The sequence below is a fragment of the Fibrobacter sp. UWR4 genome, from assembly GCF_003149045.1.
Taxonomy (GTDB): Bacteria; Fibrobacterota; Fibrobacteria; order Fibrobacterales; family Fibrobacteraceae; genus Fibrobacter.
In genome coordinates this window covers 1-115,343 of record NZ_QGDU01000004.1, presented here as the reverse complement: position 1 = coordinate 115,343, position 115,343 = coordinate 1, and the positions used below count along the sequence as shown (strand labels likewise).

Below are 115,343 nucleotides of genomic sequence, written 5' to 3'. Positions count from 1 at the left end.
AATCCTGTCTACTTCCTACTGTCTACAGTCTACTAATTACTATCTTTGCCCGCACTATGAGTACTACAAAGAATGATTTATGGGTCGGTGTCGACGTCGGTTCTACAACCGTCAAGATTGCCGTCGTTGATCCGGAAACCTCCAAGCTTTTGCACTACACATACCAGCGCCATAACGCCATGCAGGCCCAGAAGGTCCATGAGGTGCTGCGTGAAGCCCACGGTCTTTTTCCGGGCAAGAACTTCAGAGTAGCCTTCTGCGGCAGTGGCGGTCAGCCCTTCGCAGACGCAACTCACGCCTTCTTCGTACAGGAAGTGGTTGCAAACGCTCTCGCCGTACGTGCTACCTATCCCGAAACTAAGGTTGCCATTGAACTGGGTGGTCAGGACGCCAAGGTGGTGTTCTTCGAAAAGGATCCCACCACAGGCAAGCTTATCGCCAGCGACATGCGTATGAACGGTGTCTGCGCAGGTGGTACCGGTGCTTTTATTGACCAGGTTGCAGAACTCCTCCGCATCAAGACCGAGGCCTTCGAAGGTTTCGCAAAGCGTGGCCAGAAGGTTTATGAAATCTCCGGCCGTTGCGGCGTGTTCGCGAAAACTGACATTCAGCCCATGCTGAACAACGGTATCGCCAAGGAAGATATCGCCCTTTCCAGCTTCCACGCCATTGCAAAGCAGACCATCGGTGGTCTTGCCCAGGGTATGGAAATCAAGCCGCCCGTCATTTTCGAAGGTGGCCCGCTGACCTTTAACCCGACCCTCGTGCGCGCCTTTAAGGAACGTCTGGGCATTACGGACGAACAGGCGATTGTGCCTGAACATTCCGAAGTTCTCGTAGCTATGGGCGCCGCCCTTTCCGTTGGTTCCATGTTCGCCGGTCAGGAATGCTACTACCGCGAAGAAGGTTCACTGGAATCCCTGGTTCACTTTAACGAAACTCGTCAGGCCGAACACAAGGCAAAGGCTGCCGCAGACTTGTTCTTCAAGGATGAAGCTGAATACAAGCAGTTCCTGGAAGATCACAAGATGGCAGGCAACAACTACCCGCAGCCCGCTTCTGGTTCTGAACTGAATGTCTACCTGGGTATCGACGCCGGTTCTACCACTACCAAGTTCGTCCTGATGGATGAACAGGACAACATCGTAGACGGTTTCTACGCAAGTAACGACGGTGAACCTCTGGCGGTGCTCAAGCGCGCCATGAACGAACTCATTGACCGCTACGAAGAATACGGCTGCAAGCTGAACATTCTGGGTGTGGGTACCACCGGTTACGGCGAACAGCTCTTCGCTAAGGCCGTCCATGCGGACTACCACACTGTGGAAACGGTAGCTCACGCAAACGCCGCACAGCGTCTCTGCCCCGATGTATCCTTCATCCTGGATATCGGCGGTCAGGACATGAAGGCCATCTCCGTCACTGACGGTGTGGTGACAGGCATTATCCTGAACGAAGCCTGCTCCTCCGGTTGCGGTTCCTTCATCGAAACATACGCACGTTCCCTGGGTATCCCCATGGAAAAGATTGCCCAGATGGCTTTCGACGCCAAGAGCCCGTCTCAGCTGGGTTCCCGCTGCACCGTGTTCATGAACAGTTCCATCATTACCGAACAGCGTGATGGTAAGCAGCCCGAAGATATTATCGCAGGTATCTGCCGTTCTATCATTAACAACGTGTTCACCAAGGTGATCCGTATCCGTAACCTCAACACCCTCGGTAAGAAGGTGGTTGTGCAGGGCGGAACCTTCAAGAACAACGCTGTGCTCCGCGCCTTCGAACAGTACACAGGTTTAAAGCCCATCCGTCCGGAACGTCCGGGTGAAATGGGTGCAATCGGTATCGCACTTCTCACCAAGAAGTACATGGAAGAAAAGCGCAAGACCAATCCGGAATTGAAGTCTAGCTTCATCGGCCTCGACGCCATGAAGACCTTCAGCTGGCACAACCAGCCGGGTCAGCTCTGCCAGTACTGCACCAACCATTGCTCCCGTACCATCGTTACCTTTAGCGATGGCCAGAGCTTCGTCACCGGCAACCGGTGCGAACGTGGTGAGGTCACTGCCGATCCCAACGATCCGAAGACAAAGGCACTCATTGCCGAAATTAACAAGAAGATGATGTCTGTGCCCGACATGATCAAGCGCACCAACCAGCTCCTGGTAAAGGACTACGCTCCGGCCAAGTTGGTGGAACCGCAGCTGAAGGCTGATGGTACTCAGAAGACCATCGGTATTCCTCGCGCACTTGAATTCTGGGCAAGCCTCCCCTTCTGGAAGGCATTCTTCACCAGCCTCGGTTACACGGTCGTTGTCAGCCGTAGCTCCGACTACAAGATGTTCGAAGCAGGTCTTCACAGCGTGCCTTCCGACACCGTCTGCTTCCCGGCAAAACTGGTCCATGGTCACGTCCTTAGCCTCATCGAAAAGAAGGTGGACCGCATCTTCTTCCCCATGATGGTTGCAATTCCCAGTGACCATACCAAGTTTGACGCAACTGCAGTTTGCCCGGTGGTCCAGGCTTATCCTAACGTCTGTAAGAATACCGACGATCCGGAACGCAACTTCAACATTCCCATGGACCAGCCCGTATTCCACTGGTTCAACGCAAAGCTCCGTCGTTCCCAGACCATCGACTGGTTCAGCCAGAACTGGGGCTTGGACAAGAAGCTGATTTCCAAGGCTGTTGACGAAGGCGAAAAGGCCCTCAACAACTACCGCACCTCCTTGCTGGAAGAAGGCCAGAAGATCCTGGATGACGTCCGTGCAAAGAACAGCTTCGCCGTGGTCATCGCCGGCCGTCCCTACCATGTGGACCCGCTGATCAACCACAACATTGCAACTCACTTTACCGCCATGGGCATTCCGGTGCTTACTACCGAATCTCTCCCGGGCGTTTACGACCAGGATATTCCGAACCACACCCGTGTGGAAATCAAGAATACCTTCCACCTGCGTATGCTTGGCGCCACCATGATCGCCGCTAAGGACCCGAATGTGGAACTGGCCCAGATCGTAAGCTTCGGCTGCGGTCACGACTCTATCCTTACGGACGAAATGATGCGTATGCTGCATCGTGACTCCAACAAGGAAATGCTGATGCTGAAACTGGACGAAGGCGACGCCCGCGGTCCTGTAGGCATCCGTATCAAGAGCTTTATCGAAACCGTGAAGGCCCGTCGTGCAGCCAACTTGCCCGACAAACCGGAATCCAACGAACCGCTCTTCACCACGCCGTTCCTCAAGGAAGACAAGGAACGCCGTACTATCCTGGTGCCGAACCTCTCCCCCGCATTCAGCGTGCTGGCAGCAGCCTATATGCGCGCCAAGGGCTACAAGGCAGCAAGCCTTCCTGTAGCAGACAAGCGTGCTATTGAACTGGGTAAGAAGTTCGTCCATAACGATATCTGTTTCCCCTGCCAGGTGAACATCGGCGAAAACCTCCTGTGGCTGGAACAGCATCCTGAAGCCAAGCAGACAGAAGTGTCCATCGGTCTTTCCAAGAACTGCGAAAACTGCCGCGCCGTGCAGTACCCGGTTCTCGCCCGTAAGGCTCTGGACGAAGCCGGCTACAAGGACGTTTCCATCATCACCACCGGTACAGATAACAAGAACATGCATCCGGGCTTCCAGCTGGGTCTCGACTTCCGTCTCCACATGCTGTGGGGTCTCGTGACTATGGATGCCATCGAAATTATGTACCGTGCACTGCGCCCCTACGAAGTAAACCAGGGTGATACCCAGAAGGTTTATGACGAATGGATGCCCAAGGTCATGGAACGTGCTGCAATCCTGTCCAAGCTGGAACTGGTGAACCCGAAGGCTGTTCTCGATCTCTTCCGTCAGACCATCGATGCATTCAACTCCGTTGAAATCACCGAAGACCGTAAGAAGGGTATCCGCAAGCCTCGCGTCGCTGTTCTGGGTGAAATCCTCATGAATTACCACCCCAGCGCAAACGGCTTCATCGAAGAATACCTCATGAACAACGGCATGGAAGTTTACCTGCCGGGCATGACCGACTTCTTCCGCGTGGACGAAATCGTCCGTGCCGAAAAGCTGAAGCGCGGTTTCTCCGCAAATCCCATTAGTGACCGAGTGGTGGGTGGTGCAACCGCCAAGGTTTACACTCACGCTCTGGAAGTGGTCCGCAAGGAAATGGAATCCCGCTTCAAGCTGTATGAACATCATGCAGACTGCTATGAATTGATCCACATGGTGGGTGACATCATCGACCCGACTTACAACACCGGCGAAGGCTGGCTGATCCCGGGCGAAATTCTGTACAACTCCCAGCATGGCATCAATAGCCATATCATCCTGCAGCCCTTCGCCTGCTTGGCTAACCATATTTCCGGCCGAGGTCTCACCAAGGCTGTGAAGGAACGTTGCCCCCACATCCAGGTGCTTTCTCTGGACTACGATCCGGATACCAGCTTTGCAAACATCGAAAACCGTTTGCAGATGCTGATTATCAACGCTCGTGAACTGGAAAAGGCAAACCAGGTTCGTGCAGAACAGGCTAAGGCCTAATTCATAGGGAAAAAGCCATTAAATGCCGGCCCATAAGGGTCGGCATTTTTCGTTTTCAGTAAAACAGCCATGTTTCTCCTGTATACAAAAACTATCCTCGCCTCTATTTTATTTCAAAAAATTCGGGCTTATATTTAGTGCGGAATAAAGTTTGGAGATGTTTATGAAAAAGAGTTTCATTCCTGCAATCGCACTTTCGGTATGCGCAGCTGTATCCAGCGTTTCCGCAGTACAGGAGATCCCTAATACTCAACCTAAGGTTGATGCCGCTTTCTGGAATAAGGTTCTGGACAAGACCTGGAATGGCCTTAAAAAGCGCAACATTGCACCGTACGAAAATGGTGTGGGCGCAGGTCTGGTTCACCGTCCCAAGAGCGAATACCCTGGGGACGCAGTGAGTGAAGCGGTGGGCTACGGAATGCTGGTGGCCCTTTATGCCAACGATCAGGAAACCTTCAACAAGATTTGGTCTGCAGCCAACAAGGAAATGTGGAACGGCAACTTTTACGACTGGCAGCTGAAACTGAGTGGCAGCAAGTCGCAAGGCGCCGCAACAGACGCAGAAGAAGATATCATTCTCTCTCTGGTCTTTGCCCAGAAACTGGTGGATGGGGGCAAGTGGAAAGATTATACAGATCCTTCCGGGAAAAAATACCTGGAACACGCCAAGAAGATGATGGGCAAAATGTGGGAAACGGAACAGATTACCAGTAAGGGTACTCTGGCTCCTGGCGCAGGCTGGGGCGGAGAGAGTTTCGTGAATGTGGGCTATTTCTCCCCCGCCTGGTACAAGATTTTTGCAAAGTACGATTCCAATCATGACTGGAACAAGGTGGTAGACCGCAGCTATGAAATTATCGCCAATAGTCCCGGCTACAGTCTGGGCATGGTTCCTGACTGGATGAAGCCCGATGGAAGCCCCTCCGGATCCCTGGGTTACAACGCCTATTTTAACGCAAAGGCCTTCTTTAAGGATGCCATCCGTATTTTGTGGCGCGTCGCCATTGACGCCATCTGGTTTGACGAACCCCGCGCCAAGACATTCCTCCAGAATTCCATGAATTTCATCAACTCCATCGGCGGAGCAGAAGCCGCAAACTTTTTCCAGATGGACGGCCAGCTTCTCCCCGCAGAGGATGTATGGACGGATATGGTGGGCGGAACCATCACCCGCCACCGTCGTGAACATAGCCCCATGACCATCGGCATGTGGGCAACTGCCGCCATGGCCGTAGGTACCGACGAAGACAAGAAGGCTTTCAGCCAGGAAATGGCTAAGTTCTACGACAAGGACGCGGACTATTTCGGTTTGGCAGTAGACCCCAGCGGCATGGAAGAAGACACCCTCCATAACGAGATGTATTTCGAGCAATTCCTGGGCTGGTTCGGAACCTCCATGATGTCTGGCGTATTCAGTAACATTGAAGACGATATCGACAATCCCAAGCAGGCTGTAGTTGGTCTTACCACCAGCCTTTCCGAATCCAGCCAGGAAAATCCGGGCCAGGAACCGGACGCTATCGGCAACACCCTTACTCCCTCCATTGCAGAAAGTTCTGTCAAGCTGGTCCGCAACAAGGGACAAGTACGAATTTTGCGTAAGGATTCCGAAGATCGCTGGATTGAGTACGGCCTGAACGGCAAGAAACTCTTTAAGGTTCATTAAAATTTTTCTAAATTTGGCGCCATGTTAAATGTTTCTAATGTAAGTCTTCAGTATGGCAGCCGCGTCCTTTTCAAGGAAGTAAATCTTTCCTTTAAGCCTGGTAACTGCTATGGCGTTATCGGCGCAAACGGCGCTGGCAAATCCACATTCCTCAAGATCCTTTCTGGCGATCTGGAACCCAACACTGGTGAAGTCACCAAGAACCCTGGCGAACGTATTGCCGTCCTTAAGCAGGACCACTTCGCCTACGAACAGAACACCGTTCTGGAAACCGTCATGATGGGTTTCCCGGAACTGTACGAACTGGGCAAGCGTCGCGAAGAACTGTACGCTCTTCCGGAAATGACCGACGAACAAGGCGAGGAAGCCATCAAGGTGGAAGAACGCTTTGGCGAAATCGGCGGTTACGAAGCCGACTCCAGCGCAGCCGTCCTCCTGAAGGGTCTTGGCATTCCTGAAGAATTCCATTACAGCCTCATGGCAGACCTGGATGGCAACCAGAAAATCCGCGTGCTTTTGGCACAGGCCCTCTTTGGAAACCCCGACATTCTCCTCCTTGACGAACCTACCAACCACTTGGACCTGGATACCGTCGCCTGGCTGGAAGACTATCTCGAGCGTTTTGAAAACGTGGTGATCGTGGTGAGCCATGACCGTCACTTTCTCAATACGGTCTGCACCCACACTTGCGATATCGACTACGGCAAGATCAACATCTACGGTGGTAACTACGAATTCTGGTATGCAGCTAGCCAGCTGGCCCAGAAACAGCGCAAGGACCAGAACCGCCGTGCCGAAGAAAAGATCGAAGAATTGAAGGCCTTTATCCGCCGCTTCGCATCCAACGCAGCAAAGGCCAAGCAGGCCACTTCCCGTAAGAAGCTCCTGGACAAGATGACCGTGGATGAAATGCCGGCCTCCAGCCGTAAGTTCCCCTGGGTCAACTTCAAGATGGACCGCGAACCGGGTAAAATTGTGCTGGAAGTGAACAACGCAACTATCGACGGTGGCGACGGCATTATCTGCAAGGGTTTGAACTTCAAGCTGAACGCTGGCGACAAGGTGGCTCTCGTTGGCGAATACGGCACTCTCAAGACCGCATTCTTCCAGCTGATCGCTGGTGAAACCCCGGCACCGGAAGGCGTCATCAAATGGGGCAACACCATTACCCAGAACTATTTCCCCAAGAACAACGACGCCTACTTCCAAAGCGAGCTCTCCCTGGTGGATTGGCTCCGTCAGTACAGCAAGGAACAGGACGAAACCTTCATCCGCGGGTTCCTTGGCCGTATGCTCTTCACAGGCGAAGAAGCCCTGAAGTGCTGTAACGTCCTTTCCGGTGGCGAAAAGGTCCGCTGCATGCTCTCCAAGATGATGCTTTCCAACGCAAACTGCCTGCTGTTGGACGAACCCACCGCTCACCTGGACTTGGAAGCCATTACCGCCCTGAACAACGGCCTGACCGCTTTCCAGGGCCCCATCATCTTCTGTACTCAGGACCACGAATTTGCACAGACCGTTGCAAACCGCGTTCTTGAACTGACACCGGACGGCGTCCTCGATCGTTCCATTACCTTCGATGAATGGTACGAATCCAAGTCCTCCAAGGGCAAGCGCGGAAAGTAATTTTCCATATTACGAATCAGAAATAAATCCGCTCGTAATAAAAAATCCAGCAGGTAAAACCCGCTGGATTTTTCGTTTTTCACAGAACAAGATATTCTTATCGGGCAATCAGCACGCGATTACTGAACAGCACCTGCTTTCCGCTTTCGACCCGCACATAGTAACTGCCCTTGGCGCTAATCAGTTCCTTCAGGGGAACGCTTGCAGAACCGTTATATTCGCGGGATAGCAACCGTTTGCCCTTCATATCAAACACGGACACTCGGGCCCCAGCATTCTTCAAGGTCAGTTCCAGGTTACCGTGGGCATAAACAGCCTTGGCGCTGGATACCGCAGGAGCCTTGGATTCAACCTTCAGGCTACCGTTAGAAGTAGAACTGTTCATGTCCCAATTGTCGGGAACGCGCACAGCAATGCCTCTACCCGCAGTACTCATGTACACGACACCGTAAGTGTTCATGTCGCCCATCACGAATTCGCCATTTGCCAGACCGCCATATTCATGGCCGTCATCGTTCACGCGGGTCCAAGTCACCCCCTTATCGTCAGAGCCGAATACGCCCGTCACACCATCAATAGTGGCATACACGTAAATTGCGGGATATCCGCCCTTGGTCTTGGGAGCCCCAAAACCAACGGCTTCACAGTAACCGACGCCGGATACCGCAGTCCAGGTCTTGCCACCGTCAGTAGAGTGCTGCAGGCTTCCGCTGACGCCCACACCCGTAGAAGGATCCTGCACCGCAATAGGCAACCACAGGTCACCTTCATAGCCTGGAATAGCACGGAACTTCTTGAAGGCACTTACACCAGGAGTACCAACAGCCGCAAAAGAGGCTCCCTTGTCGGAACTCTTATAGAACTTGCCTTCCGTCTTGTTATAGGCATAGAATACATCCGCATTTTCCGGATCGCCCACCACGAAGGATCCATTGTCGATACCCGTCACTTCCGTATAGGCGGCATTGCTATGGCGATAGACGCTAGTGCTTCCTTCCATAGGAACAAAGAGGGCGACCTCACCATCCGTAGAGATGGCTGCAGTACCATTGGCGATCTTCTGGCTCAAATCGCAGTAAGTCCCCACCGTCCATGTACGGCCAGAATCGCTGGAGAACTGCAGCGGTTCAATAGGAACATCATTGTACTTTCCCTCGTAGGCTCGTGCATTAGCCACCTTTACCAGCGTGCCAGACTTGTAGGCGTATGCCAGGCCCTGAGTCGTTCCCAGCGGGACTGCAGTTCCACTCACATTGGTCATGTGGCGATACTGCGGAAACTTGGTTACGTCTTCGTGACGGAAACCATCGTAGTCACCAATGATGGAAATCATGGGACCGCCCGGAATGCTCACCACTTCAAAAGGAACCGTTTCCTCCACGCCGTGAGCGCTAAAATGCCACACCTGGTTCATGGTCACTTCGTCCGATTCCCAGGAGTTTTCAGCCTTCTTGACGGAATAATCCGTCAGGTTGTCCGTACGGAAAATACCATTACCGGACGTAATGAAAACGCGGTCATGATCAAAAGGATCCATAGCAACGCTTCCCGCCCAGTGAATGGAACCGTCATGCATCCAGCCGATTCCATTGGCATCCATCTGCTGAGTTGTAGGATAAACACCGCCTTCCATCCAGTAATATCTAAAGGATGCTACCCAGGTTTCACCGCCATCGGTCGTATGGAATATGTTGGAACCCCAGCGGTCACTCCAGACATCCTTGCCATCCTGATCCTTCTTGTACCAGAACTGAGGGCCATTGTAACCCTCGGTTGTCACCACCATTTCAAGATCATCATTGGGGTTAATGGTAATGCCACCATAAGGTGCAATATATTCGTACTTATCCGTGTTGGAGTAGTCCGTCATATCGTACTTGGCCTCCCCTTCCCCATCCAGATAATCTTCAGGGGAAACGTCAGTCCAGGTACCCGTCTTCAAGTCACATTTCAAGACGGAACCACGGCCAAATCCATCCCAGATGGGGCCCCAGCCTTCGTCCCAGCCCATGGAATGAGGGCCAGCGCCATCGGCAAAAGTAACCACCATGGTGTTACCATCCTTGGTAATCACAGCTCGCTGGGGCATCAGGCGTACAATGCCGCCGCCCTTGGTAGTACGCAGTTCATCGGGAATCGGCAATGCCTTCCAGGTAGCGCCACCATCCTCGGACTTAAAGACGTTTTCAAAAGTCTTGCCGGCTGAGGTTCCTTCACGAAGGAAGCCCGCGTAAAGATTCTTTGAGCTACCGGGAGCATACTGAACAAAGCTAAAACCGGAACCGTTCCAGGTCGTATCGGAGCCAGCCGCCTTTGTCCATGCATCCACATGAGTCCAGCTAGAGCCGTTATCCTCCGACTTCCACAGGCCCTTATTCTTGGAGCCATAGAACATAATCTTGGAATTATTTGGGTCAATGGCCAAGGCTTCACCGTTACCGCGGCCCATGCCATTACCATGAGCGCCAAAACGCTCCACCTTAGTACCCTTAGTGCCGTCAGTATCCAAAGTGTAGAGAACTTCCCAGGAATTACCACGGTCCTTACTGCGGAGGAAAGCGCTTCGGCCATTATTCCAGTAAGTGGTCCCGGTCATCATATACACGACGCCTTCTTCCTGAGGGTCGACAGCAATAGCTTCCACACCAAGTAAACCACGTTCAGAAATATCAACCCAGTCCATGAGGGATACCCAGCGGGCAGTAGCCTCATCCCAACGATAGGCGCCACCCACGTCCGTACGGGCATAAAAAAGGCCCTTTTCAAGCGGAGATGCAATCACTGCACTCACGAATCCGCCGCCACCCATGCTAACCGCACTCCAGCTATAGCCAGAAGAAGCCATTTCTGCTGCACTTACTGCACTAGAACATACAGACAGTCCAAAAGCAAGACCTGCAACCCAAAACATACCTTTCACCATAATCATCCCTTTAATATAAAGTTTCAATATCACCTAGTCTAATATAAATCCATGGAGCAGGTATTGCCCTAATAATTACCCTACACCCAAACTTACCCTTGAGAACTTTACAACAAAGGTTTCCAATCCGAAACACAATCGGTTCGTCACGAAAAAAAAGACCCTGTGGTTTTATCCACAGGATCTTTTTGAATTTCAGGGAAGATTCCCAGGCGTTCAAAGATTACTTACGCTTCTTCTTCTTGCCCTTAGGAGCATCCTTCGGTTCTTCCTTCTTTTCTTCAGCCTTCTTTTCGGCCTTCTTACCACCGCGGAGGTCATTCATCTTGAAGCTGACGTTGACTTCTGCAGTCGCAATGTTGGAGAAGGCACCAGCCGGATCCTTGGCCTTGTAAGTGAACTCATCCAGACCGGAGAAGCCCTTATTCGGCATATAGGTGAAGGAACCATCCTTTTCGTTTAAGGTAATCTTACCGTTGCGCGGCTTCTGGACAACCTGAACAGAGACCGGCTTTTCGCCATCGGCATCGCTAATTGCAGACATCAGACCTTCAGAAGCAGAAACCTTCAGTTCTTCGCCTTCCTGAGTCATGTAAGTCATATTGCTTGCGACCGGCAGGTCATTCACAGGCATGACAGTGAAGATTGCGCTCTGGCTAGCCTTTGCGCCATCCGGGTCAGTCACAGTGAAGGTAATCTTTTCCGGCTTGCCGTTCCAGTTTTCATGGGGCTGCATCACAGCAACAGTCTTCTTGTTCTTGTCATACTTCACAACGAGGAACTTATTGCCAGTGAAGGACCACTTCAGGTCTTCAAAGCGATGATCCTTGTCGCGAGCAATCTGCTGCAGGTTGAACTGAGCAATCACACCACCCTTATCGTCTTCCTTGATGGTATAGCCATCTTCACGGAACGGCTTCATAATCGGGGCAGCATTTACATGCTTTACGACAAACTTAGCAACAGCCTTGTCCATGCCACCAGCAGGATCCTGTGCAGTGAATACCAGAGTTTCATCACCGAACCAGTCACCCTTCTTCGGGCGGATGTTAGCTTCACGGTTGCCGTTGATTTCCACAGCAAGATTCTTAGCGCCAGAGACCTTCCACTTGATTTCGTTAACCTTGTGGTCAGGGTCAGTTACGTACTGGTCCAGCTTGATGGTCTTGAAGGGCTTGCCTTCGAAGGTTTCCTGGCCCGGAATTTCCTTAACAACAGGAGGATCGTTCACCGGCTTAACAGTGTACTTCACCTGGACAGAAGCCTTTTCGCCAGCCGGGTCAAAGACGTTCACAGTCACAGTTTCAGAGCCGTTCCACAGCTTGTTGGGAATTTCGCAGGTAAGGACACCCTTATCGCTGATTTCGAAGTGCAGTTCATGCTTGACGGCAGGTTCGCTACCCTTAGCAGCCTTACCCTTCTTACCACCAGCCTTAGCATTCTTGGAAGCAGGAGTTTCGTTATCCAGAGTCCAAACCAGTTCTTCCAGCTTGTTATCCGGATCGCTCACAACCTTACTAAAGTCAAACGGAGCGAAGGTCTTCTTTTCATCGATAGTGAAAGGCTGAACCGGCTTCAGAGCAGGAGGATCGTTCACCGGGATCACTTCGAAGGTAGCAGTGGTAGATGCGGATGCACCTGCAATATCCTTCACAGTGAAGGTCAGAGTTTCCTTACCGTTCCAGTTGGGATTCGGAGTGAGAATCTGAGCACGGGTACCCTTGATATCGACCTTCAGAGCCTTGTTGCCAGTAACCGTCCAGGTCAGTTCATTGGGCTTGTTGTCCGGGTCTTCTGCAGCCTTGGACAGGTCAACCACCTGGAACTTTTCCTTTTCCTTGATCTTCTGACCAGCAATGTGCTTGATTACAGGAGGATCGTTTACCGGAGTAACTTCGAAGACGATCTGGACAGAAGCCTTAGCTTCTTCCGGGTCATAGACATCCAGCTTAATCTTTTCGGAACCATTCCAGTACTTGTTCGGAGTGGTAACCACCAGCTGCTTCTTGGCATTGATGGATGCCTTGAGTGCACGAGGTTCAGAGAGCTGGAACTTCAGCTGTTCAAACTTGTGATCCGGATCAGAAACATACTGAGTCAGGTCAATAGGTTCGAACTGCTTCTTTTCCTCAATAGACTGAACCGGGATAGGCTTAATCACAGGAGCATCGTTCACGGATTCAACGAGGAAGTTGACAGTACGAGAATCCTTAGCACCTTCCGGGTCGGTAACAGTGAAGGTCACGTTACGTTCACCGTTCCAGTACTTATTCGGCAACTTCACACGAGCAATGTTCTTGCTGTCAATTTCAACCTGGAATTCATCGGCCGGTTCAGCAGCAGGTTCGGCGGCAGCTTCCTTACCCTTCTTGGCAGCCTTCTTAGCAGGCTTCTTGGCAGGAGCGGCAGCAGCGGAAACCTTAGCGACCTTGACGGTCCAGGTCAGTTCATTATTAGCATGGTCCGGATCCTTCACGAACTTGTTCAGGTCGATTTCCTTGAAGATACCCTTTTCCTTGATCTTCTGGTCAGGAATATCCTTCATGACAGGAGCATCGTTCACAGAAGTGATTTCGAAGTTCACGATCTGAGAAGTTGCCAGGCCTTCCGGGTCCTTCACCATGATCACCAGAGCTTCCGGAGCACACCAGAAGTGCGGATCAGGAGCGCTAACGGTAAGGACGCGGCTCGGAGAAATTTCAGCCTTCAGCTTCTTGTTACCGGTAACCGTCCAAATGAGTTCATTGGGCTTGTTATCCGGATCCTTCACGTATTCGTCAAGCTTGATCTGCTTGAAGGTTTCCTTTTCCTTGATCTTCTGATCAGCAATCTTCTTTACCAGTACCGGAGCGTCGTTCACGCGGGTCACTTCGAAGACCATCTTCACGTTAGCAGAAGCGCCTTCCGGGTCGGTAACGGTGAAGGTAATCATTTCCTTGCCATTCCACTGGTCATTCGGCACAGAGACAATAGCAGTGTTATCCTTACGGAGATCCACCTTCAGCTGCTTATTGCCAGAAACACTCCACTTCAGCTGAGAAGTCTTGTGATCCGGGTCGGAAGCGAGAGTGGACAGGTCAACAGTCTTGAAACGGCCACCTTCGCGGATGGTTTCACCCTTCGGAGCCTTGTCGGAAATCTTCGGAGCATCGTTGATAGAACGAACTTCAAAGTGTGCGGTCTTGGAAGCCTTTGCACCTTCCGGGTCAGTTACATTGAAGGTAATGTCAGCAGCACCATTCCAGTACTTGTTGGGAATAGCGATTACAGCGACACGCTGGCCATTGACAGTTTCTACCTTCACGTTAAGAGATTCAGTTGCAGGAGCAGCAGTTTCAGGTTCAGCCTTCTTTGCCTTCTTGCCCTTTGCGGATGCTTCTGCAGCACCGGCCTTTGCAGGCTTCACATCAAAGCTCCACTTCAATTCACCCTTCTGGTGATCCGGGTCATTGACCAGGTCATCCAGCTTGATCTTTGCAAATTCCTTCTTTTCGTCGATGAACTGATCCTTCAGTTCGCGTACGAAGACCGGAGCGTCATTCACGGATTCTACTGTGAAGGTAACGGTACGGCTATCGGTTGCGCCTTCAGGGTCGACAACGGAGAACTTAATCTTTTCGGAACCATGCCAGTACTGATTCGGCTGAGAGATAGACACATTGTGGCTTGCGTCCATAGCAACCTTCAGTTCCTTAGCACCTTCGATCTTCCACTTCAGCTTAGCCTTCGGATGATCGAGGTCAGTAACGAAATCATCCAGGTTGAAGGACTTGAAGGAGCCCTTTTCCTTGATCTTCTGATCAGCAATATCCTTCATGACAGGAGGATCGTTGATGGACTTCACGGTAAATGCGGCAGTAGCCTTAGCAGAGGCACCTTCCGGGTCAGTGACAGTGAAGGTAATCTTTTCAGAACCATTCCAAAGGTTGCTCGGAGTCTTGACGGAAACCTTGCCGTCCTTACCCACGTTCACCTTCAAATCCTTATTGCCAGTAACTTCAATCTTAAGCTTATCGAATGCGTGATCCGGATCTTTAACGATTGCAGCCAGGTCAAAGTCAGCAAAGGATTCCTTTTCGTTAACGGTCTGGTCATTAATCTTGCCAATAATCGGAGCATCGTTCACAGATGCAACGGTGAACAGAGCGGTGCAAGTTGCCTTACCACCATCCGGGTCTTCAACCTTGAAGGTGATTTCTTCGGCACCATTCCAATACTTGTCCGGAATGACAACCTTAGCCATACGCTGGTCATCCACAGAGACGGTCAGCTTGGGGGTATAACCCTTAGGAGCACCCTTTGCGCCCTTCACGTCGAAGGACCAAGTCAACTGTTCAGCCTTATGGTCCGGATCATTGACGATATCGTTCAGGTTGATAATAGCGAATTCACGCTTTTCCTGAATGGTCTGGTCCTTGATGGGCTTGGTGAATACAGGCAGGTCATTGACAGATTCAACAGTGAAGGTAACAGTGCGCTTATCCATTGCACCTTCCGGGTCAGTAACAGTGAAGGTTACCTTTTCAGAACCGTTCCAGTACTTGTTCGGAGTGGTGATAGTAGCAATCTTGTTATTGTCGACAACAACCTTCAGGTCCTTGTTACCAGAAACAGTCCACTTCAGGTTTTTCTTGTCGTGGTCAAGGTCGGTGACGTATTCATTCAGGTCAATAGACTTGAATTCGCCCTTTTCCTTGATGGTCTGGTTTGCGATATCCTTCATGACAGGAGCGTCATTGATGGACTTCACTGTAAACACAGCTTCGCTCTTTGCAGAAGCGCCTTCCGGGTCAGTAACAGTGAAGGTTACCTTTTCGGAACCGTTCCACAGCTTGGACGGAGTCTTAACAGTAGCAACGCCATCCTTGGAAATATCAATCTTCAGGTCCTTGTTGCCAGAGACGGACCACTTCAACAGCTTGAATTCATGGTCAGCGTCAGCAGCCAGTTCAGCAAGGTTGATGGATGCGAATTCCATCTTTTCGTCAATCATCTGGTCAGGAATCTTCTTGAGGGTCGGAACGTCGTTCACGGACTGAACGGTGAACAGAGCCTTAGAAGAAGCGGTTGCGCCTTCCGGGTCAGTGACAGTAAAGGTGATTTCGTCGGCACCATTCCACAGCTTGTTAGGAATGATGATCTTAGCCACCTGCTGAGCATCAATTTCAACAGTGAGGCCGGCGTCCTTACCCTTGACAGAGGACTTCACATCAACGGTGAAGGTCAAGTCACTGAGCTTATTATCCAGGTCACGGACCATTTCACCCAGCTTGATGGGCTGGAACTGAGACTTTTCCTTAATAGTCTGCGGAGCAATCTGCTTTACAAATTCCGGAACATCGTTCACGGATTCGACGGTGTATGCAACAGTGCGTTCGTCTGTTGCGCCTTCCGGGTCAGTCACCTTGATGGTGAGTGTTTCGGAACCGTTCCACTGCGGGCTGGGCGGAGTAACCTTCAGGACACGGCTACCGTCCACAACAACCTTCAGTTCACGCTGACCGGTAACAGTCCACTTCAGCTTATCCTTAGAGTGGTCCAGATCTTCAACATACTTGTCCAGTTCAACAGGCTTGAACTGGCCTTTTTCCTTGATGGTCTGTTCCGGAATGTCCTTCATGACGGGAGGATCATTGATGGACTTCACGGTCAGCTTCATCTGAGTCTTGGCAACGCCGCCTTCCGGGTCGGTTGCAGTAAAGGTGATGGTTTCGGAACCATTCCAGAGTTCGTTCGGAGTCTTGAAGGAAACGTCGCGAGTCTTGGAATTCAGATCGACCTTGATATCCTTGTTGCCAGTGATATCAATCTTCAGCTTGGAAATGTCATGGTCAGCATCGGAAAGGAATTCTTCCAGGTTAATGGAATTGAATTCATTCTTTTCTTCGATGGTCTGATCAGGAATCTTGGTGAATACGGGCAGATCGTTAATCGACTTTACAGACAGAGTAACGTTCTGCTTTACGGAAGCGCCTTCGGGGTCAGTACAGGTGAAGGTCACCACTGCAGTACCGTTCCAGTAGGTATCCGGAATTTCAATGGATGCCACATGGGATTCATCGATATTTACATTCAAGGTACCGGATTCCGGTTCCTTTCCCTGATGCTTCACATCGGCTTCCCAGGAGAGTTCGCTCTTCTTGTGGTCAGCATCCTCGATGTAATCGTCCAGTTTGATCTTGGCGAAAGTCTTCTTTTCGTCAATGTTCTGGTTCGGGATGGTCTTCACGAAAGTCGGAACGTCATTTACAGAGTTGACGGTGAAGGAATTTTCGGATTCAGCGCAAGCGCCTTCCGGATCGCAAACCTTGAACTTGATGGATTCGCTGCCGTTCCAGAGTTTGTTCGGAATCTTGATGGTAGCAGTCTTACCAGCAATATTGACCTTCAGGTCCTTGTTGCCAGAAACGGTCCACTTAAGTTGTTCGTAAGGATGATCAGGATCCTTAACAAGCTTATCCAGTTCGATAGGCTTGAATTCCTGCTTTTCTTCGATAGTTTGTTCAGGAACTTCCTGTACAAATTCCGGAGCATCGTTGATGGACTTCACTGTAAGGGTGAGCTTGGAGCTTGCAGAAGCGCCAGCAGCATCAGTTGCAGTGACGGTGAAGTTTTCAGAACCATTCCAGTATTCATTCGGAATCTTGATATTTGCGGTGCCGTACTTATCGACATCGATCTTCAAGTCCTTACCGCCAGTAATGGTCCACTTCAGCTTGGAAACATCGTCATCCACATCAGTTACGAAATCAGTGAGACTGATGGATTCGAATTCGTTCTTTTCTTCGATGGTCTGGTCAGGAATCTTCTGCATGACCGGAGCATCGTTGATAGGCTTCACGGTAAAGATTGCAGTCTTGGAATCGCTAGCATATTCACCGTCAGTTGCAGTGAACTTAATCTTAGCGGAACCATACCAGTTGGGATCGGGAATAACGATGGTAGCGACACGGTTCTGGTCGATTTCCACGTTCAGGTCACCTTCGGCCTGATCCTTGCCATTGGGAGTAATGTCAAATTCCCAGAGCATCTGGTTCTTGGGATGGTCAGGGTCGGTAACAAAGTCATCCAGACGAATCTTGGTGAACTTCTGACCTTCATCGATGGTCTGGTCAGGAATCTGAGCCACCACCGGCGGATTGTTCACGGATTCAACATTGAAGTTCGCAGTTTCGGAACCTACGGCGCCCTTAGTATCGGTAGCAGCGAAGGTAATGTCTTCGTTACCGTTCCAGTACTGGTCCGGAGTTTCAATCGTTGCAATACGATCCTTAGAAATGGTAACCTTCAGCATCTTGTTGCCACTAACGGACCACTTGAGCTGTTCAGGCTTGTCCATATCGTCGGACACATACTGGTCCAGCTTGATAGGAGCAAACTTGCCACCTTCATCAATGGATTCACCAGGAATTCCACTTACAGACGGTGCTTCATTTGCTGCTGCTTCACCAGCTTCCTGAGCTACACCAAGGGAAGCAAGAAGTCCAGCAGAAGCAAGGAGTGCCGCCACAGACCAATTCTTTCGTCTCATTTTTGATCTCCCATAATTTCCATCCACTATACCATTCTCTTCATTTTTGCCTTTAACGCCAAAAACACAAAAAATACGCAAGTGGTTTGCGCAATTAATCGGCTCAAATATAACGATTTATTGTGTTTTTTTTCACATTTTCTGCAAAAAATCTTGCTTTTTTTTAACAATACGACTTGACAAATTTCATTTTTTTTCGCAAGTCGTTGACTATCAACGAATTACGATTAGCCCCCTCAAAAAACATTTTTTGCCCTCGGAAAGAGCTTTTTGTAAACTTTTTGTAAAATTCAGCGCTTTTTCACTTTTCAGCTCATTTGAGCACTACAAATTTCAAGACAAAATTATCGAAGAAAGCTATCTTAACAATGAACAGAAATAAATCCTGTTTTTATTAAACACATAGGTAAAACAATGAAATTCGTATTCCTCTGCGACGCCAACTATCTCAAGGGCGACATGGTCAACTTCGTGAACAACTTCCCCACCAACCACGAACTGGTCACCATGACTTCCGACGAACTGCTCCAGTCCAAGTCCATCTTCGACGGCACCTTCGCAATTCTCGCCGAACGCGCTACCTGGCAGAAGAATTTCAGCCTGTTCCGTTACTTTGGCCTGCTCCCCTTGCTGGAAGTGCTCCCCCTGGGCGTTGTAAGCCGCTCTCGTCGTAGCGAACCTCTCAAGGGCCGCACCCAGAACCGCAACCAGGAAATTTATTTTAACCCCTCCGCATCTGCAGAAGAACTCTACCTCCAGGTGGATAAGTTCGTCGCAGCACCTCCCGCAGGCTTCACCTATCCCCGCGGCACTGCTAAGGCATAATCTTCTGAATGCGCTATAAGGTTCTAGACTACTTGTACAAGCAAGGTGGTCTAACCCTTTTTGCCTTTTCTGGCGAATCGGATTTACCCCTAGAAACCTTGCAAGATACAGCGCTGGCATTAAACGCCGGCGCTCGTTTTGTTGTTGTGGATTTTTCCGGAAAAGCAGAAACCGTAGGAAACATCTACGTAAACGACCTGCTGGAACGACTCGTTACCAAGCAGGAGCTGGACAGCCTCGGCGAAGGTTCCTGCATCATCTCCGGAAATAGACTCCTCCCCACCAACGACGACCAGTTTAGAAACCTCTATCACAATCTTCAACTGATACAGGAATACGTCCCTCAGATTCTCGGCATCGTCCCCATGGACATGAACCATGAAGAGGCGACCTACATTCCTCTGGTGACAAGACTTCTTGTAATCGCAGGAAAGGACATGGATTTCGCCTGCGAGCAGATTGAAGATCTTAAAGGATTGCAGCAAACAAATATTCTCTGGTTATTCAACGAGAAGCCCAATAAGAAGCGCTTCCCCAGGGCCGCAGCAACGATTAACGCAAGCCAATCCTTCACCAAGGAATGCACCGTCCTTAAGACTAATCAGGCGTGGAAAAAGAATCCCAAGTCTTTTGGATCGACCATTGAGAGCCTTCACAAGGTACAGATCCTCCAGAAGAATCCATTGGACGGCATTCCAAAATTATTCAGGAAGTTCTACCCCATCTTCCTAATCATCGCAGTTCTTATCCCGTTCCTGTTCGTATCCAAGCTGGAACCAAGTGTATCCAACACAAGAAATAGAATTCACGAACGTGATATTATCACCACGGCACCATCATTCGAATACACCTTTGACGGCAAGGAATCCGTGAACCGTGTTGCAAGATACGGAATCGGCCGTTTCTGCGCGCTTGTTGCTGACGAAAAGATGGTCAAGCAATATATGGATGTAACGCTGGACGAAAACGGTTACAACGCAAATGCATGGACCAAGGAAAACAACCAGATTATCCCTCCTGCAGGAACCGTAATCAAGTTTTCCCGTCCCGACATGTTCAACGAAACTTCAGCAGACTCAACTGGTTCCGCATGGAAATACTGGACGTCCATTTACTCCGACAGTATCGCTTACCTGACGGAATTCTACTACGAAAACCAGACACAGACAAATCGTAAACATCAAGCGATTGACGTAGCAGGAAAGCAGGGTGCCCGCATTCTCGCCCCCTTCTCAGCAAAGGCCTGGACCAGCAAAGACGAACGCGGCGGGATCATCATCGGTCTTGTTCACGAAAAACAGGTTGTGGTGTTTATGCACTGCGACAAATTACTTTATCTGGACGGTCAGGAAGTGATGGCAGGCGATCCCATTGCAACAGTAGGAACATCAGGACATACAACCGGTCCACACGCACACATCGTCACTGGAATCGTCGACAAAAACGGCACTAAACGTCTCGGGAATATTAAGTACAAGGTGATGGATCCTATCACCTGGTATTACCGTTTCAAGCCAAAATCTCTGAAGTAAGTTTGTACAAAAAATCGTTTCGATTTGTCCTTGTACTTGTTGTGAAATCATCAACATTCCTTTTACGTGACTTACATCACAAACAAGCATTCTTTTGCGGTAATTATAAGCGAATTATTACATTTTCACTCTCGCCAAGTTATCCACAATTAAGTAACTTTGACATCGGAATTAGGGATTTGGGTAACTTCAATAAATAGAAAGGAAAAAGAATGAAGTTTAGTGTTTTGGTGATCTCTGCAGTTGCCGCAACCCTCCTCGCCGGATGCTCCGGTATCAAGACTCCTAAAGCCCAGTTGGCATCTCACGACATGGATCACAATATTCCTGCGATTGACGACCTGATCGTATCCATGAAGCAGGATTACATCAACAAGTGCTATATGCCTGTTGCTAAGAAAAATCCCCCGGAAAACGCATGTCAGTCTGAACTTTTCCAGATGCTGGAACGTAATTACCGTCTGGAATACCAGCAGGTTCATGTAGACCGCGCAGCAAACGAACTATTCTTCAAGGACGTCGCCCGCGAAATCACCCTCCTTTCCAAGAAGGATCCTGACGTTCGCAACGCTATCCGTAACGGCGGATTCCGCAGCAGCGACGAAATGATCGCCTACTATAAGGACGCCTACAAGTTCGAGACTAAGTAGACCACTCGCGCAGTACGTTAGGACAACAACCTACGCTGTGCGCTCGTTCTCGCAAAAAAGGACCGGCTCATACCGGTCCTTTTTGCTCACGGTAACACCGGTGTTGATCGCTCGTCTGGATAGGAACGTTCGGTCATCAACACCTTTTTCAGGAACACAGCGCGTACTTGAAGGAAGTCGTTTGTCGCTAGTAAAGACCTTCGCGTGAACGAGGGTCTTTTTATGTACGGGGGTTGGGTTGTTCTATATGTGATGTTTTAACATTTCCAGAGGTTTCATGTTAGAGCCACCAGGAACTTCCAAACCACGCTCCAACCATAGTTTCTTTAGCTCATCATAGGGAGCATCATATAGCAAATCAAAGTCCCAGGGGTCTTTAGCAGATTCCTCAAAGCTCTTAGTTCCATCTTCACACCTGAAGGCAATCATACGATCGCCATAAGTCAAATATTCTATCCTAAAGCAATGATAAAGGGAGTCGTTGACGATCACGTCGCAAAGCGGCCTCATCGTTCCTTTTTCCGGGGCATCTCGACAAATCCTTATGTTAGTCTGAACTTTAAAAAACGCCACCTTTGCAACAAACCGGAAATAAGCCTTAAGGGTATCTTCTTGAGTAATGGCAAATGAATCTTTCTTAACAATCCCTCCTTGGAGTAAATCCTTCAATAATTTATCTACATCCTTTTCTATATCCCTCCCCGTCTTTGAGGGAACAGGTTCTTTTGAAAAGAATTTAGTCCTCTCTAGTTGCTTTCTCAAGTCTTTTTCAAAACTTGAATCCGGTTCTGTGGAATGGAGAATTTCAACAGTCTTTTTCATAGCCTCACTATCGTAGGCCACCGAGAAAACCACCTCCAATTCGGAGGACTTACGCGACTTCTCGTAAACATTCCCTAAATCGCTAAATTTCGATGCGATGCTAATATAAGCATTTGACGCAGGAATATCCCCTGCAAGGGAACTCACCCATGCGTACATCGACATCCCAGGATGGATACCTTCTAGAGCGTATCCCATTCCAAAAGGGCGGAAATCTTTAAATTTTTTCGGAGTCTTTACGGAATCCTTCTTCCATGCTTCAGCCATTTGCCTTTCCATGGAATCCAGAATCATCCAGAGGGAATCCTTTAAAACAACTTGCTGACTTTCTGAACTCACAATGTCCGCAAAAGCATCTTCACCTTGATTCTTTGCAAACAAATCCAAGATGACTACAAGAGTCACCGAAAACAGAACCACAAGATATAACCACCAGCATTTCATATCACGGCATTTTATCCAAAGCTCTGCTAGGCGTAAACATGCGCTTAGCAAACAAGTTGTAATTTGTAAGCCCGTTGGCCTACTGTATTATTACTGCACAAATGTAATTTACAATCTGCACTGTCGGTTCGTTTCACAAGCATTTTTTCAGTAATTTCGCAGCTTTGGCACCACGCAAACACTTATCCAGCAGAGCTATAAAAAAAGGGGACCTAGATGCAAAATCCAGGTCCCGAATTTTTATTTTACAAATTTATACTACTTGAAGTACTTCTTGAAGACGTTAAGCATGTTTCCGTGCCAAGAACCGCCATTGGAAGCCTCGAAGCCACCGCAGTTCTTGAAGCACCAGTACTGCCAGCTCATGTCGTACTTTTCAGCCTGAGCGACAACAGCATCCACCCAAGCTTCACGCTTGGAATCAGAAATGCTAGAGCACTGCCCCTTATTGGCAACACCGAATTCACCCATATTCATGGGGACAGAACCGCCATTCACGTCCGGATAGTAACGAGCGGCAGAATCTGCATAGCTCTTGAAGTTGCCGGCCATATTGGAAATTCCGTCCTTGGCGTTTGCATTGCAGGGATAGCTGTCTCCATGCCCCTGATGAGTAAAGGAATACGGATCATAGTAATGACCAGACACGATGATATTGCCGTCAGCAGGAAGATCGAGGTTCTGAATCTGAGCGAACTTAGCGTAACCATTGCCTTCGAACATAATGGTCTTGCCCTTGGAGATGGAACGAATTGTTTCATAACCAGCAGACATCAGCTTGTTCACCTGAGCATTGGACATAGGATCATGGGGTTCATTGAAAATTTCAAAGACGATAGCGTCGTCCGGGAAAGATTCAAAGGCCTGTGCAACCTGTTTCCATTCAGACTTGAAATCATTCAGCTTACTGTCAAAGGAGCCATTGTTGGCGGCATCATAAACAGGCTGGTTATGATGATTATTGATAATCACGGTAAGACCAGCTTTAATGGCCAACTGCACATCTTCCTTCACACCAGAAAGCTTACTGGACATGCCTGTATACCAACGAACCGGAATACGGACAGAATTAAAGCCAGCAGCCTTCACCGTAGCAAAGTCACCATCACTGATACGGTTACCCCATCCACCATCGTCGGAACCCGGAGCATCCCAGGAATTACCGAAGTTGATACCACGACCGAGTTTCTTATTCATGGCACGGCCCTTGGAATAGTCAATAGCGGCGTGAGCAGCCTTGGTCCAAACACCATTCAGGCAGACGAAAGAAGAACCACTTGCAGTTGCAACACCTCTTTCATTGGAGGAGTTACAGGCGACCGTAATCTGAGAAGCGGCAATGTCATCAGCAGTTGCCACAGACCAAAGATTCTTCTTACAGATGTACTGATTGCCATCGGTATAAGAAACAACCTTACCAGCAGTAGAAGCGTCGCAAGCACCAGCAGTCTTCGCAACTTCAGCGCTCTTGACAGCCGCGGCAGAAGCTTCAGCCCAACCGCCATCCCTACAGATGAAATGTTTGTCCTGGATAGTACTGTTGGGGTTGTTGTTATTCTTTACTTCGTTCAGGTTGGCGTCAGTGCAACTACCCAAGTTGAACATGGCGCCCCACAGATATCTCTTCTGCATGGTGTAGGTAGAAATATCGGCATCATTATTTGCTGCAGAAAGATATGAAATGTTCATATTCACATCCATATTGAAAGCTGCATCACCAATAAGAGCCTTCACTGCATTTTCATCTAGTTTACCATCTGCAGCGATATCATCGGCGGTAAGCTTCAGCAAATCATCCAGCAAGGAAGGATTAGATTCCATTGCATCGGTAAGAGCAAGGAGGCTTGCAGCAGCATCCGTCATGTGATAGACAGAAATGTCTTCAAACATTGTGGAATCAGACTTGAAACCAAATGCAGCAAGGACTTCCTTTTCAGCACGTTCCTTTGCAGCAGTAAAACTTAAGCCCTGCTGAGCGACCAATGTCTGAACACGACCATATTCCAGATGTGTAAGAATGTTGATGTTTACAGTGTTACGATTTCTCAGATCGGAAATAGCCTTGAGGGACTTCACATTGGAAAAATCCGGGAGAGAGAAATTAAAGAACTTACCGGAAGCTTCAAAACTTCCAATAGCGGAAGTCAAGGAACCGGAAGCAGTGTAATTACCCAAAGCAGTCGTGGTCTTGGTATTAACAGCTGCAGCCCCCACCGTCATGGTCTTTGCATCGACGCTGGAAACGGTCACCGTAGCACCAGAAGCAAAAGGACCCACTTCAGCAACACCAGCAACACTAATCTTCAAGGAACCAACAGAAGAAGCCCCGTCATCCTTCTTTTCGTCTTCGGAGATCGGCTGATCGGCAATGTTTTCCTCGGGATTAGGCACAACAACGGGCTGATTGGAGGCAGAGGAATTTACGACAGGGATATTCGGATTGTTCGGATCAGTCGGGATCTGAACGCTACCGGAACTGGTAATCAAGCCCGCATTAGGATCCTGTGCAGCAGGGGTTGAAGAACCGTCGTCAGAACAAGCCGCAAACATCAATGCGGGGACGACAGAAGCTAAGCCTAAAAATGATTTTTTCATATGGTAAGCCCTTTTTTTCACAAAATTTAACCTTAACCCCGTCATATATATAGATAAATATTGTTTTTTTTGTATACAGCGGTTACCCCGCCTTTGATGAAGGTCACACCAAATGCGTCAACTGTACACCATTCTCCGAACAAGATGTAAACAGTTCTTAACATTCTTTTTTTTCATCACAGATCATAGAACTTTTGAAGCAAATTGGACAGGTCCGAATTCCTTTTTACTATCTTTGTCCGTGAATTTTTGGAAAAGCAATTTTCCAGACGAAGTTTTGTAAAAAACAACAAACGAGACACACTATGGGAAAATCATTATACCAGAAAATCTTCGAAAGCCACACTGTTGCTAAGCTCCCCAGCGGCCAGTGCCAGCTTTTCATCGGTCTCCACCTCTGCCACGAAGTGACCAGCCCCCAGGCTTTCGCATCTCTCCGTGAAGATGGCACCAAGGTCCTGTTCCCGGAACGCACCTTCGCCACCGTTGACCACATTATTCCCACCACTTTCCCGGAACGTAACCGTCCTCTCCAGGATGGCATTTCCGAAGAAATGTTCTCCCATATCGAAAAGAATACTGAATCCAACGGCATCAAGTTCTTCGGTCCCAAGACCTGCGAACAGGGCGTGATCCACATCGTTGGCCCGGAAGAAGGCGTTACCCAGCCGGGTATGACCGTCGCTTGCGGTGACTCCCACACTGCTACCCACGGCGCTTTCGGCGCTATCGCATTCGGTATCGGTACCAGCCAGGTTGCTGACGTTCTCGCTACCCAGACTTTGGCCATGAGCCCCCTCAAGACCCGCCGCATCAACTTCACCGGTAAGCTGAAGCCGGGTGTTACCGCTAAGGACGTTGCCCTCGCCTACATCGCCAAGCTTGGCGTGAACGGTGGCGTTGGCTACGCTTACGAATTTGCAGGTCCCGTCATCGAAGCTATGGGCATGGAAGGCCGTATGACCATCTGTAACATGGCTATCGAAGGCGGCGCACGCGTTGGCTACTGCAACCCCGACGAAAAGACTTTTGAATTCCTGAAGGGCAAGCCCTACGCCCCCAAGGCAGACAAGTGGGATGAAGCCGTTGCATACTGGAAGTCCGTGGCTACCGACGCCGACGCTCAGTTCGACGACGAAATCGAAATCAACTGCGACAACCTGGAACCCATGGTGACCTGGGGTATCACTCCGGCACAGGCAATCCAGCTCAACGACAACATGCCGAAGATCGCAGAATTCGAAGGCTCCGAAAAGAAGGTCATCTCCGAAGCTTATGAATACATGGGCTGGGAAGAAGGTGGCAAGATGATCGGCACCCCCATCGACATCGCATTCGTGGGTTCCTGCACCAACGGCCGTCTCTCCGACCTCCAGGCTGCTGCTGAAATCATCAAGGGCCACAAGGTTGCCGACACCGTCAAGATGTGGGTTGTTCCTGGTTCCATGAAGATCAAGGTTGAAGCAGAAGCTCTCGGTCTCGACAAGATCTTTAAGGAAGCAGGTGCAGAATGGCGTGAAGCTGGCTGCTCTCTCTGCCTCGCCATGAATCCGGATAAGCTGAAGGGCCGCCAGGTTAGCGCTTCTTCCAGCAACCGTAACTTCAAGGGCCGCCAGGGTTCTCCCACCGGCCGTACCATTTTGATGAGCCCCGCCATGGTTGCCGCTGCCGCTATCGAAGGCAAGGTTACCGACGTCCGCAAGTACATCAAGTAATAGGAACAAGGAGATTTAAAAATGAATTCTATTGACATCGTTAAAGGTTCCGGCGTTCCTGTTCGCGGTAACGACATCGATACCGACCGTATCATTCCGGCTCGCTTCCTCAAGTGCGTGACTTTCGAAGGTCTCGGCGCAAACGCTTTCGCTGACGATATCGCCGGCCTGGAAGCCCAGGGCAAGATTCACCCCTTCCGTGACCCGGCCTACAAGAACGGCACCATCCTGGTTTCCAACCAGAACTTCGGTTGCGGTTCCAGCCGTGAACACGCTCCTCAGGCTCTGAAGCGCTGGGGCATCAAGGCCATCATCGCAGAAAGCTATTCCGAAATCTTCTTCGGCAACTGCGTCGCCCTGGGCGTTCCCTGCTTCAAGGTTGACCACGCTACTGCAGACAAGATTCTCGCTTGGATCGAAGCTAATCCTTCCAAGGAACTGGAAACCAGCACCGACGCTCGCACCCTGAAGCTGGGTGACGAAACCATCGCCCTCACTCTGGCTGATGGTCCTCGCGGTCAGTTCCTGGACGGTTCCTGGAACGCTCGCTCCGCCCTTCAGGCAAACGCCGACAAGGTGCAGGAACTGGCAGCAAAGCTTCCGTACATGAACTTCCTTAAGTAATTCTTAGGAAATCAAAATTGAAAAGCCCGAGTCAAACGACTCGGGTTTTTCTTTTTTAACCCAAGATCGTCTATCCCGTTCTCATATTTTTTCCTCTCCCCAAACGTTCTCAAAAATTTTCTCATTTTGTATTGACTTTTGTCAAAATTTAAGATATATTAAAGTCAAAGAAATAAGCAAAAGCGCTAGTTTCAAAGAAAATGGTGTTAAAAGGATGGGTAAAATATGTTCTCAAAATCTTTCAAAGATTACAAGCCTAATACAAATTTCGCTTTGATAACCGCAGCAACCATGATTGCAATGCTCATTCTGAGCACAACTGTTTCTGCCGCAACCCCGAATTTTGACATGGTGGGTTACGCCACCTTGGAAGGCGGTACCACCGGTGGCAACGGAGGCAAGGTAGTTGAAGTCTCCAACTTCGCCGAATTTAAGCAATATGCAGAAGACTTGGAAACGCCCTACGTCATTATCGTAAAGGGCGAAATCAATACCGGTATCAAAACCTTCATCGACGAAAACGGCCATGTGGCCACTTCCGGCATCGAAACCACTTACGGCGAACTGGTCCAGGTAGGTAACAACAAGACCATCATCGGCAAAGGGGACAAGGCATTTTTCAATCGCGTAGGCCTTTCCATCCAGAATAAGCACAACATCATCATCCGCAACATCAAGTTCACCATGAGCGACGTGCCTATCAGCAAGACCGACGAAAACAAGGTCATCGCTTTCCGTAACGGCGCCGAAGTCATTCTCAACGACCCGGATTGCATCGCCATTTCCGCAGATTCCGCTATCACCGTATGGGCCGACAAGAAAAAGCAGGCCAGTCATAACATCTGGATTGACCACTGCGAATTCTATAACGCCTACACCAGCAACAAGGATCGCTACGACGGGCTTCTAGACGCCAAGAACAACATTTATAACGCAACCTTCAGCTGGAACTATTTCCACAATCATCACAAGGCTAGCCTTATCGGCAACAGCAATAGCGACAGCCTTCGTCACGAGATTACCATCCACCACAATTTCTATAAGGACCTGGACGCACGCACCCCCATGATGCGCCACACCAAGATCCATCTGTACAATAATTACGTCCTCGGTCAAGGTACAGGCAACGGCCCCAATGTCCGCTACGGCTCCGACGACTACTTTGAAAACAATCATTACGCAGGTCTGAGCAAGGCAATCTTCGCAGGCGACGACGGCGTAGCAACCATCGTAGGCAACTATTACGAAGGCTGCGCCAACTTCCAGAATAGCGGCTGCAACAGCAAGAAGATGAAAATTTCCGTAAACCCCGGCACAACCCTTACAGCAAAGGACACCGCCTGGGTTACCTACGACGCAGAAATTAAGAAAGGGACATTCAACCCCAAGAACATTTACAGCTATACCGCTGATCCCGTCAGCGATGTAAAGTCCCAGGTCACCACATACTCCGGTATCGGCAAGATTGACATTAGCGAATACGAAAAGGGAATAAAGATTGAACCGGTCCTCGTAAGTTCCAGCTCCGTTGTTCCTGCATCTAGTTTCAGCAGCAAGGAAGAACCCGCAGTAGAATCTAGCTCCAGTGTTAAAGAAGAACCCGCAGTAGAATCCAGCTCCAGCTCTGTCGAAGAGCCCGCCTCCAGCAACTCTGAAGAAAGTCTGGCTCTCATCGCCAGCGGCGTAGAATACGAAATCTCCCCCACCACCAAGGTTCAGATTTTCTCCATCACCGGCAAGCTGATCCGCCAGGGTTTCTTCAGTGACCGCATAGAGCTAAAGGCAAGCCTCCCCCAAGGTAGCTACCTCATGCGAGTCCAGAACAAAACCACACGATTTAATATCAAGTAATTCTCTCCTAACCCCAACCAAAAACAAAAGGAACACCAGATTCGTCTGGTGTTCTTTTTCATTATTACAGAAACTTCTCTAATGAGCCGAAGGACTAAATCGCAGACTCAATAAATTCCTTACGGAAGGTTCCGTTACCCAGCAAAATGTCGATAGGCAGCTTATGGAATTCGTATTCGTAGGGAGGCTGCTTCCAGGCGAAATCCTTCGGGTATTCGTTGAAGATGTACTGCAGAAGCTTGATGGCCATGTCGAAACTGCGGAACTTGTCACGATCCAGAACGTGAATCTGGGCGCCACCGCAGATCTGGCCCGCACCCTTATGGAATGTTGGCTGGAAGTAGTTTTCGCGGAAGTAGACACCGGGCAATTTCAGGCCATTCATGTACTTGCAAAGCTTTACCGCATCAATGAAGGGAGCGCCGAAAATTTCGAAGGGACGGGTGGTTCCGCGGCCTTCGCTGACGTTAGTGGCTTCAAAGAGGCACATACCGGGATAAACAATGGCTGTGTCCAAAGTAGGCATATTGGGGCTAGGCAAAATCCAGGGAAGACCAGTCTGGTCGTACCACATTTTCTTATCGTAGCCTTCCATATGCATCACGTAAAGTTCGCACTTGGGGAAGCATTCAGCCTTGAACTGTTCGGCCAGTTCGCCGATGGTCTTTGCATGACGAGTGCGGATGCTGTGAAGACCCACAAAGCTGGTGTAGTTCAGGTCTAGAACCGGACCTTCTTCATCTACGCAATTAATGGGGTTCGGGCGATCCACGACCACAACGGGAATACCCAGTTTTTCGCAAGCCTTCATGCACAGGTAAAGAGTCCAGATGAAGGTGTAGTAACGGGCACCCACGTCCTGCAAGTCCATCAGGAGAGCGTCTACATGGGAAAGCATTTCCGGAGTAGGTTCGCGATGTTCACCATACAAACTATAAACAGGAATACCGAGTTCGGGATCGGTGTAGCCTTCCCATTCAATCATATTGTCCTGGGTGTGTCCCTTGATGCCATGCTGGGGTCCAAACAATGCAGACAACTTAAACAACTTGCCATCATAGGACTTCAAAAGGTCCAGGGTGTAACTCAGATCAGCGCAGACAGAAGCCGGATGGAGGACTGCTCCCAGGCGCTTGCCACGAAGATTGGCAGGAAAAGTCTTTTCGAAATTGGAGAGAGCGAGTGTAACCATATTTAGTAGGAAGTAGGAAGTAGGTAGTAGGTAGTAGGTAGTTGTTAGTAGGTAGTTGTTAGTTACAAGTTATGGGATAAAAATAGTTTATGATTTTATTTTAACGGGGTAAAAATGCAACAATTGTTTGCAAAACCATGAATTATACGGAAGAAAACGCTTTTGAATTGTTTTTGACATTTTAATGACATTCATTTTTTTTATTTTTCGTGCAGTAATAAAAATTAAAATAGGATAATTGAATTATGGCTTATTTGAATAAAGTGATGCTCATTGGCAACGTAGGTAAGGATCCTGTCATTAGCGCAGGCGCAACTGGTCGCAAGCGCGTATCCTTCTCCCTCGCCACCTCCCGTCGCTACCGCGATAACAACGGCGAACAGAAGGAACAGACCGATTGGCACAACATCGTTGGTTGGGGCAAGGTCGCCGACACTATGGAACAGCTGGGCGTCAAGAAGGGTACCACCCTTTATGTAGAAGGTTCCCTCACCAACCGTAGCTGGACCGACCAGAGCGGTCAGAAGCGTTATTCCACCGAAGTAAGTCTGGATACTTTCCAGCTTCTTTCCAGCCGTAATTCCAACGGCGGCCAGGGTGGCAGCTTCAACCAGGCGGGCAACAGCTACAGCCAGTCCAACAACTTCAACCAGCAGAGTTCCGCTCCGGCATACGACGCACCTATGCCGGATGAAGAAGACGGTCTTCCGTTCTAATGCGGACTCATACACAAGGTAAATGAATCAGCAAATTGCAGATATCGCATTGATGTTCGTTCTCCCCCTGGGGATCACCTTCGTGGCAATCCTCCAGGCGGCGTCCGCCTATTCTCGCTACCAGAAACTTCTGGGAGTGATTTTCTCGTTCATAATTGTTGCAATGGACTGCATCTTCTATTTCGCGAAGAACTCCTTCATTGTCTACAATTGCGACGGTGGACTTCTTCTTGCCTTTGCAAGCCTTTTTGTCCTAGGCATCATCCACGCCATCAAGAGCGACGACCGCCCCGCAAAGGTGGGTCATTTTATTTTCTCCGGACTGATGTTCGTGAGCTTCTGGGGCATTGCCTATTGGGATCGTCCCACGTTCATTCCTACACAGGACTACTCCCCTGCAGAAATCGAAGCTCTCAACGCCAAGTACCAGGATTATATAGCCTCCTTCCAGGACAGCAACAACCCGAACTACAATCCCAACAGCAAAGTTGGCAAGTCCGGCCGATCCGGCGAGTTAAAAACTGACGCTGGCAGTAACGGCGCAGCCCTCGCCCGTTTGGACAGCTACACTAAGGAAGCCCAGGGCGTTATTGGGCGCATGCGCGCCATTGCAGAATCCATCCGTAGTTTTGAAAAGGTCTCCGCAAATATCAGCGAACAGCAACGCGAAGTTCGCGGTAGACAGGCGTTGGCAATCAGCAATAACGCTGTGGCTCTGAACAAGAAAGTGCTAGGTCTTTTCCACCCCCACGAATCCAGCGAGGCCCATTCCGAACTGATTCAGGCAAGTGAGAGTGCAAGACTTGCAGCATATTCCCTGTACAACTACGCCATTCAGGAAAGCCCGGAAGAGCAGCAGAACCAGTACAATCAGGCCATGGGACAAGTTGCCCAGATGAACGCCTACATCGACCGTTTCTGGGTAAATATTGAGAATTTAAGAACAAACTATCAACCACAAACTAAAGAACAACAGGATCAACAATGATTCGTAACGTAGCAATCATGGGCGCCACTGGTGCCGTAGGTCAGGAATTGCTTTCCATCCTGGAACAGCGTAACTTCCCTCTCCAGAACCTCAAGCTTCTCGCTTCCGAACGTAGCGTCGGTAAGGAATTCACCTTCAAGGGTGAAAAGCTGAAGGTCGAATTGACTTGCGCCGATGCATTCAAGGGTGTGGACCTGGTCCTCTCCTCTGCAGGTGCTGCAGTTTCCAAGGAATTCGCTCCCATTGCTGTTGAAAACGGCGCTGTCGTTGTGGACAACACCAGCTACTTCCGCATGATGGACAATGTTCCTCTGGTCGTTCCCGAAGTGAACGCTTATGACATTCCTCTCCATAAGGCAGAAAACGGCGGTTGCGGCATTATCGCAAACCCGAACTGCACCACCATCATGATGGTCGTCGTTCTCAACCCCATCGAAAAGATTTCCCACATCAAGAAGATCCACATTTCCTCCTACCAGAGCGCAAGTGGTGCAGGTGCTGTCGCCATGGAAGAACTCCAGCAGCAGTACAAGGACATTCTTGAAACCGGTACTACCACTCACATCAAGAAGTTCCCCTTCCAGCTGGCATACAACGTCATTCCGCAGATCGACAAGATGACTGAAAATGACTACACCAAGGAAGAAATGAAGATGTACAACGAAACTCGCAAGATCATGCACTCTGATGTTCGCACCAGTGCAACTTGCGTGCGCGTTAGCTCTCTCCGTTCCCACTCCGAATCCGTCTGGTTCGAAACCGAAAAGCCGGTTTCCGTCGAACAGATCCGCGAAGCCCTGAAGAACGCTCCGGGCGTAACCCTGAAGGACGATCCGCAGAACTACGTCTACCCCATGCCGCTAGAAAGCGCTGGCCATGACAATGTTTACGTTGGCCGTATCCGTAAGGACCTGGCAGACGATTGCGGTAACACCCTGTGGCTCACCGGTGACCAGATCCGTAAGGGCGCAGCTCTCAACGCCGTTCAGATCGCAGAACTCCTCTAAAGGCGAGAGTCGCACGAACATTTATGTTCGTATGACCAAGCCACAGAGCTATGACGCCGAAGGCGTCACATTGCTATAAAAGACCTGGTTCACACCAGGTCTTTTATTTTGCTCACAGAAGCATTTCTACCCGAATCTAAGAGGGGTTCCAAAGGAAACCTTGTGGTTTTACCCGCTACAAAAAAAGAAACCACCCCGAAGGATGGTTTCAAAAAGCTTTAAAGCTTATCTACCCTGAATCTAGGAAGGGGTCCAGGGGAAACCTTGTGGTTTCCCTTGCAACACCTTAATTTTCTTCAGCGTAGACAGAGACCTTCTGACGCTTTGCATCGAGGCGTTCAAACTTCACGACGCCATCAACGAGGGAGAACAAGGTGAAATCCTTGCCCATGCCGACGTTCTTGCCGTTGTGGAAGTGAGAGCCACGCTGACGGACGATGATGTTGCCAGCCTTGACAACTTCACCAGCATACTTCTTAACACCAAGATACTTGGCGTTAGAGTCGCGACCGTTACGAACAGAACCTTGACCTTTCTTATGTGCCATGGATTAAGCCTCCTTAGCCTTACGCAGAGAGTTCTTCTTAACCTTAGCCGGCTTCGGAAGGCCCTGAGCGATCTTTTCCTTGCGAGTGAGCGGCTTGTTCTGAGCCTTCTGCTTAGCAAGGGCAGCCACGCGAGCGCGGTTGCGAGTAATAACCTGAGAGTCTACAACTGCAGATTCTGCGCCGGAGCGGAGTTCCGTTACGAGCACTTCGGTGTAGCCCTGACGATGACCGTTACGACGTTCGTAACGAGTACGACGCTTCTTCTTAAACACGATAATGGTATCGTACTTGTCGTGGGCGAGAACTTCGACCTTGACGGAAGCATCATTCAGGACAGGGGTGCCGATTTGCACTTCTTTTCCTGCGAAAAGAAGAACGGACTTCAGTTCCACTTCAGAACCAACAGCGGCGTCGATAGTCGGAACCTTGTAGGTCTTGCCGAGTTCGACTTTATACTGGAAACCACCTGTTTCAACAATAGAATACATTTTGTAATCCTTTTTAGGTTGCTATTGGAGTCCCAAATTTAGCAATACTGTTCAAAAAAACAAAGGGGGTTATCCACAGAAAATGAACAAAAAGTTCTTTTTCATGACAAAAAGAGGTCCTTTTCTAGTTTTTTTTTCAATTACGAGCATTTATACCCCCAAAGCGCCCTTTTTTTGCCGACTATCCAAAACACATCATTCACGAAATTCTATCTTTGTGCCGTATTTTATAAAGGATTCTCTAATGAGCAAAATTATGAGCCTTAATGGCGATTGGCAGATGATCTGGGACACCGAAGACGCAGGCATCACCAACCGTTGGTATGCAACTTACCCTGAAGAAACCGAAACCGTTTCCGTTCCCCACGTTTGGGAACGCGCTTTCGACAAGCTTCTGATGTCTCAGGACTGCGCTTACTATTTCAAACGTTTTACAGTTGATGACGAAAAGCAGGTGACCAAGCGAATTTTCCTGCGATTCAACCGCATCGCAACCCATGCCACCGTATGGCTGAACGGTAAGCTCCTGGGCACCCACTTTGGTGCATACACTCCCTTCGTTCTGGAAACCCAGAAGGCTCTGAAGATTGGCGAAGAGAACATTCTTTGCGTCCGCGTAGCTAATATGGGTGCATCCAACAGCCGCATCGACCTTGGCCGCGAATCCAAGGAAGGTGCAGACGACCGTTATGCACACCCCAGCGAAATGCCTGTGGGCCTCCCCTGGAACCAGTACCCCTTTGGCGGCATCTATGGTGACGTAGACCTGATCATGGGCACCGCAGCATTCATTGACCACGTTCATGTGGAACCGGATCTGGACCAGGAACGCGTCGCCTGCGAAGTCAGTTTCAACAACCCCCGCGGCTTCGTGACCCGTCTCCGCGTACTGATGAAGAATCCTGCAGGCGAAGTGTACGAACACTTCATCGACAACATCAAGCTGGACAAGGAAAATGCAACCCAGCGTTACGTCTTCGAAGTGAAGGACGTCAAGAAGGACAAGTTCCTTTGGGCTCCGGAACATCCGAACAACTACGCTATTGAATTCCAGCTGGAAATCAAGGCTGGAAAGGAAAAGGACGGCAAGGAAGTCAAGCGCCCTGAATACGCCTACCCCGTTGTCCGCACCTTCGGTTTCCGCAAGTTTGACTGCATCAAGGGTGACTACTACCTGAACGACCAGATCTTGAAGATCCAGGGTATCAGCTACAACCAGCAGTGGAGCGAAGGTGGCCTGTGGACTTACAACAACCCCAAGCTGGAAAAGGACCTGAAGGCTATCAAGGACCGCGGTTTCAACGCCATCCGCAGCTGCGGCGCACCTCTTACCGAAGAAGCACTGAACATCTGCGACAAGCTGGGCCTGATCGTATTCCAGGAATTCCCCATCCACACCATGCGATCCACTCCCCAAGGTCTGGAAATCGCAAAGAAACTCATTAACGATATCGTCGCTGAACAGCATAGCCATCCCTGTATCGGCGCATGGGTTCTTGGTTCCGAAAACGGAACCTTCCTGCTGCAGAACGGCAACAAGATGCTGAACGCCATCAGCCCGGTAGATATGACCCGCCCGGCCATCAGCAACCTGAATTCCATTTATCTGGACAACGAAGGCAACTTCCACAAGGATACGGGCAAGCTCCTTCCTGTGACCGTGGACCGCATCTCCCAGTATGCAACGCTCCGCGTAAACCCCAGAATGAACCCCAACGCAAGCTACACTCATTACCTGGCACACTGCTTTGATCGCGACAACGAAGAACTGACCGTTCCCGACGCAGGCTTCGGTGACGCTATTTTCCAGGATGAAGAAGAAAACGTAGCAAGCGACATCAGCAACAAGATGCTGGTGACCTTGAAGAACCACACTTTGCTTCCGGCAAGCGCAACCACCATTTCCGGTCCTCGCAGTTCCAAGAACCAGAAGGCGATCAAGAGTTTCGTGAAGCAGATTGAAACCTTCGTGGATAGCGACCTCTCCGTATGGAAGAGCTATAGCGATTTCGTCGCTGACGCCAACCGCATTGCACTCAAGAGCAAGTTGGACCAGATTACCGCATTCCAGAGCAACCCCCAGATTGCAGGTTTCTTCCTGGATCAGTGGGCAGACTGCAGCACTGACTTCTGCGGCCTCAACGATGAAAATCGTGCAAGCAAGGGTTTTGAAAATTTCGCCAACGAAATCACCGTTCCCAGCCGCGTACTCATTAGCGAACTGGATCATGTCGTCGTTCCCCAGGGCGAAGTCAGCTTCCAGGTGACTGTTCTGAACAACAAGCGTTACGAAGAACTGACTGTCCAGATCCAGCTTCTTGACGAAAAGGGCAAGGAAGTTTCCAGCCAAGTCATGGAACCGGAAGAACCCGCCGGCAAGACCAGCCTCACTCAGTTGGGCATCTGCACCATGATGGCACCGCGTGCCGAAGGCAAATACCAGATTCAAGTCACCCTGTTGGACAACGGCAAGGCAATTCACTCTTCTACCGAAGACCTGATCGTCATCGAACAGGCTGATGTTAGAAGCGCAGAAAAGAAGGTTTGCTTCCTGGATAACTGCGAAGAATCCAGCGACGCACTGGCAGCCCTCACCGGTCCTGAACAGATTATCTTCACAGCCAACCTCAGTTCCTGGCCCGATGAAATTCTGGACAAGATTGTTGACGTGACCAAAAATGGCGGCAAGACTTTGCTGCTTTCCGACATGACCCAGGACGACATTGACTATATGAACCAGAGTCATCTGTTCGACGTCAAGATCGAATCCCACTGGAGTACTGGAGCCAACGAACTGAGCCTGCACTATCTGCCTAAGGGTTCTGAACTGGCATCCGTCTTTGGCGAAACCGCCGTGTTGGATCACAATGCAGCAGCAATTATGCCCAGCATTTCCCTGAACGAGCTTGAAGGTGCAACCGTGTTCGCACGATCCATGACTTTGAAGGATGGCAGCGTAAAGACAGGTGCAGATTTGCAGCTCTATCCTTTCGGCAAGGGTAAGATCATGTTCAACCAGTTCAACGTCTTCGAAGGACTGGAAACCAGCGCCCTGGCAGACGCCCTGTTCACCAAGATCGTAAGCCTTCTGTAAAATCAGAAAAAGCCAAAAAAATTGAAAGACCGCAGGATACCCCCTGCGGCCTTTTAATTTATTCAAAAAAAAGACTCGGTGCCGTTTGAGAGAGAAGGCTAGCACCGAGTCTAAACACCCAAGTCCGATACCCACGCGACAATCCGACAACGTCGCCAGTAAAAACAAACCTGATTAATTTTAAACTACTCTTTTGTGTGATAAAAATCAAGTTCAATTTGAGAAAATGGACCGGGTTCTTTATTCCAACTTGGAACACCCAGAGTTCCATAAGCTATATTTGAGACATGAACACCGTCGAACTAGAGAAATATTCCGACCTTCTGGCAAATAATGCCCGTAAGGCAAGCAAGAAAATCCGTACCCTTAGTGCAGAAACCCGCAGCAAGGTCCTCGCCCGCGTGGCCGAACTGCTCCGAGCAAGCAAGCCGGAAATTCTTGCAGCAAACCAGATGGATGTGGATGCTGCCCGCGGCAAGATCAGCGATTCCATGCTGGACCGTTTGACATTGAACGATGCACGCATCGAAGCCATGGCCAAGGGCGCCGAGGAAATCGCAGCCTTTGCAGATCCCCTGAACAAGGAACTGGAACGCCGCACTTTGAAGAACGGAATCGACATTCGGCGCGTGGCTGTGCCTATCGGCTCCGTGTTCTTTATTTTTGAAAGCCGCCCCAACGTGACCATCGACGGAGCTTGCCTTTGCTTCAAGGCAGGTAATGCTGTAATTCTTCGTGGCGGTAAGGAATCCTTAAATTCAGCCAAGTGCCTGGCTGAAATTTTCCGCAAGGCTTTGACCGAAAACGGTGTTGAAGCCGACGCAGTCCAGCTAGTGACCGAAAGCAGCCACGACCTGGTGGGTATGCTTCTCCAGCGCAATGACTGCATTGACCTGGTGATTCCTCGCGGTGGCGAACGCTTGATTCGCGCGGTGGTAGACCAGAGCAAGATTCCCGTCATTAAGCACTTTAACGGTATCTGCCATGTGTATGTGGACAAGTCCGCAGACATCCAGAAGGCAGAAAACATCTTGATTAACGCCAAGACTCAGCGCACCGGCGTCTGCAACGCCATGGAATGCGTGCTGTTTGACAAGGCCTTGCCCACCGATTCCGTCGCACGTCTGGTGAACGCACTGACCAGCCGCGGTGTAGAACTGTTCGGCAACGCCGATGCCCAGAAGCGTCTTGCAGGCATCGCAAATGTCACCGACATCGGTGACGAAGCCAACTACCACACCGAATATCTGGCCCTGAAGGCAAGCGTCAAGTTTGTGGAAAATGTAGAGGAAGCAGCGGACCACATCGAAAAGTACAGCAGCCGCCACACGGAAGCGGTTGTCGCCGAAGAAGCTTCCGTTCAGGATTACTTCGTTGCAAACGTAGATTCCAGCAGCGTCATGGTGAACGCCAGCACCCGTTTTGCCGACGGCGGCGAATACGGCCTGGGCGCAGAAGTAGGCATTTCCACCGACAAGCTCCACGCCCGTGGCCCCATGGGCGTCGAAAGCCTTTGCACCTACAAGTGGGTGCTCCGTGGCGAAGGCCAGGTTCGCGGTTAACAGTAGATGCTGACCTGCGTCAGCATGACACGAGGATCATTGTATGAAGTTTGAAGATATCATGAAAGAAGTGAAGTTCGAAGTGGAAGTGGACGGCGTGAAGCTGGCCCCCGCTATCGTACAGGATGCTGACAAGGGCGACGTGCTCATGATGGCCTGGATGAACGAAGAAGCCCTCCGCCGCACCCAGGAATGTGGCGAGATGGTGTTCTGGAGCCGCAGCCGCAAGGAATACTGGCACAAGGGCGACACCAGCGGCAACGTGATGACCGTGGTGGAATGGGCTACCGACTGCGATAGCGACGCTCTTCTTTTCAAGGTCCGCATGCAGGGCCCCCAGGTAGCCTGCCACACCGGCGCCCGCAGCTGTTTCTTCAAGACCTGCGAAAAATAAGTTTATTCAAAACAGGACTCAAAAAAAAATCGGACGTACTGACAAAGCGGTCATTCCGTGAGCCGGAGGCGGGTTGTATCAACAAGCCGACGCAGGCGAGAGCTTTGGCAAATCGTAGGTTCATATCCGGACGTACTGACAAAGCGGTCATAAAAAGCACCGAGGATTGCTCCCCGGCGCCTTTTTGGGATGTGTGTAGAGATTTTCTCTAAATGAGCACCTGACACCAACAGGCGCACCACAAAAAACAAGCGTTGGCACTCGCTTTTTGACAAAACCATAATGTAGGGGGGACGATGAGAGAAAATCTCTTGTAGTCCTCCTTTTTTACCCAACGATTTAAACTTAGTAAAATTTCTGTATACATGACATCTGTTTGTAAAAAAAAACTATGGATAAAAAATCAATGGCCACAACCCTCTATACGAACAGCAACTGGATTATTGCTATATTCCAAACGTGAACTTAAAAGAGCTCCTCCCCCACATTGCAAGCCTCATCAAGGAAAACAGGTGGAACTCGGTACTGCTGGCAGTATCCGGTGGTCTGGACTCTATTTCGCTAGCCCATTACTTTATCCAAAACAAATCCGTTTTAGGAATAAAACATCTCTCTATAGCCCATGTGCATCATGGACTGAGAGAAGGTTCTGCAGACCTGGATGAAGAACTGGTCCAGGATTTCGCCACAAGAAATAACGTTCCGTATTTCATGAAAAAACTGGATGGTCACATCCTAAAGGAAACGGGCAGATCCCTTGAGGAAAGCGCACGAAACGCCCGCTATGACGCCCTGAAAGAATTCGCCGACCAGAGTCAGGCAGACGTTATTGTTACGGCACATCATGCAGGGGACCTGGCGGAAACGGTATACCTGAGATTACGACGCGGGGTTGGCCTGGCAGGACTCCGAGGCATACAGGAAGTAAGGTCATTCCATTCCTTATTTTTATACCGTCCCTTCCTGAACATAACCCGCGGGGAATTGAAAGATTATGCGGAAGCAAACGGTTTGACCTGGCGGGAAGACGAAAGCAACGCGAACACAGCCTTCGCTCGAAACAAGATCCGTCATGAAAGCCTCCCCCATCTGGAAATTTCAAATCCGGGCGCCAGCCTGCAGCTCTGTAGAATAGCGGACCTTGCAGAAAGAGTGTACCACAAGATTGTCCTAAAAAATCACGAGCTTTTCGGACCCGCGGTAATTCCTCAGGAGCAGTGGCCCTTTGAATCCAAATATGCTTGCTACGGGAAGGTTTTGGCTCTGGATTTAAATATTCTAAAAACAGCCTTTGAAAGCGGATCCCGAAACAAGTTCGGGACCACAGCGAAGGACGGGTTTGGGATAGCGGAACTGTTCCGTCTCTGGCTCGGTTCAAAAGGTTTTCTACTTCCGTTAAGAGAACAGGGAACCTCCATCCCCTACCCCTTTTTACAAAGATTGCAATGCAAGACGATCCTGATGGAAAAGTGTCGCAATATTCTATGGATTTGCGACGTTTCTTCAGGTGCTCCGCCCAAAAACGATCTTGATAATTTGTATTTTAGCACTGATAAATTTTCAGGCTTAATCGGTCAGTGGCGCTATCGCTCAAAAGGGGATGTGCTTTGGCCTGCCGACGAAAAAATCAAGGCCCGCAAATTGGAACAATGGCTCCGTGAACAGGGAATTCCCCAGTGGATGCACGACAGCCTACCCCTTTTTGCACGCGATTCAAGAGTATTTTTCGTCGAAGGAATCCGACATAAGCCAAAGAAGTAGACGAATTAAAAGAAAGTAACGATAAAGGTGTAAAAACCTACCGAAAAAAAGGAAAATATGAGTCAAAACCCGGGAAAACCAACGCCCCCGTATAAAAGCAAGAATTTCATTATCCTCATTGTAATGATTCTCATTCTTTTCGTCATGTTCCCGCTGGCATCCAAGGATGACGGTACCGACATGACTCGAACCGAGTTCCTAGCCATGATGGGCGACTCCACCATAGTCATTACGGAACTGTCCCTGCAAAAGACCAAGGGCGGAATCATTATTGAAGGCGCCCGCGAGCTTACTTCTGAAGAAGCCGCCGAGGCAAAGAAGGACAAAGGGCTTTTTGCCAAGTTCTCCAGAGGGGCAAGCGAAGGTTCCAATTCCAAGCATTTCAGAAGCCACATGCTGGAAGTGACCAACGAACAGATTTCCGGCTGGGAACACTACAAGAGCGTGAAGGTCAAGGTCATTCACGAGGAAACCTCCTGGATGGACACCCTGGTAGCATTCCTCCCGGCAATTCTCCTGATTGCATTCTTCTACATCATGATGCGCAACCAGATGGGTGGCGGAAGCAAGGGTCCCTTCGCTTTCGGCAAGAGCCAGGCCAAGCAGCTGGACCAGAAGAAGAAGACTTATTTCAAGGACGTGGCAGGTTGCGACGAAGCCAAGCAGGACCTGCAGGAACTGGTTGAATTTTTAAAGGACCCCAAGAAGTTTGACGCCCTTGGTGGCCGCATTCCCAAGGGAGCTTTGCTGGTTGGTCCTCCGGGTACCGGTAAGACGTTGCTTGCCCGCGCTGTTGCAGGCGAAGCAGGCGTTCCCTTCTTTAGCATGAGCGGTTCCGACTTCGTGGAAATGTTCGTGGGTGTGGGTGCAAGCCGCGTCCGTGACCTTTTCGAAACCGGTAAGAAGAACGCACCCTGCATTTTGTTCATCGACGAAATCGACGCCGTAGGTCGCCAGCGTGGTGCAGGCCTGGGTGGCGGTCACGATGAACGCGAACAGACTTTGAACCAGTTGCTGGTGGAAATGGACGGCTTTACCGCCAACGAAGGTGTGATCCTTATTGCCGCCACCAACCGTCCGGACGTTTTGGACAAGGCCTTGCTCCGTCCGGGTCGTTTCGACCGTCAGATTGTGGTGGGTCTGCCGGACCTGAAGGGGCGTGAAGAAATTCTCCGCGTCCACCTGAAGAAGCGCAAGGTTCCTCTGGCCGACGACGTGGATGTAAAGGCAGTTGCAAAGGGTACCCCGGGTCTTGCTGGTGCAGACCTTGAAAACCTGGTGAACGAAGCCGCCTTGATGGCCGCCCGCTTCAACAACAAGAAGGTGACCATGCTGGACTTCGAGGAAGCCCGCGACAAGCTTTCCATGGGCGCCGAACGTCGTACCTTGCTCATGACCGACGAGGAAAAACGCCATACAGCCTACCACGAAGCAGGCCACGCCCTCATGACTTTGCTGTGCAAGCACTCCGACCCGCTGCACAAGATTACCATCATTCCTCGAGGCCGTGCCCTGGGCGTGACCATGAGTCTGCCGGAACGCGACCAGGTCAGCTACAGCCGCGAATACGCCGAAGAACGCATCATGATCATGATGTCCGGCCGCCTGGCCGAAATGATTTTCTTCAACCATCAAAGCACCGGCGCAAGCAACGACATTATGCGCGCTACGGAACTTGCCCGCAAGATGGTGACCGAATGGGGATTCGACGAAGAAATCGGACCTGTCTGCTACAGCCGTACCGATGGCGAAGTCTTCCTGGGCCGCGAGATCAGCAAGCCTAAGGAAATGTCCGAAATGATGGCCCAGAAGATCGACAATGCGGTGAACAGCCTTATCAAGAACCTGGACAAGCGCGCCAAGGACCTCTTGGAAGAGAACCGCGAACAGCTGAAGACCTTGGCAGAAGCTCTCTTCGAATTCGAAGTCCTGGACCGCGAAGAAATCGACAAGGTCATGGCTGGCGAAAAACTGGAAGGCACCAAGAAGAGCCGCCAGTACAAGGCCATGGAAGAACTTGCCGCCAAGAGGGAAAAGGAAGACACCCCGCCTCCTGATCCCGGTAAACAGCCGCCCATTGCTCCGGCAGCAGATGCACCTGTTAGCGAAGTAAAGCCTGCTCCGGCGGAAGGCAATGAAACCGCCGACGCAAGTGTTGAAACACCCGCTGCAGAAACCGCAGCAGAAGCAAAAGTAGAAGAAGAACCGAAGGCTTAAGATGCTTAACGAATTGCTGTCCAAATCCCGTGCACTTCCCTGGAAAGTCGGAAACACTCTCCTATCCTGTCAGCCCACTCCACTGATCATGGGAATCGTGAACGTAACTCCGGACAGTTTTTTTGACGGCGGTCAGCACAACACTCTGGACGCAGCATTCAAGCACGCCCTGAAACTTCTAGACGAAGGCGCAATCATCCTGGATATTGGCGGCGAAAGTAGCCGACCCGGAAGCACCCCTGTCCCCGTGGATGAAGAAATCCGCCGTGTATGTCCTCTGGTGGAACGCCTGGTGGATTACGCAAAGACTTCTGGTCGTGAGTTCTACATTTCCATCGACACCGTAAAGGCGAAGGTAGCCCGAGAATCCATGAAACTAGGCGCCCATATCATCAACGACATCAGCGCTTTGACTATGGATCCCGACATGGTCCAGGCGGTAGCGGATACAGGTGCATCCGTCGTACTGAACCATATCCGCGGAAACTTTGGTACCATGCAGCAGGACTTCAAGCCCTACGAAAACGTAGTGAAGGAAGTTCGTGACGAATTGATGGAACAAGTGAAGAAGCTTATCGCACTGGGCGTCGAACCCCAAAAGATCTGTCTTGATCCTGGCATTGGATTTGGAAAGACAGCCCAGGATAACGTAGACTTGATGAAGTCTACCGAAGACTTCCTTACAGAAGGCTACCCCGTTCTTATCGGCAGTTCCCGCAAATCCTACATCGGGAAGATGAAGGGACTGGAAAACAGTGACCGACTGATCCCGACGGTAACCGCAGGTATCGTTGCCGCCCTTGGCGGGGCCAGCTGCATTCGCGTTCACGACGTGAAGGAAGCAAAAGAATCAATGCTTTATCTGGAGGCCATGAGCAATGGTTCTATTTAAGCTATTTGACATTATTGACGTTCGTATGGCAGACATCCTGGATGTGCTGCTGGTATCCATCATTGTCTACTACATCTTCCTTCTGTTCCGAGGAACTCGTGCAGCACAGATGTTGTTCGGCGGTTTGCTTCTCATCCTCGTGTGGTTCATTGCCCAGTGGTGGGAACTGCACACCATCGCCTGGATTATCAGTAACCTTGCAACCCTCGGTATTATCGCCATCGTGATTTTGTTCCAGCCGGAAATCCGAAGCGCATTGACCCGAATCGGTCAGGCAGCAAGTAAACTGGACTTTAAAACCATTTTCTTCCATTCCAGCGGTCTGGATGAAATCACCAAGACCATTACCGTTGCCGTACAGGACCTGGCAAAGACGAAGACTGGTGCACTGATCGTTCTTGAAAAGCGCGTGGGCTTGAAGAACTACGCCGACACCGGTGAAATTCTGAACGCAGAAATCAGTTCCCGACTTTTGCGAGCCTTGTTCTTCCCCAACTCGGCACTTCATGATGGTGCTGTCATTGTCAATAGCAAGCGCATTGTTGCTGCCGGCTGTATTTTGCCCATGCCTACTGGCAACGCCGAAAAGGAAGCTGGCTACGGCATGCGCCACCGCGCAGCAAAGGCATTGGCCGCAGAATGTGATGCGCTGGTGATTGTTGTTTCCGAAGAAACCGGTTTCATTTCCATCGCCTACCGAAACACTCTTAGACGAAACCTCAGCGTTCAGGAACTGAAGCATGAAATCATCCGTCACTGGGGCGAACTGTTCAACGATGTGCGCGACACCGGTAAGGGCGACGCAGCCACAGAACAAGCCGACTAACAAAACTTTGCATTTGAGAAAATTATGAATCAGCCTAATAACAATCAGCCGAAAACGAATCATAAGAGACGTAACACGATTATCCTCCTGATCATGTTCCTTTTGCTGGTGGCTCTCTTTGTAGTGCAGTGCCATCTGGACGACATGAAGCAGGAAGCCATCGCCAAGGCAAAGGAAACAGAACTTGAAGCACAGCGTCGCCATAAACTGGACAGCATTCTCCAGGCAGCAAAGGCACCTGTGGAAGAAGTTGTTGTGGATACCGTCAAGCAGGACACCGTCCCCGCAGTGGACACCACACCCGCAGCCCCTAAGCCTGTGATCAATCGAGATAGCATCCGTCATGTTCGCGACAGCATCAAGCATGTCAATGACAGTCTGGCCGCCATCAAGGACTCTATCGACAAGGCAAACAAGGCCATCGCCGATAGCATCGCAGCCGCAGAAAAGCTCAAGGCAGAAGAAGCCGAAAAGCAGAGAATTCAGGACAGCATTCGTAATTCCGACAAGATTCCGCCGGTGGCAGAAATCACACCTCCCGCAGGTCGTTACTACGACCCCATCAAGCTTAAGGTCAAGTGCGATGAAATCAAATGCAAGACTTACCTATCCATTGGAGACACCCTGAATCCTGTGGAAGCGGGCAAGGCCATGGAATACAACAAGACCGGTTCCGTATTCTATTTTGCGGAAGACTCCGTGGGTAATCGTACCGCCTGGGAAGAAGCCAAGTACGACATGGCCAGCGACAACATTTGCGGCAAGAACGCCTACCCCGTTCCCGTTGGCGGCAAAACTGTTTGCGTAGACGCATACGAATACCCCAACAAAGCTGATGAAAAGCCCATGGACATGGTATCCCAGGAAGAGGCGGCCGCAACATGCGCCAAGGAAGGCAAGCATCTCTGCTCCATCGAAGAATGGCAGGCCGCATGCCGCGGTAAAGACAATACCAAGTACTCCTACGGCGATTCCTATCGTCAGAACAAGTGTAACACAAATACCACTGCAGCAAAACGTGCAGGCCGTAAGGAACAGTGCCGTAGCTGGTGGGGCATGTACGATATGAACGGAAACCTGTGGGAATGGACTTCTTCTACCAGTAAGGATCATCCCAATATGTACCTGGTCGCAGGTGGCGCATGGAATACCAACAACGGTAGCAAGTGCACAGAAAGCAAGTTTAGCTTCTACCCCCAGAATCAGTATCCCAGTGTAGGCTTCCGCTGCTGCAAGTAAGGATCAATCCTTAGGAATAAACGGGTCCAGAAGCTCCACATGGAGGTGTTCCGCCTCCCCCTTTTCCCAAATCACTTTACAACGGTTACCGATTCTATCGGTAACCATTTCTATTAACCGATGGCGTTCTTTCAAGGGAACGTCCTTGATGCGGAAATCAAAGGCAGCATTCATGTAGTGTTTGGAAGTTCTTACATGTCCAGGAAAATCATTCCCGCTGGAAATGACAGGGACATAATCATCCCCTAAAACCACATGATAGGCATTTACAATTTCAAGGCCTATTGTATCCATGATGGAAGGCATGCTCTCCAGGTACACCCCCTGCTTTTGCCGGGTTCGCTTCAACAGCAGGCGATGGACCTCATCATTATTGAACGGCCGCATGTTCAAATGACGCATATACTCTTCTGCAGACCAGGTATCCTCCACCTCTTTGGGCTCATATTTGGGGATGGACCGCCTATCTTCCTGAATCATCCGGTATACAAAGTACACCGCCATCACCGAAAGAATCGGGAGAAGAAGGAAAATATGCCTATACAGAAATTTCATTTTACAAAAGCACTGTTTTTTCTAGTGGCAAAAATACTATTTTATGGACATGAAGAAAATTATCCTGTTCTCCGCTCTTTCTATTCTCGCAGCAGTATTTACCGCCTGCGGTGACAAGTCCTCCAGCACCAACTTCGTCGGCTACTGGCATGAAAGCGAATCCAACATCGTTTTTGAAGTTCTTCAGAACGAACAGAATTACGTCATCCGCAATCAGAACGGCGATCTTTTTGCCCAGATTACAAACGACAAGAAACTCTGCGGCAAGAACTCCCTGAACATGGACTACTGCATGACCGTCAGGGGCGACTCCGCCTATTACGAATTCAGCGGAATCGTTACCGGATACAAGCGCATCGACAAGGCTTCCTACGACAAGATCTTCGCAACCCTGTCCAAGGCAACCTTCACCGCTCCGGTAGAAGCAGAACCCGCCACCGAAGTTCCTGCAGAAAACTAATTTAAACAAACTTTATATTTTCCGCAAAAGTCCATCCCGAGTTTCAACAACTCGGGATTTTTTACACAATTACTTTGGACAAAATAACAACACTTTGTTTGCATCGGATATTTAAAACAGCCTTGAACTTAGCTAGTTTTAGGGTATGTGGAAAAAGAAGTATCCTGTCATCATTTTATCGATAGCATTCGCAATTGGTGTAGCAGCCTGCTCCCACACGGTTTCCTCCTGTTCACCCAACGAAACCGAATCCTCCAGTTCTTCCGAAAATGAGTCCTCCAGTTCCGATGAGGTAGATTCCTCTAGTTCCCAAAGCGAGGAATCCTCTTCCAGCTCAGATACTCCCGAAACATCCAGTTTCTCTACCGAAACAGACGAATCTTCTTCTAGCGTCGCAGAAATAAGTTCATCTAGTGTACAGGAAAGCGCTGAATCAAGTTCCTCCGACGCAATTGAATCGTCCAGTTCCGAAGAAGCAATTTTATCCTCCAGTACTGATGAAATATCATCATCCAGTCTAGAAATTATCGAGTCATCAAGTTCTGAACAGCCCCCTGAACCCATTGTGGAATCCTCTAGTTCCGAAGAAATCCAGTCTTCCAGTTCCGAAGATTCCATATCCTCCTGTTCCGAAGAATCCTCATCCTCCAGCTCCGATGATTCCATATCCTCCAGATCCGAAGAGGTATTCTCCTCCAGTTCAGAAGAAGAGCAGCTCCTTAGCGAAGAATGCCTTACTCTCCGCAGTACATTGGACACCTTCCCTCAAGTTACAGAGCTCCTAAAATGCATCCGAAAGACAGAAAAGGTTGCATTTATCCTAAGACATTCCGAAAGGGACAAGAGCAAATCCGGTTCAAAGGAGTATCTAAACGACAACGGCAGGAAACTAGCGTTCGAATTCGGCGAAAAATTACAAGACGTGGAAGACATCTACTTTATGCACACCCGTGTCTATCGCACAATGGAAACCATCCTGAAAATTTCGGAAGGCAAAGGACAGAGTTTTTCTGAATCAGCCATTCCCTTCTCCACCAAAGAGGGAGTAGACCAGCTGGAAACCGCTGATCTAGAGGAATCCTACATGATTAGGGATGATGATAAATTCCAGGAATGCAAAAGCAGATTTGGCTGGGGATGGTCCGCCTATTCCTACGCCGCCTACGAAGATGATGTAAGTCAGGCATGCCAAGACGGGCTATATGACGCAGACGATCGATTAGCGGAATTTATCGACACCTACTTTACCTACGAGAAGATGCACAACGTTACAATCGCCATTTCCCACGACAATTTGTTAGTTCCCTTCGTGACGGCGGCAAGCAAACGCCAAGTTCACCTACAATTCCATCAGCATGAGGGTGACTTCAATTATTGGATTAACTACCTGACTGGCCTCGCAATCATTACCGACAACGAAGGCAATACAACCGTATTACCAGCCACAGCAATGAACGACCCCTACCTAAGAGTATTCCCGGACGATAACTAAGGTTTAAGAACCTTCGCCAGCATGGGAATGACATCCAACTTGCGGCTTAATCTTCGATCGCTGAAAATTTTTCCTGGGCATTTGGATTTTCCAAACGCCTTTTCTGCAATATCCACAACAGATTCGTCGGAACCATAATAAGCCATGCAAGTCTTTTCTTCAAAACCTATTCGACAGAAAATCATTTGGGCTCCGGCATTTTCCATAATGGAAGGCATTACCTGCAACATTCTATCAGCAAATTGGTCTATAGACGCAGAATCTTTCCAGTCAAGACTTCCCAAACGGAACTTCACTCCATTCCAGTCATAATCCTTTGCATCGGAATTAAATATTTCTTCGTCAGTCATGGAACTGAAATCGTGAGCCGCCTCCACCATTCCCTGATAAATCCCATTGGCTTTTTCCTGGGCAGCAAATGCATCCACATTCCAAACGGAAGCAAGGATTTCCAAAAGTTCCTTGTAAATCAAGCGGTCCACATCCGTCGTTGTCACCTTTACCAAATTCAAGGTATCCGATAGCAATCCCGCAAGGAGAATTTTAGCCACATCAGGCGTTATTTCCACATCCAATTCCTTAAAACTGGAATAAACGATGCTACAGGTAGAGCCAACTGGCATATATTTACCGTAAATAAGTTTAGATTCGCAAATATCACCAATACCATGATGGTCAATCACCTGCAAAATACGGCATTTCCGAGTCAGTTCAACCGACTGAGCATAATCGCTATGGTCCATAAGGATCATTCGGACAGAATTCAGATCTTTCAACGCAGACTCATCTGTCAAAACCCGAGGCAATTCAATACAAAAAGCCTTTGCAGCAAACAGAGTTTCATTATTAGCCCTCCCCGCCATGAAAGCAACGGCATCATGACCTAACTGCCGCATCAAATATGCATAGGCCAAAGCAGACATAACAGAATCCCCATCGGGAGCTTTATGGCCTATGACAATGGCGGGCTGAGTACCCCAATCTAGGGAATCAATGGCTTTACGATATAAATTCATCATTCTTTATTATGTTTGCTATTACAGAAAAGGCCTCGGATAAAACCGAGGTCTTTTTTTGAAATTTCTTTCAAAGATCGCGCGGTTACAGCAAGTGTGCGCGGAGTTCTTCGCCGCTCTGTTCGCTCAGGTATGCAGGAGGCACATCGAGAACGGTGAAGCAACCGGTCTTGCCTTCAGCCTTCATGCGGAGAGCTGCACGGGCAAATGCTATCACAGCAGCAGTAGTGAATTCCGGATTGGAGTCCAACTTCAGGCTGTATTCGATTACGTGAGTGTGTTCGTTGTTCATGCCGGTCTTGCCGGTACGGATCACGAAACCACCGTGAGCGAGACCGCTGTGATTCTTGTTGAATTCTTCTTCGCTGATGAAGTTGACGGTGGTGTCGTATTCATCGAAGTAGTTCTTCATGGTCTTGATTTCGTTTTCGACGTAGGCTGCATCTGCGCCTTCTTCAAGAACCACGTAGCAGAGGCGGGTGTGCTTCTGACGAGTGGTCAGTTCAGGCATGGAACCGCTACGGACAGCGTCCAGAGCTTCCGGAACCGGGCAGGTGTACTGCTTAGCATTCTTCACGCCCTTGATGCGGCGGACAGCGTCGGAGTGACCCTGAGAAACGCCCTTGCCCCAGAAGGTATAGTCCTTGCCATCCGGAAGGATTGCGTTTGCATAGACGCGGTTCAGGGAGAACATACCCGGATCCCAACCAACGGAGATCATGGCGATCTTGCCTGCAGCCTTAGCAGCGGCGTCAACGTTTGCGAAGTGGGTCGGAATGTTTGCGTGGGTGTCGAAAGTATCGATCACGTTGAACTTTGCAGCCATTTCCGGAGTCATCTTGGGAAGATCGGTAGCGCTACCGCCGCAGATCACCAGCATGTCGATCTTGTCGGCCCACTTTTCAATTTCAGAGACGTTGAGAACGGGAATGTTCGGGGTCTGAATCTTGACAGTAGCCGGATCACGACGAGTGAACACTGCAACCAGTTCCATGTCCTTGGTCTTCTTGACTGCGCATTCAATGCCGCGGCCCAAGTTACCATAACCGAGAATAGCAATCTTTGCCATAATAATTGTCCTTATAAGGGGCTTTTTAGTGATTTTTCAATTTTTGCGCTTGAAAAATAACAAAGAGTGAAAAACAAAGCTACAAGTTTTTTGTCAATTTTTAGACAAAAACAGCCGTTTTTAGTCAATTTCTTTACATTTTATGTAAAAATTAGCCTTTTTACACTTTTTGTTTTACATTTTTTGTAAACCATATTTTTACTGTTTTCGGGGAGTTTTTGGTTTTCGCTAGATTACTTCAGCCTGGTGCTGCAAATCTATTTCACCCCGGTGCTGCCGAAGCCACCGCGATCCTTGTCGGCTAACTCGCCTTCTTCAAATTCCAGCGTAGGCTGGATTTCCATAATGCGGAACTGTGCGATACGGGAACCTTTTTCGATGGTCGTATCTTCGGTGGCGTAGACCGGCATTTTCCACCAGTCGCCCTTGCCGCAGTAGCTGGAATCCACCACGCCTACGGAATTGGTCTGCAGGATCTTGAAGTTCTTGAAGGTGGAACTGCGGGGTGCAAGGTGCGCCTCGTAGCCTTCGGGCAACTTCATGGCAACGCCCAGGTGAATCAGTTTGAACTCGCCCTTCCTCAGGGTCACGGTTTCTGCCGCACTCAGGTCGACCCAGTCGGACTTTCCGCCGATGTATTCCAAACGAGGAATGGAGTCGTCAAGATATTGAATAGTGATTTTTTTGGAAGCCATGTTTTCCCTTGGATTCTTCACTTCGTTCAGAATGACGTGTTTTTACTTATCCGCAGATTCCGAATTTTCAACGGAGGCTGCTTCTGCGGCTTTTGCGGCAGCAGCCTTTGCGGCACGGTCTTCAGCCTGTTCCAGGCGGGCGGGCTTACCCGCCACGTTACGGAGCAAGCCAAACAAGGCGCTCAATTCGTTGCGGGTGGGGTGCAGTCGCTGGAGCAAGGTATTCAGGAAGTTGTCGCGCCAGGCCTGGTCGTGATACTGACCGGTCAAATAGCGGTCCAGGAATTTCTTGAAGCCGTTGATCTGATCGATGGTGGCGGGCTGGGTTTCGCAGGCCCCCTTGGAACCGCGCTTGGCGCGGCCTTCACCATTTGCCAAGGCGCCAGAACGGCACAGTTCATAAAGGGAAATGGAAACAGCCTGACCCAGGTTCAAGCTCATCAAGCCCGGCACCGGAATTTCGCACTGGTAGGTGCAAGCGTTCACTTCTTCAAGAGCAAGGCCGCAGGATTCACGACCGAACACCAAAGCGATGGTGCCATCTTCCGGCAACATTTCAGAAAGATCCTGAACCATGCAATGCTTGATGGCGCTGCCGAAAATACGGCGGCTGAAAGCTACTGCGCAGGAGCAGTCGCCGATGGCTTCCTGGAAGGTATGGACGATAGTAGCCTTGTCCAGAATGTCGTGGCTGTTGGCTGCAGTGTGGTAGGAATTTTCAATAACCTTGTTACGCTTGGGGTAAACGATGTACAGTTCATCCAGGGCGTAGCAATGCATGGCGCGGGCAACAAAGCCTACGTTGTGAGGGTGTTCCGGTTCTACTAAAACGACTCTAAATTTTCTCATATTCTTCCTTTAATTCAAAACGTTCTAGATCCTTCGTCGCTTCGCTCCTCAGGATGACACAGTGTTTGCTCCTCAGGATGACACAGTGTGTTCGCTCAGAATGACGTCAGCCTAAATCTTCCAGCAGAAATCCTTACCGCGGATTCCGTTTTCAATGTTTTCGCCCTCGCCCACTTCGGCGCCAGCGAACACGATGGAGCGTTTCGCGGCGTCCACCGTCAAGGCGGCACTATCCCAGCAGTCCACTCCAAGTTCCTTAAGGCGGGCTGCGGTAGCATCCCACAAGCCTTCCGGAGAGCCCATGTCAATCCAGGTGGCATTCAGCTGGCTCATGTCCACATAGGGCGGGCGGCCCGCGGCAATTTCCTGCTTCCAGAATTCACGAATATCGAACTCGCCATCCTTGATGCGAGCCAACGCTTCATCGCTGTAATAAGATACGCCGGAGAATGTGGCAGCACGGCCTTCATCCAAACCAAAGCGACCAGCTACACCGTTCAGGCGACCATCCTTCCCTACGCGGAAAGTATTCACCTTGGGGAAATCAACGGCAAGCAAAGCCACACCCGGGGCAGCACCATTCTGCGCACCAGCAGCAAATGCGGCCTTTGCATTTTCTACGAAAGCCTTCAGGTCAAAACCGCAATAAGCGTCGCCATTCATGATCAACAATCCACCGCGGTAACCTTCATTATAAATTCTCTTAAGGGGGCCGGCAGTTCCCAAAATTTCAGGTTCAACCCAAACCTTTTCAAAACCCAGGCGCCCCCCTTCGGCCACAATCTGGTCCGCAAGGTAATGGGCATTGGCGTGGAGACGAACGTTGCCAATGGCGCGGGCCTTAATTGCCTGCTGTTCCAAGATACTCTTGTCCACCACAGGTACAAGAGGCTTGGGAACATCGCTGGTCAAGGGACGCAGGCGTGTACCAAGGCCGGCAGCAAGAATAAGAACGTTCAACACTTCTGAATCATTGGATTTCATAGCATAAAAAATAGTATATTAGTGCACCGAGAAAACTTAACAGGCTTACCCCATGGCACTGAATCAAATCAAGAATGAAACGGTCAATGTTCTCAAGGACTTTTCCTCCAAGGAAGCAATCCGCGAGAACAGCAAGAAGATGCACCCGCTGCGAGTTTTCGCCATGGTGTTCATCATCTTTACCTTGGTATTGAACATCGCTGCAACGGCCTTTACGGTAATTAACGGATGGACCAGCGGTCACGATTATGATTTCGGTAAAGGTTTGGAACATATTAGCGCCACCTTCAACTACGAAGCGATTCTTATCACCCTGGCAGCCCTGGCATTCTCCCTGGTCTACCTGATTCGTGCTTACAAGTGCAAGGGATTCACCTGGATTCCTGCCCTGTTCATCCCCATTGTAGCATTCGCCTCCCTATTCTACACTACCCAGCATCTTTCCTGGTATGGCATGGGAGCAGACATCGCCAAGGGTTGCGCCAACTTTTCAGCAATCCTTTCCCTCCCCACCATTTTCCTGGAACTTTCCGTTACGGGACAATCCCAGAAGGCAGGCGGCGCCATCCAGAACTTCTTTATCAGCCTAAAAAACGAGAATATCCATATTCTGCGAATCGTCGGTATCGGCCTTGCAATTCTTGCGTTGCTGGTACAACAGATCGGCCTGCTGTTCATTGCCCTGGAGGATACTCTGGAAGCGATCCCCATGGAATCTTCCATTCTATTCTTTACAGCAGCCATACTGGCATTAATCCTGTATGTTCTTTTCATTAAAAGACGATTCAAGTTCGCAGTTATATGCCCGGTGGCCTTTGTAGCTCTGAACGCATTTGTCCCTACCGCAGACTTTAGAAATGCGGTTCTCGTTATTAGCGGAAGTTTCCTAGTCCTGGAAATCATCACACTGATCCTTACCCGAGAAAAGAAATCCGCCTAGAAATGGCTCTGTCAAGCCTATTTGTATGACTATGAAAGTGCAGTTTATTGACTGTATTTGCACGATGGCATCAAAGCAAACTTTTGAACAATAAAATAGGACGCAAAAAAAATAAAGACCCAGGACTTTGTCCCAGGTCTTTTAATTAGTTCAAAGTCGGCAAGGCATTCTATCGCCTTACCATCCAACGTCTTTTTCCCATTTTTTGCAACTATAAAGTCCATTATAATCGCTGTTATTGGGACAATGGAAGCCCAAATATCCTGTTTCTAGGCCACGTACAGGAACAAAAACCCTTTCATCATTTTCATTAACAATAATGGCGGCACCAGAAAGATAGTTGGGCCAATGTTGGAACACACACTGTCCCCAATTATTGTCACATTCATAGGCCTTAAGATTAATCTCTCGATACAAACACAACTTTTTCATTAGGAAGCACGCAATCAAATACGTTTTCCAAAGGAACGAATTCATTCTTTGTAGCGCGCAAAGTCTTACATGCTTCAGAAAGTTCTACAACGCTGGAGCTAGAGCTGGAGGGCATAAAATCCTGACCTTCCTTACCAGGAGCACCATCCTTGCCGTTTTCGCCATTGAGCAAGTAGCCAATAAACTGATTATCACAGAGAACATCAAAGCCGTTGACTTCAGTGCTGGAAACAAGCGTACAGGAAGATAAATCCTTTCCATCGACGCCATCTTTTCCATCAGCTCCATCCTTACCGTCAACACCATCCTTACCATCAGCACCGTCGGTTCCATTCCATACGTAAACGGTGTCCTCGTCACCGCACTAGATTTAGTAGCCGGTCTTACGCAACGTACGGCAAATGTTTACAAAAGAAAACAAACCGTATAGTAACGTGAAAAAGCGTCTATTTTTAGGAAAACCCACCTAGACATACCTGCACATTCGTTCACTTTTGCTATATTTAAAATATGAACGAATTGTACGATGTCGCCCTAAAGAAACTGAAAGAATATTTCGGGTTTAACGATTTTCGCCCGAAGCAGAAAGAAGTCATTCTGCAAGTTTTAGACAAAAAAGATACTCTAGCCTTAATGCCCACCGGCGGAGGCAAATCCATCTGCTACCAGATTCCTGCGCTCGTATTTGACGGGTGCACCGTGGTAGTTTCGCCCCTAATCGCCCTGATGAAAGATCAGGTAGACTCCCTGAAGGAAAACGGAATTGCGGCAGCGGCACTGAATAGCGGCCTCTCCACGGAAGAAGCCGCAGAAATCCGCAAGGCATTTTGCAGGGACGAACTCAAGCTGTTGTACATCTCGCCGGAACGCCTGACTTTTGAAATGGACCATCTGTTGCCACAGGGCAACGTTTCCATGTTCGCGATTGACGAAGCCCACTGTATTTCCCAGTGGGGGCACGATTTCCGTCCGGAATACACCCAGCTTTTTAAACTGCGGGAAAATTTTCCCGGCGTACCCATGCTCGCCCTGACGGCAACCGCGGATGCGATTACCCGAGAGGACATCCTGCAACAGCTTTCCATACCCCAGGAAAACCTGATCCAGGATAGTTTCGACCGCAAGAATTTATCCCTGACGGTAAAGGCCAACTATACGAAAAAGAGTAAGTTAGGCGAGATCGTGGACTTTATTAACGATCGTCGAAATGAGGCTGGCATCATCTACTGCCTATCCCGAAAGTCGACGGAAACCGTTGCAGACGAACTGGCAAAGGAGGGGATTCATGCGGAAGCCTATCATGCAGGGATGAGTCCCGAAGAAAGAGCTCGAGTCCAGGACAATTTCCTCTTTGACCGCACCCGAGTGATTTGTGCCACCATCGCCTTCGGCATGGGGATCGACAAAAGTAATATTCGTTACGTGATTCACTATAACACCCCGAAAAATATGGAAGGCTACTACCAGGAAATTGGTCGAGCAGGTCGCGACGGATTGCCGGCGGACACCCTATTATTTTATTCAGACGGGGATGTTGTCCAGTTGGCGAAATTCGCCCAGGATTGCCCGGATGCAGCCCAACGCAACCTCCAATTGGAAAAGTTGGCCCGAATCCAGCATTATTCTACAAGTCTCATCTGCAGAAGACGAATCCTGCTGGGATATTTTGGCGAAATCAAGGAAGACAATTGCGGAAATTGCGATATCTGCCGCCATCCTCCCAGACGTTTTGACGGCACCATCCTGGCACAAAAGGCGTTGAGCGCCATCGCCCGAACCCACGAGCAGGAAAATGCCGCCATGATCATAGACATCCTGCGGGGTTCTAAACGTTTCGATATCATCACTAGAGGATACGACCAGCTGAAAACCTTTGGGGTGGGCAGTGGAACGCCCGCCGAAAAATGGAGAGCCTACATTCAGCAAATGATTCACCTGGGATGCCTCACCATGAGCTATACCGATCAGAAAACTTTGCGAATTACAGAATTTGGAAAACAGGTTCTCTTTGGTGAAAAGAAGATCGAGCTGGCCCTGGTAACAGACGAAATGGTCGCCCCGAAGGAAAAATCCACCGGTAAGAAATCCTTCGGGAAATCAGCAAGCGAACCCACACACGTTCGCCTCAGCGCAAAGGAAGAACTGGAAGGCAGCGATGCAACCCTATTCGAAGCAATGCGCATACACCGCAGGAATTTGGCGGACAAGGCCGGCGTTCCGCCCTATGTGATTTTCAGCGATAAAGTGTTGCTGGAAATCGTCCACAGGCGCCCCACATGCCTTACGGAACTTGCCGAGGTGCCGGGAATTGGTCAAATGAAGCTCAGCAAATACGGCAAGGATTTCCTGGACGTGATTAACGAAAACTAAAACATTTCTATTTTAGCAAGTATGAAGTACAATCCGTTTAAGCTGTTTTGGTCCCTCAAGAAACGTTACAAGTTCCTGATCATCCTAGGAATTCTTGTAGTCATCCTGTTCAGCGCCATAAAGGTAGCGCCCTCCTTCGTTAGAAGCTATATCGAGGAACATTCCCAGGAGCTCATTGGACGTAATGTAAAAATCAGCGATATCAGCCTGAGTCTCAGCTCCTTCACATTGTCCATTGATTCTCTGACCGTTTTTGAACAGGACGGCAAGACTCCTTTTGTAGGCTTTGAGGAATTCAGGATCAATCTGGATCCCTCTCATCTCCTTTCCAAGGAAATCTGCGTCAGCGAAATCTACCTGAAAGGACTTTACGCCCAGGTTATTCAGAATGGAGACCAGTTCAACTTCAGCGACATTCTCCAGAAAGTCGCCGCAACAGATACAACTGCAGCAGACTCCAATGTCACCGAATCCGCACCCGTCATCGATACTATTGCAGCAGTCCAGACAGATTCCGCCAAGTCGGATACCATCAACATTAGCAATAGCGTTTCCGAAGCACTTCACGGATTGAGCCTCGCCATCGATAACATCGCCATCGAAAAGAGCAATATTATCTACAAGGACCAGAAGGTGGGTTCCAAATTTAAGTTGGTGGATTTCTCCCTGCTGATTCCCGCCATCCACTTCAGCAACCAGGATACGGACATTGGACTCACCCTCAAGTTTGCCGACGGTGGAGACTTGAATGTCAAGTTTCTGTTCAATATGGAAACATCCAACTTCAACGTAGCTGTAGGCCTCCACAAGTTCAGTCTGGCCTGCGCAAAGCCCTACATGAAGGATTTCCTCACCTATAAGGATTTTGGAGGAAACCTGGATGTAGACCTGGACGTAACCGGCAATGTCAATGAGCCCATCAACTCCGATGTAAAGGGACATATTTCCCTGGACAATATCATCCTTACGGAAACTTCCGGCAAGTCAATCAGTCTGAACCGACTTGATGTAGGCATTGCCAAGGCAAACATCAACGACATGGACATTCGAGTGGATTCCGTAGTTGTAGACGGTGTTAACGCCCATTTCGACATGTTCAAGAAAGGGACCAATTTCGACGTTCTTCTCAAGAGCAACTCCAACGCAGCTTCTGAAAACGATTCCGCCAGCACAGCTGTGGACATGACCGATTCAGTCACTGTTGCCGACGCCCCGACAGATCCTTCCGCAGCGGCAATTACCGCCCAAGCCGCAGCAAAGGCAGAAGAAGAGAAACCCACTGAAGCCGCCAAACCGTTAAAGTTCATGCTGAACAAATTGCTGGTCAAGAACACCAACTTCACCGCTAATGACGCAACCCTCAAGACACCGTTCTCCTTCAATGTCAGCAACATTACTGTTTCCGGAAACAATATCAATTTCGACACCCCCTGTTCCGTCAACGTGAACGCTTCCTTCCCTGATGGAGGCAGCGTAAGCGTCAAGTACAAGGGTGCCATTTCCGACATGAGCACCATGGACGCCTACATCAGTGTCAAGAACCTGGCCCTGAAGCACTTTACCCCCTATAGTCATCACTTTACAGGCTATCCCATCAGTGCAGGCACTCTTGCTTTCGCAAGCGACAACAAGATCAACAAGTACGAAATTGACAGCAAGAACACCATCGACATCTACAACATCGACGTAGGCGACAAGGACCCCAACACGGATCCGGAATTTACCGTTCCCATGAAGATCGGGCTGTACATCCTGAAGGATAAGGATGACAAAATTCAGTTCGATGTTCCTGTAAAGGGAAACCTCCAGGATCCGGAATTTTCCTACGGCAAAATTATCTGGAAAACAGTCATGAACCTGCTGATCAAGGTTGCTGTTTCACCCCTCAAGCTGGTGGGCAATTTGGCAAATTCCGGCGCAGGGGCACTTGGAATCAACACAGGTAAGAATGACGAAGTGCTTATCGACCCCATGAACGTAAGCTTCGAAAGCGAACAGTTCGACAAGGCGGGCAAGATGGTCCAGTCCGTCACGGCCGATCCCAAACTGAAGATGACCTTCGTTCAGAGTTTCAACTTGAAGAAGACTGTTGATGCCTTCCGCACCCGCAAGCTGAAGACAGATTTCTACAGGGAAAAGACCGGCAAGTCGACGCTTAATGAACTGGATGAACGAGAAATCATCGCCATTGAAGACAAGGACAGCCTCTTCGTTGCATACGCCCAGGTTCACTCCAAGGATCTGAACCGCACCGCCCTGGAAAAGGAAATCCTCGCTATGGCAGACAAGCGCAACCAGGAAATGCTGAAGGTTCTCCAGCAGCAGAAGGGCGTAACCAAGAAAAACCTGCAGGTCATTACCGCACCTCGCAAGGACCTGGTGAACTACAAAGGCAAGCCGGCCTACAAGGTCCAGCTGGACGTTCAGTAATTCCCTGTATAAAACGATATAAGAACGGCTCCCTAAAGGGAGCCGTCTCTATATGCATTAAGGCGAAACCGCCTTAACTCACCCAATTTTACTCGTGGATAATGATGTTATCCAACTGCTTGTCCGAAATCTTTACGCCGTCCCAGACGACAACATCCTGCAAGGAACTGTTCTCGATAAAGCAGCCATCACCGATAGACACGTTAGGACCAATCTTGCAGTTGACCATACGGACATCCCTGCCAATATAGCAAGGAGCGATGATTTCACAACCCTCAAAGTCTGCTTCCGCAGAATTGTCATTACGATTCAAAACGATTGCGTTAGTTTCCAGCAAGGTTTCTGCAAGACCGCAATCCAGCCACTTAGCAACAGGAGCGGTACGGAAGGAGCAACCCTTCTGAATCATCATTTCCAGGGCGTCCGTCAGCTGGAATTCGTTCTTGGTACGGATATTATTGTCCATAAGGTACTTCAGGGATTCCTTTAGAACCTTGGTATCCTTGATGTAATAAATACCAACAATAGCCTCGTCGGAGACAAATTCCTGAGGTTTTTCCACCAGGCGTTCAATGCGACCGTCCTTATCGGTTACAGCGACACCGAAGCGACGAGGATCGTCCACCTTGTAGGTGTACAGAATATTGTCCTGAGCATGCTCCAGCACAGTAAGATCAGCTTCGAAAAGGGTATCACCCAAAATAATCAAAAGCGGTTCATCGTCTTCAACGTACGGAAGGGCAAGACTAATTGCTTCACCCAACCCTTGAGGATTAGCCTGCAGCACCGTACGAGTATTTCCCCATTCTGTGCGATTCTTCAAAAAATCATCAACGACATCAGCCTTGTAACCTGTAATAAAAACAGTTTCAGCAGGCTTCAGAAAAAGGGAATCCTCTACGATCCAATCCAAAATCGTCTTTCCGGCAACGGGAAGCAAGCATTTCGGAACATTCTCCGTATAAGGACGGAGTCGCAATCCGTTACCAGCAACAGGCAATACAATTTTCATTGAGTGCAACCAACTTGTTAAAAGTTTAACTCTATCGTCATAAAAAGATAGTTTTTTCTTACAATTTCATCAATGGATAGGACAAAACAAACCCATTGATAATGCATCATCATTAAACTCTAATTTTTTATGAGTCAAAACAAGCCTTCTTGCAAGAAAACATACCAAATAGAACATACAACAAAAAAGACCACCCTTTCGAGTGATCTTTTTAGTGGATGATGCAGGGGTCGAACCTGCGACCCGCTGATTAAGAGTCAGCTGCTCTACCAACTGAGCTAATCATCCATTGTTGGTAACGATCGCAAAAATAAAAGTCGAAGTTTCAAAGTTCGTTTCCCTTTCGAGAGCGCTTATCTTTGTCTGTCGCTTTTACGCTCCCTTTCGAGAGCTTAGTGGATGATGCAGGGGTCGAACCTGCGACCCGCTGATTAAGAGTCAGCTGCTCTACCAACTGAGCTAATCATCCATTGTCGCTTTGTCTCATCGACGGGCACAATATTAGAATTATTCCAGGACCTTGGCAAGGGATTTCGGTAAAAAAAGTTATTTTTTTTGACATGAGCAAGAATTCCAACCGCCTTGACGCCTTTCTGGCTTATCTGGGAGTAGAGCGAAACCTTTCGCCCATGACCATCCAGAGCTATCAGGAGGACCTGAGACATTTTGTTACATGGCTGGACGAATCTGCCATCGACCTAAAAGATCTAACTCCGGAAAAACTGGACCTGTTCCTCACTACCATGGCTAACAAGGTTAAAGGGCAGGACAATACATCCAAAAGCCGAGACGGAGATCAGGAGGTATATGCAGCCACAAGCGTTGCCCGTCATTTTTCCAGCCTCCGCGGTTTTTTGAAATACATGCAGAACCAGGGCGAGTACGACTTCAGCACAGAATCCATGCTGGCAACGCCCCGACTCGGCCATTACCTACCGCAATACTTGACTCGTGAAGAAGTTGATAGCGTATTTGAAAGCGCAGCCCAGGGAAAGAATCCCTTGCGGGACACTGCCCTATTTGAATTGATGTACAGTGCCGGCCTTCGCATTTCAGAAACATTGAACATCAAGCTGGCTCAATTGGACTTGGATAACGAATGGCTCACCCCCATCGGCAAAGGAAATAAGCAACGTTTAATCCCGCTAGGTTCCAAGGCCAAGGAAAACCTGAAGGAATGGATCGAAGTCGGACGCCCCCTCACCCATCCTTCCACCGACAATGTCATCCTGAATTCCCGAGGGAATCCCATGAGCCGTATGGGCGCCTGGAAAATAGTTCAACAGCACACGCTTCACCTGACCAAGCAAGTTTCGCCACACACCTTTAGGCACAGTTTTGCCACTCATTGTCTGGAAGCGGGAATGGATCTGCGAGTGCTCCAGGAATTGTTAGGCCATGCCGATATTAGCACGACCCAAATTTACACTCACGTAGATAAAGAATTTATCAAGCAGGAACACAAGTCGTTCCATCCTCGAGAACGCAGCGACAAATAGGCAATTGTCCAACTTACTTCAGCAGGCCTTTTTCCAGGGCATCCTTGGCGTGATAGGTAATGATGATGTCAGCACCGGCACGCTTGAAAGCGATGAGGTTTTCGCGAATGATGGCATCTTCATCAATCCAGCCCATCTTGGCGGCAGCCTTCACCATGGAGTATTCACCACTGACGTTGTAGACGGCAACAGGAACGTTACTGACTTCAGCAGTCTGGCGGAGTACATCGAGGAAAGCGAGGCCCGGCTTCACCATCACAATATCGGCACCTTCTTCCAAATCCAATTCCACTTCGTGAAGGGCTTCACGACCGTTGCGGACATCCATCTGGTAAGTCTTGCGATTGCCGAAATGGGGTGCGGAATCGGCGGCATCACGGAAAGGTCCGTAGTAGGCGCTGGCGAACTTGGCGCTATAACCCATGATGGGAGTGTTGGTATAGCCCGCTTCGTCCAAAGCTTCACGGATGGCAGTAATATGACCATCCATCATGTCGCTGGGAGCCACCATGTCCGCACCGGCGGCAGCCTGAGAGACCGCAGTCTTTGCAAGAAGTTCCAAGGTCGGGTCGTTATCCACATCATTATTCTTGATGATGCCGCAGTGACCGTGGCTCATGTATTCGCAAAGGCAAACATCGGTCACCACGTAGATTTCCGGAAACTTAGCCTTGATAGCGCGGATTGCTCGCTGGACAATACCATCTTCATCGTAGGCTTCCGTAGCCATTTCATCTTTATGGTCGGGAATACCGAACAGCAATACTGACTTAAGGCCGAGAGGACCAAAAGATTCCATTTCCTTCAGCAGTTCGTCAATGGAAAAGCGGAACTGGTTAGGCATGGAAGGAATTTCTTCCTTAACACCTTCCCCCTCAACCACGAACATGGGGTAAATGAGGGAAGCGGGATTCACTGCGGTTTCCGCAATCATATTGCGGATGACTTCATTTTGGCGTAAACGACGAGGACGTATAATCATAATTTAAGTTTGAGGGCGCACCTACGGCGCTTTGAGGGGTGAGGACGCGGCGTTGCCGCTTTGAGGTTGCTGATTATCATCAACTTGACTTGTAAAAGACTTTTCTAGTAGAACTAGGTCTTCAGCCCAATCCGTTTGGATTTTCTGTTTTAATTTCTTTGCAAGACTGGGGGCGCGGCCACGGGTAGAAACGGTGACGGTAATATTTTCACCGAAGTCCATTCTTGCGGGAACAATAAAATCACCGTCCAGATAATCGCAGGCATTATTCACCATAATGCGTCGGGCACGGGCATCGTTGCTGACCTGAGCATTTACCACAGGCTGGTCCGTACAGATAAACACCATGGAAACTCCACGAAGGTCCAAAGATTCGTAGGGACGCTCGACCAAATTGACGATCGCCAATTGATGATTGACGATTTTATCGGGATCGGAAAGTTCCGACGCAAGGATGTGAAACTCAGGATCAAACTGAGGCGCAACAACAGTAATGCGGGCTCCTGCAGGAATCAAAGTCTTCACCTTACGAAGGGCAATACGGCCCCCACCAACCACAAGAACATTCTTGCCTTCCAGATTCACTTCGATGGCGAAGAGGGATGATTTCGTGACGCTTTGTGGCTTGAGGTCGGAGCTTCGGGCCTTTGAGGAGAAAGGAGATTCATTCACCTTACAGACCTGCTTCACAACCATATCCGCAAAGCCATCCCATTCACCAAGAGGCGGCAAAAGCGTCATTGGAATTTGAGGGAAATCCTTCTGGGCGTTAGCAACAATTGCGGGAATATCCCCTTTGGAATGTTGTCCATTCAATAGCAAGTAGGGCAACAGCGTCACCGACTCCACATCCTCACGCAAAAGGGCACGAAGGTCGTTGTCCAAATCCACAAGGCTGGTGCTTGCGATGCGAGCATCAGGCATATCGTGACGGAGACGATCCAATACGGTTTCGAAACCGCGGTAAGCGCCCGGACGGATGCAGTTATGCGCGATGATCAGGACAACTTTCATATTCTACAACTTTCTTCACCAAGGAATCCATGGTGGTTTCTTCGCTTTCAACCACTTCAAAGCCATACTTCTTTGCTGTGGCGGTAGTCATGCGACCGATGGAGAACGCTAAGCGAGGGCTTTGCGCGCTGGGGATTGAGATCACACCTTCGGTGCTTTGAGGTAGCAACTTCACAAAATTCTCCACGGCGCTGGAGCTTGCAAATACCACAGCGTCTGCAGTAGCGACCGCTTCACGTTTCCAGTCAGGCATTTCAGTTACCGGAAGGGTTTCATAAACCACCCAGCGGATAGCCTTCGGGAGAAGAGTCGTCAGAGTGTCGTCTGCCAGGTTGCCCTGCAACAGGAGAATGCGGGACTCGTCAATGCTAGATTCTTCGACTTCGCACTTCGTGCTTCTACCCAAAGGGCATAACTCAACTTGAGAACTAAAGTTCTTAGTTTCGTATAGCTCAGAATGACACGGGACGGAAGCACACATCGAAGCAAGCAGTTTGCCCAGCCCTTCGCCCGTATGATCCTCAGGAACATAATCGCAACGGATGCCTCGTTCCTGCAGTTTCTTTTCGGTGATCTTACCCACAGAAGCAATTTTCTTACCCGCAAGGACACGAATATCCAAGCCCGCCTTGAACAAAGATTCGAAGAAACTTTCTACGCCATTCGTACTTGTGAATGCGAGGACATCAAAGTTTGCAAGGTCCGCAAAATCTGCAACATTCCCGTCCAAAGAACCAACGCGAGGTTCAACCCCACGAGTCTCGATCATAGGTGTTTCAATGACTTCGGCACCGAGAGCGGTCAATCGAGCAGTGATTCCGCTAGACTGTTTTGCAGCGCGGGTCACCACAAGACGCTTACCGGAGAGCGGCATTTTCTTTCGCCAGGCAAGTGTATTACCCAGTTCCACCACACCGCCCATAATGGTAATAGCAGGAGCGGTCACATTTTCACGGACAATAGTCTCCCCTGCCGTTTCCAAAGTGCAGGTCACTGTACGCTGATAAGGAGTGGTTCCCTTTTCAATAAAAGCCAAAGGTGTCTTAGGATCCTTACCGCATTCGATCAAGCGTCGGGAAATCGTTTCCATATTGGAAATGCCCATAAGGAAAATCAAAGTACCCGGGCACTTGGCTAGCGCGTCAAAATCAAGGCCACCGGCCTCACCATCTTCTCGTTCATGGCCTGTGATAATATGAAAGCTCGTTGCAATTCCACGATGGCTTACAGGAATACCTGCATAGGCAGGAACGGAAATGGCTGATGTAATGCCAGGAACCACTTCAAATTCAATTCCAGCCTCGACCAGTTCAAGGCCTTCTTCACCGCCTCTTCCAAAAACAAAGGGATCTCCGCCCTTTAGGCGAGCAATGGTTGCCCCAGGCATTTCCTGGGCGAACTTCACCAGCAGTTTATTGATTTCGGACTGTTTCACCTTATGATGTGTAGGCATCTTGCCCACATCCACCATTTTAGCCTTTTCATTGCAAAAAGCCAGAATCGAGGGGGAAACAAGTCGATCATAGACGACCACATCGGCCGCCTCCAAAATAGACTTCCCTTTCAGGGTGAACAATCCCGGATCACCAGGACCCGCACCAATCAAATAAACTTTTCCATTCATCATTCCAAATTTAGAAATAAATGGAATATCTGTGGAAATTTCAAATCCCAATGTAGAAGTCTTCTTTTTTAAAGTTGATTCCTAATTTTCCCAGCAAGACTCACGCCTAGTGATTTTGCACAAAGCAAAGCGGATTCAGCACCAATATCCAAAGGAGCGGAATCTTCCGCCCGAAGAAGACGTTTGCTAGATTCATCCCAATAGATGCCGCGAATTTTCAAGGTTCCGTGACCATACTCGGCAAAACTTGCCACTGGGAACTGACAGCCTGCATCAAGAGCCTTCAGGAAAGCCATTTCCGCAACGGCAATGCAAAAGGTTTCCATGTGGTTAACACGGGAGAGGATTGCCTGAATTTCGGGATAGGACAGCTGATGCAGACATTCGTCGGCATGACCTTGCAAGTTTTCTGCATGGTCTGCAAGGGTCTCGATGGCAAGAATTCCCTGCCCACTTGCAGGAAGCATCTTGTCCGTATCAAAATATTCCGTTACCTGATCTTCAAGGCCCATACGTTTAAGGCCTGCGGCAGCAAGAACAACGCCATCCAATTCAGAAAGCTTGGAAATACGGGTCTGAATATTTCCGCGGATAGGCACGTATTCCAGATCCGGACGCAAGGCCTTCAGCTGTACTACGCGACGGACACTTCCTGTACCTACTTTTGCACCTGCAGGCAGATTCATGAACTTCACGCCTGCAGCACCGCCGCGGGCAAGGAAAGCATCTCGCGGGTCTTCTCGTTTAAGAACTGCAGCCAGCTTGAATTCCGGCAGCACCTCTGCAGGCATGTCCTTGAGGCTATGAATTGCAATGTCGGCACGGCCCTCAAGAAGAGCGACTTCCAGTTCCTTAATGAAAACACCCTTACCACCAAAGCTAGCGAGGGACTTGTCCAGACGGCGGTCCCCTTCGGTAGTCATGGATACCAGTTCGTAAGCCAGTCCTGCGTTAGCCGCAACGATTTCGTCTGCAGCCATGGTTGTCTGAGCCAGAGCAAGCGCACTCTTTCGGGTTGCGATTCTTAATTTCATTTTACCCCCGTCATGCCGGTTTTCGTCAGCATGACTTTATCAAGACAATCCAGGAAAATTTTTACATCTTCAGCGGAGTTTTCAGCTTTCACCTTGTACAAATAATCGTTGGCCATCTTCTTTGCAAAACGGACATACATCATCCTGATGCGTTCAGAATCTTCGGCAGACAAATCAGGCATGGAGCGGAGAAGTTTTTCACACTCCTCTTCGGCAGTAGAAACCATCTGACTTGCATGGATATTGATTTGCTTGGCCACGTCATCCATGCGATACCATTGCAGGAATTCTTCAATACCTTCCTGGAGGATCCTCTGGGCGGCTTCCAGTTCAATCATGCGAAGTCGACGATTTTCAGAAACTATCTTTTCCAGGTCATCCACGCAAACGTACTGGACGCCCGGCAATTCACCAATAGACGCTTCCGCATTTCGCGGACTGCCTAAATCTATGACAAGTCGATTCCTTTCCAATTGCTTATTGGAACAGCCGATGCCGACCTGAGTCGGCATGACATTCTTTTTGTATTCACTTTTCGTGACAATAGGTTCCTGGCAGGCACTGCAAAGAATCATTACATCCGCCTTACCCATCACACTGTAGCGATTTTCAAAAGGAACTGGAGTCAGCACATCCCCAAACTTTTCTGCATTGGCGAACGTCCTGCTGCTGGCAAAAATTTTGGTGGTATTTTCCTGAACGTACTTGAGCATCAGGGAACCCATTTCCCCTAGGCCAACAATGTACACGGAACGATTTTCCAGGTCGTCAAAAGTCTTCTGAACCTGTTTCATGGCCAGGAACGGAATGTTGCAACTGAGTTTACTCAAGTTGGTTTCCGTCTTGATCCGTTTTGTAGTATGGATTGCACTCTGGAAAAGCTTATTCAGGCTATTTCCCGTTGTGCCATGCTGATGAGCAGTTTCGTAAGCGCGGCCAATCTGGTGAAGGATCTGATCCTCGCCCACCGCCACTGAGTCAAGGCCAGCACAGACATTCATCACATGCCGGACAACCGCATCCCCTTCAGAACAATAAAAGAACTGGACGAAATCCTCGTACTTCTGATGAGCAAGATCGCAAACATAGCGGACCAGTTCATCCTGTTCCAGAGTTCGATCAGAGGCCACATAAACTTCCGTGCGGTTACAAGTGGCAAGAATCAAAAGTTCATCAAAAGGATTATTCTTGAGAGCTTCGGTTTTCACATCCATGGGAATGTAAAACTTCTCTCGGACGGCAATTTCCGCCACCTTATGATTCATTCCTGCCATGTAAATCTTACGCATGGCCCAAATGTAGAAAAATAGCCTTAAGGTATTTTACTTGTATTCTCTATTTTTAATGCCAGCCTTCGGGAAAATACTACCGGAGAATTCGTCTTTGCCTATTCCGCAAAATACTTGTAGCTCGTTTTCTTTAATTCCTTCAGGGAATGAAGAACCGCGTACTTCGGGTTTCCAAGCGTTTCTGCGGCCTCCTGGACGAATCTGGACAATTCATCTTCACTTTGGGCATGGAACATCCCGTAAACATTGTAGGGAAATCCTTCAAAAGGTGGACGTTCGTAGCAGTGAGACACATGAGGGTTGGCCGCCAATTTTGCACCAGCCTCGGAGGCATTTTCCCCTACATCAAAGCAGACCATGGCATTGTAAGGGAAGCCCGCCTGCTGATGACGCAGGACAGCGCCAAAACGACGCATGCGTTTTTCAGAAATATCCCTACGAGCACAATCCAAGAAATCAACAAAGCACATTGATTCGCACAATCTCGCGTTCTGGAACACATCCTTAAACGGAGTCAGAGTATGAGGAATATCGCCGCTCAGCAAACGAATTCGGATTTTGTCTTCATGCGTCAGCAGCTGATGTTGAGTTTCCCCAGCATGACCCATAGGGTTTGTTCCTGAAGATTTCTGCGAACAGGACTGCCGAGTCATCACGGTATTGATCTTGAACATTTTCCTGGCAGGCATGGAATGGACGTCATGCAAAGCAGTCAACCCGCAGAGATTTTCAATAATGGTCTGGAGCGCCGTTTCATTTTCCGCAATCACGGTAAACCACACATTGTATTCGTGAGAGCGAATGTAATTGTGGGTAATAGCGGAAATTTCCATGACAGTAGCGGCAAACTGGTCCAGCCGATTTTCGGGAACTTTTCCTGCACACAGGCGACTGACCAGACCAAGACGCTTCGTGTCGTACACGCCCCCAATGCGACGGATTACGCCCGAGGAACGCAAGGATTCGACAACATCAAAAACCTGCTGTTCAGAACAACACCGCAAATGCCGACATCCATCAGCAAGACTTGCAGCACTCCTATTCAGCAAATCCGCAATAGCAGCATAAGGGCGCTCCACGACAGGAAAGCCATCTTGGATAACATCAAGAATACGTTGTTCTAAATCCGACATTCTCTCGTCTAAATCACCACTTCGTCGTCAGTCAAGTAGCAGGCCGGATCCATTTCCCAGAAGTCGCCCGTAACAGCTTCTGCACGGGTACGGAAGTTACCATTGCAGAGATTCAGGAAGGCGCACTTGGGGCAACGTCCCTTCAGGAGGGGCTTGCGGTTCTTGAGGCCAGCCATAATGGGATTGGATTCATCCGTCCAGATATCGCCGAACTTGCGTTCACGAACGTTACCCAGGGTAATGTACTGAGTAAACTGGTCCGGATGGACATTGCCAATGCTATCAATGTTACCAAAAGCCATGCCGCTGCGGTTACCGCCATTACACTGAATCAGTTCAAGAATCTTCTTGGCGCGTTCCGGATCTTCTCGTTTCATGCGCTGATAGAGGTACACTGCATCAGCGTGATTATCCACCGTCAGGATTTCCTTGTTCAGGCCACGCTTCTTGAAATCAAGAACGCGATCAATAATCAGGTCCATTACTTCACGGCTTTCTTCATGAGTCAGGTCATGATCCACAATGCCACTGCCTCGGCCACTATAGACCAGATGGTAGAAGCAGGCGCGATCGATATTTTCAGCTTCAATCAGGTCGAAAATGGAATTCAGATCGCGGAAATTGTCCTTGGTGATGGTAAAGCGGAGGCCAACCTTCTGTCCAGTTGCCACGCAGTTACGAATACCGCGAATAGCCAACTGGTAGGCACCTTCCTTACCGCGGAACTTGTCGTGAGTAGACTCGTTCCCATCCAGGCTAATGCCTACATAGCCAACGCCCATATCCTTCAGTTTCTGAGCCACATCCGGAGTAATGCAGGTGCCATTGGTAGAAATGGTGGGGCGAATTCCCTTACTGGCAGCATAATTGGCCAATTCAAAGAAATCCGGACGGAGCAGCGGTTCGCCACCGCTAAACAGAATCACGGGAACGTTAAATTCCGCAAGCTGATCAATGAGAGCCAAGCCTTCTTCGTGGGTAAGTTCGTTCTGATACTTGATAGCTTCAGAACGTGCATAGCAGTGAACACACTTCAAGTTACAGGTCTTGGTGCAATTCCATACCACTACCGGGCCACGGCCTTCAGAAACACCGTTCTTGGATTCGTGAGCCTTGGGGGTGTAACGAAGTTGGTCTCCATAGTTAGGAGCATCCATCAAAAGCTTGGTAATACTGATCATTAAATCACTCGCGGTTTAATTTCTACGGTATCAAATGTAGAAATTATAAACAGCAACAAAAAAAGGCGACAGCCGAAGCCGCGCCTTTCATTAAGAACCTAGATTCTTCGCTTACGCTCAGAATGACTCCAAGAAAACCGATTAAAGCTTTGCAGCATCTCTGGAGATGAACTTCTTGATCTTCTTGTCGCCAATCCACAGCTTCTTGTGGCTCTGGAGATCGGTGAGTTCCAGGTCAACCTGGTAGAAGATTACAGCCTGGCCACCTTCCTGGTCGACGATGGTGTTGATGGAGCCAGTGAGCATCCAGTCTGCGCCAGTTTCCATGCCAAGTTCCTTAGCGGTTTCTTCGGTAGCGTTGCCACGCTGATCCATCACTTCATCACGGAGAGCCTGACGTTCGGTTGCACCGGCAACGAAGTCCACTTCGCCAGAATTGATGAGGACGCGTTCCATATCCTTGATGAAGGTTTCGACGCTGATATGTTCGTGGCTCTTGTTCTTCACCTTGCCAATAACGACAGTGGGAGTACGGCCCATTTCGGCAATAGCCTTGGAAATCTTGCCGCTGTTCAAGCAGCTGGGAATCATTTCTTCGGCAACGAGACGGGAGTCGGTATCATTCCACTTACCGGAAAGGTCAGTAGTAGAACCTGCGTCCAGACGGGTCACCTTCTTGCTATTGCCGCCACCGCAAGCAATCAGGCAAAGACTCATACCCAGAGCGAGAAGACAGAAAAGTTTACGCATGATATTTCTCCTTTAGTAATTTTCTGGTTCAAAAGTTACAAAAATTTTTACATAAAAAAAGACCTCCGACTATAACCGGAGGTCTTTTTTCTTGGAAAGAACCAAAAGTAGAGGTATTACTTGTCAGCGAACTTCTTGGAAGCTGCAGCGACCTTGGGGTCGTTCTGAGCATCCTTGATCTTCTGCTTGATACCGTCTTCAATCTGCTTCTTCAGCTTTGCAGCGAGTGCAGGGAAACGATCTTCGAGAGAATCGCTGAACACCTTGGGAGCCTTAGCAGCCGGAGCCTTAGCACCGAACTTGCCACCACGCTTACCATTGAACGGACGCTTGCCACCCTTCTTGAAGGGAGCCTTCTTCTTATCGGCAGCCTTAACTTCAGTCTTTGCTTCTACCTTAGCTTCTGCAGCTTCAACCTTAACTTCTTCAACTTTTTCTTCTGCCATGATATACCTCTTGTAATAATGTTAATTGACGGGCCAAAGATAATAAAAAATTTACCCTCTGTCTATGTTCGATTTTCCAGCCAATGGGCCAAAACTGTAATATCGGCAGGGCGGACCCCCGGAATTCTGCTTGCCTGGCCCAAAGTGAGGGGCTTTTGAGCATTTAAGCGCTGGCGACTTTCAATACTGATGGCCGAAATGGCCATATAATCCAAATCCGGGGACAATTTTACGGATTCCATCTTCTTCTGGTCGTCAATTTCGCGGGCCTGACGGTCAAAGAATCCGGCATAAATTTCTTCCGCGTACATGTTCCACTGGTCGCGACGAGAGATTTCCACATCCGGCAAAGCCACCTTGAAAAATACTTCAGGGTCAATTCCCGGACGGCGGAGCACGTTCATCCAGCGGGTTCGTTCCGTTGCAAGCGCCTGGCCCCCAGCTTCAAGAACCTTGTTGGCCTCTTCCGGCAGGGCGGATTCGCTAGACAGACGCACCTTCAGGTCTTCCATCAGCTGCTTACGGCGGATCCAGTCATCATAATCCACAGGAGAAAGCATTCCAATTCGCTTTGCATGCTCCTTCAGGCGGGCATCCGCATTGTCACTACGGAGGAACAGACGGTATTCCGCACGGCTGGTGAACATACGGTAGGGCTCATCCAGAAGGACATTGACCAGGTCGTCCACCATGACCCCCAGGTAGCTTTCGGAACGTCCAAGAATGAGGGGTTCCTCCCCCTTCACCTTAAGGGCAGCGTTAATGCCAGCCATCAGGCCCTGACCAGCGGCTTCTTCGTAACCACTGGTACCGCAAACCTGACCGGCAAAATAAAGGCCCGGCACGTTCTTGCATTCAAAAGTCGGGTAAAGCTGGGTTGCATCCACGGAATCATATTCCACCGCATAACCGATTTGCAGCACGCGGGCACGGGTCAAACCAGGAATGGTATGAATAGCGGCCAGCTGGATATCCGCAGGCAGGCTGGAGCTAAATCCGTTAATATACACGCGTCCAATGTCGGCCTGTTCCGGTTCCAGGAACAGCTGATGACCATCACGGTCCCCAAAGCGATTAATCTTGTCTTCGATACTGGGGCAGTAACGAGGGCCCTTACCGTGAATACGACCGCTGAACATGGGGCTATCCTTGAAACCGCTACGAAGGATATCGTGAGTCTTGATGTTCGTTCGGGTAATCCAGCAAACACAATCGTTACGAACAAAATGATTCTTAGGGTCGCCCCAGAAATAGTCCGCATTAAAGCCTGGAACAGAATTATCCAGATGGCGGTCGCTCATAGGCCAAGGGCAATCATCCCCACGCTGAACTTCGCACTCATTGAAATCAATGGAATCAGGGTCCAGGCGGCTGGGAGTGCCAGTCTTCAAGCGACGCAGCGCCACTCCAAAACGTTGGAGACATTCAGACAGTTTATCAGAACTAGGCTCCCCTACTCGACCACCGATACTGGATTCCAGACCGGTAAACATTTTCGAAGCAAGGAAGGTTCCACTCGTAATAACAATAGACTTGGTAATATAACGTTTGCCATCCAGCAAAGTCAATTCCAGTCGTCCATCTTCCATACGTTCAAAAGAGGCCAATTCACCCTGAAGTACATCCAGGCCAGGAAGGCTTGTAATCACTTCCTTGGCAACCTCACTGTAATACTTCATGTCGCACTGGGCTCGAGGGCCCCATACAGCAGGCCCCTTACTCATGTTCAACATACGGAACTGAATACCGGCCTTATCCGTGAGCAAGCCCATAAGGCCTCCCAGCGCATCGATGTCGCGGACAATCTGGCCTTTAGCAACACCACCTACAGCGGGATTGCAGCTCATTCGTCCAATAGCGTCAATATCCATGGTAAGCATGGCTGTCTTGACGCCCATTTTCCAGGCGGCGTGCGTAGCTTCGATACCAGCATGGCCACCACCGATTACAACAACATCATATTGCGCAAGAATTGCACTCATATCAAACTCGAACAGATTTCAAAAAACAAGGCGCGCCATCACTGAGAAGGCGCGCCCAAATTTCATCTACTACTTTGCAGCGGGAGCAGGTGCGGCAGCAGGAGCTTCATCCGTCTTAGGAGGTTCCGGATTCCAGACAACAGGAGTACCCTTCAGGAGAGCTTCAATATCGCTCTTCATGGTTTCCTTGTCGTTTTCGAAGGCAGCGTAAAGCTTGTAGGTGCCATCGGGGTTCACCACATAGAGCTTGGGAACGTAGCCGTCGCTATAGAGTTCACCAAAGATACGGGTTTCATCCCAGACCACGTTCATTTCGTCACCCCACTTGGCGTTGTCCATAAACTTGCGGATACCGGTCTTGTTGTTTCCACCGCTAGCAACAGCAATAGTGGTCAGGCCCTTGTCAGCAAAAGCCTTGGCAATTTCATAAACCTGGGGAGCTGCATGCTGGCAGTGGCCACAAGTTGCAGAGAAGTAGAATACCAGGAGGGACTTACCAGCATAAGAGCTCAAGTCTTCCACCTTGTTCGTGATGCCGGTAACCTTAACGGTGTAATTCATCTTCTGGGGCATGCCGTTGGCAAGAGTATCACCCTTGAAAGACTTCACCTTTTCCATCAGGGCATTTTGTTCATCCTCAAACTTCTTACGGGCTTCAGCTCGCTTTTCTTCGGCCTTCTTCTGGTAACGGAGGCCGATAGCTTGCAGAGTATCCTGCGGGATCTGCATGATGAAACTGGAATCCTTGACCTTGGCAATAGCATCGCGAATACCCAGGATGTAGTAGTTGTAATCCAGGGTCATTTCCAGGACCTTGCCCACGGAAAGAAGCTGAGTATCGAACTGCAAGCCAAGCAGATAGGACATCTTCAGGTTGTTGCTAGATTCCATAGAAAGTTTCATGGGAATACCAGACTGAGGGTCAGCCGGATTGATGGGCAGAGTGTTCTGAATAGAATCAACATAAGCCTGGATCTTAGCATAGTCACCATTGAAGCTGGCAAGAGTTGCGCTATCCGGACGAGCCTTTTCGGAACGTTCACGAGCAATTGCATAGTATTGATTGTTCAGCGCATGGAGAGTATCGATAGGAATCTGGAACTTGAAAGAGGTATCAGCAACAGCCTTTTCGTTATCCAGAATACCCTGAACCAGAGCATCTACATGGATTTCTTCGCCCATCTGGCGAGGAATGGTAGTTGCGCTCTGACCTGCAAACTGAGCACCCAGCATGTATGCGAACTTCTGATCGTCGGTGGTTTTATCGTTCACCTTTACCACGTCAGAATTACTTTCGGTATTGCAAGCTACAAAAGCGAGGGCAAGAGTTCCCAGCGCAAGCTTCTTAATATTCATCTTTGACTCCTTATCAAGTATAACCCAACAGACGGTTATACCTCGTTTTTTCGTAGGGAAATATAAAAAAAATCACGATACCGGGCAAAAAAGCCTTAAAACGCAAGTAAAATAAAGTCAATAATCGTGCTGTAAAAAAAAGATTTTCTTATATTCAGTAAAAATTCTGAGGAGATATATGAAAAAGTTTACTAAGATGCTTGCTTTTGCTAGCCTTGCCTCCCTGGCAGTCCTTTCTGGCTGCAGCGATGCAGAAGAACCAGATCCTACCAAGGCAGAACTGTGCGCCGCAGGCGTCAGCCGCGATTGCCTCATGGGTACCTGGAATTTCAATGGCGTCGTCAGCAGGGAAAAGAAGGATTATGCGGAAGGCCTGAACTTTAGCGGAGCACCAGGTTCCCTGCAGTTCTACGTGGACAAGGAAAAAAAGTCTACCGGCGCAGTGGTCAAGACCGACATGTTTAAGTTGGCCCTGTCCCCCAACGACATGAACTACGGCAATCCCGACTGTAATCCCATCGAAGGTATGTTCAACGTAGAAGGCCCTACAGTCAAGCTGTCCATTACCCGTGGCAACCTGTGCATCGGTAAGAAGACTCTTAGCTTCGACCCGACCATGACCAACGATGGAGCAACAATCAAAATGGACGTGGGTCGCGTCTGGCTGACCGCCAACCAGGTGACCACCTCTCTTGGCGTCAAGGAAGATTTCCTTTCCTTCTACACCGAAGTCTACTCCATTCCCGCAAACCAGAAATAACAAGAAAAGAGCCGAACTCAGTTCGGCTTTTCTTTACAGAGTCCAGCGGTTCAGCTCGTAGTCTTCTAGAGTTTTCCGCGCAAGAGCAGCCTTCCCTTCCAGGGGCTGCTTTTTTATTCTCGCAAGGAAATGTCCCACGGTTTCTCCTGCGTCCCGGCGAAGTTCCACGCGAGAAAGCTGGTACTCCGCCTGCGTCAACTTACGGGCCCACTCCTTGGCCAATGCGGAATTAGCGGAAATATTCCTAGGCTTATGACGGTGAGCGACATAAACCCGACGGCCAACCAACGTAAGGACTAGCAGGAAAATAATCCCGTAAGTCAAGGGGCTATCTGACGCAGTCTGAACATAATTTTGCCAGCTGTCTAGAGCGTTTCTCCACTCCCCTTCCTTAAGGGCATGGCTCCACTTGGCAAATCTTGCCTGAACACCTTCTAAGAAATTGGCAATCCAGGACGGTTCAACTTCCTTTCCATTGACAATGACTGGCGTCGGGTCAAAGATGTACCAGGAGTTACCCACATAGGCTTCCACCCAGGAATGAGCGTTTTTCCTTCGGTAAATTCCATAGGGGCTCCCTTTGGAAATCTCAGGCCGGGCAAAGCCTGTTACATAACGAGCGGGAATTCCCATGCGTCGTAAAACCAATACCGACAAAGAGGCATAATATTCACAATAACCTTGCTTATTTTTCCAAAATACATAGAGGGGATCAATCCGTCCACTGGAATAACGCCGGTTTTCTAGTCCCGGAATTTGCAGGGAGTACTGGAAATTTGCGGAAAAATAATCGTTTACTTTTTCCAGGACTACAAATCCAGAATCGCCGCGTAAGTTCATCGCATCAACAACGCTATCAACTAGACTTTCATAAAGACGAGAAACGTGCAGGTCGGCAGAATCAGGCTGGGCAAGTTCACTGGGAACAGGGCATTCAGCATTCTTACAGACAAAATAGTTCCAATCGGAACGGGTTCCGTTCTGGTTCAATCCCGTAACCATGCCACCAGAGAAATATTGCAGGGAATCAATATCCTTCGCAGAAAAACCTACAGCACCATTAGGCGCAAACAGGAAACCGAAATTATCCAACGTAGATTGCACCCAAATTCGTTCCGCACCCTGACGGGTTATGGAATCCACCACTTCCATCACAGGATAATCCACCTGGTAGTAGCTTGGAGTAAGAGTCTTCGCAGGAGTCCGTGGTAGTTTCCATGATCCTACGGAGTATGTAGAATATCGAGCGGCCACCATGTACTTAGGGGGATTCTCATCCCACACTCGAAGGACCACCTGATTATTGTATTTGGAATTATAGCTTTCACCAAAAGACCCTAGAGAAGCGATGGGATCAAAACCCATCATTCGATTTTTCTTCTCGTATTCGGCAGCCCATCCACCACCACCATTACGGTTGTTTTTCCAATGCTGCCATCCACCATAGGAGATTCCTCCAAGTGCGGCAAACAACAGCAGAAAAAGGATATACTTGTAGAAAGCGGTTCCCCGTCTGCTTCCGCTTACCAAAAGAAGCAAAAGTCCTGTGAGTACAATGGGAAACGTCCCATGGGGTGCCTGGAAGCAGCTGCTCATCAACACAAGCAAGCCATCAAAATGTACAAAGACCTCGAAACCACCATTGCCACGGCTTCGCTCCTGCAAGGCCGTAAGGAACAGGAGGTAAAGTCCAGGCAAGAACACCATAGAAGGGTTCACGCCATTCTGGACCCCAGGGGTGATCATCCAATACATCGCCAGAGGAACAATGGCCAAATAGACAGGAAGTTTCTTGAATTTCGGACGTTTGGAAAAATCCCTACGGCTAGAAGTATTCTGGACTCCGACAACCAGGAAATAAAGTGCAAATAGAATTCCAAGCCAAATACAGCCAAAAGTATTCCCAAAGTTTAGGGAAGTCAGGCAAAGGAACAACACCCTAGCCACATAGCGCACATCTACAATTTCATGACGAATCACAGGTTCACCTCCTTCTCCCGGTCGAGAGCGGAGGCTATTTCTGCGGAATCCACAAAGAGAGTATTATCCGGATGTTCCGACTTAAAGTCAGGATTCTTACTGGAGGAAACGATGATGTGCTTATGGATTAGCGCATCATCCTTCGGGTAAAGGCCAATGCGAAGTACCGGATCCATCGGGCGTGCCGCTGGGGACCAGGGGCCAGACTTTTTCCCACCGACAATCCTTGCGGGCGCAATGCGGGAAAGAGATTCAAGCAGGCTTTCCATACGGTCATGACCAGCAAGCCCCTGAATGGAAATTTCCTCGTCATCAATGAAGAAACGTCCTAAAATATTCTGATCCAACATCCAGCGTCCTATACCTGCTGCAAGCCGCATGGCATCTTCCAGATAGGCACGGCTGGACATGGAGGGAGCCACCGTATCAAGCACGAGGATTGCACCGGCGCCTCGCTCCGTCTCGAATTCCTTGGTGAAGGGGCGGCCATATCGGGCAAAAGCCTTATGATGCAAATCCCTCAGGGAATCTCCTTCCCGGTATTCGCGAACCCCAACAAAGTTCATGCCCCGAGTAAGGCTAGGCATCAGAAGAGGAGCAAATACAGCCCCGCTTGCTCCAGAAGTCAAAAAAGGAAATGCCCCCACCTTTACCGGACGAGGATACACCAGCAATTCAGATGTTCCCTGAAAATCAAAGGGATTGCGAAGCAGGCCCATAATTTCAGGCACACTTGCAGAAATATTCTTCAGCGGGAACGCCCCTCTACGGGTCGTACGGATAAAGCATTCCAGCTTTTTCGAGCCATCCTTAATGGAGATGGAGGTATAATCCATTTCCTCGCATTTAAGGGACGGATCCAATCGGAAACAGGACAACAAGACAGAATCTACAGAAGATTTATGAACGGAAACCACCGCAGAAACCTTGGATGTCTGACCTTCAAAAACAGGCGTTACAGAAACATCATCTATGGAAATTTTCGTAAGGCGAGCAGTCGCAAAAAGGGAAAGAACCATTCCCAGGAACAGCAAAAAGTCCAGACCGCAAAACACCCAGGCAGCCCAAAAACCAGGAATACCACCCGCCATCATCGCCACAGGGAAAAGTGCAGCAGCGGCGCGACCTGGGGAGGTAAAGTATTCTTGCCAGAAATAGTACAGACGCATCAGGAGCCCCGGACGCTTGGGCGCACGGGGAACCGCATCTGCAAACCATTTAAGGAAGGAAAACATTGGCGAACCCTATTTCGGGATGCTTACGTTCTTCAGGATATTCTGCAAGATATTTCTAGACGCATCCGGCGTCGCACTGTCCTTTGCGAAAACGCGATGTTCCATGACCGGGAAAAACACGCGCTGAATATCATCCGGATTCACAAAATCCCTGCCCTGAATAAAGGCGCAAGCCTGCGCCATACGCACAAGATTCAAACCTGCACGAGGACTTGCCGCCAGGCGTACTCCCCCGTCATTTCGGGATGCCTGCACCAGAGCCACAATGTAGCGTTCCAGGGATTCCTCGATATGAACTGCAGAAACCTTCTTGCGGGCAGCAAGAATTTCATCCGGAGTAGTCACCGCCATAACACTATCGATAGGGCGGCTTTCACGATGGGAACGCAGAATATCCAGTTCCGTTTCCGCAGTAGGATACCCGACGGAAATACGAACCATGAATCGGTCCATCTGGGCTTCCGGCAGCGGGAACACCCCATGAAATTCCACCGGATTTTCCGTAGCCAGCACCATGAACAATTCAGGAAGCTTGTGACGTTCCCCTTCCAGGGAAACCTGACGTTCTTCCATGGCCTCCAGCAAGGAACTCTGGGTTCTCGGAGATGCACGGTTGATTTCATCCGCCAGAAGGATTTGAGTAAAGACAGGCCCCTTCTTGATTTCAAAATCTCCAGTATTAGCCTTAAATACAGCACCACCTGTCACATCGGCAGGCAAAAGATCAGGAGTAAACTGAATACGTGCGAAATCAGCACCACAGGCCGCCGCAAGAGCTTTGCTTAAAGTGGTCTTCCCTGTACCAGGCACATCTTCGATCAACACATGACCATCCGCCAGAAGAGCCATGGTCAAAAGTTCTACCGTATCGTTCTTGCCCAGCAAGACGTTATTCAAAGCATTCATTAAAGATTTGATCATGCTATAAATATAATGCTTTTAAAAAAACGATGCAGGCCTATATCAGCATGCATCGGTTCTAGATGACAAAGGGAAGGCTATTAGGCTTTCTTCTTAATAGCAAGAAGAGTTACCGCCACAAGGATCAGGATGATTCCTGCCATCAGGCGACCCGTAAGATTTTCTCCAAAAACCATAACGCCAATAACAACGGCAGTCAATGGTTCAAGAGCGCCCATAATGGCTGTAGGTGTAGAGCCAACCAACTTTACCGCCTTGGCCATAAACACCAGGGACATGACAGACGGCACAAGCCCCAGCATAAAGCCCCAGCCCAGCTGGTTTAAATTTGCCGGAACAGGAGGGATTCCAGAACCAAAGGAAATTGAATAAACCAACAAAGACATAAGGCAGAAAAGCATCACATAAAAAGTGAGTTTGACAGAACCCATCTGCAAATCCGCCTTGTTCACAACCACAATATAAATTGCGTAGAAAAGCGAAGACAAGATTACCAACAGAACACCAACGGTACTCAGGGCTTCACCCCCTTCTCCCCCACGATACAGGAGAACCACTCCAGCTAGGGAAAGTCCTATGGACACAGCCACCTTAGCCGTCATTTTTTCCTTAAAGAACAGCCCCATAATCAAGGCCACCTCCATAGGGTAAAGAAACAGCAAGGTGCTGGCAAGTCCTGCACTCATATAATTGAAGGAGGCAAAAAGCATCAAGGCACAGGCTGCAAAAAGTATTCCTAGAATAATCAGTACAGGGAGTTCCCTTTTCTTGACGCAGAATGTCTCCGCTAGTGATTTTTTCTTCGTTGATCCTTTTCCGCCAAAGACCATCAGCAAGGCAAGAAGGAGTACCGCCCACGCAAAACGATAGCAGAGAACGGTATCAGGAGAAAAGCCTTCCTTATACAAATGTAGAGCACCCAAAGGATTGGTGCCGTAGCTAACACCAGCAAGGCAGCCAAAAACAAAACCCTTCAAGGATGATGTCCTTGACTCCTTTTCAAAATTTTCTTTTGCGCTTGGCGCCATCAGCCCTAGTCCCTAGATCCTAGCCCCTAGCCCCTAAACTACTACATCGCGAACTTTGTTGCATCTGCCAGCTGGACGCTAGCAATACGGGAAATACCCTTAATTTCCTGGGTCACACCATAGAGCATATCGGCTTCAGCCATGGTACGCTTGTTATGGGTCACCACGATGAACAAGGTCTGCTTACTGAATTCACGGAGAAGAGCCATGAAACGACCGACGTTTGCATCATCCAGAGGACCATCCACTTCGTCCAGCACGCAGTAGGGAGACGGTTTTTCCATATAGATGGCGAACAGCAATGCCGTTGCGGTCAAGGCGTGTTCACCACCGGACAAAGCCTTGATGCCACGCATCTTCTTGCCGGTAGGACGGACGTTGATTTCGATGTCCGCATCCAGGATATCCATGGGCTTGCCCATTTCGTCCACTTTTTCCACAAGGCTCATCTTGGTTTCGCCGTTCAGGAACAGTTTACTGAACACAAACTGGAAGTTTTTCTGAATACGGTTGAAAGTATCCAGATAACGCTGGCGGGCGATATCATCCAGCTTGGTAATGGTACGGTCAAGGCTTGCACGGGCGCGGTCCAGATCGTCGAACTGCTTTTCCACTTCTTCCAGGCGCTTCTTTTCGTCTTCGTAATCTTCCATCACGTTGACGTTGATGGGCCCCAGATCCTTGATCCTGCCACGAAGTTCGCGGATTTCACGATCCGCTTCCGGCTGGCTATATTCCACACGTTCAAATTCATCAGGAGGATTGGACAGGTCGAAGGTATATTCGTTGGTAATGCGTTCCACCAGACGGTCCAAATTAGCCTGCAAGGCTTGCTGACGGCGGTCCACATCATTCAACTCGTGCATTTTCTCGATCATGTCATCACGAAGGCGGTTTACTTCCTTCTGCCAGTCATCCAAATCACCAGAAACCAGTTCGTACTTTTCACGAGCAAGGTCACGCTGATTTTCCAATTCACGAAGAGCGGAATCCTTGGACTGCTGCTGGCCAGCAAGTTCCTGTTCATCCACACGATTCTTCTCGATGGATTCGCTATTGGTCTGGATTTCGCCCATACGAGTGCGATTGGAATTTTCCAAAAACTCAATCTGGTCGTGAATGTTGCTCAAGCGGCTAGAGTTCTGAGTAAGTTTAGCGTTCTTGTCCTGAGCGGCACGTTCCAATTCGCGAACATCCTCTTCCTTTTCGCGGAAGATGGTGTCCTGTTCCGTCAGTTCATCGTTCACACGGGCATAATCAACTTCCACCCGTTCAACTGCGGCGTTTGCTTCGTTCAGTTCAACATCGCTATTCTTGGAATCAGCAGCTTCCTGAATTTTTGCCTGTGCGTTACGAATTTCACTTTCCAGCTGCCCAATACGGCGGTCGCAACCAGCAATCACGTTGTTCTGAATGGAAACCTGAGCGGAACTACCACGAACGACATCCGTCTTTTCCCGAATTTCATCCACCAGGGAATCCAGCATCTGGACATCTTCATCCACCAGATCCTGGATTCGGGCAATTTCTTCGTTCTGGGTTTCAATATCTGCCAGTACATTTTCCAGCAAGGCATTCGCATCGGCAATTTCGTTCTTGCGGGAAAGAGCTCCAGAGGTAGCCGCACCGCTGGAAACAAGACCGCTGGTACGCACAATGGCGTCAGGGCACACAAAGCAAAGATCCTGGTCCCTCATGCTCTTGGCAAGAGAAATCGCTACATCCAGATTTTCCACCACAAAGTAGCGTGAAAGAATACCGGACAGCCAGGAAGCAATTTCTGCATCGGCGGTAACAAACTTGTTAAGGCAGCCAACCACACCTGCACCATCCACAGAGCCGTTATAGGCAGGAGCGCTATCGCCAACCAGGGCAAGGAGTGCCTGTCCCACATTGTAACCCTTCATGGAGTTCACGATGTCAATTACGGCACTATCGTTGGCAACAATGACAGCATCCATCAAGTCTCCAAGTGCGGCTTCCACATAGGATGCATATTCTGCAGCAGCTTCAATACGTTCAGAAAGAAGTCCACCAATCAGTTCAGCCTTATTTTCCACAAGCCAGCGGCTTGCATCCGTACCTTCATTCGCCACACTCTGGAGCACATCGATACGGGACTGAAGACGAGTCTTCTCGTTAGTCAAATCCTGAAGTTTCTTCTGAGCTTCAGCCAAATCAGCACGTTCACTATCCAGACGTTCTTCGCGGGTGGACTTCTGTTCATTCAGGCGTTCCACATCCTGATTGGCTTCATCAACCTGGCGCTGGATATCCTGCAGCTTTTCATTCGCTTCGGATTTCTGACCGTTAAGGGTAGCCAGTTCGCCGTTCCATTTTTCCAGATTTCCCTGCAAAATGGAGGATTCTGCATCCATACGTTCAAAGCGGCTCTTCAAGGCATTTGCCTTCTGGGTAGCTTGCAAACGTTCGTTGGACAGTTCCCTGGACTGCTGGCGCAAGTCATCCAGCTTATCACGCATGACCTGGAGAGTTTCACGTTCCCGTTCCAGCAGGGCGTTCATTTCGTCCATGTCGCTATCGGAACTGAGAACTCGATTTTCTTCTTCCAGTCGGCCCTGCTCGTCTGTCAGGTCCTGGATCTTAGTCTGGTTCTGATTGATTTCATCCTGAGCCTTATCGTTGGCATTTTCCAGGGTGGAAATCACATCACGGATACGCATAATGCGGTTATCCAGATCGTTCAACTCGATGGTTGCCGTCTGGACAGCACGTTCCAGGTCGCGATAGGCGGTTTCGTCTTCGCTGATCAAAAGCTTCTTTTCGTCAATCTTCGTCTGAAGGACGGTTGCGTTCGTCTTGGCCGTTTCCACCTCGTGATTCATACGTTTGGTGGTCGTTTCCAGCGTACCAAGACCTTCCTTCATGTCTTCAAACTTGTCGATACTGACAGACAAGTCCAGTTCACGAAGACGCTTGCTCAAACGCTTATACTCGTTAACCTTTTCTGCCTGAGTTTCGTACTGACGTACAGAACGGCGGACACTGCGCAGGTTGTCTTCCACACGGTCCATATCCATCTGGACTCGTTCCAACTGGCGGCGGGTTTCCTTGCGCTGCTGCTTATACTTGCTCACGCCAGCAGCTTCTTCAAAAAGAACTCGGCGGTCATCGGCCTTATCCGAAAGAACGGCCTTGATCATGTCGGCGTTCATCTGGGAGTAGGTACTGGAACCCAAACCAGAGTCAAACAACAAGGCATGGACGTCGCGAAGACGGCATTCCTGGTTATTAATCAGGTATTCACCCGTACCGTCTCGATGGACACGACGGGTAACAATCACTTCGGAATATTCAGAATTCAAGGTTCCATCGCTATTATCGATCACAATGGAAACTTCTGCAAGACTCATAGCGGCACGTTCTTCCGTACCACTGAAAATCACGTCCTGCATCTTGCCCATACGGAGTGCCGCGGCCTTCTGTTCGCCAAGCACCCAACGGATCGCATCCGTAATGTTGGACTTACCACAACCATTGGGACCCACCACAGCGGTAAGACCCTTCGTCGGGAAGTTCACTTCAGTCCTCTGAGCAAAGGACTTAAAACCAAAAATCTTTAACTTTGTAATCTGCACAGCAGTCCAAAGATAGTTCTTTTACTTGAACGTATAGACCAAAGAATCGTCTTCAGCAGTGATTTTAAGATACATACTACCGCCAGAAATCTCCATTTTTCGGATATTCTGAAGCGTATCTCCATCAGCCTTGCCATAACGAAGACGAATATTGAATTCGCCCACCCAGTCCGCAGCAGCTACATGGCTACGATCGCCCGGTTCAATACTTTCATCGATCCACTTTTCATAGGTGGAACTATCCTCCGAAAGCACATCCAGGGAGTAAATGGTCATATCTTCCATACCATTTTCCACCTGGAGACGACTTTCCGTATCCATAAACCAGTGCGATAGACACCCCGTCATGGAAAGAGCAGGGAGAAGAAGAAATGATAAAGCAAAAATCTTACGCATTACTTGTTCCCTCCATTTTCAAAACGGATACCAGTAGCCTCCAGGGACTTCTCCTTAGGCTTATTCTTTTCCTTCAGGATATTTGTTTCCATAGGAGTTGCCTGAGGAGCTCCTCGGCCAAAGACCATGCCATCCAGATAATCCAGGCTCACCTTGAATTCAACAAGGAAAGTCCCCTTGGAACCAAAGAAATGATCATAGTCATAAGAAGAATTGTAAGCAATACGGGCAAACACCAAATCGATGGCACCACCCCATAGCAAATCCTTAGAACCGCTACGAATGCCACGACGAATGCAAGTTGCTTCCATGCCGAAAAGTCTGGAAGGGTCTGGATAATATTTCAACGCAGCAGAATGGAATTCTACATCAGGCAGGAAGTCGTAGGCGATTTCCCCATAAACACGCTGGTTATAGAGGTTCTGATTCCAGATGACTCTAAGGCGGTTCTCTTCCTCATCGCCATTATAGTAGCCGACATCAATGTTGGGCAGATAATCCCTCCAGCCCTTGTACTTGATGATTTTGTCTTCAAGTATGGAACGGTGCTCCAAATCCAAAGACAGATGAACGCTCTGCCAGTCCGTCTTATAGAAGTTACCGCTCACACTTACCTTTCCAAAACGCAAGTAAGCCCAGCTATATGCCAAAGAGTCGTTTTCCTTCCCATACACAACACCTACATGTTCCATGTTCTGGTGCTGCATACCGGCGGCAACTCCGAAATAATTTTTTCGGTCGGCATAGGTAACGCCCCAGGTAGTTACAGATCGCTGAATGGAAAAATCATTGTACTGAGGGAAAAAGAAGAAATCTTCCCCATCCCAACCGGAACGATCAAACCAGAGCAAGGCCCCCAGATACTTCTGCGGGGCGACTTCCCCAGCGGCAAATGCCCCCAAATGATGCCTAAAGGCAAAACCATCGTGTACCCCATATTGGCTTTTCAGGGGATTCTGATCGGAAAACGGTGTATAGTAGAATCCGAAATCCATATAGCCGCCACGACCAGCAAGCAGCACATCTCCAATTTCCATCAATTGGCGGTCACGGGTAACTGCACCATTTTTTGAAAGAGCTTCAGTTGAAATGCCATCGGCATAACTAGCAATAGAGCCAGCCAATAACGCCAGGATAAACTTCATTGTGTTTCGCAATTGCATGTAGAAAATGTAGCATAAATCACGGAACCTTTTTTATATTTGCGGTCATGACAGAACAAGAAAAAGCTTTGATTGCCGCATGGAGCGACCACTCTCGCATGTGGAAAGACAACAAGTGGGTCTATCCCGTCATTAGTCGTAGAGCTGGAGGCTTATCCATTGGCGTCAATCTAAATCCTGACCACAAATGTTCCTTTGCCTGCGCCTATTGTCAAAGCGGTCCCCAGGAAGGTCACCCCTCCGTTCCCGTAAATGTGGACGAAGTGGAAAAGGAACTCCGTCAGTTCGTCTTGTTCTACGAATCCGGCGAGTTCGCCAAGTGTGATTTTTTCGGTAAGGTTGCCGACGATAAGAAAATCATCAAGGATCTTTGCCTTTCCGGAGACGGAGAATCCACCATCGTGAAAGAATTCGCAGAAGTCTGCAAGCGCATGCGAATCATCCAGCAAGAGTACCAGGAACGTCATGTCGGTTCCACAGATCCGCTGAACCCAGCCTCTTTCAAATTGCGTCTCATCACTAACGCAAGCCAACTAGGTCGCGATTCCGTGGAAGACGCCCTTTCCATCCTGTTGGAAAATGACGGTGAAATCTGGGCAAAGCTGGACGCCGGTACGGAAGAATGGTACAAGAAAATGAACCGTTCCGCAGTAAAGTTCGACAACATTCTTTCCAATTTGGAAAAGGCAATCCAGCGCCATCCCATCTGCATCCAGACAATGCTCTGTTCCATCAAGGGCGAAACACCTAGCGACGCAGAAATTGAAAGCTACATCCAGAACCTGGCTCGAATTTATAGCACCCGCCCGGAACATTTCGTCGAAGTTCAGCTATACACGGTTATTCGCCAAACGGCAACCCCGGATGTACTCCCCTTGGAAAAGGAATTTATGGAATCCGTCGCTAAGAAGATCACCAGCAAGTTGCCCGTAAAAGTTCGCATTTTCTAGCGGAATCTACCAGAACCATATTTCAAAAGGCACCTTTACAGGTGCCTTTTCTTTTTTACTTCTTTCCAAAAACAACCCCAGGACGTCCTGGGAATCTGAAATACATCTTAATGGAAACACCACCGCCACTTTCCCACAAGTCATCACCTGTAATTGTGGTGTATCCTAATTCCATTCCTATAAAGGACATCATCTCAAAGAAAAAACTTACAGAAAAAGCTGGCCATTCGCTGAAAACGGCTGTACCGCGCAAACCTACCGCAACGTCATACTTATCTGCATCCATTTTAAAGTCTACGCCCAACTCTGCAGAAAGCAAGAAAGCAAGAGATGGAGAAGGCAGCATATCGTTTGCTTCGTCTTCCGACAATCCACCATAATAATCATTGTATCCATCAGACGAAGACGAATCCATGACAAGAGGATCATGAACACCGAAGCCACCGCCTAAGCCCAAAAACACACCACTGCTGGACTTCCAGCCAAAAAATGCCTCTACATAATATTGGCCCAGCATAAAATCAAGACCGGTATCATCGAACGCGGTTTCACTTAGAGGCAAATCCAAACCAAAACCCAGCAGGACCTGGAAATATCCACCCGATTCACTCACCGCACTAGATGAGTTATCCTGAGTCGTTTCTGAAGAATTCACACGGGATTCAGAACGGCGAGGAGTACCTCTAGCCCTTGTGGCAACAGCACTTGGCGCATAGCTATAGTCATCCCCATCCATTTCCCTATAGGAGGTTTCGTAAGACTTACGAGACGCAAACTGGTAAGTATAGCTCACATCGTCATGATAGGGAATCGTCACAGGTACTTCATCAAAATCATCCCCGATGGTAACAGAAGCACAAACAGGAACAGTACCACTATAAGGAGTTCGTCCCACGTATTTTCCATCGATATAAACCGGTTCTTCCACAGGTTCATTATCCCGGGTTGCACTTAAGGTGAGCCCGCCCTTCGCAGCTTTCATCATCCTGTCAAATTTAAGCTGGCTACCCGTTTTCACAGTAACCGTTGCAGACATGGACTCATAACAGTCATTGGTCACCTTCAGATCATAAGATCCAGGCTTCAGACGATTTTCACCCAGTTCAATATAATCACCATCCAAGGTCGCATAAGTAGATGTATTCAAGTAATAATTCTTCTCAAAGGAAGGATCCACATCTAGAATACCAAAGAGAGGTTTCAATCTAAATTCAATAACAGTTCCCTGTTGAACGTCAACAATCGAATCCTTTTTCTGATACATGTCCGCCACAAGAGAAAAACGATGGGAACCCGCCTCCAGCTGGATTTTACAGGGTGTCTCCTTACAATTAGGAACAGGATCTCCATCAACACTCAGGAGAGCCCCTTCAGGATCGCTGTTTACCGGCACAATAACAAAGCGGGACCTTTGTGCAGAATAGGACTCTCCATCAGAAAACTCAGAAAAACCATCCGGTCCTACATAACCAGCGGCATCGTCTTTTCCACGCTTTATTTTCTGGAAAAGTTTGCCCGCTTCACGTTCGATTACATCCAGGAGAGTTACGGCATCATCGCTTGTACCTGTAAAGCTGGAGACCAATTTGCCCGTTTTAGTTTCATACATTTCCACCGTAAGGGTAAGCTTCTCGGCAAAACGTCCCACTCGTGCCTGGGCGATAAAATCAGCAGCAATATTACGTCCAGTTTCAGCAAGGCAACTTCCCTCACATTCCTCGATAGTCTTCCCCGGAGGTAGCATCACTTCGATATTTTCTCGAGTCATGATGCTAAAATCCTGATAGGCAGGCAAGGTCTGGTTCGCAATCTCACGCAGCTTATCCGTTACGAAGAACTTTTCTTCCTTAGTCAATACATCATTCGCAGCCTTGGTTTCAACCACGGCAACCAGGGTCTTGGCGAAAGCCCCTGTCACAAGAATGAACATTAAGAAAAGGAAAAATTTACGCATAAACCAGTCAAAAAGCAAAAGACACCCGGATAAATCCAGGTGTCCTTCAGCAAACATAAAACATTAAATCAGTTCCTCAGGGGGAAGATGATCATTTGCTTCCGGTTCCTGGTAGCAAGTTTCCGGTATCTGCACCTGATTTTGATAGTAGGCACGATGAGCGACAATCACTTTCTCACGAGCGAATTCAGCGTTCTTCCATTCACCGATCTGAACATCCTTACCTTCCAGTTCCTTGTAGTTTTGGAAGAAGTTCTTGGTAATGCGCAAAAACATCTGGTCCACATCGGTAATGTCCTTAATGGGACGAGGATTGAATACGGGAACACCAAGAACCTTATAGTCCTTCTTGCCACCGTCGGTCATATCCAGAGCGCCAATCACACGGCAAGTGCAAACAGTACCGGTCATCATGGATGCAGGGCTATAAATCAGCATATCCAGGGCGTCACCATCGTCGGCCTTGGTGCTGGGAATAAAACCATAAGTACAGGGATAGCTCATGGAACTAAGCAGGCAACGGTCCAGACGGAACACATGCAAACGTTCATCGTATTCGTACTTGAGGTTAGTATCCTTACCAATTTCAACAACACAATCCACTTCGTAGGGATACTTCTTGCCAATGGGCAGGTCCAAGTAGTTAATTGACATTAGGTCTCCTCGAGCTCACCACGAGCCCGCATTTTTGTTTTTCAGTATATGTAACAAAAATTTAGCATTTATTTACAGAAAGTCAAGGATTTTCCCGAACGAACAATCGATCATTTTTCACCAGTATAGGGGCTAGAGACTAGGTTCTAGGGGCTAGAGCAGCAAGATGCAAGCGCTTTTGATTTCGGGATGGTTACATCCTTCACTATTCACTGTTACCTGTTTCGCCAACGTGCTGTGGTCGCACGATCGAAGAGACCGAAGTAGAACTTAGGCTCCTTGCGGTCAGGGCTGTACCCCACCTCAAAACGCACGCGGTCCAGTGCGGGAATCACCAGATGGAGACCGCCATAGACAGCACCTTCGTAATTGTCCCAGCTAGGACGGCCCTTATCCCACAGTAGGCTGCCATCCAACCCAGCAACAAGCTGAAGACCGTAGAAAAAATTGATACCCCACAAGGAAGCTGGCTTACGTTCCCTTAGGACAAAACGTTCTTCCAAAGTCAACAAGGCTTCATGGACGCCAAGCCTATCGGAACTCGCCTCATGGCCACGGAAAGTATTGGCACCACCATGGTAGAAATAATCATAACGTTCCACATCACCAGGACGATAGCGGACCAGGGCTGTTGCCCCTGTTACAAAACGCCATAAAGTGAAATAGGCACGAGCGTCTATCAGGAATTCATTGAAGTTTTCACCCCCCAGATCATCGCAAGGACCTTCTTTACAATCTATTTCATGATCATCCCCATATCCGACGTGTGTCAACATATATTCGAAATAGACTCCCCGGCGACTATCCAGTTTACTATCGCGGAAGTCAAAGGCAAAGCCGAGGCCCAGTTCTGGCAATCCCGCAGCACCATACAAGTAACGAAGCGCCATCGTTCCCAATAAGGAGAGACCAGGCCTTACCTCGTAATCCAAATCCAGATCCGCTAGATAGCTATTATCCTGAAAAGTACGTAAGTCGTCCCAACTATCGGTTCTCAGGAATTCAAAGTTCCAGCCTAACGGCAACCCGAACAAATAAGGAGAGCTTGCGTACAAGGCATACTCATTATTCTCGAGGAACGGATCAAGCGTAGTGCGGTACTGCACTTCCACTCGGATATCTTCACCAAGCACATTCAGGTTTGCCAGGGCTAGGCCAATCATCAGGCCATCGCGATCCGTAGACTTTCCTGCAGGGGCGGGAATCCAGCGGAAAATTTCCTTAAACTGATAATGGGCAACACCATTTCCATCGCAACTTAAAGCGACATCCGTGAACAAGTCCAAATCTTCCAGCTTATGTTTTTCCGCCTGGAACTTTTCAGAGGAGTACGCCTCCCCCACCTTGTTTAAAAGTTCGCGATGAATCACCCTCGGGTTGGTATTTTCCAACCCCTCCAGAGCAATTCCCGTAAGAACCGTTCCTTCAGGGCAACCGCCAATTGCAACAGAATCCTGGGAGGAAACATCTTGGGCATGCAAAGGAGAAAGTGCAAGCGCAGTCGCTACACTCAAGCCTTTCAAACCAAATTTCTTCCAAAAATTGAAAAACATGATTCCTCTATTACCCACAATAATAGAAAATATCCCTTCCACCTCTATATATTTCATAAAAATCGCGTCAATTACTTCATTTCATAGACAACACATTCTTTCATTTTTCTATCTTTGGCACTGAATTTAGGAGAAAAAGCGAGGTCCTATGTTAGATTTTCTTTCCAACTACTGGTGGGTACTTCTCATCGTTGTTGTCCTTGTTGTTGTCATTTTTGCCGTCCGCGGTGTCCGTAAGGCCCTGAAGGAAGGCGGTGGCGCATTCAGCCTTGAAACAATCAAGAAGAATACCGAACCCAACTTTGCAGCTCTCAAGCAAAAGTCCCAGGCCCTGCTCCTGGACGCCGACATGATCTGTGAAGTTCAGGAAGGTCGCAACTTCGTATTGCCCAACAAGGAAGACATGAAGCTTTTCCGCAACGCTGTCAAGGCAAAGTACAAGCTGGCCATGTTCCTGGTTCCCGGCACCAACAAGGTCGCTTACTTCTTCTGCAAGACTGAACAGGGTCTCCGCCGCCGTATCGACAACTTGGTCATCAACCAGAAGCTCCGTGACGGCAAGAAGCCCTACAACGACATCGCTACTGGCGAAAAGCTCCGCTACCCCAGAGCATAACAAAAGCTTTTCAAGACTTTTGAAAAAGCAGGATTGCAATAGCAGTTCTGCTTTTCTTATAAGAACTGAACCCTGAATCCCTCTGTATATTTTTATGCGTCACTACAAAGACCTTGCTATCGCAGAAGAAGAATCAAAGCTGGAACAAGCCATCGGCGAGCACCGAAATCTTTTGGTGGAAGCCCCCACGGGTTCAGGTAAATCCCTCTACATTCCCTGGTTTCTTTCCAGACATTGCGAAGGCCGTGTTGTGGTATTGCAGCCCAGACGAATTGCAGCCATCTCCCTAGCCCAGTATTCCGCAAAACTTCACGAGGAAAGCTGCGGCAAGACCGTCGGCTACCAAGTTCGTCAGGACAGTTGCAAATCCGCAGAAACAAAAATCCTTTTCCAGACCTACGGCAACTTTTTGCAGGAACTGCTTCACGGTAAAATGGAAGCGGACTGGGTCGTTTTCGACGAATACCACGAACGCAAGGCGGACATGGATTTGCTTTTCAGCTACCTACTCAAGGGCGGTCCCCGAATTGCGGTCATGAGCGCCAAGCTGAACCGGACGGAAATGGAAAACACCCTAGGCGTAAAATGTCTGGAACTGGGTCATCCCCTTTATCCGGTACAGATTTTGCACCAGAATCCCACCACAGGCAACACCCTGGAAGCAGAAGTCATCAAGGCATTACGCACTCTAAAACTAAATGACGTCTGGAAAACAACGCTTGTATTTTTACCAGGCAAGGGTGAAATTATGCGCTGCCATACGGCAGCCGAAGAAGCATTGGGAAATCAGGCGGCAGAATACCTGGATCTTTTTGGTGGCCAGGAAAGAAACATCCAGGATCGCATTTTCGAGGAAACGGAAAGACCTCGAGTCATCTTCACCACCAACATTGCAGAAACATCCATCACCGTCCCGAATGTTAGCGGAGTGGTGGACAGCGGTATTGAACGAGTCAGTGAATATGACGACAGCGAGAAAGTAAACGTTTTACGCACATCCGCAATCTCCATGCAGAACGCCATCCAGCGTTCCGGACGTTCAGGACGAACCCAGAACGGTTGCGCCATCCGTCTATGGAGTGAAGAAACAGAAAAGAGAATGCCTCAGGGAATCATTCCCGAAGTCACTCAGATTGAACCTTCCGAATTACTCCTACAGAAGGCCTCCCTCGAAAAGAAGGTGGGAAACTTAGCACTTCCTACGGACATTCCCGAGAATAGAAAGCAAGCCGCCTTAAAATTGTTAGAAGGCTTCGGCATGCTGGAAGCTGGCGCCATTACGGAACTTGGCGAAAAGGCAATCCGCACACCGGTAACGGACATTCCGCTGGCATTGATTCTTGCAACCGCCAAAGAAGCATCCGATTTACCCGACTTGACTTTGGCCGCCATGGCATGGATTCATTCCGGTACGGAATTCGTCCAGAAATCCAAGCAGCCTCTAAACCTCATTACCTTAGCTAGCGATACCTTAAAGGGTTCAGGCGCACCTCGCGAAGTCTCTTATACGTTAAGGCAACTGCAAGACTATCGCAAAAGTGTATTCGGGAACGAGGCTACCTCCAAAAATGATGACCAGCAGCAACTGATCCGCACGCTACTCCATTCCTATCCCGATAGAGTAGCAACACCATCGGCATCCCAGAATGGTGGCGTATACAAGCTGGATAACGGAAACGTCATCCGTTTGCAGGTAACGGAACCGCCTTACGCCATCATCAGTTTATCCATGCTTAGAACTGGTGGCGGATCCAAATCTGAACTTCGCGTCAATCTCTACGTTCCAGTCCCCAAGGAAATGCTTGTAAACGACAGCGAACCCGCCCGTTACGAATTGCTATGGCGCAGTGGTCAGGAACGTTTTATCGGGAAGGAAATTCAAGGATCTTCTGAACGGGAAATACTCCCTCAGGAGGCCTCCCCTGCAGTTCTTTCCAAACTGAAGGAACTGACCGTAGAAGCCTGGAAGGAAAAACTCGCCAAGGAAAATTGGGACGGAAAATTCCTGACGGAAAACGTACAGACATTGCTCATCAAGATGCGTCTTGCGGCAAAGCTCTATCCTGAATTTGGGCTACCGGAATTCAATGAAGAAGATATGGAATTGATCTTCGATGAGTTTACCGATGGCGTATTCCTTCTTCGAGATATTAACGAAGATCGTTATCGCAACATTGTGGAGGAATACTTTGGAAAGTCCATGTTGAATTGGCTTTCAAAAACTTTCCCCGACCATTATACGCTACCCAACGGGAAAAAAGCCCGCTACAGCTATCAGGAAGTCGATGTCCCTGAGCCAGGAACACCAGGCAGCAACCTCATGACACAAAGCGCAGAAGGCGTCCTCATCGAAGTTTCTGCCCGCATCGAGGATTTTATGCAGGTGGATCGAGCCTCTGGAAAGGCATCGCCCATTACAGGCGAACACAGGATTGCTGACGGAAAATTGCCAGTCCGTTATGACATCCTCGCCCCCAATTTCCGCAGTATGCAAAAGACCTGGGATCTTACGGGTTTCTGGAAAAACACCTACCCAGAATTACGCAAGGAACTGAGGGGACGCTACCCCAAACACCCATGGCCGGAGGCCGTTCTCTAGCTGTAGAACGTAGGGCGACATCTCCGCGCCAAGAATATTGATTCTCCGTTCGGTTCCATCGCCTTCGGCTTCACCCGGCTTCGCTGGAGTCGTTCCACATCGACACACAAACCCCTAACAAGATTTATTTCAAATTTTTAACGCTAAATAAACTTTGGGTTCCCTACAGAAAGTCGGATTAAATTCAGAATTATTCTATCAACTTCATCGTCTTTTCAGAATGTCGAGTTTACTTCACTTTATAAATCACAAGGGTCTTGCTGTATTCGTAGCCGACTACCAGCAGTGCGGTTCCGGGTTCAGGACTTTGCTCGGCATCAATGAAAAGCACACCCTCGGGGCCACGATCCTTGGGGTCCATGTAGTAGCCAACCAACTTCGGCATCTTGCCGTTGACACCAATATCGGTAAAGTCAAAGGTGGCGATACCGCTCATTCTTTCGAGACCCACGAAACCAAGCAGGCGATTTTCCACTTTACCTACAGTGACGTTTTCCGGTTCGCAGCCCTTGTCATCACTGCGGGAATCCGTCCATTTCTCTAAATTCACTTTTCCTTTTTTGGAATTCCAGTTAAAGTATAGGGGAGCAACTTCCGCAAAAGTTTTTTCAAGAATTTCTCCGGAATCCCAGACAAGTTCTCCAGTATGGCCATCAAAGAGAGAAATGGAACGGGTACCATTTATAAGTTTGCAATCCTTATCGTCACCGCAAGCAATTTTTACAAACCGGGGATCCGTCTTTTCCATGTCATCCCCCTCGTTGGCGGTTGCCACAAAGGTTCTGCCATTCACTTCAAAGGCCTTGATTCCATCGGGCTGGCGAAGGCTTCGGATGTTCGCATTTTCGATGCGGATTTTGCCATCCTTTACCGCATCCAGGGCAAACCCCTTCTGGGTATGATCCACGAAGCCCAGGTCAAATATCGTATCCACATAGGCGTGTTCCACATCCACGCGAACAAGTGCATTGTTTTCTTGCAGGCTAACCCAGGCAATCTTCGAATCCTTTGAAACCGTAATATATTCCGGTTCAAAATCAGCTTCGTGAAGTGGAATCGTTATCACGGGATTTTTTTCCTGAGAAATCAAGTCCATATCCAGAATGGCAATGCCCCCCTCGGGATCGTGCAGCTTGTCTTCGCTGGGTTCGCCTTCGCAGGCAACCAGAATTTTCTTGCCATCGGGGGTAAAGGTCAGCATGTCGGGATGGTAGCAGACACCGTACACCCCCACCTTACGGATCGATCCATTTGAAACTTCCAGCAATTCAACATTACCCCGTTCCCAGGCAGGGTCTGCAAGCAGGCTCACCGCCACGAAATTTCCGTGGGCCGTAACGCTGGTAGCTTCCCCTTCCAGCATAAAGGACTCCGTACGTTTCGGCTTTCTGGGATTGGACAAGTCCACCACTTCCATCACATTTTCATCCCCCACCACGAACAGCTTTTTCGTGGCAGGCATATAGGCGGCAATTTCTGCGGTCTTTAATTCAATGCGGGAGAACTCTTCAAGAACATCCCCTTTGACAAAGGGACCTTGCAACACGTTCGCCTTTTCAAAAGACTCATTCTTCGCTTTTTTCGCAAAAGTAGTTGCGCCGCAGGCGAGCAGCACCATTAGCGCCATTTGAACCGTTCCAAGTCTCATCTTAACCCAGCAAAATCCTATTCAAAAAAACAGCCAGAACAGAAGCATGCCAATACCAAGGCCCCCCAGAAAAGTACTGGTCGGCACAATCACCGAGGAACTATTGGATTTTTCTGCTTCATTTACCTTATTTTCATTTTCTTCTTTGGCAGTTCTCAATGCCTGGTTACATTCCCCGTAATTTTTTTTCATGGTATCGTAACTTTGTTTCCAGCTTTCGCACATGGAACTTTCCATTTTCATAGCGAAGCGAAGAGAATCCTTTTCTGCAGCACAGGAACTGTCGTGCAGAGCCATCACGCTATCGCGAATGGAGATTTCTTCCAGAAGTTCAGCAGTCCTTGCAGAATCGGCAAAAGTCGGTTCCTCCGCAAAGGAAACCGACCACACCAAAGCAATAGCCGCAAGGAACGTTACAAGGCTCTTGAACACCATACCGTCAATATATAAAAGCGAGTAATCCGAGACCACGTCTATTTAACGGGTCTTTACCAGCTGTTTTTTCCACAGACCGTCCATTCCCTGCACATAATACACACCCGGTTTCATGGCGTCGTTGGACTTCACCACGGAACCATCCAGACGACGCACCTGACGGGCGCCATAAATTGCGGGAGCAACCTGCAGGGACTTCAGAACCAGCGGAGGTTCAGTCATTTCGCTAGAGGAAGACTCCACGAGAGATTCACTACTGGAGGACTCCGCAAGCTGTTCACTGGAAGACGATGCAACAGGAGCAGCACTACTAGAGGAAACAACAAATGCAGAACTGGAGGACTGCACTACAGACATCTGGCTAGAGGATGATTCCGCCACAGGGATCTTTCTGTTAGGATCCTTCATAATGGCATGGAAAATCTGAAGTTCAACCTTATCGACTCCTTCAGGATGATTCACGGAATTAAGGGCCCCTGTTACAGCTTTCAGGGAATCCTGAGACATGGAATATCCGAAATAAAAATATTTGGCAGAATAAGTAACACCATCAATAACAACTGGTTTAATCTCTTCTGTCTTTGCCGTAGCGAACCAACTTTCAAAAGCAAGCTCGTAAGTCTTGGAAACGAACAATTCATCCGGACCATAAGGTTCTTCATCCAGGTTTCATTATGGGCACGAACAATCAGCAGATTATACGCATTGGTAGAATCGTATGTTTCTGTTCTATTGCCATGGATATCCAGAATGGTTGTAGCAAAGTCATGATTTTCACTATTTTCTGCCCATTGCTTTTTGCTTTCATTCCACTGCAGATAGGAATAAGTCACCTGCTTTTGGACAAGGCACCCCGCATCCACGGAATAAGGAATCTTATAAGGAAATTCCTTTGCAATGGCTTTCATCTGATCCAGTGTTTCATGACGAACAGTACTATGGGATTCCGCTGAAGTCAACGCAAAATCCCCTAGCCATTTCGTTTCGTCCACATAGGCGAGCTTCAGGTTTACCACATCCGTTCCCAATTCATCGCAGATATTCTTTCTATCATCTTCTGCAAAAACAGACGTAGCCAAAGCAAGGCCACCAAGCAGAACACTCTTTACCATATTCATAAACACCTCCAACTTATACTTCCTTAAGATATAATAAAAAAGCCGGTTTTGCTAACCGACTTTTTGTGATTACGCCGTAGTAGGTCTAATTTTGAGTAATTATTAACTACGAGCAGCCAAAATGCGCTGCCAGCCGTCTTCGGGAATTTGAGCACCCATCACTTGAACAACTTCATTGGAAACGATACTGCCTAAGTTACCTGCACGTTCCATATCCCAGCCGTTCATATAGCCATAGATAAAGCCCGACGCCCACAAGTCGCCTGCACCCGTTGTGTCAATAGCCTTAGCGGAGCCCGCCTGAACACGAGTTATCTTGCCATCCTTAGCGATCAAGGCGCCACGCTTGCCAATCTTTACCACAGCCACCTTGGCCTTCTTGGCAAGAACATCAAGAGCAGCCTCTTCCCTCACGCCAGCATAGGCATAAGCCTCATCTTCATTCGCGATGATGATATCAATCATCTTCTTTTCGAACAGTTCATCAAAAGTCTTGCGGCATGCATCCACCACCCCAAAGGAACTGAAATCCAAAGCCGTTTCAATTCCCATCTCATGAGCAAGTTCCAGGGACTTCTTGAAGCATTCGGTGTTAAATGCGTTATAACCTTCAACGAAGACCAAGTCTACGCCTTCATAAAGGGTCTTGGAAAAATCCGCCTCGCCCAAGTTACTGGACGCCCCAAGATAGGTCCACATGGAACGTTGGGCATCGGGAGTCACTGCAGAAAATACGCAGCCAGTCGCAACATCCGAAATTCCCATGCGGGATTCCACACCAGAATTTTTCAGATGTTCCTTAAACAGGCGACCTAGTTCATCATCCCCCACTTTACTAATGAAGGACGCATTTCCACCCAGTTTGGCAATACCAACCATTGTATTGCAAGTGGATCCGCCAGGAACGCGTATAGACTTTTTCAGGCTGCTCAGAAATTTTTCCATCTGGGGCCAGTCAACAGCATTCATGCCGCCTTTCTGTACACCCTGGGCTTCCATCCATTCGTCACTGACGTTTGCAAGAATATCAACGAGGGCAGCGCCCACACCAAGAATTTTCTTCATTACATGCCTCCGCGACGACGGCGGATTCGCTCACCAGCACGCAGCAGGAACTGACGTTCTGAATCCGTAAGGGAATTGATTCCTTCACGGTTCACCTTTTTCAAAATTTCGTCCATACGTTTATCTTCATCCATATCGAAGACTTCGCCTTCAATCGGTTCGTCGGAATGACGAGAAGAACGAGTATTGCCATAAGCCTGGCCACCATCATTCATCTTGAACTTGGGACCGCGGGCATTCTTTGCCGCGCGTTCCACCTTGGACAGCAAGCCACCAAAGCCACCCTCATAAAGGCGCATATAGATAAAGCCACCCACGACACCGCCCAGATGAGCCAAATGGGCAACTCCATCGCCGGAAGGAGCCATAAGAACGTCAATCGCCACCATGAACCACATGGCATACTTAATACGCATGGGGAAAAAGAAGAACATGAGTAGCATTCGGTTGGGGAAAAATTTGTAGTAGGCTACAAAAATTCCCATCAAGGCGCCACTAGCACCAATGATCGGATTGTAGGTCAAGCCAAGGACACACATGATCAGGCTGAAAATGGCAGCAAAAATACCGCAGAAGAAATACATTCCCGTAAAATGCTTGGAGCCCATCATGTCCGCAACTTCGGATCCGAACATCCATAGCATCAGCATATTAAACAGGAAATGCCAGAAATCCACATGGACAAACATATAAGTCACATAGCGCCAAACCTGCAGGGGATCCGTAGGCCAGAAGGCGCCAAAGTGAGCAATAATATCACGGACATTGCCGTAACCCACACCGGGAATATTCAGATGCAACCCAAGGATTCCACCCACAACAAAGGCAATGCCAAAAACAACGGCATTGGCAATCAACAGAACACGAAGGCACTTCGGTAAAAACTTAAAAGGTCTCATAAACAGCTACTTGTTCTTCTTGAATTCATTTACCAGGTCATTCAAAATACAGGCTGGCACATAGGGCTTCAATTTTTTCCGTCCATCGGCAGATTCCGCCAGGCCACACTTCAAAAGCTCGCGAACAACAGAACTACTTACCATCAGGTGATCCCTGGAGGAAGACAGATAAACAGTCTCGCACTCTGGATAAAGCAACTTGTTGTTCCAATCCACGGAAAGTTCATAATCCATATCGGAACCATTACGGACACCGCGAAGAAGAACCGTTGCACCCACACTTTTCATGAAATCCACCGTAAGGCCCTCAAACAGGGCAACCTTGACGTTCTTGATTCCAGTACAGGCTTTCCGAATCAGCGCTACACGGGATTCCATGGAAAGCATATATTTCTTGGACGTATTCACCGCCACGAGAACCCAAAGTTCATCAAACAGTTTGGAACCGCGGGTAACCAGGTCCAAGTGACCAACGGTAAAAGGATCGAAGGATCCAGCAAAAACAGCTATTTTCTTTTCGGATTTCACAGCCATAAATTACAAAGTTTTGCGGTACAGAAGCAAGGAGGATTCGCCATACTTCCTAATCTGCAAAAGATCGTTGGCTTCGGCTTCCTTGGCCCATGCAGGTAAATTCTTGCTGGGAGCTTCAAACACAGCGACTCCGCCCGGATTGAGCCAGTCCCAGAAGGGGCGAAGATCCGGATATTCCATATCCTTAAAAGGAGGATCCGCATAAATCAGGTCAAAGCCTTCATCCTTACAAAGGACGTCCTTGGATAAAGTCAGCGCACTTGTTACCAACAAATTAACTTGACTATCCAGTTTCAAGGAAGAGTAGGCCTGCTGGACAAGTTTGGCCTGAACCTTTGACATTTCCACTGCAGTAACAGAAGCAGCACCACGGCTAATCGCTTCGATTCCCATAATGCCGGTCCCGCAGAATAGGTCCAGCATGCGGAAACCTTCTACACCCTGCAAAATATTGAACAGGGCCTCGCGGGTGCGGGACGCTGTAGGCCTAGTCTTGGATGTATCAGGCGAAGGGACGTTACGTCCCCTCAAGGTGCCTCCGGTAATTCGAATAGGCATCTTGATGATCTACTAGGGAACGACGTACATTTCGAAGCGCATAGAGGACTGAATATCCTTCTTTGCGTACTTCATTTCGATCTGCTGGATACCTACGCGAGCGGCAGAAGCCGTATAGGCAGCAAAGAATGCCTGGAGATCGCTAAAATCAGCACCGGAAGTCACATTGAAAGTATAGCGCTTATACACGCCAAAGTCTTCAATGACAGGCTTTTCAAAGCCAGCCAGCTGAACCTTCACGGAAGATGCCATGGTCTTCAAGTTCTTCACTTCATTAGCAACTTCCGCACTAGGAACAAACTGGGTGACGGTGTTCAGCTTTACGTTGTTCACGTTATACTGACCGTAAGCAGTAATGTCGGTAGCAGGAGCGTTTTCCGGAAGAGAAGGTGTCTTGAAGTTGGAGCTAACAGCCTTCATGCGATCCAGGAAAGCGCGCTGGGAAGGCGGCTTCACAGCAACGCCACGGACGTAGAAGAAGTTCGGAGCCTTATAAATACAGTCGGAGAACCCAATGTCATCCGGAGTAGCTGTATTCAGGAAAGCGATAAACTGACCGAAGGAAGCCTTCTGGTAAGACACCTTTTCCAAGGGCAGGTAGGAATTGTAGTCCGTACGCTTCTTGTTATCATACAGAGCCTTGGGATTGATTTCACCAACAATCTGCTTTGCAGTCATGGATTCACGCTGACGAGCATAGGCAGCAGCATTTGCAGCCATCGCTTCCAGCGAACCGCCAGCAGAAGTCCGCAAGCCAGTCTGACTACGAACTTCGGTCAAAGTCGGGTCTTCAGCGCCAATCAAATCCAGGTAGGCTGCGGGGAAAAGTCCCTGCAGAGGATCAGGAACCCCATTCACACTCAGGAAGCAGCTGAAACCAACCACGGCAAACAGGGCGGCAACAGCAAAGGTCATTGCCTTCTTACGGCCTCTCTTGTTCAGTTCCGCAACACTGGTAACATGAACCGGAGATACAGTTTCAACAGTAGAAAGACGTTCAGCGGCGTCGATCAAATTCAAATGGATCATACACCCTCCATCACATTAAGGGCTGCACCGATTGCACCGGAACAGCACAGTACGGCAGCAGCATCTTCAGCTTCCACCGGCAGTCGAAGGTTAGAGAAGGAATCCAACATCACCAGCTGGCAATCGCTGAGCTTCTGGCGAAGGGTTTCCACAAAGGAAAGATCGCTAGCCATTTCACCGCAGAGGTTCACCATCTTGGTGTCAATTGCTGAATTTTCTTCCTTAGCAAGACGAATCTGTTCGGCAATGCCATCGGCAAGTATCTGGTAAGCTTCTTCCTTGGACTTGTTCACCAGGTTCAACGTGGACACGCAACGCATGGCCTGGAGATTATCCTTCGTAAGCCACACCATGGTAACACCGGCATAGTCGGCCTTAACCACGCATCCCAGTTCAGAAACCTGTTCTGCAAAGTCCATCAGGTTCATCAAGGACAGGACATCTACATCCAAAGATTTCGGAGTCAGGGACTTATTGCGGAAGCCCTTGCGGAGATTGTCCACCCATTCACGACGTACCGCAATCAGCATCACCGTATAGCCCAGGGAGTCATCGCCCTTCATGATTTGATAATCAATGACGTAAACACCATCATCGGCGTTGGTTATGAGGGAAACGTACCACTTCAAGTAGTCATCCAGATTCTTGGAAGCCTCGGCGGGAACAAAAACCTGACGGATAATAGAGCGGAACGCAGGGATGGAAACAGAAACTGCATCAACGTTTTCCACGTTGATAAACTTCATCCATTCCTGAAGCACCACTTCGAAAGCGTAGACGTCCACCAGCGGGCTGGTTTCGGTTTCCAGAATGGCAGTCTTCAGAACGCGACGTTCCGTACCATCCAAAAGGGCTACCTTCAGAGAAGCGTCTGCAACTTCAATACCTAGGTATAATTTCGTATCACTCATATACTCAACGACTTATGATTAAAATTTTACTTTACAAAACTAATCAAAAATCACCCCAGGTAGTATAGCCTCCAGCTTTTTATTCCCAATTCCAGGCACTTTTTTCAAGTCTGTAGGGTTTTTAAAGGGTCCTTTCGCCTCTCTTTGTGCCACAATCTTTTCGGCAAGCTTCGGTCCAACCCCATTTAGAGCGCACAAATCATCCACAGAGGCCGTATTTATATGCAGGGGTAACTGCACCTTTTTCTTCTTTTTCCGTTCTTTTTTTTCGACTTTTGATGAATCCTTATGGGATTTTTCGAAAGAAACGAAACCTTCGGATGGAGTTTCGTTCCATGCAGGAGGAACCGAATCCCCTACAGGAGCAATTAATTTATTCGCAACATCCTCGATCTGGAAAGAATCTATGGACGGCAAGCCCCAAGGAAGGACGCGAACAACCACCCCCACGACAAACAGGCAGAACGCCAGGTAGACAACTTTTTTCTCAGGGCCGTTCATGGGCTACTCCCGGTTCAATACGGAAGGGAGTAACCGAATGTATTAAAGATTCCACAGCGGAAACATCGCCAGGAACATCTACTGAAACAGAAGCGTAGGGACTCTGGACGATACGAATGGGACGTTTCCCCAGAATGCGCATTTGCTCCAGAGACCGCTCCAGTTCTACGGGACTCTGCGGAAGGGAAGCAAACTCCTCACGGGCAAGTCGGGAATAGGCGTAAATTCCCTGGTGCTGGAACCATCGGGAAACTTCAGCCGGAGGGACTTCACGGGTAAAGTCAACCGCAATGTGGCCATCCACACGGACCTTCACCACGGTCTTTACCATGGCTTCGGCAGGATTCAGAGGGCAAGCTACCGTCACCCAGCAGTCCGGATGGCGTTCCAGTTCAAGAGCAACATCCGAAAGAACCGAAGGCTCTACCAACGGTTCGTCCCCCTGGAGATTGACCACCAGGTCCAATCCCAGAGCTCGGGCGGCATCAGCCACACGATCCGACCCCGTACTTGCAGGACCAGTCAGGATGAATTCAAAACCAGCATTAGAAACGACTTCCGCAATACGGTCGTCGTCGGTAGCACAGATAATGCGATCAAAACATTCCGCCAGGAGAGCTCTCTCCATAGTGCGGATAATCATTTCCTTGCCAGCAATCTTCACCAAAGGCTTCCCGGGATACCGGGAAGAACCCATACGGGCAGGAACGATACAATGTACAGCCATAGGACTCCGAAAAGGCTACAGCAGGCCAGAAAGACTAGCCGCCAATAACCTTAGGAATGGCAAAGTGGTCGTTTTCCACTGCCGGGGCGTTAGCAAAAGCCTGATCTAGAGAAAAACCCTGCATGGGAACATCTTCACGAAGAATGGTAGCGCCGTTCTCAACAGCGGTCATCGGTTCCACATGAGAGAGATCCAGAGCCTTGAGGGCATCCAGATGAGCGAGCATCTTGTCCAGATGGCCCTTGAGAGCCGGAATTTCTTCTTCAGAAACGCTGAGACGAGACAGCTTAGCCAATTTCAAAACTTCACTATTTTCGAGCATAAAGCCTCTTTTTCATTTCTTTACGGTCTTAATCTAGCAAAAATAAGTCCGACCCATGTCAACAACAGTTTGCAAAATAAGGCTATTTCACAATTTGCAGGGCTGCGTACTTCAGGACGATCGTACGGGTTACATTATCCCCGAAAACAACATCCACACGGGCATTATCCCCAGTACCGTAACAGTTCATCACCGTACCGACACCATACTTTACGTGACGAACCTTCACTCCGTTCTGGAAAGGATTCTCGCTGAATTCATCGAATACAACGCGAGGACCGGAGGGTTTTGCTGCCGGATTGGGGACCGTCACCGGATTCTTGAACACAATGCGACGGTCGTTCTTCCTGATGGAGGGAGGTACAGGAGCCGGTCGACCAAAGCCGTTATTAAATCCATTGCCACCGCCGAAGCCACTGGACCTTGAGAAAGACCCGCTGGGAGAAGCAGGTCGCTTCGGGAAAGACGAAGACGACGGGAAGCTAGGACGCATAGGCCTAGAGAAGCCTCCCTGGCGAGGGTAATCCTGATTGAAGTCATCAAAACCGCCACCAAAACCATCTCTACGATCATGAACATCCACTACAGAAGGATCCAATTCCTTCAGGAATCTGGACGGTGCGAAGGGGCGGATATTCCCCTGGAAGAATCGACGTTCTGCATGATACAGGTAAAGGACCTTTTCCGCACGGGTACAGCCTACGTAGAACAGTCGGCGTTCTTCTTCCATCTGCTCATTCTGTTCCTGAGAAGACATCATCATGCCGCCTCGGACTAACGGGAAAATTTCCTCGTCACATCCAGCAATATGGACTGTGTTAAATTCCAAGCCCTTGGCCATGTGAATCGTCATCAGGGGCACCAGCCCCTTGGATGTATCCACCTTCTTGTCTCCATCAGTTAGGAGGGAAATATCCTGAAGGAAGGCTTCCAGGGTAGCGCCAGGATGGTCTTCGTCAAATTCGCGGATGGCGTTCACCATTTCGTCCAGGTTGCCGATACGTTCATCGGCAGTAATTTCATCTTCCTTGCGGAGGAACTCCTTATAACCAATATCATTGATGATCCGTTCCGCAAGAATAGGCAGCGGAGTTTCACCAGCCATAATCAAGTCCTTCCAGGTAAGGATCAAATCCGTAAAGCCGCGGAGCTTGGGCGCCGAGCGTCCAAGGCCATTTGCCTCTTCCAGGAGATTCTCCCAGAAGGAGCCTTCCCCCAGGCGCTCCTTTTCCAGGATATTTTCGACAGTCGTCTTACCGATGGCTCTAGGCGGTGTATTAATGACTCGAAGGAAAGCGGCATCATCGCGATCATTGGAAAGAAGACGCAAGTAAGCCAGGACATCCTTGATTTCCTTACGGTCCCAGAAGCGGGTTCCCCCGAAAATCACGGACGGAATACGACGATCGTTCAGGGCTTTTTCAAGAGCACGGGACTGTGCATTGGTGCGGTAGAATACAGCCGTCCTGGAGTAGAAATCAGGCCCAGCCTTGGCGATGGTATCCGCAATGGCAGAGGCTTCGCCACGATCGTCCATAAAGTTACAGACATGAATCAGTTCTCCAGCTTCTTCCTTGGAGAACACCACTTTCTCCATGCCCTCAGGACGGATATTATGGGCAATGACGGAACCAGCTCCCTGGACAATGTTGGACGTAGAACGGTAGTTCCTTTCCAACTTAACCACAGTCACAGGTGCAAAGTCCTGGTGGAAATTGCGGATAATCTTGATATTGGCGCCTCGCCAACCATAAATACTCTGGTCGTCATCCCCCACTACAGTCACGTTACGCTGCTCGTTAATCAAGAGCTTCAGCAATTCGTACTGAACATCGTTCGTATCCTGGTATTCATCCACCACTACATACTGGAAGCGCGTCGACAACTGTTCGGCAAGTTTGGGAAGACGCTGCAACAGGAGAACCGTATTGAACAGAAGATCGTCAAAATCCATGGCATTGGATTCTCTCAATTTCTTCTGGTACAAACCATAATACTTGGCACGCAGCTCTTCGTCAGGATAATCCGCACGGTTCTTCGCCACTTCGGGAGTCTGCAGGGTCGCAACGCCTCCCTTGTAAAGGACGGTATTCTTATAGCGGGAAATGGCGGAATGAACCTTCTTGATGTCGGAGGCTTCCACATTTTCATTATCCGCCTTCATGATTTCCTTGAGGATACGTTTTTGGTCGTCATCGTCATAGATGGAGAAATTGCCGTCAAACCATTTGCCACTGGAATCGGACATGGCTGCAACCACGGATTCCTTGGAAAGGCAGAGTTTCAGCAACTTAAGGCAGACAGAGTGGAACGTCCCCATCCAGCTAAAGTTCATCCTGCAATCCAGCAACTTCTGGATACGATCCTTCATTTCGCGGGCGGCCTTATTGGTAAAGGTCACTGCAAGAATCCGGTCAGACTCCACATGATGGCAAGAGACTATGTGGGCAATCTTATAGGTAATGGCACGGGTCTTTCCCGAACCTGCGCCAGCCAAAATCAGCATGGGGCCATCGATTTTCTTTGCGGCAGCGGCCTGTTCCGCATTCAACTCTCTATCAAGAACACTTCCATCTACAATATTAGCCATGATTAAGAAGATAGAAAAACTAATCTTGTTATATTTTAAATAGTTTGGCATTATACTACGAAAAAGTTTTTTGAGTGGAGTAACGCATGAAAAAGCTAAGTTTCGTCACGCTCGCAACCCTGATCGCTCTTTTGGGCTGTGGGGACAAGTCCTCCAAGGACAAGGCTCCCGAAAAAACTTCGGGTGCAGTAAAGGAGAGTGCAGTAGATTACCTATCAACAGCACGCCTGATTACACTGGTTGACTCCGTCAAGGAAATTAACGAAGTCGTAGCGAATCATTACACCTGGGTTGATGCAGTCAGTGCATGTCCCAGCGGCTACCGCCTCCCTACTGTAGACGAATTCAAGAAATTGACATCTAGAGCCAATGAATTCACGCGTGGAAACTTTTGGTGGACCGCTAACGTAACGGACCAGCAGGATTCCTCTGCAGAATACGCGGGAGCCATCATGGCGACCCTTCCAGAAAGAGCAACGGAATTCCAGTTTAAGGTTTCCAGTTCTATGGATATCGCCAAGGTTACATGCCTTCAGGACACTACCGGAAATAAAATTGTAGTGAATGAAAGTGCACAGAAATTCTCCAGCATGGAAGGAACCATTACCGGCACCAAGCTTACGCCCTACTACCAAACATCCCTAGACAATATGGGCTGTTCCGACTGTTGTTGCGAAGAAGGAAATGGAGGAACACTAAATGTTTCCATCCAGACAGAAAATGGTTCCATTGACGAATTCCAGATAAAGGAACTTAGCGATTCCTTCTGCGGCGCCTTATCCTTCGACGAGAACAATACTCCCAAGGATATTCAAAAAGTCTCCGACGGTTGCACTCCCGCTGTAATGGAAAACTTTAGAATTCTCCAGCTGTTCCAACCTGATGTGAAAATCAAACGCATTAGCTGCACGTCCTCTATCTACTTGATGACTCCCACCCAGAAATCCCGTGAGGAAGCATCCTGTGGAGAGACCATCACTCTTGATTTCTACGGTAAGATTCAGGATATGGCTCTCGCTCACAATGACGATCCCGAAGCAGAGAAAGAATGCAATTACAGCATCTTGATCGGCAAGAGCGATAAGCCCATTACCACAAGAGCTACTTGCAGCAATGCTGAAATAGGCAAGGATTATACCATCCAGGTGACTATAACCCTGGATCCTGTCACCTCTAAGGACGCGAGCCCCATTGTCAATCAAGAATTCCCCTGCTGCTATGGAGAAATCCAGAGCCATCAGATTACAGGAATTACTTTCACCCCAGTTATTCCGTAAAACAATACCCTTCTTGGCATAAATTTTGCAAACAATCGGACGGATTTTCCCGGCCGATTTTTTATTTTTGGTTCGTTAAAAACAAACAGAGGTAACTATGCTTTTTAATTTCGACATGATCCAGAAGGTCTATGCCAAGATGCCGGCCCGCGTTGACGGTGCCCGCAAGCTTCTTGGCCGCCCCCTCACCCTTGCAGAAAAGATTCTCTACACCCACTTGATCAACGGTGCAGAAAGCAAGCAGTACGTTCGCGGTACGGATTTTGCCGAATTCCATCCGGACCGTGTGGCCATGCAGGACGCAACCGCCCAGATGGCACTTCTCCAGTTTACAACTGCTGGAAAATCCAAGGTCGCTGTTCCAAGTTCTATACATTGCGACCACTTGATTATCGCCAAGGAAGGTGTAGAAATCGCAAACAAATATTGATTAAAAAGTCCCGCATATCCAATCGCAGGACTTTTTTTTTCTATTTTTTTTGCATACAGAAATTAGGAGGTTTATTTGACTATGATCAAGTCAAAGTTTATTTGGGTTAGCGCATTCGCCATCGCATTAATCAACGCCTGTTCCAGCGGCACCGATGCCGATGAAACCAGCGGCGTTTTCCCCGAGCGCTGGGCTAACAATCCTGCAGGTTACGGAAGTGAAATTTATTCAGTTGCCAAAGGCGATTCCATCAATGGATTCCAATGTTCCGTTTATGAAAAAGGAAATGAAGTCATTGAATCCTCCATTGAATTTCAATCAGGATTTGAAATCAAGGCCATATACCGCAACCTCATCAAAAACGACAGCATCACAGTAACTGTTTTCGTCGGCATGGAACCTTATACAAAAATGACCATGGAAGACATGTGTAACCAAATGACCCAAAGCGCTGATACAGCCAATGGTGCGTACGTGGTTTGCGAAGATGATTACATCAAAGAAGTCGCATTCGGTTCATATACAGTGTCCGATTCTATCGCAATCGCGAGGACAAAGGAACAGGCTATCAAGAAATGTAAGCAAAAAGACCTTGACTACGAAGTACCCGCCGGCAACGACGCTTTCGAGGAGCCATCTTGCGTCCCCGACACCCTTTTCAAAGCAGACGGTTCCTACACCCTGGATATCCCGGATAACTGCAACTAGCTTTCACTTCAATTCTTGGCACAAATTTTGCAATATAATCGGTTGGAGAAATCCAACCGATTTTTTGATTTTTCTAAATTTAGACCGTTAAAATTTAACGAGGTAACTATGCTTTTCAATTTCGACATGATCCAGAAGGTCTATGCCAAGATGCCAGCCCGCGTTGACGGCGCCCGCAAGCTCCTTGGCCGCCCCCTCACCCTTGCAGAAAAGATTCTCTACACCCATTTGATCGACGGTGCAGAATCCAAGCAGTATGTTCGTGGTACTGATTTTGCCGAATTTAACCCGGACCGCGTTGCCATGCAGGACGCAACCGCCCAGATGGCACTCCTCCAGTTTACAACTGCTGGAAAATCCAAGGTCGCTGTTCCAAGTTCTGTACATTGCGACCACTTGATCATCGCCAAGGAAGGTGTGGAAATTGACCTTCCCAAGGCAAAGTCCGACAGTAAGGAAGTGTACGACTTCCTCCAGTCCGTTTCCGCAAAGTACGGCATTGACTGCTGGCTTCCGGGCGCAGGCATTATTCACCAGGTGGTTCTCGAAAACTACGCCTTCCCGGGTGGTATGATGATCGGTACCGACTCCCACACAGTGAACGCAGGCGGTCTCGGCATGCTGGCTATCGGTGTTGGCGGTGCTGACGCTGTGGACGCCATGGTTGGCCTCCCCTGGGAATTGAAGTACCCGAAGATGATCGGTGTGAAGCTCACCGGTAAGCTCCAGGGCTTTGCAACCGCTAAGGACATCATCCTGAAGCTAGCTGGCATCCTCACCGTTAAGGGCGGCACCAACGCTATTATTGAATACTTCGGCGAAGGCGCACGTAGCCTCTCCGCTACCGGCAAGGCTACCATCGCCAACATGGGTGCAGAAGTGGGTGCCACCTGCTCTACCTTCAGCTACGATGATTCCATGAGCCGTTACCTCAAGGTTACCGGCCGTGCAGAAGTTGCCGAAGCCGCCGACAAGATCGCTTCTTACCTCCAGGCAGACCCGGAAGTTGAAGCCGAACCGGAAAAGTACTTCGACCGCGTTGTGGAAATCGACCTTTCCACCCTCGTTCCCCATTACAATGGTCCCTTCAGCCCGGACCGCGCATTTGCCGTTACCGACATGGCAGAATCCATCAAGGCAACTGAAGCTAAGCCGGAATCCACTCCTGTTGTTTCCGCAGCCCTCATCGGTTCCTGCACCAACTCCAGCTACGAAGATTTGTTCATGGCAGCAAGCATGATCAAGCAGGCTCTGGCCAAGGGTCTTACCCCCAAGTGCCCGCTGATCATCAACCCGGGTTCCGAACAGGTCCGCTACACTGCAGAACGCGACGGTCTCATCGACCTGTTCAAGCAGTTTGGCGCAACCATCATGACCAACGCCTGCGGTCCTTGCATTGGCCGTTGGGACCGTGCAGGAGCCGACAAGAAGGAACTGAACACCATCGTTCACTCCTTCAACCGTAACTTTGCAAAGCGCGCCGATGGCAACCCCAACACCCACGCTTTCGTCGCCTCTCCGTTGATGGCTGTGATTGCAGCCCTCTCTGGCGACATTCGTTTCAACCCCATGACCGACACTCTCGTGAACATGGAAGGCAAGGCTGTTAAGCTGGATCCTCCTGAACAGTGCGAACTGCCGCCTAAGGGCTTCGACGTGAAGGACGCCGGTTTCCAGGCTCCTGCAGAAGACGGTTCCTCCATTACCGTGAGCATCAACCCCGAAAGCAAGCGCCTCCAGGTTCTGGCACCCTTTGCCGCATGGGACGGCAAGGACATCGCCGGTGCCCCCATCCTGATCAAGGCCAAGGGCAAGTGCACCACCGACCATATCTCCATGGCTGGTCCGTGGCTCAACTACCGCGGTCATCTGGAAAACATTTCCAACAACATGCTCATCGGTGCCGTGAACGCATTCAATGGCGAAACCAACAAGGTTCTCTGCCAGTGTGGCGAATACAAGGAAGTTCCGGAACTGGCCAAGGTTTACAAGGCCAAGGGCACAGGCTCCATCGTGATCGGTGACGAAAACTACGGTGAAGGCTCCAGCCGCGAACACGCTGCCATGGAACCCCGCTTCCTGGGCGTCAAGGCCGTGATCGTGAAGAGCTTCGCCCGTATTCACGAAACCAACCTGAAGAAGCAGGGTATGCTGGCCCTCACCTTCGCAAATCCTGCCGATTACGACAAGATTCAGGAACAGGATGTGTTCGACATCCAGGGTCTCACCGCCTTTGCTCCGGGCAAGCCCTTCACTCTGGTAGCCCACCACAAGGACGGCTCCGTCGACAATATCACTTTGAACCACACCTACAACGATCAGCAGTGGGCATGGTTCAAGGCCGGTTCCGCCCTGAACTTGATTAAGCTCAACAACAAGTAATCGGAAGCTGCGGTGGAAAGGCCGCGGTTACCCATAAAAAAAGTCCTGGGCGAAAACCCAGGATTTTTTTCGTATCCAAGCGGACCTATTTACTGCAGTCTTTCGTTGCGAAGGTGTTTAGAATCTTTGTTGCAGGAAGCTTTGTGATAGCCTTAATATGGGCGGATTCCGGATCCTTGCCCACACCTTGAGTCTGTTCCACCAATTCAGTTGAACCATATCTAAGGGTAATCGTTCCTCTAGACGTATAGAGAGTCTTTGCCGAATTAGCCTTGTCAGAGAAAGACAATACAGCATCCAACCCAGGCAAGCCGTACTCGGATGAAACGTTCAAGCCTGCATCCCCCAGGAACCGCTGCATAGCCCCACATTCGGCAACTTCACCTAGGCAGCTGAAGTTGTACTTGCAGCCCTTCTTTTCTGATTGATAACTAACCGTCTTAGTAATCAAGGCCGACTGACGTACAAACTTGAAGTTCATATCCGGATGGACAGTCACTTCGCCGCTAGGCTTCTTCTTCATCACATCCTTCAGCGAGAAAACAGCTTCACCTTCTGCATTGGTTTTTTCCGTTACAAGATCTTTCTTGTCCTGCGTCAGGATAATCGGGAAATTCACAATAGGTCCAGCAAAATCCTTGACCGTCACCACCAAGGCTTCGCTGGTCAAATCAGTTTCCATGGAAATGGTTTGCATAGAGGACATGAGAAATTCCGTAAGTTCCCCTAAGGTAGACTCCAACAGAAATTCCTTCTCCACCGGTTGAATAAAGGAAAGATTTTCCAACTGCAAACTATAGGAATCCACCAGCTTTTCCAACTGAATCATGTCGCCAGACATCTTGCGATAATCTCGGTCCAACATATCCAGGCGTATAATGGAATCCTTGGATTTCATCTCTTTCTGTAATTTGGTTAGATCCAGCAAAATTGCAGAAGAAAGCTGGTCCAAATCCACAGAAACCGTGGATGTATAAGCACCCTTCTGTTTCGGACCAACCTTAATCTTAGCCCCCTTCAGCAGGACATTACTTTCCACCGTTTTTTTGCTGGTGAATGTAGACTGGACATTACCATCCCTGTCTTCCGTCTTCACGGATTCCATGGACGCTTTTACAGAAGAACTGATCTGCATGGCAACGCCTTCCATGGCTTTCTTATCCGCATCCTTCTGAGATACCGTAGAGGTCGCTGTATAAGAAACCACATTAGCGGCCATCGAAATCACAGGCGCAAGCATTACTGCTGTCAAAAATTTCTTCATCTTATTCATTACTGAATTTCCAGAATAATCAATTTCTTAGTAATGTTCTGCTTACGAACCTTAGCAAGGTCCTTCAGGTCTTCATAAAAAACTGAATAAACCATCTGGGCGTCTTCATACTGGGCAGGATCCACGGTCAACATCAAATCGTAGGTGTTTCGGCTCATGGAAATCACCTGCATCTTGCTGAACTTCTTACGAATCTGGGAAGAAACCATGTTGGAAATTTCTTCCGCCTGATCGTCCGTAAATTCGCCAGTCAGATGGGCAACCACCTTATATTGCACCCCTTGATCCAGCTGGGCTGCAAGCTTTTCACGGACCTTATTCTCAAGACCCACAATAGCCTGCTGCATGCATTTCTGGACCAGGACTCTCTGGGATTCACTACCATCGTTCTTCATACGGACGGATTCACTAGCCAGAAGATTTGCCGTAGAGGCTTCGCTAGCATTCAAGTCAATAACAATATCATTTTCCTGAATGGAACCAGAATAAGTGATATTGATATCAGCACCCACGGATAGGCCCGCCACATAAGCCAAGTCTTCATCGTTACCAGCAATGGAAGACTGCAAGTCCACTACTTCGTCCAGCTGAGCCTGACTTTCAAGGCTAACCACCTTATAGTCTCGATTCGTAAGGTAAGCGTTAATCACTTCCATGGCAGTCTTTGCCAGAGGATTTTTGCGAACCACGTCGATACTTGCGTTCATCTTGCCTGTAAGGGCCGGTGCAACAAGAACGGTGGGAATGGTCTTAAACTTGGCGTTAGAAATCTGAATCGTAGGAGCGGACTCTGTATCCTTCACATCAGCCTTCTGCACTCCCTCCTCTTCATACTTGATTTCTGCATAAGCGGTCTTGGCTCGTTCACGAACAGCATCGTTATCCTGTTTCTTGGGAGTATCTGCGCAGGATACCAGCATAAAACCGCCTACCAGGGCGAAAGAAGCTAGAATTTTATTCATCATTATAACCTATTCCCTCTTAAAAATTTTATTCCTTAGACAAGCCACCGCTTTGCTTCAAGCGTTCGTATTCCTGGTCCTGGGGGACCACAGAATTTCGAGCCTTTCCACCTGGATGGTTCGACACCAGGCAATAGACCTCATAGGTTTTCTTGGCACGGTATTTCTTTCCATCCTTCGCAGAAACGACGACTTCAAAATCAGCAATCTTATTTCGTTCGATTTCAATAGGAACTTCGTACGTCAAGGACGTCAAATCACTTTCACCAATGGTTTCCACAATCTTGCCACCACGACGAACTTCAATGGACTTAAGATTATCCAGGTCACCGGTAGAAATACCAGCAAGACTAATCTTCAAGTTGGAATTTAAGGAAGTTGCCGGCAAATCCAAATGGACTTTTTCCGTACGCGCCCCCAACTTTACAGAAAGGTTCATCTTCTTGGCGGGACCATTTTCCACTTCGGACTTTGCAGAGTCTTCTGCTACAGCACTCGGTTCAACAGAAACGTATTCGGTCACCCACATGTAGCAAGGAAGTTCCACGGAGCCATCACCGCAACTTGCCAGGAAGCGCTTTGTACCATAAGCGTCATCCGCCCAGGTAAAGGTTTTGGAGTAGATTCCGTTTGCACCTACCGTATCCGATTCACCCCACACAGAAACGATAACCCCAGGAGTGACACGGGCCGTCAAAGTCACAGAAGGAACATAGATTCTGGAACTGATCTGTTCCGTATTAAACTTAAGATTCTTATCGAAGGCCTTCTGACGCTTTGCATAGGAAACATCAAATGTTTTCAAGGACTTCTCCAGGACATCCACAGACTCAACCTTGCCAGGGTCTTCCTGAGCGAGGGAATCTATCGCTTTAGACAAATGCTGAGTACCAGAGGATGCAAGATTGAGCATCCTGGTTTTACCCTTTTCATCCACAAGGATCGTCTGCTTCTGGACAATACGGCTGGTTTTACCAGACGCATTAGTCACATCCACCTTACCTTCCTTCAAGGAAGCCACCGTGTTCCCCTTTACATTTCCAACGAATCCCGCAGTACCACGAATTGCGGCAACCGCTGTACCCGTCTTGAACTTATACATGGCACTTTTTTGTTTCTGGATATCAAAATAAACCTTACCACCATTTATATTGATCCAAAATACTTTCCCACTTTTTTCATCATCCGCAACTTTCAGGGTAACATCGGATTTTTCGTCAATCTGCAATACAGAGCCATCCATAGAAGCAAGTACTACTTCAGATTCAACTTCCGTACGTACACGGTCATCCTCAACCATCTTCTGACCGGAACGAACATTCTTCCACGCATCACCGATTCCTTTTTTCAGGACGAAAACTTCACCAATCTTACGGCGAACCTTCATGACAAGCAAAGACTTCAGGTCAGAAGCGTCTTCCAGCACGTCATCGGCAGGCTGAGGTTCAGCCTTAACTTCCATCGTATTCTTCTGAACATCCAGCTGTGGCGCTTTTGTACCTTCTGCAGACTTTTCTTCGTTGCACGCAACGAGCAATAAAGATGCAGTAGCAAGACAAGTCAGCAAAAGTTTCATAGAGGCTCCATATAGCAATTCTTTGGGAAATATAGACAAAAGGCGAATTTAAGTCGCCAAGTAAATTTGTTTAACTTGCCTAGAAATATACTCTAATGGGGTGAGAAATCCAAGTCGTTTTCTCGGCCGATTGTTC

At 49.0% G+C, this 115,343-nt stretch carries 87 protein-coding genes, 2 tRNA genes and 1 pseudogene; 34 read left to right on the top strand and 56 right to left on the bottom strand.

The genetic code is table 11. The features are described from left to right. Positions 1 to 56 precede the first annotated feature (56 nt). The 3 genes from BGX12_RS02870 (at position 57) to BGX12_RS02860 (ending at position 7,824) form a co-directional block, all read left to right on the top strand. Positions 57 to 4,532: an acyl-CoA dehydratase activase gene (locus BGX12_RS02870; RefSeq protein WP_109734583.1), complete on the top strand. Its 4,476-nt coding sequence runs from the start codon at positions 57 to 59 to the stop codon at positions 4,530 to 4,532. 163 nt (positions 4,533 to 4,695) lie between these two features. Beyond that, on the top strand, positions 4,696 to 6,198 hold the full coding sequence (locus BGX12_RS02865) for a glycosyl hydrolase family 8 (RefSeq protein WP_158278149.1): 1,503 nt from the start codon (positions 4,696 to 4,698) through the stop codon (positions 6,196 to 6,198). Positions 6,199 to 6,219: 21 nt separating this feature from the next. Beyond that, entirely contained in the window at positions 6,220 to 7,824 is a 1,605-nt protein-coding gene (locus BGX12_RS02860; protein ID WP_109734581.1) for an ABC-F family ATP-binding cassette domain-containing protein, read from the top strand. Positions 7,825 to 7,921: 97 nt separating this feature from the next. Here BGX12_RS02860 and BGX12_RS02855 read toward each other — a convergent pair whose 3' ends face one another. Together BGX12_RS02855 and BGX12_RS02850 are read right to left on the bottom strand one after the other, a co-directional pair. Further along, positions 7,922 to 10,753 carry a T9SS type A sorting domain-containing protein gene (locus tag BGX12_RS02855; RefSeq protein WP_109734580.1) on the bottom strand — a complete coding sequence of 944 codons (2,832 nt, stop codon included), beginning with the start codon at positions 10,751 to 10,753 and terminating at the stop codon, positions 7,922 to 7,924. A 217-nt stretch (positions 10,754 to 10,970) separates the two neighbouring features. Then, on the bottom strand, positions 10,971 to 18,278 hold the full coding sequence (locus BGX12_RS02850) for a tandem-95 repeat protein (RefSeq protein ID WP_233246220.1): 7,308 nt from the start codon (positions 18,276 to 18,278) through the stop codon (positions 10,971 to 10,973). 414 nt (positions 18,279 to 18,692) lie between these two features. Here BGX12_RS02850 and BGX12_RS02845 point away from each other — a divergent pair, with 414 nt between their 5' ends. The 3 genes from BGX12_RS02845 to BGX12_RS02835 all read left to right on the top strand — a co-directional run bounded on the left by BGX12_RS02845 (position 18,693) and on the right by BGX12_RS02835 (position 21,285). Further along, positions 18,693 to 19,103 carry a hypothetical protein gene (locus BGX12_RS02845; protein WP_073225211.1) on the top strand — a complete coding sequence of 137 codons (411 nt, stop codon included), beginning with the start codon at positions 18,693 to 18,695 and terminating at the stop codon, positions 19,101 to 19,103. An 8-nt stretch (positions 19,104 to 19,111) separates the two neighbouring features. Continuing rightward, the gene (locus tag BGX12_RS02840; protein ID WP_109734579.1) at positions 19,112 to 20,635 is read left to right on the top strand and encodes a M23 family metallopeptidase; all 1,524 of its coding nucleotides are present in this window, start codon (positions 19,112 to 19,114) and stop codon (positions 20,633 to 20,635) included. Between the two features lie 212 nt (positions 20,636 to 20,847). Next, positions 20,848 to 21,285 (top strand): hypothetical protein, encoded by a 438-nt coding sequence (locus tag BGX12_RS02835; RefSeq protein ID WP_109734578.1) that lies wholly within the window; start codon positions 20,848 to 20,850, stop codon positions 21,283 to 21,285. 243 nt (positions 21,286 to 21,528) lie between these two features. Here BGX12_RS02835 and BGX12_RS02830 read toward each other — a convergent pair whose 3' ends face one another. Together BGX12_RS02830 and BGX12_RS02825 are read right to left on the bottom strand one after the other, a co-directional pair. Further along, positions 21,529 to 22,551 carry a hypothetical protein gene (locus BGX12_RS02830; RefSeq protein WP_109734577.1) on the bottom strand — a complete coding sequence of 341 codons (1,023 nt, stop codon included), beginning with the start codon at positions 22,549 to 22,551 and terminating at the stop codon, positions 21,529 to 21,531. A 258-nt stretch (positions 22,552 to 22,809) separates the two neighbouring features. Beyond that, complete coding sequence (locus BGX12_RS02825; RefSeq protein ID WP_158278148.1) at positions 22,810 to 25,146, bottom strand: glycoside hydrolase family 5 protein; 2,337 nt, start codon at positions 25,144 to 25,146, stop codon at positions 22,810 to 22,812. A 305-nt stretch (positions 25,147 to 25,451) separates the two neighbouring features. Here BGX12_RS02825 and leuC point away from each other — a divergent pair, with 305 nt between their 5' ends. The 3 genes from leuC to BGX12_RS02810 all read left to right on the top strand — a co-directional run bounded on the left by leuC (position 25,452) and on the right by BGX12_RS02810 (position 29,336). Continuing rightward, positions 25,452 to 26,861, top strand: coding sequence for a 3-isopropylmalate dehydratase large subunit (gene leuC, locus BGX12_RS02820; protein WP_109734575.1), 1,410 nt, complete (start codon positions 25,452 to 25,454; stop codon positions 26,859 to 26,861). Between the two features lie 21 nt (positions 26,862 to 26,882). Beyond that, positions 26,883 to 27,485, top strand: coding sequence for a 3-isopropylmalate dehydratase small subunit 2 (locus BGX12_RS02815; protein ID WP_109734574.1), 603 nt, complete (start codon positions 26,883 to 26,885; stop codon positions 27,483 to 27,485). 225 nt (positions 27,486 to 27,710) lie between these two features. Beyond that, a complete protein-coding gene (locus BGX12_RS02810; protein WP_109734573.1) occupies positions 27,711 to 29,336 on the top strand; it encodes a polysaccharide lyase family 1 protein in 1,626 nt (541 codons plus the stop codon). 94 nt (positions 29,337 to 29,430) lie between these two features. Here the strand turns inward: BGX12_RS02810 and BGX12_RS02805 are convergent, their stop codons facing one another. Next, a complete protein-coding gene (locus tag BGX12_RS02805; RefSeq protein ID WP_109734572.1) occupies positions 29,431 to 30,528 on the bottom strand; it encodes an exo-beta-N-acetylmuramidase NamZ domain-containing protein in 1,098 nt (365 codons plus the stop codon). 245 nt (positions 30,529 to 30,773) lie between these two features. Between BGX12_RS02805 and BGX12_RS02800 the strand changes: the two genes are divergently transcribed. Genes BGX12_RS02800 through BGX12_RS02790 form a run of 3 tightly spaced genes read left to right on the top strand, consistent with a single transcriptional unit; the run spans position 30,774 to position 33,239 of the window. Continuing rightward, positions 30,774 to 31,244, top strand: coding sequence for a single-stranded DNA-binding protein (locus BGX12_RS02800; protein WP_109734571.1), 471 nt, complete (start codon positions 30,774 to 30,776; stop codon positions 31,242 to 31,244). 22 nt (positions 31,245 to 31,266) lie between these two features. Next, entirely contained in the window at positions 31,267 to 32,232 is a 966-nt protein-coding gene (locus BGX12_RS02795) for a hypothetical protein (protein WP_109734570.1), read from the top strand. Continuing rightward, entirely contained in the window at positions 32,229 to 33,239 is a 1,011-nt protein-coding gene (locus BGX12_RS02790; RefSeq protein ID WP_109734569.1) for an aspartate-semialdehyde dehydrogenase, read from the top strand. Before BGX12_RS02795 ends, BGX12_RS02790 begins: the two co-directional genes overlap by 4 nt. Before the next feature lie 286 nt (positions 33,240 to 33,525). On the opposite strand, the gene rpmA is transcribed toward BGX12_RS02790, so the two are convergent. Together rpmA and rplU are read right to left on the bottom strand one after the other, a co-directional pair. After that, the gene (gene rpmA / locus BGX12_RS02785) at positions 33,526 to 33,786 is read right to left on the bottom strand and encodes a 50S ribosomal protein L27 (RefSeq protein WP_109734568.1); all 261 of its coding nucleotides are present in this window, start codon (positions 33,784 to 33,786) and stop codon (positions 33,526 to 33,528) included. Positions 33,787 to 33,789: 3 nt separating this feature from the next. Then, entirely contained in the window at positions 33,790 to 34,275 is a 486-nt protein-coding gene (gene rplU / locus BGX12_RS02780; protein WP_109734567.1) for a 50S ribosomal protein L21, read from the bottom strand. 244 nt (positions 34,276 to 34,519) lie between these two features. On the opposite strand from rplU, the gene BGX12_RS02775 reads away from it, so the two are divergent. The 8 genes from BGX12_RS02775 to BGX12_RS02740 all read left to right on the top strand — a co-directional run bounded on the left by BGX12_RS02775 (position 34,520) and on the right by BGX12_RS02740 (position 46,260). Then, positions 34,520 to 37,369: a glycoside hydrolase family 2 protein gene (locus BGX12_RS02775; protein ID WP_109734566.1), complete on the top strand. Its 2,850-nt coding sequence runs from the start codon at positions 34,520 to 34,522 to the stop codon at positions 37,367 to 37,369. Between the two features lie 287 nt (positions 37,370 to 37,656). Beyond that, positions 37,657 to 38,931 carry a glutamate-5-semialdehyde dehydrogenase gene (locus tag BGX12_RS02770; protein ID WP_109734565.1) on the top strand — a complete coding sequence of 425 codons (1,275 nt, stop codon included), beginning with the start codon at positions 37,657 to 37,659 and terminating at the stop codon, positions 38,929 to 38,931. Positions 38,932 to 38,974: 43 nt separating this feature from the next. Beyond that, on the top strand, positions 38,975 to 39,325 hold the full coding sequence (gene hisI, locus BGX12_RS02765; RefSeq protein WP_109734564.1) for a phosphoribosyl-AMP cyclohydrolase: 351 nt from the start codon (positions 38,975 to 38,977) through the stop codon (positions 39,323 to 39,325). A gap of 459 nt (positions 39,326 to 39,784) precedes the next feature. Continuing rightward, positions 39,785 to 41,086, top strand: coding sequence for a tRNA lysidine(34) synthetase TilS (gene tilS, locus BGX12_RS02760; RefSeq protein ID WP_109734563.1), 1,302 nt, complete (start codon positions 39,785 to 39,787; stop codon positions 41,084 to 41,086). A 123-nt stretch (positions 41,087 to 41,209) separates the two neighbouring features. After that, positions 41,210 to 43,303 carry an ATP-dependent zinc metalloprotease FtsH gene (gene ftsH, locus BGX12_RS02755; protein WP_233246219.1) on the top strand — a complete coding sequence of 698 codons (2,094 nt, stop codon included), beginning with the start codon at positions 41,210 to 41,212 and terminating at the stop codon, positions 43,301 to 43,303. Between the two features lies 1 nt (position 43,304). Continuing rightward, a complete protein-coding gene (gene folP, locus BGX12_RS02750) occupies positions 43,305 to 44,195 on the top strand; it encodes a dihydropteroate synthase (protein WP_109734561.1) in 891 nt (296 codons plus the stop codon). Next, positions 44,182 to 45,021, top strand: a complete 840-nt coding sequence (gene cdaA / locus BGX12_RS02745; protein WP_109734560.1) for a diadenylate cyclase CdaA — start codon at positions 44,182 to 44,184, stop codon at positions 45,019 to 45,021. The genes folP and cdaA overlap by 14 nt, the downstream gene beginning before the upstream one ends. Positions 45,022 to 45,045: 24 nt before the next feature. Next, a complete protein-coding gene (locus tag BGX12_RS02740; protein ID WP_109734559.1) occupies positions 45,046 to 46,260 on the top strand; it encodes an SUMF1/EgtB/PvdO family nonheme iron enzyme in 1,215 nt (404 codons plus the stop codon). A gap of 3 nt (positions 46,261 to 46,263) precedes the next feature. On the opposite strand, the gene BGX12_RS02735 is transcribed toward BGX12_RS02740, so the two are convergent. Further along, a complete protein-coding gene (locus tag BGX12_RS02735; protein WP_109734558.1) occupies positions 46,264 to 46,815 on the bottom strand; it encodes a hypothetical protein in 552 nt (183 codons plus the stop codon). A gap of 49 nt (positions 46,816 to 46,864) precedes the next feature. On the opposite strand from BGX12_RS02735, the gene BGX12_RS02730 reads away from it, so the two are divergent. Next, entirely contained in the window at positions 46,865 to 47,275 is a 411-nt protein-coding gene (locus BGX12_RS02730) for a hypothetical protein (protein WP_109734603.1), read from the top strand. A gap of 145 nt (positions 47,276 to 47,420) precedes the next feature. Further along, the gene (locus BGX12_RS02720; RefSeq protein ID WP_146196224.1) at positions 47,421 to 48,767 is read left to right on the top strand and encodes a hypothetical protein; all 1,347 of its coding nucleotides are present in this window, start codon (positions 47,421 to 47,423) and stop codon (positions 48,765 to 48,767) included. On the opposite strand, the gene BGX12_RS02715 is transcribed toward BGX12_RS02720, so the two are convergent. The 5 genes from BGX12_RS02715 to BGX12_RS02695 all read right to left on the bottom strand — a co-directional run bounded on the left by BGX12_RS02715 (position 48,764) and on the right by BGX12_RS02695 (position 53,380). Further along, complete coding sequence (locus tag BGX12_RS02715) at positions 48,764 to 49,786, bottom strand: DHH family phosphoesterase (protein ID WP_109734555.1); 1,023 nt, start codon at positions 49,784 to 49,786, stop codon at positions 48,764 to 48,766. The genes BGX12_RS02720 and BGX12_RS02715 overlap by 4 nt on opposite strands. Positions 49,787 to 49,868: 82 nt before the next feature. Next, positions 49,869 to 50,852 (bottom strand): diaminopimelate dehydrogenase, encoded by a 984-nt coding sequence (locus tag BGX12_RS02710; RefSeq protein WP_073286485.1) that lies wholly within the window; start codon positions 50,850 to 50,852, stop codon positions 49,869 to 49,871. A 257-nt stretch (positions 50,853 to 51,109) separates the two neighbouring features. Then, a complete protein-coding gene (locus BGX12_RS02705) occupies positions 51,110 to 51,547 on the bottom strand; it encodes a dUTP diphosphatase (protein ID WP_109734554.1) in 438 nt (145 codons plus the stop codon). A 42-nt stretch (positions 51,548 to 51,589) separates the two neighbouring features. Further along, positions 51,590 to 52,396: an RNA methyltransferase gene (locus tag BGX12_RS02700; protein ID WP_109734553.1), complete on the bottom strand. Its 807-nt coding sequence runs from the start codon at positions 52,394 to 52,396 to the stop codon at positions 51,590 to 51,592. A gap of 111 nt (positions 52,397 to 52,507) precedes the next feature. After that, positions 52,508 to 53,380 carry a sugar phosphate nucleotidyltransferase gene (locus BGX12_RS02695; RefSeq protein ID WP_233246218.1) on the bottom strand — a complete coding sequence of 291 codons (873 nt, stop codon included), beginning with the start codon at positions 53,378 to 53,380 and terminating at the stop codon, positions 52,508 to 52,510. A gap of 52 nt (positions 53,381 to 53,432) precedes the next feature. Between BGX12_RS02695 and BGX12_RS02690 the strand changes: the two genes are divergently transcribed. Continuing rightward, positions 53,433 to 54,320 (top strand): hypothetical protein, encoded by an 888-nt coding sequence (locus BGX12_RS02690; protein WP_109734551.1) that lies wholly within the window; start codon positions 53,433 to 53,435, stop codon positions 54,318 to 54,320. A 177-nt stretch (positions 54,321 to 54,497) separates the two neighbouring features. Here BGX12_RS02690 and BGX12_RS15275 read toward each other — a convergent pair whose 3' ends face one another. Both BGX12_RS15275 and BGX12_RS02680 read right to left on the bottom strand, forming a co-directional pair. After that, on the bottom strand, positions 54,498 to 54,680 hold the full coding sequence (locus BGX12_RS15275) for a hypothetical protein (protein ID WP_146196223.1): 183 nt from the start codon (positions 54,678 to 54,680) through the stop codon (positions 54,498 to 54,500). Between the two features lie 40 nt (positions 54,681 to 54,720). Continuing rightward, positions 54,721 to 54,924 carry a hypothetical protein gene (locus BGX12_RS02680; protein WP_109734549.1) on the bottom strand — a complete coding sequence of 68 codons (204 nt, stop codon included), beginning with the start codon at positions 54,922 to 54,924 and terminating at the stop codon, positions 54,721 to 54,723. 338 nt (positions 54,925 to 55,262) lie between these two features. Here BGX12_RS02680 and recQ point away from each other — a divergent pair, with 338 nt between their 5' ends. Both recQ and BGX12_RS02665 read left to right on the top strand, forming a co-directional pair. Beyond that, positions 55,263 to 57,122, top strand: coding sequence for a DNA helicase RecQ (gene recQ, locus BGX12_RS02670; protein WP_109734548.1), 1,860 nt, complete (start codon positions 55,263 to 55,265; stop codon positions 57,120 to 57,122). Positions 57,123 to 57,143: 21 nt separating this feature from the next. Further along, positions 57,144 to 59,552, top strand: coding sequence for a DUF748 domain-containing protein (locus BGX12_RS02665; protein ID WP_109734547.1), 2,409 nt, complete (start codon positions 57,144 to 57,146; stop codon positions 59,550 to 59,552). An 88-nt stretch (positions 59,553 to 59,640) separates the two neighbouring features. On the opposite strand, the gene BGX12_RS02660 is transcribed toward BGX12_RS02665, so the two are convergent. The 3 genes from BGX12_RS02660 to BGX12_RS02650 form a co-directional block, all read right to left on the bottom strand. Then, positions 59,641 to 60,564, bottom strand: coding sequence for a nucleotidyltransferase family protein (locus tag BGX12_RS02660; RefSeq protein ID WP_109734546.1), 924 nt, complete (start codon positions 60,562 to 60,564; stop codon positions 59,641 to 59,643). Positions 60,565 to 60,779: 215 nt separating this feature from the next. Beyond that, positions 60,780 to 60,852 (bottom strand) — tRNA-Lys (locus tag BGX12_RS02655). 108 nt (positions 60,853 to 60,960) lie between these two features. Continuing rightward, positions 60,961 to 61,033: transfer RNA gene (locus tag BGX12_RS02650), tRNA-Lys, on the bottom strand. A gap of 91 nt (positions 61,034 to 61,124) precedes the next feature. Here BGX12_RS02650 and BGX12_RS02645 point away from each other — a divergent pair. After that, a complete protein-coding gene (locus BGX12_RS02645; protein WP_109734545.1) occupies positions 61,125 to 62,063 on the top strand; it encodes a tyrosine recombinase in 939 nt (312 codons plus the stop codon). 13 nt (positions 62,064 to 62,076) lie between these two features. Here the strand turns inward: BGX12_RS02645 and hemB are convergent, their stop codons facing one another. From hemB to BGX12_RS02590, 11 genes are all read right to left on the bottom strand, one after another. Beyond that, complete coding sequence (hemB, locus tag BGX12_RS02640) at positions 62,077 to 63,045, bottom strand: porphobilinogen synthase (RefSeq protein WP_109734544.1); 969 nt, start codon at positions 63,043 to 63,045, stop codon at positions 62,077 to 62,079. A 21-nt stretch (positions 63,046 to 63,066) separates the two neighbouring features. After that, positions 63,067 to 64,059, bottom strand: a complete 993-nt coding sequence (locus tag BGX12_RS02635; RefSeq protein WP_109734543.1) for an NAD(P)-dependent oxidoreductase — start codon at positions 64,057 to 64,059, stop codon at positions 63,067 to 63,069. Beyond that, positions 64,031 to 65,686 carry a uroporphyrinogen-III C-methyltransferase gene (cobA, locus tag BGX12_RS02630; RefSeq protein ID WP_109734602.1) on the bottom strand — a complete coding sequence of 552 codons (1,656 nt, stop codon included), beginning with the start codon at positions 65,684 to 65,686 and terminating at the stop codon, positions 64,031 to 64,033. Before cobA ends, BGX12_RS02635 begins: the two co-directional genes overlap by 29 nt. A gap of 65 nt (positions 65,687 to 65,751) precedes the next feature. Beyond that, entirely contained in the window at positions 65,752 to 66,717 is a 966-nt protein-coding gene (hemC, locus tag BGX12_RS02625; RefSeq protein ID WP_109734542.1) for a hydroxymethylbilane synthase, read from the bottom strand. Beyond that, positions 66,714 to 68,006, bottom strand: a complete 1,293-nt coding sequence (hemA, locus tag BGX12_RS02620; protein WP_109734541.1) for a glutamyl-tRNA reductase — start codon at positions 68,004 to 68,006, stop codon at positions 66,714 to 66,716. Before hemA ends, hemC begins: the two co-directional genes overlap by 4 nt. Positions 68,007 to 68,104: 98 nt before the next feature. Then, positions 68,105 to 69,139, bottom strand: coding sequence for an Lrp/AsnC family transcriptional regulator (locus BGX12_RS02615; protein WP_109734540.1), 1,035 nt, complete (start codon positions 69,137 to 69,139; stop codon positions 68,105 to 68,107). Positions 69,140 to 69,147: 8 nt separating this feature from the next. After that, positions 69,148 to 70,320, bottom strand: coding sequence for a putative heme d1 biosynthesis radical SAM protein NirJ1 (gene nirJ1, locus BGX12_RS02610; RefSeq protein ID WP_109734539.1), 1,173 nt, complete (start codon positions 70,318 to 70,320; stop codon positions 69,148 to 69,150). Between the two features lie 141 nt (positions 70,321 to 70,461). Next, on the bottom strand, positions 70,462 to 71,070 hold the full coding sequence (locus BGX12_RS02605; RefSeq protein WP_109734538.1) for a penicillin-binding protein activator LpoB: 609 nt from the start codon (positions 71,068 to 71,070) through the stop codon (positions 70,462 to 70,464). A 116-nt stretch (positions 71,071 to 71,186) separates the two neighbouring features. Beyond that, positions 71,187 to 71,516, bottom strand: coding sequence for a hypothetical protein (locus BGX12_RS02600; protein WP_109734537.1), 330 nt, complete (start codon positions 71,514 to 71,516; stop codon positions 71,187 to 71,189). Between the two features lie 62 nt (positions 71,517 to 71,578). Further along, complete coding sequence (gene mnmG, locus BGX12_RS02595; RefSeq protein WP_109734536.1) at positions 71,579 to 73,498, bottom strand: tRNA uridine-5-carboxymethylaminomethyl(34) synthesis enzyme MnmG; 1,920 nt, start codon at positions 73,496 to 73,498, stop codon at positions 71,579 to 71,581. A gap of 69 nt (positions 73,499 to 73,567) precedes the next feature. Then, entirely contained in the window at positions 73,568 to 74,854 is a 1,287-nt protein-coding gene (locus BGX12_RS02590) for an FKBP-type peptidyl-prolyl cis-trans isomerase N-terminal domain-containing protein (RefSeq protein WP_109734535.1), read from the bottom strand. A gap of 178 nt (positions 74,855 to 75,032) precedes the next feature. Here BGX12_RS02590 and BGX12_RS02585 point away from each other — a divergent pair, with 178 nt between their 5' ends. After that, positions 75,033 to 75,614: a hypothetical protein gene (locus BGX12_RS02585; RefSeq protein WP_109734534.1), complete on the top strand. Its 582-nt coding sequence runs from the start codon at positions 75,033 to 75,035 to the stop codon at positions 75,612 to 75,614. A 33-nt stretch (positions 75,615 to 75,647) separates the two neighbouring features. On the opposite strand, the gene BGX12_RS02580 is transcribed toward BGX12_RS02585, so the two are convergent. From BGX12_RS02580 to BGX12_RS02550, 7 genes are all read right to left on the bottom strand, one after another. Then, positions 75,648 to 77,594 carry a transglutaminase family protein gene (locus BGX12_RS02580; RefSeq protein WP_109734533.1) on the bottom strand — a complete coding sequence of 649 codons (1,947 nt, stop codon included), beginning with the start codon at positions 77,592 to 77,594 and terminating at the stop codon, positions 75,648 to 75,650. Next, complete coding sequence (locus BGX12_RS02575; RefSeq protein WP_109734532.1) at positions 77,591 to 78,829, bottom strand: DUF58 domain-containing protein; 1,239 nt, start codon at positions 78,827 to 78,829, stop codon at positions 77,591 to 77,593. The genes BGX12_RS02580 and BGX12_RS02575 overlap by 4 nt, the downstream gene beginning before the upstream one ends. Positions 78,830 to 78,838: 9 nt before the next feature. Then, positions 78,839 to 79,750: a MoxR family ATPase gene (locus tag BGX12_RS02570; protein WP_109734531.1), complete on the bottom strand. Its 912-nt coding sequence runs from the start codon at positions 79,748 to 79,750 to the stop codon at positions 78,839 to 78,841. Between the two features lie 80 nt (positions 79,751 to 79,830). Further along, positions 79,831 to 80,727 carry a DMT family transporter gene (locus BGX12_RS02565; protein ID WP_233246217.1) on the bottom strand — a complete coding sequence of 299 codons (897 nt, stop codon included), beginning with the start codon at positions 80,725 to 80,727 and terminating at the stop codon, positions 79,831 to 79,833. A 92-nt stretch (positions 80,728 to 80,819) separates the two neighbouring features. Next, positions 80,820 to 84,377: a chromosome segregation protein SMC gene (gene smc / locus BGX12_RS02560; protein WP_109734529.1), complete on the bottom strand. Its 3,558-nt coding sequence runs from the start codon at positions 84,375 to 84,377 to the stop codon at positions 80,820 to 80,822. 21 nt (positions 84,378 to 84,398) lie between these two features. Continuing rightward, positions 84,399 to 84,773 (bottom strand): hypothetical protein, encoded by a 375-nt coding sequence (locus tag BGX12_RS02555; protein ID WP_111361552.1) that lies wholly within the window; start codon positions 84,771 to 84,773, stop codon positions 84,399 to 84,401. After that, entirely contained in the window at positions 84,773 to 85,936 is a 1,164-nt protein-coding gene (locus BGX12_RS02550; RefSeq protein WP_158278147.1) for a hypothetical protein, read from the bottom strand. Before BGX12_RS02550 ends, BGX12_RS02555 begins: the two co-directional genes overlap by 1 nt. Before the next feature lie 47 nt (positions 85,937 to 85,983). Between BGX12_RS02550 and BGX12_RS02545 the strand changes: the two genes are divergently transcribed. After that, positions 85,984 to 86,886, top strand: coding sequence for a hypothetical protein (locus BGX12_RS02545; RefSeq protein ID WP_109734526.1), 903 nt, complete (start codon positions 85,984 to 85,986; stop codon positions 86,884 to 86,886). A gap of 55 nt (positions 86,887 to 86,941) precedes the next feature. On the opposite strand, the gene BGX12_RS02540 is transcribed toward BGX12_RS02545, so the two are convergent. From BGX12_RS02540 to BGX12_RS02530, 3 genes are all read right to left on the bottom strand, one after another. Further along, a complete protein-coding gene (locus BGX12_RS02540; protein WP_158278146.1) occupies positions 86,942 to 88,816 on the bottom strand; it encodes a PEGA domain-containing protein in 1,875 nt (624 codons plus the stop codon). An 87-nt stretch (positions 88,817 to 88,903) separates the two neighbouring features. Then, the gene (locus BGX12_RS02535) at positions 88,904 to 89,494 is read right to left on the bottom strand and encodes an inorganic diphosphatase (protein WP_109734524.1); all 591 of its coding nucleotides are present in this window, start codon (positions 89,492 to 89,494) and stop codon (positions 88,904 to 88,906) included. A gap of 215 nt (positions 89,495 to 89,709) precedes the next feature. Continuing rightward, positions 89,710 to 91,047: a BamA/TamA family outer membrane protein gene (locus BGX12_RS02530; protein WP_109734523.1), complete on the bottom strand. Its 1,338-nt coding sequence runs from the start codon at positions 91,045 to 91,047 to the stop codon at positions 89,710 to 89,712. A 148-nt stretch (positions 91,048 to 91,195) separates the two neighbouring features. Between BGX12_RS02530 and BGX12_RS02525 the strand changes: the two genes are divergently transcribed. Beyond that, a complete protein-coding gene (locus BGX12_RS02525; protein WP_109734522.1) occupies positions 91,196 to 91,663 on the top strand; it encodes a hypothetical protein in 468 nt (155 codons plus the stop codon). A 94-nt stretch (positions 91,664 to 91,757) separates the two neighbouring features. Beyond that, positions 91,758 to 94,262: an ATP-dependent helicase C-terminal domain-containing protein gene (locus tag BGX12_RS02520; RefSeq protein WP_109734521.1), complete on the top strand. Its 2,505-nt coding sequence runs from the start codon at positions 91,758 to 91,760 to the stop codon at positions 94,260 to 94,262. Between the two features lie 229 nt (positions 94,263 to 94,491). Here the strand turns inward: BGX12_RS02520 and BGX12_RS02515 are convergent, their stop codons facing one another. The 14 genes from BGX12_RS02515 to BGX12_RS02450 form a co-directional block, all read right to left on the bottom strand. After that, the gene (locus BGX12_RS02515; protein ID WP_233246216.1) at positions 94,492 to 95,910 is read right to left on the bottom strand and encodes an alkaline phosphatase; all 1,419 of its coding nucleotides are present in this window, start codon (positions 95,908 to 95,910) and stop codon (positions 94,492 to 94,494) included. 21 nt (positions 95,911 to 95,931) lie between these two features. Then, positions 95,932 to 96,345 (bottom strand): hypothetical protein, encoded by a 414-nt coding sequence (locus tag BGX12_RS02510; RefSeq protein ID WP_109734519.1) that lies wholly within the window; start codon positions 96,343 to 96,345, stop codon positions 95,932 to 95,934. A gap of 42 nt (positions 96,346 to 96,387) precedes the next feature. Beyond that, complete coding sequence (locus BGX12_RS02505; RefSeq protein WP_109734518.1) at positions 96,388 to 96,852, bottom strand: hypothetical protein; 465 nt, start codon at positions 96,850 to 96,852, stop codon at positions 96,388 to 96,390. Then, a complete protein-coding gene (locus tag BGX12_RS02500) occupies positions 96,834 to 97,463 on the bottom strand; it encodes a hypothetical protein (RefSeq protein WP_109734517.1) in 630 nt (209 codons plus the stop codon). The genes BGX12_RS02505 and BGX12_RS02500 overlap by 19 nt, the downstream gene beginning before the upstream one ends. Positions 97,464 to 97,565: 102 nt before the next feature. Further along, positions 97,566 to 98,528: an adenosine kinase gene (locus BGX12_RS02495; RefSeq protein WP_109734516.1), complete on the bottom strand. Its 963-nt coding sequence runs from the start codon at positions 98,526 to 98,528 to the stop codon at positions 97,566 to 97,568. After that, entirely contained in the window at positions 98,528 to 99,427 is a 900-nt protein-coding gene (locus tag BGX12_RS02490; RefSeq protein ID WP_109734515.1) for a rhomboid family intramembrane serine protease, read from the bottom strand. Before BGX12_RS02490 ends, BGX12_RS02495 begins: the two co-directional genes overlap by 1 nt. Positions 99,428 to 99,433: 6 nt before the next feature. Further along, positions 99,434 to 99,961, bottom strand: a complete 528-nt coding sequence (gene coaD, locus BGX12_RS02485; RefSeq protein WP_109734514.1) for a pantetheine-phosphate adenylyltransferase — start codon at positions 99,959 to 99,961, stop codon at positions 99,434 to 99,436. A gap of 3 nt (positions 99,962 to 99,964) precedes the next feature. Beyond that, positions 99,965 to 100,519 carry a 16S rRNA (guanine(966)-N(2))-methyltransferase RsmD gene (gene rsmD / locus BGX12_RS02480; protein WP_109734513.1) on the bottom strand — a complete coding sequence of 185 codons (555 nt, stop codon included), beginning with the start codon at positions 100,517 to 100,519 and terminating at the stop codon, positions 99,965 to 99,967. Positions 100,520 to 100,531: 12 nt separating this feature from the next. Beyond that, complete coding sequence (locus BGX12_RS02475; RefSeq protein WP_109734512.1) at positions 100,532 to 101,548, bottom strand: hypothetical protein; 1,017 nt, start codon at positions 101,546 to 101,548, stop codon at positions 100,532 to 100,534. Then, positions 101,545 to 102,459 (bottom strand): type IV pilus biogenesis protein PilM, encoded by a 915-nt coding sequence (pilM, locus tag BGX12_RS02470; protein WP_109734511.1) that lies wholly within the window; start codon positions 102,457 to 102,459, stop codon positions 101,545 to 101,547. Before pilM ends, BGX12_RS02475 begins: the two co-directional genes overlap by 4 nt. A gap of 39 nt (positions 102,460 to 102,498) precedes the next feature. Further along, complete coding sequence (locus BGX12_RS02465) at positions 102,499 to 102,960, bottom strand: helix-hairpin-helix domain-containing protein (RefSeq protein WP_109734510.1); 462 nt, start codon at positions 102,958 to 102,960, stop codon at positions 102,499 to 102,501. Beyond that, positions 102,947 to 103,687, bottom strand: a complete 741-nt coding sequence (locus BGX12_RS02460; protein ID WP_109734509.1) for a 3-deoxy-manno-octulosonate cytidylyltransferase — start codon at positions 103,685 to 103,687, stop codon at positions 102,947 to 102,949. The genes BGX12_RS02465 and BGX12_RS02460 overlap by 14 nt, the downstream gene beginning before the upstream one ends. A 34-nt stretch (positions 103,688 to 103,721) precedes the next feature. Beyond that, a complete protein-coding gene (gatC, locus tag BGX12_RS02455) occupies positions 103,722 to 104,009 on the bottom strand; it encodes an Asp-tRNA(Asn)/Glu-tRNA(Gln) amidotransferase subunit GatC (protein WP_109734508.1) in 288 nt (95 codons plus the stop codon). A gap of 82 nt (positions 104,010 to 104,091) precedes the next feature. After that, positions 104,092 to 106,599, bottom strand: a complete 2,508-nt coding sequence (locus BGX12_RS02450) for an ATP-dependent helicase (protein ID WP_109734507.1) — start codon at positions 106,597 to 106,599, stop codon at positions 104,092 to 104,094. Between the two features lie 86 nt (positions 106,600 to 106,685). Between BGX12_RS02450 and BGX12_RS02445 the strand changes: the two genes are divergently transcribed. The 4 genes and pseudogenes from BGX12_RS02445 (at position 106,686) to BGX12_RS02430 (ending at position 111,396) form a co-directional block, all read left to right on the top strand. Continuing rightward, positions 106,686 to 107,876, top strand: coding sequence for a hypothetical protein (locus BGX12_RS02445; RefSeq protein WP_109734506.1), 1,191 nt, complete (start codon positions 106,686 to 106,688; stop codon positions 107,874 to 107,876). Positions 107,877 to 107,973: 97 nt separating this feature from the next. Then, a pseudogene (locus BGX12_RS02440) lies at positions 107,974 to 108,288 on the top strand (aconitate hydratase); the annotation flags it as partial. A gap of 99 nt (positions 108,289 to 108,387) precedes the next feature. After that, complete coding sequence (locus BGX12_RS02435) at positions 108,388 to 109,014, top strand: hypothetical protein (RefSeq protein WP_109734505.1); 627 nt, start codon at positions 108,388 to 108,390, stop codon at positions 109,012 to 109,014. Positions 109,015 to 109,122: 108 nt separating this feature from the next. Continuing rightward, positions 109,123 to 111,396 carry an aconitate hydratase gene (locus BGX12_RS02430; RefSeq protein ID WP_109734504.1) on the top strand — a complete coding sequence of 758 codons (2,274 nt, stop codon included), beginning with the start codon at positions 109,123 to 109,125 and terminating at the stop codon, positions 111,394 to 111,396. Between the two features lie 85 nt (positions 111,397 to 111,481). On the opposite strand, the gene BGX12_RS02425 is transcribed toward BGX12_RS02430, so the two are convergent. From BGX12_RS02425 to BGX12_RS02415, 3 genes are read right to left on the bottom strand one after another with little or no spacing between them, the layout of a single operon-like run. After that, positions 111,482 to 112,669, bottom strand: coding sequence for a hypothetical protein (locus tag BGX12_RS02425; RefSeq protein WP_109734503.1), 1,188 nt, complete (start codon positions 112,667 to 112,669; stop codon positions 111,482 to 111,484). Continuing rightward, on the bottom strand, positions 112,669 to 113,634 hold the full coding sequence (locus tag BGX12_RS02420) for a DUF6175 family protein (protein ID WP_109734502.1): 966 nt from the start codon (positions 113,632 to 113,634) through the stop codon (positions 112,669 to 112,671). The genes BGX12_RS02425 and BGX12_RS02420 overlap by 1 nt, the downstream gene beginning before the upstream one ends. A 25-nt stretch (positions 113,635 to 113,659) precedes the next feature. Then, a complete protein-coding gene (locus BGX12_RS02415) occupies positions 113,660 to 115,207 on the bottom strand; it encodes a FecR family protein (RefSeq protein ID WP_109734501.1) in 1,548 nt (515 codons plus the stop codon). Positions 115,208 to 115,343: the final 136 nt, after the last annotated feature.

Excerpts from the sequence above, each read along its gene's own strand:
- BGX12_RS02870 (WP_109734583.1), top strand. The coding sequence starts at position 57 with ATGAGTACTACAAAGAATGATTTATGGGTCGGTGTCGACGTCGGTTCT.
- BGX12_RS02865 (WP_158278149.1), top strand. The coding sequence starts at position 4,696 with ATGAAAAAGAGTTTCATTCCTGCAATCGCACTTTCGGTATGCGCAGCT.
- BGX12_RS02860 (WP_109734581.1), top strand. The coding sequence starts at position 6,220 with ATGTTAAATGTTTCTAATGTAAGTCTTCAGTATGGCAGCCGCGTCCTT.
- BGX12_RS02855 (WP_109734580.1), bottom strand. The coding sequence starts at position 10,753 with ATGATTATGGTGAAAGGTATGTTTTGGGTTGCAGGTCTTGCTTTTGGA.
- BGX12_RS02850 (WP_233246220.1), bottom strand. The coding sequence starts at position 18,278 with ATGAGACGAAAGAATTGGTCTGTGGCGGCACTCCTTGCTTCTGCTGGA.
- BGX12_RS02845 (WP_073225211.1), top strand. The coding sequence starts at position 18,693 with ATGAAATTCGTATTCCTCTGCGACGCCAACTATCTCAAGGGCGACATG.
- BGX12_RS02840 (WP_109734579.1), top strand. The coding sequence starts at position 19,112 with ATGCGCTATAAGGTTCTAGACTACTTGTACAAGCAAGGTGGTCTAACC.
- BGX12_RS02835 (WP_109734578.1), top strand. The coding sequence starts at position 20,848 with ATGAAGTTTAGTGTTTTGGTGATCTCTGCAGTTGCCGCAACCCTCCTC.
- BGX12_RS02830 (WP_109734577.1), bottom strand. The coding sequence starts at position 22,551 with ATGAAATGCTGGTGGTTATATCTTGTGGTTCTGTTTTCGGTGACTCTT.
- BGX12_RS02825 (WP_158278148.1), bottom strand. The coding sequence starts at position 25,146 with ATGAAAAAATCATTTTTAGGCTTAGCTTCTGTCGTCCCCGCATTGATG.
- leuC (WP_109734575.1), top strand. The coding sequence starts at position 25,452 with ATGGGAAAATCATTATACCAGAAAATCTTCGAAAGCCACACTGTTGCT.
- BGX12_RS02815 (WP_109734574.1), top strand. The coding sequence starts at position 26,883 with ATGAATTCTATTGACATCGTTAAAGGTTCCGGCGTTCCTGTTCGCGGT.
- BGX12_RS02810 (WP_109734573.1), top strand. The coding sequence starts at position 27,711 with ATGTTCTCAAAATCTTTCAAAGATTACAAGCCTAATACAAATTTCGCT.
- BGX12_RS02805 (WP_109734572.1), bottom strand. The coding sequence starts at position 30,528 with ATGGTTACACTCGCTCTCTCCAATTTCGAAAAGACTTTTCCTGCCAAT.
- BGX12_RS02800 (WP_109734571.1), top strand. The coding sequence starts at position 30,774 with ATGGCTTATTTGAATAAAGTGATGCTCATTGGCAACGTAGGTAAGGAT.
- BGX12_RS02795 (WP_109734570.1), top strand. The coding sequence starts at position 31,267 with ATGAATCAGCAAATTGCAGATATCGCATTGATGTTCGTTCTCCCCCTG.
- BGX12_RS02790 (WP_109734569.1), top strand. The coding sequence starts at position 32,229 with ATGATTCGTAACGTAGCAATCATGGGCGCCACTGGTGCCGTAGGTCAG.
- rpmA (WP_109734568.1), bottom strand. The coding sequence starts at position 33,786 with ATGGCACATAAGAAAGGTCAAGGTTCTGTTCGTAACGGTCGCGACTCT.
- rplU (WP_109734567.1), bottom strand. The coding sequence starts at position 34,275 with ATGTATTCTATTGTTGAAACAGGTGGTTTCCAGTATAAAGTCGAACTC.
- BGX12_RS02775 (WP_109734566.1), top strand. The coding sequence starts at position 34,520 with ATGAGCAAAATTATGAGCCTTAATGGCGATTGGCAGATGATCTGGGAC.
- BGX12_RS02770 (WP_109734565.1), top strand. The coding sequence starts at position 37,657 with ATGAACACCGTCGAACTAGAGAAATATTCCGACCTTCTGGCAAATAAT.
- hisI (WP_109734564.1), top strand. The coding sequence starts at position 38,975 with ATGAAGTTTGAAGATATCATGAAAGAAGTGAAGTTCGAAGTGGAAGTG.
- ftsH (WP_233246219.1), top strand. The coding sequence starts at position 41,210 with ATGATTCTCATTCTTTTCGTCATGTTCCCGCTGGCATCCAAGGATGAC.
- folP (WP_109734561.1), top strand. The coding sequence starts at position 43,305 with ATGCTTAACGAATTGCTGTCCAAATCCCGTGCACTTCCCTGGAAAGTC.
- cdaA (WP_109734560.1), top strand. The coding sequence starts at position 44,182 with ATGGTTCTATTTAAGCTATTTGACATTATTGACGTTCGTATGGCAGAC.
- BGX12_RS02740 (WP_109734559.1), top strand. The coding sequence starts at position 45,046 with ATGAATCAGCCTAATAACAATCAGCCGAAAACGAATCATAAGAGACGT.
- BGX12_RS02735 (WP_109734558.1), bottom strand. The coding sequence starts at position 46,815 with ATGAAATTTCTGTATAGGCATATTTTCCTTCTTCTCCCGATTCTTTCG.
- BGX12_RS02730 (WP_109734603.1), top strand. The coding sequence starts at position 46,865 with ATGAAGAAAATTATCCTGTTCTCCGCTCTTTCTATTCTCGCAGCAGTA.
- BGX12_RS02720 (WP_146196224.1), top strand. The coding sequence starts at position 47,421 with ATGTGGAAAAAGAAGTATCCTGTCATCATTTTATCGATAGCATTCGCA.
- BGX12_RS02715 (WP_109734555.1), bottom strand. The coding sequence starts at position 49,786 with ATGATGAATTTATATCGTAAAGCCATTGATTCCCTAGATTGGGGTACT.
- BGX12_RS02710 (WP_073286485.1), bottom strand. The coding sequence starts at position 50,852 with ATGGCAAAGATTGCTATTCTCGGTTATGGTAACTTGGGCCGCGGCATT.
- BGX12_RS02705 (WP_109734554.1), bottom strand. The coding sequence starts at position 51,547 with ATGGCTTCCAAAAAAATCACTATTCAATATCTTGACGACTCCATTCCT.
- BGX12_RS02700 (WP_109734553.1), bottom strand. The coding sequence starts at position 52,396 with ATGAGAAAATTTAGAGTCGTTTTAGTAGAACCGGAACACCCTCACAAC.
- BGX12_RS02695 (WP_233246218.1), bottom strand. The coding sequence starts at position 53,380 with ATGAAATCCAATGATTCAGAAGTGTTGAACGTTCTTATTCTTGCTGCC.
- BGX12_RS02690 (WP_109734551.1), top strand. The coding sequence starts at position 53,433 with ATGGCACTGAATCAAATCAAGAATGAAACGGTCAATGTTCTCAAGGAC.
- recQ (WP_109734548.1), top strand. The coding sequence starts at position 55,263 with ATGAACGAATTGTACGATGTCGCCCTAAAGAAACTGAAAGAATATTTC.
- BGX12_RS02665 (WP_109734547.1), top strand. The coding sequence starts at position 57,144 with ATGAAGTACAATCCGTTTAAGCTGTTTTGGTCCCTCAAGAAACGTTAC.
- BGX12_RS02660 (WP_109734546.1), bottom strand. The coding sequence starts at position 60,564 with ATGAAAATTGTATTGCCTGTTGCTGGTAACGGATTGCGACTCCGTCCT.
- BGX12_RS02645 (WP_109734545.1), top strand. The coding sequence starts at position 61,125 with ATGAGCAAGAATTCCAACCGCCTTGACGCCTTTCTGGCTTATCTGGGA.
- hemB (WP_109734544.1), bottom strand. The coding sequence starts at position 63,045 with ATGATTATACGTCCTCGTCGTTTACGCCAAAATGAAGTCATCCGCAAT.
- BGX12_RS02635 (WP_109734543.1), bottom strand. The coding sequence starts at position 64,059 with ATGAAAGTTGTCCTGATCATCGCGCATAACTGCATCCGTCCGGGCGCT.
- cobA (WP_109734602.1), bottom strand. The coding sequence starts at position 65,686 with ATGATGAATGGAAAAGTTTATTTGATTGGTGCGGGTCCTGGTGATCCG.
- hemC (WP_109734542.1), bottom strand. The coding sequence starts at position 66,717 with ATGAAATTAAGAATCGCAACCCGAAAGAGTGCGCTTGCTCTGGCTCAG.
- hemA (WP_109734541.1), bottom strand. The coding sequence starts at position 68,006 with ATGCGTAAGATTTACATGGCAGGAATGAATCATAAGGTGGCGGAAATT.
- BGX12_RS02615 (WP_109734540.1), bottom strand. The coding sequence starts at position 69,139 with ATGTCGGATTTAGAACAACGTATTCTTGATGTTATCCAAGATGGCTTT.
- nirJ1 (WP_109734539.1), bottom strand. The coding sequence starts at position 70,320 with ATGATCAGTATTACCAAGCTTTTGATGGATGCTCCTAACTATGGAGAC.
- BGX12_RS02605 (WP_109734538.1), bottom strand. The coding sequence starts at position 71,070 with ATGCGTAAACTTTTCTGTCTTCTCGCTCTGGGTATGAGTCTTTGCCTG.
- BGX12_RS02600 (WP_109734537.1), bottom strand. The coding sequence starts at position 71,516 with ATGGCAGAAGAAAAAGTTGAAGAAGTTAAGGTTGAAGCTGCAGAAGCT.
- mnmG (WP_109734536.1), bottom strand. The coding sequence starts at position 73,498 with ATGAGTGCAATTCTTGCGCAATATGATGTTGTTGTAATCGGTGGTGGC.
- BGX12_RS02590 (WP_109734535.1), bottom strand. The coding sequence starts at position 74,854 with ATGAATATTAAGAAGCTTGCGCTGGGAACTCTTGCCCTCGCTTTTGTA.
- BGX12_RS02585 (WP_109734534.1), top strand. The coding sequence starts at position 75,033 with ATGAAAAAGTTTACTAAGATGCTTGCTTTTGCTAGCCTTGCCTCCCTG.
- BGX12_RS02575 (WP_109734532.1), bottom strand. The coding sequence starts at position 78,829 with ATGTTTTCCTTCCTTAAATGGTTTGCAGATGCGGTTCCCCGTGCGCCC.
- BGX12_RS02570 (WP_109734531.1), bottom strand. The coding sequence starts at position 79,750 with ATGATCAAATCTTTAATGAATGCTTTGAATAACGTCTTGCTGGGCAAG.
- BGX12_RS02555 (WP_111361552.1), bottom strand. The coding sequence starts at position 84,773 with ATGCGTAAGATTTTTGCTTTATCATTTCTTCTTCTCCCTGCTCTTTCC.
- BGX12_RS02550 (WP_158278147.1), bottom strand. The coding sequence starts at position 85,936 with ATGCAATTGCGAAACACAATGAAGTTTATCCTGGCGTTATTGGCTGGC.
- BGX12_RS02545 (WP_109734526.1), top strand. The coding sequence starts at position 85,984 with ATGACAGAACAAGAAAAAGCTTTGATTGCCGCATGGAGCGACCACTCT.
- BGX12_RS02540 (WP_158278146.1), bottom strand. The coding sequence starts at position 88,816 with ATGTTCATTCTTGTGACAGGGGCTTTCGCCAAGACCCTGGTTGCCGTG.
- BGX12_RS02535 (WP_109734524.1), bottom strand. The coding sequence starts at position 89,494 with ATGTCAATTAACTACTTGGACCTGCCCATTGGCAAGAAGTATCCCTAC.
- BGX12_RS02530 (WP_109734523.1), bottom strand. The coding sequence starts at position 91,047 with ATGTTTTTCAATTTTTGGAAGAAATTTGGTTTGAAAGGCTTGAGTGTA.
- BGX12_RS02525 (WP_109734522.1), top strand. The coding sequence starts at position 91,196 with ATGTTAGATTTTCTTTCCAACTACTGGTGGGTACTTCTCATCGTTGTT.
- BGX12_RS02520 (WP_109734521.1), top strand. The coding sequence starts at position 91,758 with ATGCGTCACTACAAAGACCTTGCTATCGCAGAAGAAGAATCAAAGCTG.
- BGX12_RS02515 (WP_233246216.1), bottom strand. The coding sequence starts at position 95,910 with ATGAGACTTGGAACGGTTCAAATGGCGCTAATGGTGCTGCTCGCCTGC.
- BGX12_RS02510 (WP_109734519.1), bottom strand. The coding sequence starts at position 96,345 with ATGGTGTTCAAGAGCCTTGTAACGTTCCTTGCGGCTATTGCTTTGGTG.
- BGX12_RS02505 (WP_109734518.1), bottom strand. The coding sequence starts at position 96,852 with ATGTCTCAGGATTCCCTGAAAGCTGTAACAGGGGCCCTTAATTCCGTG.
- BGX12_RS02500 (WP_109734517.1), bottom strand. The coding sequence starts at position 97,463 with ATGAATATGGTAAAGAGTGTTCTGCTTGGTGGCCTTGCTTTGGCTACG.
- BGX12_RS02495 (WP_109734516.1), bottom strand. The coding sequence starts at position 98,528 with ATGAAGAAAATTCTTGGTGTGGGCGCTGCCCTCGTTGATATTCTTGCA.
- BGX12_RS02490 (WP_109734515.1), bottom strand. The coding sequence starts at position 99,427 with ATGAGACCTTTTAAGTTTTTACCGAAGTGCCTTCGTGTTCTGTTGATT.
- coaD (WP_109734514.1), bottom strand. The coding sequence starts at position 99,961 with ATGGCTGTGAAATCCGAAAAGAAAATAGCTGTTTTTGCTGGATCCTTC.
- rsmD (WP_109734513.1), bottom strand. The coding sequence starts at position 100,519 with ATGCCTATTCGAATTACCGGAGGCACCTTGAGGGGACGTAACGTCCCT.
- BGX12_RS02475 (WP_109734512.1), bottom strand. The coding sequence starts at position 101,548 with ATGATCCATTTGAATTTGATCGACGCCGCTGAACGTCTTTCTACTGTT.
- pilM (WP_109734511.1), bottom strand. The coding sequence starts at position 102,459 with ATGAGTGATACGAAATTATACCTAGGTATTGAAGTTGCAGACGCTTCT.
- BGX12_RS02465 (WP_109734510.1), bottom strand. The coding sequence starts at position 102,960 with ATGAACGGCCCTGAGAAAAAAGTTGTCTACCTGGCGTTCTGCCTGTTT.
- BGX12_RS02460 (WP_109734509.1), bottom strand. The coding sequence starts at position 103,687 with ATGGCTGTACATTGTATCGTTCCTGCCCGTATGGGTTCTTCCCGGTAT.
- gatC (WP_109734508.1), bottom strand. The coding sequence starts at position 104,009 with ATGCTCGAAAATAGTGAAGTTTTGAAATTGGCTAAGCTGTCTCGTCTC.
- BGX12_RS02450 (WP_109734507.1), bottom strand. The coding sequence starts at position 106,599 with ATGGCTAATATTGTAGATGGAAGTGTTCTTGATAGAGAGTTGAATGCG.
- BGX12_RS02445 (WP_109734506.1), top strand. The coding sequence starts at position 106,686 with ATGAAAAAGCTAAGTTTCGTCACGCTCGCAACCCTGATCGCTCTTTTG.
- BGX12_RS02435 (WP_109734505.1), top strand. The coding sequence starts at position 108,388 with ATGATCAAGTCAAAGTTTATTTGGGTTAGCGCATTCGCCATCGCATTA.
- BGX12_RS02430 (WP_109734504.1), top strand. The coding sequence starts at position 109,123 with ATGCTTTTCAATTTCGACATGATCCAGAAGGTCTATGCCAAGATGCCA.
- BGX12_RS02425 (WP_109734503.1), bottom strand. The coding sequence starts at position 112,669 with ATGAATAAGATGAAGAAATTTTTGACAGCAGTAATGCTTGCGCCTGTG.
- BGX12_RS02420 (WP_109734502.1), bottom strand. The coding sequence starts at position 113,634 with ATGATGAATAAAATTCTAGCTTCTTTCGCCCTGGTAGGCGGTTTTATG.
- BGX12_RS02415 (WP_109734501.1), bottom strand. The coding sequence starts at position 115,207 with ATGAAACTTTTGCTGACTTGTCTTGCTACTGCATCTTTATTGCTCGTT.